This is a genomic window from Paraburkholderia sp. RHO2 (assembly GCF_050955445.1).
In the GTDB taxonomy this organism is placed as follows: Bacteria; Actinomycetota; Actinomycetes; order Mycobacteriales; family Mycobacteriaceae; genus Prescottella; species Prescottella agglutinans_A.
In genome coordinates, this window is sequence record NZ_CP162617.1 from 3,727,439 (window position 1) to 3,842,781 (window position 115,343).

Consider the following 115,343-nt stretch of genomic DNA (forward strand, 5'->3'; position numbering starts at 1 on the left):
CGGCCGGACCGCATCAGGACCGCGGCGTTGCCGAGCGCGAACACCGTCAGCGCGATCGCCGCTGTCGCCTCGTCACCGCCCAGGACCTCGACGACGAACAGCGGCACGAGCGAGATCCGGACACCGAAGATCACCCACCCGGTCACGAGATTCGAGCCGAGCGACGCCCGGAACATCGACGACCGCAGACCTTCGAGCAGCGTCATCGTGCGCAGTCCGCTCTCGCCCTCGGGCTCGGCGAGATGCGACTTCCGGAGCGCGAAGTACACGACGGATGCCGCCACCAGCAGCGCCACCGCGTAGATGACGAACGGGACCCGGAGCCCGAACTGCGAGAGCGCGCCCCCGAACAGCGGGCCGGTGATGGTGCCGATCAGGAACGCCCCCGAGTACACGCCGGACACGCGGCCGCGCCCTTCCGGCGGTGACATCCGGATCAGCAGACCGAGAGCCGAGACGGTGAACATCGTGGACCCGATGCCGCCGAGCGCCCGGAAGACCAGCAACTGCCAGTAGTCCTGGGCGAACGCGCACGCGCCCGTCGACCCCGCCGTGATCAGCAGTCCGGACAGGTAGGTGGGTCGCTCCCCCAGCCTCTGCACGAGGGCGCCGCTCATCGGCGCAAAGATCAGGCGCATGAGCGCGAATGCACTGATCACGGCGCTGGCTGCGGTCAAACCGACGTCGAAGCTGCGCGCGAACTGCGGCAGTGCCGGGGCGACGATGCCGAACCCGACGGCGACGATGAACGCCGATACGACCAGGACCCAGATCTCCTTGGGCAGCTTCGTGTCGGTGCTCGTCGCGGACTCAGTCGAGTTTCTCATCGCCGACGAATCTATCGGCGACGTGCGGGACCGAATCAGGCAAGTCCCAGTGCGCGGGAGACGACGTCCTGCGCGGCGGACTGGACCTCGGCGAGATGCTCAGGGCCGCGGAAGGATTCGGCGTAGATCTTGTAGACGTCCTCGGTGCCGGACGGCCGCGCCGCGAACCACGCGTTCTCGGTGACGACCTTGAGGCCGCCGATCGCGGCGCCGTTGCCCGGCGCCGCCGTGAGCGTCGCGGTGACCGGTTCGCCGGCCAGCTCGGTGGCGGTCACCTGTTCGGGCGAGAGCTTCGACAGGATCGCCTTCTGCTCGCGCGTGGCCGGCGCGTCGATCCGCGCGTACGCGGGATCGCCGTGCTGCCGGGTGAGCTCGCGGTACCGCTGGGACGGGCTCTGCCCGGTGACCGCGGTGATCTCGGCGGCCAGCAGCGCCAGCAGGATGCCGTCCTTGTCGGTGGTCCACACGCTGCCGTCGTGCCGCAGGAACGACGCCCCGGCGCTCTCCTCGCCGCCGAAGCCGAGAGTGCCGTCGCGCAACCCCGGTACGAACCACTTGAAGCCGACTGGCACCTCCACGACGGGGCGTCCCAGGCCGCCGGCGACGCGGTCGATCATCGACGAGCTGACGAGGGTCTTGCCGACCTTCGTCGTCGGCGACCACCCGGCGCGGTACGTGTAGAGGTAGTCGATCGCGACGGCCAGGTAGTGGTTCGGGTTCATCAGGCCGCCGTCCGGGGTGACGATGCCGTGCCGGTCGGCGTCCGCGTCGTTGCCGGTGGCGAGGTCGAACCGGTCGCGGGCGGCGATGAGCGAGGCCATCGCGTACGGGGACGAGCAGTCCATGCGGATCTTGCCGTCGCCGTCCAGGGTCATGAACCGCCACGTCGCATCGACGAGCGGGGTGACGACGGTGAGGTCGAGGCGGTGCCGTTCGGCGATGGCCGCCCAGTAGTCGACGGACGCGCCGCCGAGCGGGTCGGCGCCGATGCGCAGCCCGGACGCCCGGATCGCGTCGAGGTCGAGCACGCTGGGGAGGTCGTCGACGTAGGCGGCGAGGAAGTCGTAGCGGCCGGCGGCCTCGAGCGCGCGCGCGAGCGGCACCCGGGCGATGCCGGACAGCCCCGACCGCAGCAGGTCGTTGGCCCGGTCGGCGATGACGGTGGTGGCGTCGCTGTCGGCGGGGCCGCCGTGCGGCGGGTTGTACTTGAAGCCACCGTCGCGGGGCGGGTTGTGGGACGGCGTGACGACGATGCCGTCGGCCTGCCCGGCCGATCCGGAAGCGTTGTGCCGCAGGATCGCATGGCTCACCGCGGGAGTGGGCGTGTAGCCGTCGCGCGAATCGATCACCACCGCAACACCGTTCGCGACCAACACCTCGAGCGCGGTGGCCCACGCCGGCTCGGACAGCGCGTGCGTGTCACGGCCGAGGAACAGCGGCCCCGTGATGCCCTGTGCGGTGCGGTATTCCACGATGGCCTGCGTGGTCGCGAGGATGTGGGCCTCGTTGAACGCGGAGTCGAGGCTCGATCCGCGGTGTCCCGACGTCCCGAACACCACCTGCTGCTGCGGGTCCGACGGATCGGGTGTGCGCGTGTAGTACGCAGACACCAGGTGTGCCAGATCCTCGAGATCCTCCGGCAGTGCCACCTGTCCCGCACGTTCGTGCACCATCTACCCCTCCGCCTCCGTCATGCTGGAACTGCTTCGGTTCCATCGTGCCAGGAGCGGAGGCTACCTGCCGGTTCATCGGACTCAGCCGGTGATCCGAAACCCCAACCAGGCGAAACCGATACCGACGACGAGGCTGGCGGTGACATACAACACAGACGTGAGTGATCGACGCACCCGGACCAGACCGGTGGCCTCGTTCGCGAACGTCGAGTACGTCGTCAGACCACCGCAGAATCCGCTGCCGACCAACGCGAACACTGCGGCCGGCAGTGTCGCCCCGGCGAGCAGTCCGAGGATCAGGCAGCCGATCACGTTCACCACGAACGTCGGGACGGGAAAGCTGCCGTACGAGTGCAAGTGACGACCCGCCAGGTAGCGGACCGACGCCCCGGCGCCGCCACCGAGAGCGACCCACAGCACCGTCACGCTGTCTCCCCCCGTCGGCGCGCGTGCAGGTACTCGCCGACGCCCATCCCGATGCGCGCCGCGACCAGCGCGGGCACCAGGGTCGCGAGCACGTAGAGCACCGCCGACCCCGGGTTCTGCACGACGTCGACGGCGAACGTGGAGTACGTCGTGAAGCCACCCAGGACACCGACACCGAGGAACAGTCGCCACAACCGGTCGGGACCCAGCATCGCCGCGAGCACACCGAGCAGCAGGGACCCGACGATGTTGATCACAGCGATCGTCCAGATCCCGGGGAACTGCTGGGAGAGGAGGAAGCGGACACTCGCGCCTATCGCGCCGCCTAGTGCCACCACGACCAGCGCCCGAGCCTCCACCATCGCGTCGCTCCCGTCCGTCGCCGTCACCGATCCAGACGTGCCGGTCGCGACCGAGCGCGCGATCCCGGCGTCCTCGCCCGCTTGATCATCGCAGCAGTGTCACCGGCGACGAGCGTCCGCAGCCATGTGGGTCGCGGCGGGGCCCTGACCCACACTCAGGTAGAGGTCGTGGGCCCCGGCACGGCCGGGTCGGTACCCGACGTCGAGCTTGTGCGCGCCGGCCTGCAGGTCGTTCACCTCGGCCCAGCGGTACATCGCGCCGAACGTGTCGGCGATCGCGGCCTCCTCCCCGAGATGCCGATGATGCAGATATCGACCGGCCGGCGCCTTCGCGATGCTCCACCCCTCCGGCAACGACGAAGGCAGCGCGTCGACGACGACACCGAGGATTTCGCGGTAGTCGCCGTCACCCAGGTCCGTGCTGAACTCCACGAACACGTCGTCGGGACCGGTCAGCAGATCGCTGCGGCGGGCGAAGACACGCGCCCACGCCTGCGGCACCACGACGGCGAGCTCGGCGAACGGCGCCACCACCTCGATCCCGAGAATGGTCGTCGCCGCCCGGTCCACGACCTGCACGACGTGCTCCCTCCACTCGACGGGTTCAGACCCGTTGCACGCCACCGTCGATGGTGGCCAGTTTCCCACTCAAGTGTGCTCCCACGCTGGCCACATACGGTTCGTCGATGATCTGGATGTGATCGCACGGGATACGGACGATCTCCAGTTTCTCCACCGCCTCGCCCCAACCGCCGTCCGGCTGACGCGTTCCGAACGCGGGCTCGAGCGCGATCTGGTCGTCGAGGTAGGTGTCGGCCATGTAGAGCACGACGTCGCCGTCGTAGGTTTCGAGGTCGGTGGTGGGTATGGCCCGGTTGTCGAGCCACGACGTGCGCTGGTGCTCGATGATCCCGCCGGGGATCTGGGCGCCGCTGAGTTCGAGCAGGTCCATGAGGATCCGGATCTGCTCCTCGTCGCTCCCCGCCGCGGCCAGCCTGTCGTACGGCAGGGGCGCGTCGAGGTTGTACGTCTTCTTCGCGAAGGCCGCGTAGCGCTGCCAGCGGGCCCGGATCTCGTCCGGGGTGTCCTCCACCTTCTCGCCGGGCATGACGGTGTCGATCAGCCCGACGATCCGGACGTCGGCGCCGTCCCGCCGCAGTTGCTTCGCCACCGCGTACGCGAGGGCCCCGCCGAAGGACCAGCCGGCCAGCACGTACGGGCCGTCGCCCTGGATCTCCCGCAGCAGCGGCACGTACGCGGCGGCGCGTTCCTGCAGCGGGCCCTCGACGCGCTCGAGACCGAACATCGGGGTGTGCGCGGGCAGCCGCTTGAGCAGCGGCTCGTACGCCACCGTCGATCCTCCGGCCGGGTGGAACACGAACACCGGCACCGCATCCGACCCCTCGGCCCGCGGACGCAGCGTCCGCACCAGGCCGTCGATCTTCAGCCCGTCCTCGAGATGCTGACGCACCGTCTCGGCCAGCTGCTCGATCGTCTCCGCATCCAGCACGTCGTCGACGCTGATCTCCCCACCGGCTCGATCCGTCAGCCGCACCGCCATCCTCGCGGCGGTCGCGTCGTCGAGGATCGGCAGCGTCGCGAAGATGCTCTTCGCCGACTTACCGGTCACCACCGCCCACGTCGCGAACGTCAGACGCTCGGCCGCATCACGCGGCGGCACGTCGGGGCCTGCGGACTCGACCGCGGCCACCGCGGGCTCGGGGCGCGGAACCGACTGCGCCGACCCGGACACCAACGGGTTCGGGTCCGGCACGGTCTCGCCGGACGACACGACAGCCTCGAACAGCAGCGCGAACCCGGCCGGATTGACGACGGGCGACGTCGTCAGATGATCTCGACAGTGAATCTGAACCGAGGCCCCACCGAGGTGCGGCTGCACGGCCACGTTGAGGGAACCCGTCGTCGGCAGGTCGGCATGCGTGCTGACCGCGGTGACACTGGCGTTCGGAAATACTTGAGCTGCAACAGCAGTGACGACGTCGTCGAAGCTCGACACCGTCGAGACCGGCAGTTCCCACGCGTAGCGCCCGTCCGAGAGCGCAACCCGCCCGCCCGAGAGTTCGTCGACACTCCCCGCTCGCCGCTCGCTCGTGGTGTCTTGCACATCCGTCATCGCAGCATCCCTCCCTGTGACGACCCGCCCCGGTGTCGGGACGCGCCGCAACCCCTGGCACAACCGACAGATCCGGCGTTTCCCCCGCACCGGATTCGAACGCGAACGATCATGGCACGCCGCGCGGCGCGGCAACGCACTTCACACGGATTCCGCCACCCGGACAGCAAAAAGGGCCTGATCCGAGAGTGTCGAAACACTGTCCGATCAGGCCCCTTGGTGGAGCTGCCGGGAATCGAACCCGGGTCCTCCGCCGCTTTGCCAGGGCTTCTCCGTGTGCAGTTCGCTATGCCTCTACTTGGATCTCCCGGTCTCGCGAACAAGCCGTGATGACGATCCCAGTCGCTGTTGGTTGTCCCGCCCCACTCCGCGACCGAGTGGAACGGTAGAGCCCTCTAGCTGATGCCAGGATCCGGGTCGAGGGCGAACCCGGGCTGACAGACACGCAGTCGCTACTTAGGCAGCGAGGGCGTAGTCGCGCTGATTGGAATCGGCGCTTATTGGTTTGCAGCGACGCTCACGGTGGTCTCTTGCCTGCACCGACACGCTTCCCCTAACTCAACGTACGCAGTCGAAACCGTTCAGCCCCGTACGTCCCCACGTCTCTCGTGGGGCTACCTACTGTAACCCGCGCGCCCGCGGGAATCATCCCTATTATTCGCCGACGATCCGGACGAGAACCACGAACGCCGTACCGCGTCCCCGCTATCTGCGCGTTTACCGTCAGTGGGGTAACCGGTTCCGTTAGGGTCGTGCCCCGAGACCCACGATTCGGTGACCTTGGTCACTCGACATCCACCGTTCGACATCCACCGTTGGGGGAACAAACGCATGAGTTCGTTGGCGCGTCGGCTCACGATCATGGCATCGCTCGCCGTCGTCACCGTGACGGCGTGGATCCTCGCAGCGCCCGCAGCGACGGCCACCCCCGCGTATCCCACGCCGCTACCGGACCCCTTCTATGCCGCGCCCCCCGACATCGCGTCGAAGGCCCCCGGCGACGTGCTCGCGGTCCGGCGCGCCGACACGTGGCTGGCGCCCGGCAACGAGGTGTGGCAGATCAAGTACCGGTCCACCAATTCGGCCGGCGACCCGATCCCGGCGGTCACGACGGTCATCAAGCCGGTGGGCGCGCCGTCCGACATGCCGGTGCTGTCGTACCAGGCGATCGTCAACTCGCTCGGCATGCGGTGCGCCCCGTCGGCGGCCCTCTTCACCGGCGAGATCAAGGACGTCTTCGGGTTGCCGCTCGCGCTCGCGCAAGGGTGGGCGGTCGCGATCCCGGATCACCTCGGCCCCAACAGCGCGTACGGCGCCGCGAGGCTCGGCGGGATGATCACGCTCGACGGCGTCCGCGCGGTCAAGCGACTCCCCGAGCTGCGGCTGTCGGAGAGCCCGGTCGCGTTGGCCGGCTACTCGGGCGGCGGCATGGCCACCGCGTGGGCGGCGGCCCTCAACCCCACCTACGCGCCCGACGTGAAGCTCGTCGGCGTCGCGCAGGGCGGCGTCCCGGCCGACATCGAGGAGATGGCGATCGGTCTCGGGCTCGCGGATCGGCATCCCGGTTTCGGCCTCGGATTCGCGGCGGCGATGGGGCTCGAACGCGAGTACCCGGATCGCCTGCCGGTGAGCTCGCAGCTCAGCCCGGCCGGTCTGGCGCTGCGCGACGAGCTCAGGGACGAGTGCCGGACCATGATCATCGCGAAAGGTCTGTTGCACAGCGTCAACGAGGTCGCCCAGTCCACGAGCCTGATGCAGGACGCGGGTATTCGCGCCGTCATGCGCGAGAACAGCCTGGTCGATTTCCCCGGCATCCCGACCGCGCCGGTCTTCATGTGGCAGGGCACCACCGACCAGCTGACGCCGTACCAGTCGGTCGCGGCGACCGCCGACCGGTATTGCAAGGCCGGTGCCACCCTGATGTTCCGCGGCTACCCCATCGCCGAGCACATGACGAACGCGGCGGTGGGCCTGCCCGAGGCCTTCCAGTATCTGAAGGATCGGTTCGCCGGGATGCCCGCACCGACCACCTGCTGATCCCCCGACCAGCGTTTACGTCGACGCGGGAATCGTATATGTCCACACCTCGAGACCCGTGCGCGAAAGCACCTGGACGCGCGTCCAAATTGACCTACCCTGCTGCCAGACAATGACCTTTCGGCTCCCTGCAGGAGATGGCCGTCGATGACCCGTGCATCCAGATCCGTTCGACGACGGGCTTTGGCGCTCGTCGGCGCCACCCTGACCCTCGTGGTCGCCGCGACCGCCAGCGCGGTGTCGGCACCCCTCTCGCCGAACCCCACCGATCCCGGTCCACCCGCCGACCCCGTCTACGGGCTCGCCGGTGGTTGTTACACGCTGACGTCCGACGTCGCACCGGGGTTCGTCGCCCGCGACGGTGACGGCTTCCGGAGCGGCGCCGACGCCGCGTCGGCCACCCGGTTCCGGATGCAGGCCGCGCAGCTCGGCCGATTCCTGTTCTACGGCAACGACTCCACCATGATCGCCGGCGAGTCGGGCAAGGTGACCGCGTCGCCGCAGGCGACACCGGCGTCCGACTGGATGCTGACGTTCACCGACGGCGTCTACACGGCGACAGGCACCGTGACCGGAAAACAGTTGAGCGTGAACCGTTCCGACGGACGGCTCACGGTCACCGATCCGGGCACCGATCCCGAGGCCGGCCGGTTCCGGCTCACCGCCGCCGACGGCTGCGCCGACTTCCCCGAGGCCGAGGTGAACGCGACCGGTACCCCGGTCGGGGCAACCCCGTCCGGCGAGGTTCGGGGCTTCATCGACGCGCACGTCCACATGAACGCCAACGAGTTCATCGGCGGCGAGATCCGCTGCGGCGAGCCGTACTCGCCGCTCGGGATCACCGACGCGCTGCAGGACTGCGCAGACCACCAGCCGAACGGCATGCCCGCCCTGCTCGAGAACGTCCTCTCGCACGGCAACCCGTTCGAGTCGCACGACACCACGATGTGGCCGAGCTTCGCCGACGTCCCGTCGTACGACTCCATGACGCACGAGCAGACGTACTACCGCTGGGTCGAGCGCGCGTGGCGCGGCGGCCTGCGCATCTTCACCAACCTGCTCGTGTCGAATCGTGTGCTGTGCGAGCTGTACCCGCTGCGCAGCAATCCGTGCGACGAGACGGAGACCATCCGCATCGAGGCCCGGCAGGCACACGAGATCCAGGACTATGTCGACGCCCAGTACGGCGGTCCGGGTCGCGGCTGGTTCCGCATCGTCAGCTCCCCCGCGGACGCACGCCGGGTGGCCGCGTCGGGCAAGCTCGCGGTGACGCTCGGGGTGGAAATCTCGGAGCCGTTCGGCTGCGGTGTGCGCAGCGGCGTACCCCAGTGCACCGAGCAGGACATCGACGCCGGCCTCGACGAGCTGTACTCGATGGGTGTGCGGCAGGTGATCCTGACCCACAAGTTCGACAACGCCCTCGGCGGCGTGCGCTTCGACGAGGGCCTCACCGGAACCGCCGTCAACATCGGCAACTTCCTCGGCACCGGCGAGTTCTGGAAGGTCGAACCGTGCACCGGCGTGGCCGCCGACAACCCGATCGGCAACGTCGACGGCGGCACCGCGGAACTGACCAAGTCGCTGCCGCCCGGTGTCACGCTCCCGGTCTACCCGCCGGGCGACGTGTGCAACGCCCGTGGCCTGACCCCGCTCGGGGAGTACGCGGTCCGCGGGGTGATGCAGCGCGGGATGATCCTCGACGTCGACCACATGGGCGTCAAGACCGCCGATGCGGCGCTGAAGATCCTGGAGGACGCGCACTACTCGGGTGTCGTGTCGAGTCACAGCTGGACCGATACGTCGAACTACCAACGCATCTACAAGCTCGGCGGCTTCGTCGCGTCGTACGCGGGCCCGCCCGAGACGCTTCTCAGCGAGTGGCGCGATGCCCGCGAGAACCGCGACGAGAAGTTCTACTTCGGCTACGGATACGGCGCCGACACCAACGGTTTCGGTTCCCAGCCCGCCCCGCCGAAGGACGGTCAGCCGCGCGTCGAGTATCCGTTCACGACGTTCGACGGCGGCACCGTGATGGACCGGCAGCGCGCCGGCACCCGAGTGTTCGACTTCAACACCGACGGCCTCGCCCAGTACGGGATGATCCCCGACTGGATCGAGGGCATGCGCAAGTCCGCCGGTGACGACGGGCAGCAGTTCCTGGACGACATGTCCCGTGGCGCGGAGGCGTACCTGCAGATGTGGGAGCGGGTCGCCGAGTAGGGCGGCGGTGGCCGCCGCATCTTCCCCTTACGTGGCGGCCACCGCGATCATCGCGACCGACGCGAGCGCCAACAGCATCCCGGCCTGCTGGACCCGGCTGACGCGTTCGCCGAGCATCACCATCGCCAACAGCACCGTCGCGGCCGGATACAGCGCGCCGATGACGCTCACCAGCGACAGCAGACCGCCCTGGAACGCGTACATCATCGCGGCATTGGCGACTACGTCGAGCACCGCGATGTAGGCCGTCAGGCGCAGCACCTCGCCGTGCGGCGGGCGGCACTGCCGTGACGCCAGCGCAACCGCCCACACGACGCCGGCCGCCGTGGCGCGGGCGGCGGCGAGCGGCCACAGGCCGGTGCCGTCGGGGATCTCGTGCAGGCCGACGAAGGCGAACGCGAACGCCACACCCGACCCGACGGTGAGCCACGCGACGGTCCGGGTGAACCGCAGCTCGCGGCCCCCGGCGACCTCGCCGGCCACCTCGTCGGGCGACTCCCGGGACACCAGCACGACCGCGACGAGCGCGACGACGATCCCGAGATACGCGACAGCGCCGGGCCGCTCGCCGAGGAGGATGCCCACGATCGCGGGCAGACCGGCCACCAGCACCGCGGTGAGCGGCGAGACGACGGCCATCGGGCCGGACGCGAGCGCCAGGTAGAACCACCACACCGCGAGACCCGAGCCGACACCGGACGCTGCGCCCCACAGGAGTGCCTCGCCGTTGATCTCTCCCCCGAGGAACGGGGCGAGCGCGAGCACCAACAGGAGTGAGAGCGGGTAGGAGACGATCACCACCCGCAGGGCGGCGACCCGCCGGGACGCAACGCCCCCGACGAAGTCGCTGACGCCGTAGCCGATCGCGGCCACGAGCGCGAGGAGGACTGGGGTCAGCGCATGCCCTTGACGCGTCGCCCGAGTTCGCGGGTGACCTCCCGCTCCGCGGTTCGTCGCGCCAGATCCTGGCGCTTGTCGTAGTCCTGCTTGCCCTTCGCGAGGGCGAGTTCGACCTTGACCTTGCCGTCGGAGAAGTACATCGACAGCGGCACCAGCGTCTGGTTGCCCTCACGGGTCTTGCCGACGAGGTGCTCGATCTCACGCTTGTGCAGCAGCAGTTTGCGGGTCCGCCGCGGCGCGTGGTTGGTCCACGTGCCCTGCGCGTACTCGGGGATGTGCAGTCCGCGCAGCCACACCTCGCCGTCGTCGACGGTCGCGAACGCGTCGACCAGCGACGCCTTGCCGTCGCGCAGGCTCTTCACCTCGGTGCCGAGCAATGCGACACCAGCCTCGTAGGTGTCGATGATGGTGTAGTTGTGGCGCGCCTTGCGATTGGTCGCGATGACCTTGCGGCCCTTCTCTTTCACGTGCGGGCCCTCACTGTCCTCGATCCGCCGTCAGTTCTGCTGTGACCTGGGTTGGTACGACTACCAGCATAGGGCCCGCGGCAACCCGATTTTGCCGCCGCGTCGTCGTCAGTCCCGCACGTACAGGCGCAGCGCGATGTACGCGGTGATCGCGGCCATGCCGGCGCCGACGATCGCGATGAACGGCGAGACCAGCAGCACGTCGCTGTTGGAGATCCGGGCCACGATGTTCGCGTCGTAGATGTCGGCGAGGACGTCGTCGATGAACAGGTTCTTCGCGGTGAACAGGCCCACGATGGCGAGCGCCGCTCCGATCAACGATGCGACGACGGCCTCGAGTAGGAACGGAAGCTGTGTGTACCAGCGGGTGGCACCGACCAGGCGCATGATGCCGACCTCGGTCCGGCGGGTGAGCGCGGCCACCTGAACCATGTTGGCGATCAGGAAGATCGCGGCGATCGCCTGCACGATCGCGATCGCGAACGCCGCGTTGCGGATGCCGCCGAGCACGCTGAACAGACGATCGACCAGCTCACGCTGGTTGAGGATGCTGTCGATGCCGGGTCGCTCGCCGAACTCGGCATTGATGACGCCGAACCGCTCGGGGTCGCTGAGCTTGATCTTGAACGAGGCCGGGAAGCTCTCCGGGCTCACCAGCGACGCCAACTCGGGCTGGTCCTTGAAGACCCGGTCGGTGGCGTCGACGACGGCGTCGTCGCGGTTGAGGTACTGCACGGAGACCACCGAGTCGGTGTTCTCCAGGTCGTTGCGCAGGCCGCGGCAGATGTCCTGCACGCAGTCCGGGTCGGACGCGGAGATGTCCTCGGTGAGGAACAGCTGCACCTCGACACGATCCAGGAAGATCTGCTGTGTCTTGTCGGCCATCTGCACGACCAGCAGGCCACCGCCGAACAGCCCCAGCGAGATCGCGGTCGTGAGGATCATCGCGATGGTCATCGAGATGTTGCGGCGCAGGCCGGTCACGACCTCGCTGAAGATGAAGCTGGCACGCATCGGGGAATCGCAGTCCTTGTGTCGTCTGTTCGATGGCGGATGTCTGGCGCGGTGTCGGTGGACGTGTGCCGGGGCCTAGCGGCCGACGGCGTACACGCCTCTCGCTTCGTCACGCACCACGCGACCGAGGTCGAGTTCGACGACGCGCCGGCGCATCGAGTCGACGATGTGGTGGTCGTGCGTCGCCATCAGCACCGTGGTGCCGGTGCGGTTGATCCGCTCGAGCAGCAACATGATGTCGGCGCTGGTATCGGGGTCGAGGTTGCCGGTGGGCTCGTCGGCGAGCAGGACCAGCGGGCGGTTCACGAACGCGCGGGCGATCGCGACGCGCTGCTGCTCGCCGCCCGACAGCTCGTTGGGCATGCGGTCGGACTTACCGGAGAGGCCGACGAGTTCGAGCACCTCCGGGACGGTGCGCTCGATCACCGATCGGGACTTGCCGATCACCTCGAGCGCGAACGCGACGTTCTGCGACACCGTCTTGTTGGGCAGCAGCCGGAAGTCCTGGAACACGTATCCGACGCTCTGCCGCAGCTTCGGCACGCGCCGACCGGACAGCTTGTTGACGTGGAAGTCCGCGACGTGGATGTCCCCGGAGGTGGGCGTCTCCTCCTTGAGCAGGAGCTGCATGAACGTGCTCTTGCCCGAGCCCGACGGCCCGATCAGGAACACGAATTCGCCCTTGTCGATCTCGAGGTTCACCTTGTCCAGTGCCGGCCGAGTGGAGGCCTTGTAGAACTTCGAGACATCCTTGACGCTGATCACGAGGAGTCAGTCTAGCCGTTATCGAACAGTGATCTAGGGCAACGACGCGCCCCGCCCGGTGACGTCAGCCTTCCGGGCTCGGAACGGTGGTTGTCTCCGCACCGGCGGTGGTCCCGGCCGGTTCCTGCGGCTGCTGTACAGACTCCGTTGTTGTCGTCGACTGACCCGACGTCTCCTGCCGGGTCGTCGTGCCGGGCCCGGCGCCCGGGGTGGTCGTCGTCGCACCCGGCTGGCGGTCCGTACGACTCGTCTCCGACTGCGACGGCGGGGTGGACGACGTGCTGCTATGGGCGGACGGCGGCATCGATGTCGTCGTGGTGGTGGACGACGAGGTCTGCCGACTCATGGCGGGTGGCGGGTCGTACGGCTGACTCTGCTCGACCCCGGTCCCCTGCGAACTGTCCTTCGAGGCGCTCGTCTGATCGATCAGATACGAGTTGAGGGTCGCCAGCGCCAGCCACAGCACACACATGACGACAGTGGAGGTCCGCATCCGCCCGCCGAACATCCTGCGGGGAATCCGTCCCCACAGCTGCGACATCTTCTCCTGCGGGCTCATGAGGCGTCCTCTTCCACCGCTTCGTTCTCGAGTTCGGCCGAGACCGTGATGCCCGCCCGGCGCAGCGCGGTTACGACGCGGACGCGTAGCGCGCGGCCCACCTGGAACTGCTTGCCCGGCAACGTCCGTGCGACCAACCGGACGCTCACCTGGTCCATCTCGAGGCTCTCGACACCCATCACTGTCGGGGTGTCGAGCAGCAGCGGACGCAACGCCTTGTCCTCGTAGGCGTCGACGCCGACGCGGTGCAGGATGTCGTTGACGTGGTTGATGTCCGCGGTCGCCGGGATCGGCACGTCGACCACGGCCCGCGCCCAGTCCTTGGACAGGTTGACGGCCTTGACGATCTGGCCGTTCGGGACCGTGATGACCTCGCCGTCCGCGTTCCGCATCCGGGTCACGCGCAGGGTGACGTCCTCGATGACACCCTCGGCGTCCTTGGAGGAACCGGTCACCGCGATCTGGACGGTGTCACCGAACCCGTACTGGCGCTCCGTGATGATGAAGAACCCGGCCAGTATGTCCTGGACCACGCGCTGCGCGCCGAAACCGAGCGCGGCACCGAGGACCGTTGCGGGGGCCACGAGACTGCCGATGGGCAGGCCGAGTTGGGCGAGCACCTTCACCACCGCGATCACATAGACCATCGTGATGATGACCCAGGTGACGACCTGCGCCACCGAGTGCCGATGCTTTGTCGCCTCGGAGCGGACCAGGGCATCACCCTGCTGGTAGTTGTCGTCGATGCGCTGGGTGATGCGGCCGCCCGCCCAGCTGACGAAGCGGGCAACGATCAGCGCACCGAGGACCGTCAGCGCGATCTGGAGTCCGGTGGTCTGCAGCCAGTCCTGCAGTCGGGTCAGTGGGACGATGGACAGGGCGAGATCGGTGGTCTGCATACGGCCTAGGCTTGGGCTTCCTGCGCTTCGCTCATCCGCCAGCGGATGCCGGCCTCGATGAATCCGTCGAGCTCACCGTCGAGCACCGCCGACGGGTTGTTGACCTCGTAGTCGGTGCGCAGATCCTTGACCATCTGGTACGGGTGCAGCACGTACGAGCGCATCTGGTTGCCCCACGAGCTGCCGCCGTCGCCCTTGAGCGCATCCATCTCGGCGCGCTCCTCCTGGCGCTTGCGCTCGAGCAGCTTGGCCTGCAGGACCCGCATCGCGGACACCTTGTTCTGCAGCTGCGACTTCTCGTTCTGACAGGTGACGACGATGCCGGTGGGGATGTGCGTCAGGCGCACCGCCGAGTCGGTGGTGTTGACGGACTGTCCGCCCGGACCGGACGAGCGGTAGACGTCGACGCGGACGTCGTTCTCGTCGATGTCGATGTGGTCGGTGGTCTCCACGACCGGCAGGACCTCGACCTCGGCGAACGAGGTCTGGCGGCGGCCCTGGTTGTCGAAGGGGCTGATGCGCACCAGGCGGTGCGTGCCCATCTCGATCGACAGCGTGCCGTAGCTGTAGGGGGCCTTGACGGCGAAGGTGGCGCTCTTGATGCCGGCTTCTTCCGCGTAGGAGGTGTCGTAGACCTCGACGCCGTAGCCGCGCTTCTCGGCCCAGCGGATGTACATGCGCATGAGCATCTCGGCCCAGTCCGCGGCGTCGACACCACCCGCGCCGGCGCGGATGTTGACGAGCGCGTCGCGCGCGTCGTACTCGCCCGAGAGCATCGTCTTGACTTCCATCGCCTCGATGTCCGTGCGCAGGGCGGCGCGCTCGGCGTGGACGTCGGCGACCGCGTCCGGCCCCTCCTCCTCGGCGAGCTCGTAGAGAACCGTCATGTCGTCGAGCCGCGAGCGCAGCTCCTCGACGCGGCGCAGCTCGGCCTGCGCGTGCGACAGCTGGCTCGTCACCTTCTGCGCGTGCTCCTGGTCGTTCCACAGATCGGGATCGGACGCCTGGTGCTCGAGTTCGTCGATGCGGCGGCGCAGCTCCTCGACATCGAGGACCTTCTCGACCGTGGTCAGGGTGGTGTCGAGCTCGGCGAGGTCAGCGGAAACATCAGGATGCACAGTTATCCAGGCTACCGGGTCCACCCCGATGCCCTCCGTGCGACCAGGATCACACCGCACCGCCGACCGACGCGGCCCCCGCAGCGCCGACGGGTCGGAACGGTGCACGCTCACGTCAGAGGCCCCATGAGGCGAATATCGACAACAATCAGCAATACGATTGTCTGGATTCTCCACTCTATTGCGGCTATGTGGCGAATATGTAACACTCACTCCACCTCGTGGCGCGGGTCACACACCCGCAGAGCCGCGCGTCGGCCGCGCCGATTCGTCCCGGCGCCCCAACCCACATCCAGGAAGTCAGATGAAACGTCGCCTTGCACTCACCGCAATCGCCCTCGCCGTGGGCGCCGCCGCGTCCTTGTCCGCCTGCTCGCCCGGGTCGGCAGCGGGCACCGAGCTCGTTGTCACGACGTTCGGTGGGGAGTGGCAGAAGAACTTCACCGAGGCCGTGGTGAAGCCGTTCGAGAAGGAGAACAACGTCACGGTCAAGCAGGTGACGCTGTACAGCTCCGACGCGCTCGCCCAGCTCCAGGCCCAGAAGTCGAGTCCCCAGATGGACGTCGTCTTCTTCTCCGGCGGCCAGGAGACGGTGGCGGCCGCGGACGGGCTCCTCGCCCCCATCGATCCGGCCGCGCTCACCAACGCCCCCGACCTGATCGGCCAGGCGACCGCCGGGCTGGCGGGCGGGCAGGGGCCCGTCGTCCAGATCACGCCGATGGGCCTGCTCTACCGCACCGACAAGGTCAGCGAGCCCACGTCGTGGAACGACCCGTTCAACCCCGACTACCGGCAGCACGTCGCGTTCACCGACCTGTCGAACAGCTACGGCACCCTCGGCATGCTGATGATCAACCAGACCCGCGGCGGGACGATCGACAACGTCACCCCCGGAATCGACGCGATCGGCCAGTCCACCCGCGCCGGTGACGCCATCATCACCAAAACGTCCTCCGACCTGCAGCAGGCCTTCGCGGCACGCGACATCTGGATTGCCCCCTACTCGCAGGACTACGCGGAGACGCTGCGCAAGGCGGGCCAGCCCGTCGGCTTCGCGATCCCGAAGGAGGGGACGACGGGATCGTTCATCACGGCCAATCTCGTTGCCGGACGCTCCAACACCGAACTCGCGACGAAGTTCATCGACTACGCGCTCAGCGCCGGAGCCCAGGAGAAGTTCGTCACCGGTATGGCGTACTCGCCGGTGAACACCAAGGCGGTCGTTCCCGCCGACATGCAGTCCAAGATCCTCGCCGGCCCGACGCTGGAGACGCTGGTCCGCTTCGCTCCGGAGCAGATCACGGGTAGCGCCGCGGCGTGGCAGAAGCAGTGGCAGGAACAGATCACGCGATGAAGAAGCGCTCCGTAGAACCCTGGCTGTTGGTACTGCCGCTGATTGCGCTGCTGCTGATCGCATTCGTGATCCCGGTTGCCAGAACGCTTCTGGCGAGCTTCACCACGGACTCCTCGGGGTTCACGCTCGACAACTTCGCCAGGTTCTTCGGATCGTCGGTCTCTCTCGGCGCGTCGGAGCGGTCGCTGCGGATGGCGTTCATCCAGACGATCGCTTCGATCGTGATCGCCGTTCCACTCGCGTACATCATGGCCGGGCTGTCCGCGAAGGCCCGGGCGTTCATGATGATCGCGACGATCCTGCCGCTGATGACCAGCGTCGTCATCCGCACGTTCGGCTGGGTCATCCTCATGGGCCCGTCCGGCCCGCTGGCCGGGATTCCGGGCTTCCTGGAACTGAGCCAGGCGCGTCAGGGCCTACTGGGCACCGAACTCGGCGTGAACATCGCGATGGTCCAGGTCCTGGTGCCGTTCGCCGTCCTCTCCGTGCTCGGTGTCATCAACGGGATCGACGGGCGGCTGCGGGAGGCGTCGCGGACGATGGGTGCAAGCTTCCTCGGTACCTTCCGGCACGTGGTGCTTCCGCTGGCACTGCCGGGCATCGTCTCCGGCGCCACCCTGTGCTTCGCGCTGTCGATCAGCTCCTTCATCACCCCGAATCTCATTGGCGGAGCTCAGCTTCCGGTCATCGCCGGGTTCATCTACCACGACGCGACGGTCAGCAACGACATCCCCTTCGCCGCGACGCAGGCGGTGCTGATCCTGGCTGTCGTCGTCATCACGATCGCGGCGACCAATCGAATTGCGAACGCGAGGATGAAATAGTGGTTCGATCAACTCCGCTTCCGTTGAGGATCGCCGGCAAGGTGTTCCTCGTCGTGATCGCGCTGTTCATGCTGGCACCGCTCGCGGTGGTGGTGGGAGCCGCGTTCAACGCCGACCAGTTCCTCGCCTTCCCGCCCGAGGGCCTCAGCTTCGAGTGGTTCGCGGACGCACTGGCCGACACCACCTACACGTATCCGTTCCTGTTCAGCCTTCAGATCGCTGTGATCGCGGCAGTGGGTTCGGCCGCGATCGGGACGCTGTTCGCCATCGGCATCGCACGACACAAGGTTCCGGGTTCGGGTGCGCTGCAATCGTTCGCGCTCTCCCCCTTGACGATGCCGAGCATCATCTTCGCAATCGGCATCCTTCAGACGGTGTCCCAGCTGCTCGGTGGGTCCTCGCCGTGGATCCTGATGCTGGCGCACATCGTGATCACCGTCCCGTACGTGGTCCGAACGGTTCTGGGCGTGATCGCCCGGTCGGACGTCTCCACAGAAGAAGCCGTCCGCGTCATGGGAGCCAACTGGTGGCAACGCTATTGGCACGTGCTGCTGCCGATGTGTCGCCCTGGAATCATCGCCGGCGCGTTCCTGGCGTTCATCGTCTCCTTCGACGACGCGGTCATCGCGCTGTTCCTGCGCACCCCGCAGCTCCAAACCCTCCCCCTGGCCATCTACGGGCAGCTCGAGTTCAGCGCCTCGCCGACGGTTGCGGCCGTCTCGACACTGTCGATGGCACTCACTGCGATAGCAATCCTGGCGATCGAGAAGATCGTCGGTCTCGGAAAGGTCTTCAGCTAATGGCCGATCTCACCATCGCCGACGTTCACAAGACATTCGGGGATGTGACGGTGCTCGAGGGCGTCGACATCCACGCGAAGTCGGGCAGCTTCGTATCGCTGCTGGGGTCCAGCGGGTGCGGCAAGTCGACACTGCTCCGCTGCATCGCGGGCCTCGAGACGGTCGATTCCGGAACGATCTCGGTGGGCGGCGAGGACGTCACGAACCTCGCGCCGGAACACCGCAAGTTGAGCATGATGTTCCAGAGCTACGCGCTCCTTCCGCACATGAGTGTGCTCGAGAACGTTCGCTTCCCCCTTCGGATGCGCGGCAAGACGTACGGAAACCGTGCCGCGCAGCGGGACCTCGCGGTTCGAGCGCTCGAGCAGGTCCAGATGGACCACCTGGCGTCGCGCATGCCCCGGCAACTGTCCGGCGGCCAGCAACAGCGTGTGGCGCTGGCCCGTGCGATCGTCGGTGGCCCCCGACTCATCCTGCTCGACGAGCCGCTGTCGAACCTGGATGCCCGCCTTCGGGAGGACATGCAGGTGGAACTCGTCTCGCTGCAACGGAGTCTGGGCGTGACCACCGTCTTCGTCACGCACGACCAGGACGAGGCCCTCAGCATGTCCGACCAGGTGGTACTGATGCACAGCGGTGTCGTCGAGCAGGCCGGAACACCGGAGGACCTCTACGCGAACCCGAGCACGCGTTTCGCGGCCGACTTCCTGGGCGCGGCGAACCTGCTCGCCGTCACCGGTGCCCCGGACAGCCGGGCCTCGGTGGGCGATGCGACCGTGCCGTCTCCGGAGGACTTCGGCGGCGAAGCGCTGCTGATGATCCGGCAGGAGGACATCCGGATCGACGCACCGGACGGCTGCGACGCGCACCTGACCGCGACGGTCAGGTCGCGGGTGTTCCGCGGCAGCGAGTTGTTGCTCGTCCTGGACGTGTCCGGACAGGAGCTTCGGGTGGTCGCCCCGACCGCGACGACGGTGTTCCCCGACAGTGAGGTGACGGTGTCGTGGCGCAGCGCGGACAGCCGGATCCTCCCGAAGTGACGACGACGTTGCCGTTACACTCTGTAATTCTCTTCCCGCACACAAATTCTCACATGAAGGCTGCAGACGATGAGTCAGAAGGGTAATGACACGGACGACACCGATCGGCTCATCGCGAGCGCCCTCCAGGTCAACGGGCGCGCCTCGTGGGAGGCCATCAGCCGCGTCATCGATCTCCCGTCGCGGACCGTCATGCGGCGCGGACAGCACCTGATCGACACGGGATGCGTGCGCGTGTCCACGTTCGTCGACGCGAACAAGCTGCTGCACGCCCGCGGCGTGCTGATCCGCCTCGGGACCGAGATCGACCAGGTGGCGCAGGTGGCCCGTGGCGTCGCCGCGCTTCCGGGTGCGTCGTCGGTGTCGATCCTCGAGGGGTCCGGCGACATCGTCGCCCTCGTTCTCGTGGAGAACGCCGAGGCACACCAGATGCTGTTGCTGCAGACGCTTCCGGCGATCCCCGGCCTGCGGTCGTTCGAGGTCAGCACCGTGCTGCGTTCGTACCGGATGGGCCTCGACTGGCACGCGGGAATACTCCCCGCCGAACAGGTCGACGCGCTCCGGGCATCCGCACCGTGGCACGCACCGTCGAGCAGTTCCACGCCCGTCGTTCTCGATTCCGTGGACCAGAACCTGATCGACCAGTTGAGCCACGACGGGCGGGCAACTATCTCGGTGCTCGCACAGGAGGCCGGCATCAACGCGCAGACCGTGCGCCGCCGACTCGACACGCTGTTCGGTGTCGGCGTGCTCCGGGTCCGGACCGAGGTGGCGCCGACGTTCTTCGGCTACAAGGTCGAGGCCATGCTGTGGCTGCACATCCGCAACGGCGACATCGAGAGCATCGGCAATTTCCTGGCCACACACCCGTCCGTCCGATACTGCGCGGCGCTCACCGGGCACGCCGGCCTGCTGGTCGACGGTCTGTTCGTCGACGAGGAGGCGCTGTTCGACTTCCAGAACGGCGTCATCGGATCGCTCCCCACCGTGGAGATCGCGGAATCGCGGGTCGTCCTCAAGGCCGTTCGACGCGGCCCGCTGTCCGTCGACGACGTCGTGGCCTGACCTCGACCACCGCCCGCAGACATCCCGGCGCCGCACCACACGAAAGGTGGTGCGGCGCTTGTGCATGTCCCACCCCTGCCACCGAGCTCGCGTGGTCGGCGCGCGCGAACGGGACCCTGCCCGCCGGCAACGTCGGCGACGGGCAGGGTCCCGGTTTATCGGTGCGTCCGAACGCTATTCGATGCGGCCGATGGTGAGCTTCTTGATGCCGGTGATGCGGATGTCGGCCGAGGCCTTCGCGAACTCGGCGAGTCCCTCGGTGACGGTGGCGAACACGTTGACGGGGGTCCACCCGAGCGGGCCGAACGTGCGCACTCCGGGGGCGTAGCAGACGCCGACCTCGTACCACTCGAACGGCAGGCCGCCCATCTGCATCGGACGCTGGTAGTACCAGAGCACGTCTCCCACGCCGGGGATGACCTGCTGGTTCTCGAAGGGTACGGCCTCGGGGTCGAAGTTCTGCGCCTCCTCGGGCAGACCGGTCATCACCTCGGGGCCGGCGTACATCGCGTGCATGGCGTCGACGGTCACCGGCTTCGCGAGTGCGTTCCACAACGCCTCGCACGTCTTCGGCGCCAGATCGAGGTGCATGGTCGCCAGGGCGCGGGGGCCGTTCTCGTACTCGAAGAAGAGCTTCTGCTCGGTCACTGGGGTTCTCTTTCTCTTGACTGCACTGTTCGGTCGTGCACGATCAGGGGGCTTGTCGGTATCTCTCGACTGCGTCGAGAAACGGCGCGACGAATCGTTCCTGCGCGGCGAGTTCGTCCGCGCCGCACATCTTCTCGGGATGCCACTGCACACCCGCGGCGTACCACTCGGTGGTCGACTCGATCGACTCGATCGCCTCGATCGTCCCGTCCGCCGCCGTCGCCGTCACCGCGAAGCCTTCGGGACAGTGCGAGATCGCCTGCTGGTGAATAGAATTGACGATCGTCCTCGACGCCACCGCGACGCCTGCCGGGGACGTCGCGGACCAGGTCGCGAGTTCTATCTCGTGCCGGTAGCCGAGTTGAGCGTCAGGTTCGAGTCCGTACGAGTGCAGTTCACGATCCGCCGGCAGGTCGACCACCCGGCTGCCGTGGAGCGCCGCGAGCAGTTGCATGCCCCGGCAGATGCCGAAGACGGGCAATCCCCTCTTCCGCGCGGCCAGAACGAGCGCCCGCTCGGTCACGTCGCGGGTGGTGGCGTCGGGCGGAGCGTCCGCGTTCTCGCCGCGGGCGATCCACTCGCCCACGTCCTCTCCCCCGGACACGACCAACCCACTGACGTGCGAGAGCAACGCGGTCGCCTCGTCGTCGGCGCATTCCGGGACCAGGATCACGGACAGACCGCGGGCAGAGAAGAACCGCACGTACTCGGTGCCCACCGTGAACAAGTCCGTGCGCTCGCCGAGATAGGTGGGCAGATCGCGTCGCCACGTCGTGAGCGCGATCAGGGGACGGTCAGCCATCGAGCTTCATCCAGACCGCGGTGGTGTCGGTGTACTTGTGCAGTGCGTCGGCGCCCTTGTCGCGCCCGAAGCCGCTCTCCTTCACGCCACCGAACGGCAGACGCATGTCGCCCTCCTCGTAGCAGTTCACCCAGATGACCCCGGCCTTCACGGCGCTCGTCACGCGGTGGATCGCGGAAACGTCACGGCCCCAGACCGATGCGGCGAGCCCGTACCGGGTGTCGTTGGCAACGCGGATCGCCTCGGCCTCGCTGCCGACGCGGATGATCGACAGGACCGGTCCGAACACCTCTTCCTGCGCAATCCGCGAATCCGGGTCGACGCGATCGAGAACAACCGGAGCGAAGTACGAGCCGTCCTCGAGCCCGGCGACGACGGTGCGCCGCGGGCTGCCTGCGGCCAGGGTGGCCCCCTGGTCCAGCGCGTCCGCAACCTTCGCCTCGATCCCCGTCGCCGCGGCCGCGCTGACGACGGCCCCGAACTCGGTGCCGGCGTCGAGCGGATCTGCCGGCTGCAGCGCCTCTGCGACCTCGCGGGCCGCGGCCACCGCCTCGTCGGCGTTCTCCTCGAACACGATCAACCGGGACGAGGCACTGCACATCTGACCCTGATTGAAGAAAGCGTTCGCCGCCGCACTGGTGGCTGCAGCCCGGATGTCGGCGTCCGGCAGCGCGATCGTCGCGGACTTCCCGCCCAGCTCCGGCCACACCCTCTTACCGTTCGATTCCGCGCTGTACTTCATGAAGGCGCGGCCGGTGACGGGCGAGCCGGTGAACGTCAAGACGTCGACGTCGGGGTGTCGGCCCAGCGCCTGACCGGCGACCCGACCCAGGCCGTTCACCACGTTCAGCACTCCGGGCGGCAGCCCGGCCTGCCCCGCCAGCTCCGCCAGACGCAGCGCCGAGAAGGGGGTCTGCTCGGACGGTTTCACCACCACCGAGTTGCCCGCGAGCAGCGCGGGAGCGAGTTTCCAGGCCGTCATGGTGAGGGGGAAGTTCCACGGCACCACAGCCGCGACCACACCGGCCGGGGCCTCGACGGAGTACGCCAGCACCGACTGCTCGTGCGCGATCAGCTTGTCGGGCACCTTGTCGGCGAGCTCGCCGTACCACCTGATGCACTTCTCGACTGCCGCGAGCTCCACGTCGAGCGCCTGGGACACCGGCTTGCCCATCTCCAGCGAGATCAGGGTGGCCAGCTCCTGGGCGTGCTCGCCGATGAGCAGTGCCCATCTCTTCAGGACGTCGCCCCGCTCGCGGGCGGGGGCCGTGGCCCAGCCCGACATCCGGAAGGCCGTTCGGGCGACGTGGACCGCGAGATCCACCTGCGTCTCGTCGGCCGCATGCAGCGCCCCGATCGGTCGGCCGTCCCGGGGCGAGACGACGGGGATGCGTTCGACACCGTCGAACGACACGAGCTGCCCGCCGACGTAGGCGCCCTCGAGCCGCTCGATGTCCTGAATCACGCCCCGCGCGGTGGAGCTGAGCGACATGTCACCGTCCCTTCGACGATCGGGAAGTGTGGCTTCCGCCACGATTTGCCGTCAAGACTGTCATATCCGCCACAGTTCGGCAATTGGTAGTTCATATTCGTCATCCACTGGCGGTTCGGTGTCCATATCCGCCTGCAGGCCGTACCGGCGGCGGCACCGCGGGCGCCGGTAGGCTCTGGGGTCGTGACTGCACACGCCACCGATCTGACTCTCGCCCGCCGCATCGCCGATGAAGCCGACGCCATCACCCGCGCCCGGTTCGGTGCGCTCGACCTGAAGGTGGACTCCAAGCCGGATCTCACCCCGGTGTCGGACGCAGACCTCGCGGTGGAGCGGGCCGTGCGCGCGATGCTGGCGGCGGAACGTCCCGCCGACGCAGTACTCGGCGAGGAGTTCGGTGGCGACGCGAAGTTCGAGGGCCGGCAGTGGGTGATCGACCCGATCGACGGCACCAAGAACTTCGTCCGCGGCGTGCCGGTGTGGGCGAGCCTGATCGCGCTGCTCGAGGACGGCGTGCCGGTCGTGGGTGTGGTGAGCGCGCCGGCCCTGAACCGCCGCTGGTGGGCGTCGACCGGCGGGGGCGCGTGGGCGTCGTACGACGGCGGCGACGCGCGCCGACTGTCGGTGTCCGGGGTGCGCGACCTGGCGTCGTCGAGTCTGGCGTTCTCGTCACTGTCCGGCTGGAAGGACCGCGGCATCCGAGACCAGTTCGTCGCCCTCACCGACGACGTGTGGCGCATCCGCGGTTACGGCGACTTCCTCTCCTACTGTCTCCTGGCCGAGGGCACGCTCGAGATCGCGGCCGAACCCGAGGTGTCGTTGTGGGATCTCGCGCCGCTGGATCTGCTGGTCCGCGAGGCCGGCGGACGGTTCACCAACCTCGAGGGCGTCGACGGCCCGCACGGCGGCAGCGCCGTCGCCACCAACGGGCCGCTGCACGACGAGGTGCTCGCCCGGCTCCGCTGAATCGCCACCCGCGTTTTGCGCACTTATCGTTGTGTTTCGGGCTCCCGGGACACGGCGGATTCATGCGGTCGTTGCAACGAGGGCCTCGTCGAGACGCTCGGCTGGAGTATGCCAGTCGAGCGTCTTGCGGGGCCGTTCGTTGAGTTCGTCGGCGACGAACTGCAGGCGCTCGGCGGTGTGAACGGCCAGGTCGGTGCCCTTGGGGAAGTACTGGCGCAGCAGTCCGTTGGTGTTCTCGTTCGAGCCGCGCTGCCAGGGTGAGCGGGGGTCGCAGAAGTAGACCTGGACGCCGGTGTCGACGGTGAACTGGGCGTGCCGGGTCATCTCGGTGCCCTGGTCCCAGGTGATCGAGCGGGCCAGTGCAGCGGGCAGTTCCCGGATCTTGGCGGCCATCGCGACGTTGACGTGTTCGGCGGAGTGACCGTCGGGCAGGTGCAGCAGCATCACGAACCGGGTGGAACGTTCGACCAGGGTGCCGATCGCGGACCGGTTGCCGGCACCCATGATCAGATCGCCCTCCCAGTGGCCGGGCACGGCCCGGTCCCCGGCCTCGGCGGGACGCTCGGAAATGTTGATCATGTCGGGGATCCGGCCCCGCCGCTCGTCGGGCTTGCGGCTACCCTGACGCAACACCCTTCCGGTCCGAAGATGCTGTGTCAGTTCCCGTTTGAGTCCTCCGCGGGCCTGGACATAGAGCGAGAGGTAGATCGTTTCGTGGGACACACGCATCTCCGGATCGTCGGGGAACTCACGCACCAAGGCGCGTGAGATCTGCTCCGGAGAATGATTCTTCCCGAGCCGGGACTGCACGAACGTCCGCAGCCGCTCGCACGAGTTCAGCTTCGCTGGTTTCGGTCGTTTCGCCCGCGCTTGGGCGGCCCGGTGCGCTGTGGAGGCGATGTAGTAGCCACGCTTGTTCGTGCCCCGGGCGATCTCTCGGCTGATCGTCGACGGGGACCGCCCCAACGCCGCGGCGATCTCGTGTTGCTTCTTTCCGGCCTGCAGCAGTTCGGAGAGCGTCTCACGATCCTCGAGGGACAGGTACCGGCCCGACGGTGGTGGCGTCCGGCGGGGACGAACCCCACCGGACGCCACCAGCCACCGCTGCGCCGTCGAATACGCCACCGATGCCGCACCCGCGGCCGCTGCCGTCGACGCGCCCTCGCTACGGCACTGCCAGAACTTCAGCCGAGCATGCGCCGGCGCCGGCGGCCGACCGATCCACACCATCTGCAACACCCTCCAGGATCAGGGATGTTGCAACGACCGATTGAACTCGCCCACCGATAAGTGCGCAAAACGCGGTCAGAGGACGGCGACGATGCCGAGCGCCAGGAAGAGGTTGTAGAAGCCCTGGTTGTAGGCGAGCGGGCGGGTGACGTCGGCGTCGCGCTGGTTGGCCGGCCCGAAGCGCCGCCACACCTGAGGCCGCTGCCACAGCACGCTCTCCATCACGAAGATCCCCGCGTGCAGGGCGGCCGCCAGAGCTGCGAAGACCTGCGCGATCACCGGCATCCGTCCACGGTGTCACACTCGACACGACCGCCGCGGCACAATCGCGGCCGCAGAACACGCCGCAGAACACACGGGAGTGACACGCATGGACGCCGACGAGGTCGACTTCGCCCACACCGATCAGGCGAGCCGCAAGCGTCGGGAGAAGGCGCTGGGGCTGGCGCGGTTCGCGTGGGAGCGCGGCATCACCGGCGCCGAACTACTCGATCTGCCCGACGATCGGCTCCGCAAGCTGGCCCGCGCCGCCGACGCGAATCCGCCAAGCACGCGCGAGACGTGGACGGTCGCGGCACAGTTGATCGACGAGAAGACACGCTGGGCGCAGGGCCATCCGGACGATCCGCGAGCCGTCCCCCGGCACGCCGACGAGAAGATCATGTGGGTCAAGCCACCCATCGCCCCGTGGAACTGACCTCGCACGGTCCGATCGGCCGGGCCTCGAGGATCTCGTGCGCCCGGGCGCGCGCCGCGTTGTAGTCGAATCCCGCTGCGCTGCCCCCGACGTCGACACCGAGCAGTGCGCACGAGCGGGCCGGCTCGGGCAGCCAGTCCAGCGCGGGCACCGCGTCGACGGACAACCGCTGCAGATAGGCAACGTCGAGTCTGCCGGTGTCGGCGTACCGCTGGACGTTCCGGTCGGCGATGTAGCCGTCCGGGTTCAGTGCCGCGAACCCGAGCAGGCCGATCGCGGCCGACGCCAGCACCGCCCGGGGCAGCCACCGCCCCGAGAACCGGATCCCCGCGCCGAGCAGCAGGACGAAGACGACGCCCAGCCACAACTCGGTGGCCATCACGCCGAGTCGCAGCCGGGTGAATCCGAACTCGTTCTCGTACAGCGACATCCGATGCACTGCCGACGCGACGATCACGAGGCTCAGGCCGCAGAGCAGGCCCAGCAGCACCCGCGCCAGGACCCGGTCCACCACGCTCCCCCGGTCGACCTTGCGCACTGCGATCGCGACGACGGCCAACGTGAGGACGGTGACCGCGGCGAGCTGCCAGAACCCCTGTCGCGCGTAGTTCGCGTAGGTCAGGCCGTCGGTGTCCCGCACGTGCCGCTGCCCGCCGAACAGCACCCGCAACTGCACCGCGACGAAGCCGGCGAACAACACGTTCAGCAGCGCGAGCGGCACCGCCCACTCCCAGCGCGCGACCGACCGACCCGGCCCGGGCGCCAGGGCGTCGAAACTCGGGGTGCGCCGCCGCAGATAGGTGGCCGCCAGCGCGGTCAGCGCGACGAGGAACCCGAGGAGCAGGCGGCCGACCGGATTCGTCACGCGGACATCGGGCAGCACGGAGTCGAACAACCTGCCGAACTCCGGATCCGCGCTCACGAACAACGAGCCGAACAACGCCAGGAGCGCGACGCTGATCGCCGTCACCGCGACCACCCGACCGGGCTTCACACCGCGCCCGGTGCGCGTCCGGGCGCGCCCGCGCCGTACCCAACCGGCCACCCGCGGTGGGGTGAACCAGAACGCGAGGGACCCGAACGCCAGCCCCGTCCACGTCCAACCTCCCACCAGCGCAATCGATCCGACGGCCCAGCTCGCCACCACGCACAGCGCGACCAGCCAGTCGGCGCCGCGGACCGCGCTCACCGCGAGCAGCGCGAGCGCGCCGAGGACGGTGCCGACCTGGAGCGGTGTCGGGCGTGGGCGCACCGTCGCGAGAGCGGTCGCCGCCACCGCCGCTCCGGTCAGGAGGTAGGCGATGCTCGCCGCGGCCGTCTGCACGGTCAGGGCGGCGAGCGCACCCGCGCCCAGCGCGGCCGCCATCGTCGCGCGCGGCGCCAGCGACGTCCGGTCCGGGCGCCACACGGCGCGCGGCCACAGCGTCAGTCCGACATCGTCGGCGACCTCGGGTGCCAGGGTCGTCGGTGCGGTCATGGTGTCCTCCTCGTCCACGCCGGCCGCCGATGGGCAGGCGTCATCGCGGGATGACCGGAAAAGGTGTCACCCCGAACAGAATTCGGTCGTGATGTGGGTTTACGTCTGGGGCAGCGCCACCCGGATGCAGCAACCGGAGGTCGTGTCGAGCACCTCGATGCGGCCGGCGTGCAGGTCCACCGCCCACCGGGCGATCGCGAGCCCCAACCCGGTCCCGCCGTCCTGGGCGCCGCCGCGGGCGAAACGTTCGAACACCCGGGACCGGTCCGCGACGGGGATGCCCGGACCGTCGTCGTGCACGTCCAGGATCAGCTCTCCCGTGTGCGGGTCGGCGCGAACCCGGATGCGCACCGGCGAATCCGGCGACCCGTGGCGCGCCGCGTTGTCGACGAGGTTGGTGACGACCTGGTGCAGCCGAGCGGTGTCCGCGACGGCGCGCAGGCCGGCCGGCGCGACGTCGACGTCCACCCGCAGCGGCCGCGCGGGGCTGGACGCCTGCCGGATCACGTCGTCGAGGAACGGTTCGATCTCGAAGGTGTTGCGGCGCAATGGCACGGCGCCGCCCTCGAGGCGCGAGAGGTCCAGCAGGTCGGCGACCAGGCTGCCCAGTCGCTCGGTCTGCGCGAGCGCCGACCGCATCGTCGACTCGTCGGGCACCTCGACACCGTCGACCACGTTCTCGAGCACCGCCTGCAGGGCCGTGATCGGGGTGCGCAACTCGTGCGAGACGTTGCCGATCAGTTCCCGGCGGTACCGGTCGTGCGCCTCGAGGTCCTCGGCCATCTGGTTGAACGCCGCGGCCAATTGGCCGATCTCGTCCCGCGAGGTCGCGCGGACCCTACGCGAGTAGTCGCCGGTCGCCATCGCCTTCGCGGCGGCGGTCATCTCCCGCAGCGGGGACGTCATCCCGTGCGCGAGCACCTGCGTCACCACGAGAGCGGCGAGAAGCGCGGCGAGAAGCGCGAAACGGAACTGCCATTGCGAGGTGATCCAGAACGTCACCGACGCGAGGAGCAGCGACGCGACCACCAGCAGCCCGGTCTTGGCCTTGAACGAACGCAGCGGGTCCAGCGGTCGCGGCCAGTTCATCGCGGTGCCTCGAGCGCGTAGCCGACGCCGTGCACCGTGCGGATCACGTCGCCGCCGAGCTTGCGGCGCAACGCCTTCACGTGGCTGTCGACCGTGCGACTGCTCGCGGCGTCGCCCCAGCCCCACACCTGCGCGAGTAGCGTCTCGCGGGCGATCGCCGCGCGCGGGCGTGACGCGAGATGCGCCAGCAGGTCGAATTCGGTGCGGGTGAGATGGACCTCGACACCGGCGGACCGGACCAGGCGCGCGCTGAGGTCAATCGCCACGTCACCGAACACCAGCACCTCGGACTCCGCCGCGCGGTCGGCGCGACGCAACAGTGCCGCGATCCGCGCGACCAGCACGCGCATGCTGAACGGCTTGCTCAGGTAGTCGTCGGCACCCACCCCGAGTCCGATCACCATGTCGGTCTCGTCGGCGCGGGCCGTCAGCATCAGCACCGGAACCGCGCGCGACGCCTGGATGCGCCGGCACACCTCGAGTCCGTCGAAGCCCGGCAGCATGACGTCGAGCACCACCAGATCGGGGCCGAACGCCTCGCACTCCGCGACCGCGCCGGGTCCGTCGGACGCGATCCGGATGTCGTAGCCCTCGGCGCGCAGGCGCGCGGCGATCGCATCGGAGATCGTGCGTTCGTCGTCGACGACGAGCACTTTTCGCTGGTTACCCGGTTCGCGGATGGTCACGGGATCGACTGTATTGCGCGGTTGTGGGGATGCCCGGGAGGAGTTGTGAAGGTTGTGTGCAGGTTTCGACCCGCCCCGGACCACCCCGAGCGTGCCCGAATCGTGATGCTCGTCACTTTTCAGTTTGACTCGACTTCGTTTCTTACTCCGGAGTAAGGTAGGGGCGTCCGAGACCGAACACCGAGAAATGGTGATCATGAGCAAGCAAGACGTTGTGAAGACGAACGGTGCCAAGCGTGAGCCACGCGACACCTCGGCGGTCGGCTTGAACCCGGTCAAGCGCGACGCGATGGGCGCCGCGATGCGCGTGCTGACCCGGATCACCGGGTCGGACCTGGCCGAGAAGTACAACCTGCGACAGGTCATCGACCGCGTCACCTACGAGGGCACCAAGACCGGTTTCAAGACCCTCGGGGCGGCGACCCGCACGTTCAACCGCGTCTCCGGCGGCGGTGCGCCCAAGCGCCTGCCCGACGGCGCCACCAAGAACGCCGACTACTTCGACCTGACGCCGAACGACGAGCAGAAGATGATCGTCGAGACGGTCCGCGAGTTCTCGGCCGAGATCCTGCGTCCGGCCGCGCACGACGCCGACGAGGCCGCCGCCGCGCCCGCCGACCTGCTGAAGCGCTCCGCCGAACTCGGCATCACGCTGATCAACATTCCCGAGGAGCTCGAGGGGGTGGCGTCCGAACGCGGCGCCGTCACCAACGCACTGGTGGCCGAGGCCCTCGCGCACGGCGACATGGGCCTGGCGCTGCCGATCCTCGCGCCCAGCGGCGTGGCCGTCGCACTCACCCAGTGGGGCACCGACGCGCAGCAGCAGACCTACCTGCCCGCGTTCGCCGGCGAGAACGTCCCGGCCGCGGCCGTCGTGGTGAGCGAGCCGCGCGCCCTGTTCGACCCGTTCGCGCTGCAGACCAAGGCCGTCCGCTCCCCCAGCGGCTACAAGCTCAACGGCGTCAAGAGCCTCGTCCCGGCGGCGGGGTCCGCCGAGCTGTTCGTCGTCGCGGCCGAACTCGACGGCCGTCCGGCGTTCTTCATCGTCGAATCCAACACCAAGGGCCTTGTCGTGGAGGCCGATCCGAGCATGGGTCTGCGCGCCGCCGGCCTGGGCCGACTGATCCTCACCGATGTCGCGGTGCCCGAGTCGGCGATCCTCGGCGACGGCGACGCCGACCAGCGTGCGCGTGAGTACGCCGACGCGATCCGCCTGGCGCGTCTGGGCTGGGCGTCACTCGGCGTGGGCACCTGCCAGGCCGTCCTCGACTACGTCATCCCCTACGTCAACGAGCGCGAGGCGTTCGGCGAGCCGGTCAGCCACCGGCAGGCTGTGGCGTTCATGGTCTCGAACATCGCGATCGAACTCGACAGCATGCGGCTGGTGACGCTGCGCGGCGCATCCCGCGCGGAACAGGGGCTGTCGTTCGCCCGCGAGGCCGCGCTGGCCCGAAAGCTCGCGTCGGACAAGGGCATGCAGATCGGCCTGGACGGTGTCCAGCTGCTCGGCGGCCACGGTTACACCAAGGAACACCCGGTCGAACGCTGGTACCGCGACCTGCGAGCCATCGGCGTTGCCGAAGGCATCGTCCTCATCTGACGCCGACCAGTCCGTTCACAGGAGACCCTTTCGATGATCAATCTCGAACTTCCCAAGAAGCTGAAGTTCTCTGCGAACCAGGCACATCAGGTCGCAGCGCAAATTTTCCGCCCCATCTCCCGCAAGTACGACCTCGCCGAGCACGAATACCCCAAGGAACTCGACACCATGGCGGCCATGGTCGAGGGTCTCAACGACTCGGGGCAGGGCGCGTCCGGCGCGGCCCTGGGCCGCAGCGACGAGCCCAAGGTCATCGGTAACGCCAACGGCGGCAACATGGCGTCGCTGATGAACGTCATCGAGACCTGTTGGGGTGACGTGGGTCTGACCCTGTCGATCCCCTACCAGGGCCTCGGAAACTCGGCGATCGCCGCGGTCGCCACCGACGAGCAGCTCGAGCGCTTCGGCAAGGTGTGGGCCTCGATGGCCATCACCGAACCCAGCTTCGGCTCCGACTCGGCGGCCGTCACCGCCACCGCCGTGCTCGACGGCGACGAGTGGGTGCTCAACGGCGAGAAGATCTTCGTCACCGCCGGTGAGCGCTCCACGCACGTCGTGGTGTGGGCGACGGTCGACAAGAGCAAAGGTCGCGCGGCGATCAAGTCGTTCGTCGTCCCCCGCGAGGCACCCGGACTGAGCGTGGCCCGCCTCGAGCACAAGCTCGGCATCAAGGCGTCCGACACCGCGGTACTACTCCTGCAGGACTGCCGCATCCCGAAGGACAACCTGCTCGGCAGCCCGGAAGTGAACGTGGAGAAGGGTTTCGCCGGAGTCATGCAGACGTTCGACAACACCCGCCCCATCGTCGCCGGCATGGCGGTCGGCCTGGGCCGCGCCGTCCTCGAGGAACTGCGCGGCATCCTGGAGGAGGCCGGCGTCGAGATCTCGTACGACATCCCGGCATACAACCAGCACGCCGCCGCGGCCGAGTTCCTCGCGCTCGAGGCCGACTGGGAGGCGTCGTACCTGCTGGCGCTGCGGGCGGCGTGGATGGCCGACAACAAGAAGCCCAACTCGCTCGAGGCGTCGATGTCGAAGGCCAAGGCCGGCCGCACCGGAACCGCGGTGTCCCTCAAGGCCGTCGAACTGGCCGGCACGTTCGGTTACTCCCAGCGTCCGCTGCTCGAGAAGTGGGCCCGCGACAGCAAGATCCTCGACATCTTCGAGGGAACCCAGCAGATCCAGCAGCTCATCATCGCCCGACGCCTGCTCGGCAAGACGTCGGCCGAGCTCAAGTAGCCCGAGCAGAAACACCTCTCACGATCCGTCCCCGCCGCTCCCGGAGCGGCGGGGACGGTTTCGTCCGACGGCGACCCCGGCGATCCAGCGTTCGAACTGGGAAGCGCCTGTCAGCGCCGGGCGTACCCCTGCAGGCACTCCACTGTCGCGGCCTGCTCCTCGTCGCTCCCGAACACCCACGCCATGTACTCGGTGGCCCCGGCGTCGCGCAGCCCGTCGAGTCGCTCGAGCACCTCCCCGCGCGTACCGATCAGCGCGACGTCGGCCGGGTCGGCGGCCCCCTCCTTGTCTAGCATCGCCCGATACGACGGCGTGTTGGTGTATGCTGCGAACTCCTCCCGGCACTGCTCGCGCGCGGCCTCGACGTCGGACGTCACGCAGATCGGCAGGCCCACCACGATCCGCGGCGCGGGACGACCGGAGGCCGCAGCGGCGACGCGGATGGTCGGGACGATGTGTTCGGCGACAGTGCGGACGCCCGCCATGAGGGTGACCGTGCCGTCGGCGTGCTCGCCGGCCAGCCGCAGCATCGCCGGACCCAGCGCGGCCACGAGCACCGGCGGGGCTGGGGTGTCGAAAGTGTCCAGCGGACGGGGCAACTCGGCCCGCAATCGCGCACCGTCGATATGTGTCCGCTCCCCGTGCAACGTCGGCACAAGGGCCGCCAGATAGTCCCGCGCCCACTGCACCGGCCGCTCGAAGCTCAGGCCCCACACGTCCTCGACGATGAATCGGTGCGAAACGCCGATCCCGAGTTGCAGGCGTCCACCGACAGCGGCCTGCGTGGTCAGCGCCGACGCGGCCAACAGCAGCGGATGCGTCGGATGGGTGGGCAGTACCGCGGTTCCCAACCGGATCGACGTCGTCCGCTCCCCCGCCAGCGCCAGCACCGTCAGCGCGTCCCACCCAAAGATCTGCGGCACCCACGCCGCGGTGAATCCATCGGCCTCAACCTCCGCCACGCGCTCGACCACCTCGTCGAGCCGTGCCGCCGGCCACACCATCCGACCGATCTCCATCACCGACCACCCCTTCCGACGACGTCGAAGGCAGTGTCCCAGTTCGAAAGTGGATCGCGGCCGGATTCCGGAACACAGAGGGCCCCGTCGCACACCGGCGACGGGGCCCTCCATCCGAGATTGTCAGCGCTGCATGACGTTGGAACGCCCGGCGACCACCGGGATCCACAGCACCGCGAGCAACGCCATCGCCGCCCACTCGACGAGCAGGCCGTAGCCGATGCTGCCGGCGTGGACGCCGCGGACGCTGTGCTGCGACCAGTACGTGAGCAGCCCCAGGACCGTGCCGACGGTGACGCCGGCCATCGCGACCCACGCGAACACCCAGCGCCGCGTCCACGCGGCGAGCGCGGACACACCGATCCCGAACACGACCACGAACCACGTGAACAGCCGGGCCAGCGACGCCACCTCGTGGTGCCCGCCGGCGAGGACCTGCCACGCGCGCAGGCCGTCGACCTGCGGGGCGGCCAGCGCGATCAGCAGGATCATCACGGTGGCCGCGATGAACGGACCGCGTCCACGCGGGTCGACCTCACGAGCCACCCGCTCCTCGATCATCGCCAGTTCGCGCCGCAGCAGCGACAGGTCGTCACTCATCTGCTCGTGCCGGTCGATGCTCGTCTGCGCTGAAACACACCGAAAACCATATCGACGGCGACGAACCCGAGCAGGGTCAGCCCCAGCAGCGGCACGAACCATCCGACCAGTACGGACCCGATCACAATCGCCGCGATCGCCGCCGGGTGCAGGCCGCGCAGCGCGCCCCGTGCCGGGGGGCGACCCCAGCGCCGCGTGCCGCGGGTCGGGCGGCGCCGCCACCACATGATGAAACCGAGGACGATCATCACCAGCAGCGCCGCGGCCAACGCCAACAGCGCGATCTGGTTGACCAGGCCGAACAGGATGCCCATGTGCAGGCCGATGGCCCAGAACGTGAGCTTCGCCGCGAACGGCCAGTCCGCGAACCGCACGGTATCGGTGATCTGCCCGGTTGCGCCGTCGATCGCCACCGAATCGGTCGCGAACTGGAACGGCTGCCGCGTCTGCGCCACCGTGAACGCGGTGTCGGGCTTCGCCGGAATCGACGCCTCCACCACACCGGTCACCCCCGCGTTCGCCGCGACCGCGAGGACGTCGTCGATGCGCGCGACGTTGGTGTCGAGGATGCCCGTCCCGGCCGCCGGGGCGGTGTGCCCGCCGCCGTGGCCGTCGTGGCCACCCGACGGCGCGGCCTGCGCACCGTCGAGCGACTTGGACACCGACGGCGTGCCCCAACCGAGGTCGGCGCGCAGGTCGCCGATGTTCTCGCCCGCGTACTTCGACCAGGTCAGGCCCGTCGCCGAGAGGAACACCAGGCCGAGCGCGATCCACAGTCCGAGCGCGCCGTGCCAGCCGAGCGCCCCGTTGCGCCCGCGGACCCCGCGCTTGACCGTCCACAACCGCGGGGCCGCGGACCCGTTGCGCGCCTTCGCGGTCCGGTAGCGACGCACCCACAGGTAGACGCCGCCGAGCGCGATCACCCACAGCCACGACGCTGCGAGTTCGCTGTAGATCCGCCCGGGTTCACCGAGGTGCAGGTGCCGGTGCAGCTGGGAGATCCACGTCCGGACGGGCAGCGCGCTGCTGCTGCCGTAGACGACGAGTTCGCCGACCGGCTGCGCGGTCACCGGGTCGACGAATACCGAGAGCCGCTCCGATTCACCGAGCGTCGGATCGGTGAACAGCACCCTCGTGGTCTGGCCCGGCTCGGCGGACGGCCGCACCGCCGACACCGTCAGGTCCGGGCGCTCGGCCTGCGCGGCCGCGATCTGCGCGCTCACCGGAGCGGTCGGCCCCGTCGACTCGACGTGCAGGTAGTCGCGGTAGACGAACTGTTCGATGGTGGGGGCGATCGCGTAGAGCCCGCCGCTGATCGCGGCGATCAGCAGGAACGGGGCGACGAAGATGCCGGCGTAGAAGTGCAGTCGGAGGACCAGCCTGCGGAGGGCCCCCGGCGGGGGCGAATCATTCGATTCGGGGCCGACTTTCGGGTCGTCCGGAAGGTGCGCAGGGGCGGTCCCCACGCCTTCGGAAGCGTGCATGACACAGCTCTTTCCTGAAGTTTCGGATCGGCGCGCGCGAGACGCGCGGGCGCCGCGAATAACACGTCGACGCAGACCGGCGCGCGAGTAACCGCGCCGGCGTCGACGGTGACGGCAGCAGCAGATGCCGGGCACGCGAGCGCGTGACCGGACGTCTACCAGGAAAGAGCGGGAGGTCCGCGAGTTCCGCCCGCGGCTCGGGCGACCCGGGAGGCCGTGGGATCGACGCGGCGGACGACAGTGGGCGTCCAGCGTCGGACGTCGGGCACCGGGGGCGTCGACAGCACCGCGACGACGACGTGCACCACCGAGGCGATCACGCCGAGCAGTGCGATCTCCGCGGCCCGGACCAATACCGCGCCGACAGCGGTGGCCGCCGCGTGTGCCGCAATCATCTGCGGGGGCAGGTTCAGGCCGTGGGCGTGATCGGACGCCAGTGTCAGCGTGACGTGCCCGATCCCCTGCCCCACCGCGAGGACCGCGACGAGGAGCAGCAACGGGTTGCACCGGCTGCGCAGGGACGCGACGGCGGCCCCGACCACTGCGGCGGCCGCGACGAGGAGCACGATCGCCTCCTCGCTCGGCGCGGCGTTCCCACCGCCGAGTCCGTGCGCGGCGATGCTGATCGCCCCGGACAGCGAACCGACGAACATGCCGCGCAGCTGCGCGACGGCGTCGGCTCGGGAATTCACCCCGAGAGAGTAGCGCCTACTACGCCCCCTAGTACATCCCGCAGCCCTCGGACCAGGAGCAATTCACCCATTGTGATGCACATCACCATTAGGCTGGGGGCTGCCGACGTCTCCGATGGGAGCCACCATGCAGGACGTTCTGACGAAGATCACCGACACGCTCAGCGCCGTACGAGTGCTGCAGCGCTCCGGCCTGATCCCCTTCCCGCGCGTCGACGAGGGCATTCGTATTCTTATCGGCATCGACAAGTACGGGCCGTTCGCCGGATCGGTGCACGCCCACGCCGCGCACGGACACAACCGCGTCGCCCTCGTCGACGAACGCGGGCCACTCACCTACCGCGACCTCGAGCAGCAGTCCAACGCCCTGGTCCGCGCCTGGCAGGCCGAGAGCATCGGCGCCGGTTCTTGCATCGGCGCCATGTGCCGCAACCACCGCGGCCTGGTGCTGACGATGCTCGCCGCAACGAAGGGCGGCGCCCGCCTGGTACTCATGAACACCGGCTTCGGCCGCCCCCAGCTCGCCGAGGTGGCGGCGCGGGAAAATGTCCGCCACTTCGTGTTCGACAGCGAGTTCGCCGACGTCGCCGACGCCCTGCCCACCGACGTCACGCGATTCCTGTCCTGGGTGGACGAGCCCGTCCGCACGCCACCGGCCGAGACACCGCCTCGCACACTCGATGAACTCATCGCCGGGCAGCCCACCGACACCGTGCCTGCGCCCGAGGAACCGGGCACATTCATCCTCCTCACCAGCGGGACCACCGGCACCCCGAAGGGCGCCCCGCGCGGCCACACCTCCCCGTTCGCCTCCGCCCAGTTCCTCGACCGGATCCCCCTGCGCCCCCAGCAGACCATGCTCGTGCCCGCGCCCGCGTTCCACGGCACCGGCGTCTCCCAACTCGTCCTGGGATTCGCACTCGAGAACACCGTCGTGATGCAGCGCCGCTTCGACCCGGAGGGCACCGTCCGCCTGCTCGCGGAGCACCGCGCCAACACGCTCGTCTTGGTGCCGACGATGCTGCAGCGGATCATCGACCTCGGCCCCGACGTGCTGTCGCGGTACGACACCTCGAGCCTGAAGGTGATCTTCGCCGCCGGCTCGGCCATCCCGCCCGACCTGAGCATCCGCACCCAGCAGGCGTTCGGGAAGGTGCTCTACAACTTCTACGGCTCCACGGAGGTGGCCGCCGTCACCATCGCCACCCCAGACGACCTCGAACGCGCCCCCGGCACCGCCGGACGCGTCCCGGCCACGTGCCACATCGCCCTGTTCGACGACGCCGGCAAACGCATCACCGAACCGGACGTCGTCGGACGAATCTTCGCCAAGAGCGGGCTGAGCTTCGAGGGCTACACCGACGGCCGCGACAAGGAGCACATCGACGGGATGCTCGCCACCGGCGACGTCGGCCACTTCAACCACGACGGCCTGCTGTTCGTCGACGGCCGCGACGACGACATGATCGTCTCGGGCGGCGAGAACGTGTACCCGCTCGAGGTGGAGAACCTCATCGCCGAACGCCCCGACGTCCTCGAGGTCGCGGTGGTCGGCGTGGCGGACGACGAGTTCGGGCAGCGACTGCGGGCGTTCGTCGTGCCCGCACCGACGTCCGCCCGGGACGCGGACGAGATACGTGCGCACGTGAAGACGAGCCTGGCCCGCTACAAGGTGCCGCGCGACGTCGTCTTCCTCGAGGAGATTCCCCGCAACACGACCGGCAAGGTGCTGCGGCGGGTGCTGATCGAGATGGAGGTCGAGCCGGACTGAATCTCGATCGCGCCGGAAATGCAGCAGGAGAGGCTGACCCCCACATGCACGAAGGCCCGGAAATCCTTCTGGATTTCCGGGCCTTCCTTAGTAGCGGGGACAGGATTTGAACCTGCGACCTCTGGGTTATGAGCCCAGCGAGCTACCGAGCTGCTCCACCCCGCGATGCATGAACGAAGTTACACGAGCAGGCGAACCGAAGGCAAATCGCCTGCAGCGGGACCAAATCCGCACACACGCCGGACCCGACCGCCCCGTCGGCGTGACGCAGTTCACGAAATTCTGGTAATCCATCTCACATAACGAGCATGTAACGCTCCGGATTCGGCTCGGCAACGACCAGCCCTCACCTGCACGTTTACCGAGCCGTAGCGAAATCGAACGGGTCGACCGGTCCGTTTCCGCGGGATGACGCCCGCCGAATCTCTGTCTACGTTCGTTACCGGCTCGTGATGATCGAGCGCATCGACCGACCGCCCCGCCGCTGCCAGCTCTGCCCCCGCGGGACGGACACGACAAACCCTTCGAGGGGCAGGGACGCGAAGATCGCACGCCCGGGACGACGCATCGTCGCCCGCCGGCCGCTCGCGTCGGCGCACGAGAGGATCCATCCCGCATGACCATCAGCATCAGCAAGCGTGCCCTCGGCATGGCAGCAGTGACCGGCGCCCTCGTCGCCGTCCCGTTCGGCCTGGCCACCGGCACCGCCTCCGCCGCGACCCACAACTGGGACGGCGTCGCACAGTGCGAGAGCGGCGGAAACTGGTCCATCAACACCGGCAACGGCTACTACGGCGGCCTGCAGTTCTCGCAGAGCACGTGGACGGCCAACGGCGGCACCGGCTCGCCGCACACCGCATCGAAGGAAGAGCAGATCCGCGTCGCCGAGAACACCCTCGCGTCGCAGGGCCCCGGCGCGTGGCCCGTGTGCGGTCAGTACCTCACCGAGGCCGCGCCCGCTCCGGCGCCGGCGCCGGCGCCGGCGCCCGTCGAGCCCACCCCGGCCCCGGCCGTCGTGGCCCCGCAGCCCGCCCCGATGCAGGCCACCGCGGCCGAGTACATCGACCAGGCGGTCAAGGCTGCCGGCGACGTCGCCGCGCAGCACGGCTACGGCGACCAGTTCCAGCAGGTGCTCGGCACCCACGGCAACGTGCTCGCCGACATCAAGGCCGGCTTCGCCAACTAGCCCCACAGCTGAAGGGACCCTTCATGCGCTCGCAGCGCATGTGAACTGCTCCCCGGAAGTTGGACTGAGAAATTCGGTTCCGATGTCCGGGGAGCAGTTTTATGCGTGCACGAAGTTCACTGTCCGAGGATCAGCGGGTGGTGGCTGTAGCGTTGTTCGAGGTCGGTGTGGGTGACCGCACGGTCGCGACGAGGTTGGGCGTGGGTCGGCCAGCCGTCAGACGGTTGTATGACCGGTGGCGGGTTCGCGGAAGAGGAGTTCTGGTGGCCAAACCTCGGGACAGACGGTCGTTCTCGTTCGAGTTGAAACTCGACGTAGTGCGCCGCGCTATCGCCGGCGAGGCGAAGGTCGACCTCGCCCGCGAGTTCGACCTGTCCTCGCCGAAACTGATCGAGACGTGGGTGCGCAAGTACCGCAACGAGGGCGAGGACGGGCTGCGCCCGAAGCGGGCCGGGCGTCCCCCGAAACCCGCCGATCCCGGGCCGGACGAGGTCAGTGAGCTCGAGCAGCTGCGCCGCGAGAACGAGGTGCTGCGGGCGCAGGTCGCCTACCTGGGAAAATTACGGGCCTTGAGGGCGCAACAACGACGGTGAAGGTCGCTGCCGTCGTCTCCCTCAAGGCCGAACACCGCATCGATGTGCTGCTCGAGGCCACCGGGGTGGCCCGGTCGACGTTCTTCTATCACCAGGCGCGTCTGCGGGCACCGGACCCGAACGCCGAGTTGAAGGCCGCGATCACCGAGGCGTTCGTGCGCAGCCGCGGCCGCTACGGGCACCGTCGCATCCACCACGCACTGACCCGTGCCGGCTGGCGGGTGGCGAAGAAGACGGTGCTGACGCTGATGCGCACGCTCGGGCTGGCCTGCCGGGTCCGACGCAAGCGCAAGTACGTCGCCTATCAGGGCCAGGTCGGCACGATCGCGGCGAACCTGCTCGACCGCGACTTCACCGCCGACGCCCCGAACCGCAAGTGGGTCACCGACGTGACCGAGTTCCGCATCGGCGACGACAAGCTGTATCTGTCACCGGTCATGGACCTGTTCGACCGGCAGATCGTCGCCCACTCGATCGGCCCGTCACCGACGCTGCAACTGACCAACAGTTCGCTGCAAGCCGCGCTCGCGACCCTCGACGACGGGCAGGCCCCGCTCGTGCACTCGGATCAGGGATTCCAGTACCAGCACTCGTCCTGGCGACGGCTGCTCGCTGAAGCCGCTGCGACCCAATCGATGTCGCGCAAGGCCAACTGCTACGACAACGCCGTGATGGAGAACTTCTTCGGCCACCTCAAAGCCGAGCTCTTCGACCACACCCGATACCCCGACACCGAGGCGCTGACCACCGCGATCGACGACTACATCGACTGGTACAACACCGAACGGATCTCCACAAAACTCGAGGGCCTGAGCCCGGTGCAATACCGGACCCAGGCCCTCGCGGCTTAGGCTCCCACTTAGCCAGTCCAACAATCGGGGACCAGTTCAATGAAGGGTCCCTTCAGCTCTCGCCGGGATTCAGCTCCCGGCCGCGAACCGTCTAACCACCGGCCTTCTGGTACGCCTCGACCGCCTTCTGCAGCTGCGCAAGCGCGTCACCGTAGGCCTTGAAATCGCCGCCCTGCTGCGCCGACTGCAGATTCGCCAGGGCCGCGTCCAGCTGCGCGACCGCTGCAGCCTTGTCTGGTGTCTGACCGGGGGCTGGCGGCGCGGGCGCCGTCGGCGACGTCGGCGACGTCGTCTGACCGGCGTTCTGCTCCGGCGCGGGTGCGGTCTCACCGCTCGGCGCGGTCGCGACGTTGCCGGTCCCCGAGCCGAACACCTGATCCAGCGCCTCCGCCAACGTCGGCGCGTAGCCGACCCTGATGCCGTTGGTGTCGGTGAAGCTCACCATGACACGCGCCAGCTGCGGGAACGCGTTCGGCGAATTCCGCTGCGTGTAGATCGGCTCGACGTACAGGATGCCGCCGTCGGCAATCGGCAGGGTCAGCAGGTTGCCGTACAGGATCTTGTTGGACTGTTTCAGGAGCGACAGCTCGCTCGCGACCTTGGTATTCGATGTCATCGCGCTCTGCGCCTGCTGCGGACCCTGCGTCTGCGTGTTCGTCGGCAACTGCAGCACCCGGAACTTGCCGTAGTTCCCCGGATCCGACTGCACCGAGATGTACGCCGACAGCAGCTCACGGTTGAACCCGACCATCGGGCTGGTGAGCACGAACTGCGGCTTCGCCGTCTCCGGGTTACCGGACAGCACGTAGTAGGGCGGCTGGTTCTTGTCCGTGTCGACCGTCGGGTCGCTCGGCACCGACCAGAACGCGTTGTTGGTGAAGAACTCGCCCGGGTCGTCCACGTGGTACTTCGCAAGCATCTCGCGCTGCACCTTGAACAGATCCTCCGGGTACCGGAAGTGCGCCTGCAGGTCGGCCGAGACGTCCGACTTCGGCTTGACGGTGTCCGGGAAGACACCCATCCACGCCTTGAGCACCGGGTCCTTGTCGTCCACCTGGTACAGCGTGACGGTGCCGTCGTACGCGTCGACGGTCGCCTTCACCGAGTTCCGGATGTACGACACCTCCTTCTTCGGCAGCATTCGGCCCGTCGCCTGATTGGTGCTGTCCTGCACCAGGCCCTCGAGCGACGAGCGCTGCGCGTACGGGTAGTTGTCGAGCGTGGTGTACGCGTCGACGATCCACTGCAGGCGCCCGTCCACCACGGCCGGGTACACGGTGCCGTCCGTGGTGAGCCACGGCGCCACCTTGTTGACGCGCTCCGCCGGATCGCGGTTGTAGATGATCTTCGAATCCGAGCCGATCGCGCCCGAGAACAGGATGTTGCGCTCGGTGTACTTGGCCGCGAACATCAACCGGTTGAACCAGTTGCCGATCCCCACGCCACCGTCACCGTCGTACGTGTACTTCTTCTCGTCGGTGTCGTACTCGCGCGGCGCGCTCCCCGGCTCGCCACCGACGATCGCGTAGTCGGCATCGGACGCCGCGATCACCGGGCCGTAGTAGATGCGCGGATTTTCCACCTCGAGCGCCGGGTCCGCCGGCTTGGTCGTCAGATCGCTGACGCTGTAGATCGGGTAGCCGCCGGTGTTGTTCTGGACGTCACCGCTCACCGCCGTCACCTGGTTGGCGTACGCGGCCACGAACCCGTTGCCGTGCGTGTAGACCGTGTGCTTGTTGATCCAGTCCGTCTGGTTGCCCTGCAGGCTCGACGGCGACAGCTCACGCGCTGCGACGACGAAGTCGCGCAGTTCGCCGTTCATGTCGTAACGGTCGATGTTGAGCGACTTGGGGAACGCGTAGAAGTTCTTGAGCTGCTGCTGCGCGGTGAAGGTTGGCGAGAGGATGTTCGGATCGAGCAACCGGGTGTTCGCGATCGTCGTGACGTCCGCAGGCACGTCCTTGGGCTGCTTCTTCGTAGAACCCGGGTAGGGCACGTACTCGACATTCTCGTCGGTGATCCCGTACGCCTGCCGCGTCGCCGCGATATTGCGCTCGATGTACGTGCGCTCCTTGTCGGCCGCGTTGGGCTTGACCGAGAACTGCTCGACGATCAGCGGGTACACCGCGCCGACGAGGATCGACGAGAACACCAGCAGGACCACCGCCATCGCGGGGATCCGCAGATCGCGCAGGAAGATCGCCGCGAAGAACGCGATGGCGCAGATGATCGCGATGGCCATCAGGATCAGCTTGGCCGGCAGGACCGCATTGATGTCGGTGTAGCCGGCGCCGGTGAACGTGGGCTCCTTGCGGCTGCTGAACAGCAGGGCGTACCGGTCGAACCAGTAGGAGACGGCCTTGAGCAGCACGAACGTGCCGGCCAGGACCGCCAGCTGCACGCGCGCCGACCGGGTCAACGCCCCCTGCCGGCCGCTGAGCCGCAGGCCACCGAAGATGTAGTGCGTGATCAGGCTCGCGAAGAACGCGATGACGACCGCCACGAAGAGCCAGTTCAGCACGAACTGGTAGAAGGGCAGATCGAACGCGTAGAACCCGATGTCCTTGCCGAACTGCGGATCCGTGATGCCGAACGAGTCGCCGTTGAAGAACATCTGCACCGTCGCCCAGCTGGCCTGACCGACCAGGCCGGCGAACAAGCCGATCACGACGGGGATGCCGATCCCGAACAGCTTCTGGCGCGTCATCACGGCGGTGCGGTACCGCGCCACCGGATCGTTCGCGCCCGGCGACGGCAGGAACATCGGCCGCGACCGATAGGCCAGCAGCAACGCCAGCCAGACGATCGCGCCGACGACCAACCCGACGATCAGGAACAGCGCCAATCGGGTGACGATCACCTTGCTGAACACGCCACGGAAGTCGACCTCACCGAACCACAACCAGTCGGTGTAGATGTCGATGAATCGAGGGCCGATCAGCAGCAGTGCCGCGGCGATCAACGCCAGGATCAGCAGCACGCGTGTGCGTTTCGACAACGAAGGTAAACCGGCGGGGGGCCGCATGCCCACTTGCCACTCCCAACAATCCGGCGACGCCTTCGCGCCGCAGCCAATGCACCGTCCAGCGTCACGTGAGAGTGACCGTTTCGTCCTACTCTACGTAACGAGCGGACGTCGGGAGTGCCACGACCGACGAGTACCGGTGCGACCCCCTGGTGCAAGGATAAGTACGTGATCGATAGCGATGGCGTGTTCCGCGGGGATGACCCGTTCAGCGGCAACCCGAACGTGAGCCTGTCCGACGAGTCCCTGCGCCGATGTGTGCACGAAGTGATCGACTTCGTCGACGCCGGTGGATGGGGTCAACCTCCCACGATGTTCGCGATCGTCCCGACCGCACTGGTCGCCGCGGCCGATCCGTCCCTCCTCGATCAGCTGGACGACGGCGCCGAACTCACACCGATCGAACAGGGCGCCCTACCCGACGACGTCGAGGGCGGCTCCCCCGCCCTCGACGAGTTCCTCGCCACCACCAGCTGGCCGTCCGAGGTGGTCGGCTGCGCGCTGGTGCAGGAGATCGTGGTCCTGCCGCCGGAGGCCGAATCCGACCTCGACGACGCGCTTGCCCCGCTGCTCTCCGACCGGCACGCGGCCGACGAGGCTGCGCGCGCGGCCGCCGAGGAACACCCCGAGCGCCGGGAGGCACGGCTGATCGCGGCGGTGCTGCGGGACGGACCCTCGATCGCGCTGCTGCAGCTCCGCCCCACCGACAACGACGATCCGTTCGCCGGCATCGAGCTGCGCACCTACGACAACCTCGCGCCCGGCGTCGTCGCCGCGCTGTACGCGACGCTCGACGCCGACGAGGAGTAGCGCCTAGCAGCTGGGTGCGGTGCCGCCGGAGTTGATGGTGGTGAGGGCGTCGACCGCACCACCGAGGGTCTCGACCTTCACCAGGTCGAGGCCGCCCGGCTGGTTCGCCTTGGCCTCGTCGCAGTTCTTCGCGGGGACCAGGAACGTGGTCGCGCCCGCCTCCTGCGCGGCGATCATCTTGTACGGAATGCCGCCGATAGGCCCCACGTCACCGTCCGGGTCGATCGTGCCGGTGCCCGCGACGAAGTCGCCGCCGTTGATCTCGCCGGGGCTGAGCTTGTCGACCACCGCGAGGCTGAACATCAGGCCGGCCGACGGACCACCGATGTCGGCGAGGTTGAAGTCGATCGTGAACGGCACGTTCGGCACCTGCTTGGCGTTGACGCCGAGGTAGCCCTTGTTCGCCTCGTCCGAGCCGTCGGTGTCCGGGCGGGAACCGAGCGTGATCGGGGCGGTCGACTCGACGCCGTCCCGCTGGTACGTGACCTGCACGGTGGTGCCGGGAGCCGTCGCACCGACCACGTCCTGCAGACCGGTCAGCGTGTCCACCGGGGTTCCGTCGATCCGCAGCAGCAGGTCCCCGTCCTTCAGCACCGATGCGGCCGGACCGTCGGCGCTGACGGTGGTCAGTTCGAGGGCCACCGGCAGCCCGAGATAACGCAGAGCCGCCAGTTCGGCGCTGTTCTCGGACTTCTCGAACTGGGCGGTGTTCTCCTCCTGCACCTCGTCCTTCGACTTCTGCGGCGGATACACCTCCTCGCGGGGCACCAGGCCCTGCCGGCCGCTCGCCCACAGCCCGAGGGCGTCGAACAGCGTCAGCTTGTCGCGCACCGCGACCGTCGTCATGTTGAGATTGCCGCTCGTCGGATCGACCGGGGTGCCGTCGATCTCCACGACGGGCTTGCCGTCGACCTCGCCGAGGGTGTTGAACGTGGGACCGGGACCGAGCGCTACGAAGGGCACGCGGACCGTCGTCCCGAGGACTCCGAGCACCACGACCGGGGCCAACGCTGCCAGCAGGGTCACCATCCGTCGGTTCACCAGGCCCAGGATAGAGCGCCGACCGGGGTGCTCCCCGTCCCCCTACCGGGTGTTCGCCGTCAGCGTGATCTCCGCACGGGCCACGGGCCGTCTCGCCTTGTACCGTTGAACTATGAGCGATCTGCCCTTTGGTTTCTCCAACTCCGACGACGACCCGGACCACAAGAAGGACTCGGGCGGCGAACAGGGCGGGGGGCAAGGCGCCGGTCAGCCGTTCGGCTTCGATCCCAACGCGTTCGGCCTCGGCGCCGCGGGTGGTGCGGGCTTCGACCCGGCGGCACTCGGACAGATGCTCACCCAGTTCGGCCAGATGCTGAGCGGCATGGGCAACGCGATGGGCCAGGGCGGCCAGTCCGGCCCCGTCAACTACGACGTGGCGAAGAACCTCGCCCGGCAGCAGATCGGTTCGGTGACCCCGATCACCGAGGGCACCGCGTCCGCGGTCGCGGACGCCGCCCGGCTCGCTGAGCTGTGGCTCGACGGCGCGACGACGCTCCCCGCCGGCGCCACCCGCACGCTCGCCTGGACCCCCAACGACTGGCTCGACGGCACGCTCGACACGTGGAAGCGCCTGTGCGACCCCGTCGCCCAGCAGGTGTCCGGCATGTGGGTGGAGGGCCTGCCCGAGGAAGCCCGCAGCATGATCGGCCCGATGGCGGGCATGCTCACCCAGATGGGCGGTCTCACGTTCGGCTCCCAGCTCGGCCAGGCCCTCGGCCAGCTGTCGAAGGAGGTCCTCACCTCCACCGACATCGGGCTGCCGCTCGGCCCCGCCGGGACCGCCGCGCTGCTGCCCGCCGCGATCGAGGCGTTCAGCGAGGGACTCGAGCAGCCGCACCGCGAGGTGCTCGTGTTCATTGCGGCCCGCGAGGCCGCCTACCAGCGCCTCTACAGCCACGTACCGTGGCTGCGCCAGCGACTGCTGTCCACCGTCGAGGACTATGCACGCGGTATCAAGATGGACTTCTCCGCGATCGAGGAGGCGGCACAGGGTCTCGACCCGTCGGCGCTGACCGACCCGTCGCAGATCGAGAAGATCCTGCAGCAGGGCGCGTTCGAACCGCAGACCACACCCGAGCAGAAGCAGGCGCTCGAGCGACTCGAGACGATGCTCGCGCTGGTCGAGGGCTGGGTGGAGACCGTCGTCTCGGAGGCGCTCGGCGAGCGGCTTCCCGGTGTCGCGGCCCTCACCGAGACGCTGCGACGTCGTCGCGCCACCGGCGGACCCGCTGAGCAGACCTTCGCCACCCTCGTCGGACTTGAACTGCGGCCGCGCAAGGTCCGCGAGGCCGCGCAGTTGTGGCGCCGGCTCACCACCGACACCGGCGTCGACGTCCGCGACGGCGTGTGGGCGCACCCCGACCTGCTGCCCGACTCCTCGGATCTCGACAGCCCGGCCGCGTTCGTCGACCGCATCCTGGGCGGCGACGACTCGGGCACGTTCCACGACCCGATCGCGCAGCTCGAGCAGACCGAGGCCCGCGAACGCGAAGAGAAGAACCGCGAGAGCGGCAACGACGAGGGTGACGCCTAGAGCCTGTCTGACAATGGTCGAGTCCAGGTGTGGGGCGTTCAAGACCACGGCGGCGCGGTGGACGATCACGAGGTTTGCCGGCCAGGCCCGGACTCGGTTCGGTGGGTGGCGACGATTGTCGTGTTGGTTGCGTGAAGTTTCCTTTGCGCAGCCGCCGGCGGCTCGGATGCCCATACGTATGCTGACCGCGTGAGCGATATGGCGTACTTTCTTTCGCCGGCTGAGCTGGGGATCCTGCCCGATGTGGACGATGTGGTGGATGCGTTGATCCAGGACGGGATTCTCTTGCCGGTCGACTGGTCCGGCGAGGAGTGGCCCGGACAGATATCGCAGTTCGTGGCGCGTCGGGTGGAAGCTTTCGGGAAGGACCGCGCGGTTGTCGCTGCCGTCGAGTCCGCCGCCAGGGAAGCGGCCGGGGCCGACCTCGAGCGCGGTGAACACGTGCCGGCGATCCTGCGCGCAGTGGATGGCGCACTGGCCGGAGCGGGGTTGGCGCTCGGCGAACTGCAGTCCGGCGACGACACCTATCGTGTCGGCGTCATGTGCCGCACGACGGAGTCGAGTCTGGCATGGGGCCTGGATCGGCCTTCTCCAGAGTGGGAGCTCATCTAGCCGGTAGAGGTCCGGTCGTCGTCGGCGGCGGCACAGTCGTCGACGACGTCGAGCAGCGCCGGATGCCGCGTCACCACGGAGTAGGCCTCCAGGTAGCCCATCGCCCGCTCCGTCTTCGGATAGCGTCGCACCTCCCGCCAGAAGCGGTCGTTGTGACCGCCGGCGACGTACAGGTGCACGAGTTCGTGGACCAGCACGTAGTCCAGCACGTACGACGGCACCGTCCGCAGCAGTTCGCTGACCCGGATGGTGCCGTCGTTCGGCGTGCAGGACGCCCAGCGGGTCCGCATCGACGGCACCCAGCGCACCGATACCGGTGCGGCAGCACCGCCGAGCCACCGCGCCGACAGCCTGGCGGCCCGCTCGGCGAGTTCGACGTCGCTGCGTTCGGCGGCGGCCGCGGCCCGGCGGTCCGCGCGCTCGAGCTTCCCGATCATCTCGGCGACCAGGTCGGCCTCCGCGGCCTTCGACAGACCGGCCGGCATCAGCACGACCACCCTGTCGCCCTCGCGGCGCGCGCTGACGGTGCGCCGGCGCCGCGCGCTGCGGCGGATCTCCACGTCGGGGCGCCCGAGATGGCCACTGTCGGAGGTTCCGGAGCCAGTCACGGACCCCCACGCTAGCGGCCCGCTCCGACGGCGCCGGACCCGGATTTCCGACGAATCCGCGCAGCGACCCGAAACCGCACGTCACACGGCACCCGGGCCTGTGGACAACCCCGTCCGGCGGGCGTCCGCGACGCTCGCGAGGTGCGATGGTCGACGACATGACCCAGTCATCCGCCCGGCGCGTCCACCGCCCCGCGCTCGATCCGCGCCGCCCCGTCGTGGTCCGGCCCAGCGGCCGCGTCCAGATCGGCTGGGATCCGGACACGGCCCTGATGCTCACGCCGCCGGCCGGCGTGGACGCCGACGCGCTCGCGTCGGTCCTACAGCTGCTCGACGGCCGGATGTCCCGCCCCGCCGTGGTGTGGCGGGCCGTCGCCCACGGCATCACTCCCACCGACATGTCGACGCTGCTGAGCGAACTCGACGAGGCCGGGTTGCTGCGGCCGGCGGCGGCAATGCCGGATCCGATGCCGGTCATCCGCATCCACGGCCGCGGACCACTCGCCGACGCGATCGCCGCCGGTCTCGTCGGTGCGCCGGTGCGGGTCACGCGGTCCACCCACTTCACCGCCGACACCGACGTCACGCGGTGGAACTGTCTGTGCGTGCTCCTCACCGACGACCTCGTCGCGGATCCGCGCCTGGTCGACGCGTTGTTCACCGCGGGAACACCGCACCTGCAGGTCCGGCTGCGCGACGGCCGCGGCGTCGTCGGACCGCTCGTGTTGCCCGGTCGCACCAGCTGCCTGCGGTGCGCCGATCTGACCCGATGCGCGGCGGACGACGAGTGGCCGCACGTGGCCGCGCAACTGCTCGGTCGGGTGGGCCATGCCGGCCCGGCCACCATCATGGCCACCGCGGCGGTCGCGCTGGGGCAGCTCGAGAAGGTGCTGTCCGGGGTGGCGCGACCGGCACCCGCCAGCCTCGACGCGACGCTGGAACTCGACCTGGACACGCACCGTCTCGCGGTCCGGCCGTGGCCCCGCAACCCACGGTGTGGATGCTCACGATCGACGATGTTCTTGGACGAACCCGCAGATCTTCCGCCATGATGGTTTGGTGTCCGAAATTCCCCGCCGAAGCACTGCCCGCACCGCCAAGCTCGCGAGCATTCCGCTGGGCATCGCCGGGCGGGCCGCGATGGGGTTCGGCCGGAAACTCGCCGGCGGCGACAGGGACGCGATCGACGCGCAGTTGACGTCGAAGGCCGCCGAACAGTTGTTCACCGTGCTCGGTGAGCTCAAGGGCGGCGCGATGAAGCTCGGGCAGGCGCTCAGCGTGATGGAGGCCGCGATACCCGAGGAGTTCGCCGAACCGTACCGGGAGGCGTTGACCAAGCTGCAGGCCGAGGCGCCCCCGCTCCCCGCGAAGGCCGTGCATCGGGTGCTCGACCAACAACTCGGCACCAAATGGCGGACCCGGTTCGCCGAGTTCGACGACATCCCCACTGCGTCCGCCAGCATCGGGCAGGTGCACCGCGCCGTGTGGGCCGACGGCCGCGAGGTCGCGGTCAAGGTGCAGTACCCCGGCGCCGACGAGGCCCTGCGGGCCGACCTGAAGACGCTGTCGCGGTTCGCCGGCATGTTCGCGTCCGTGATGCCGGGCACCGACATCAAGCCGATCCTCGACGAGCTCAGCGCGCGGACCGAGGAGGAATTGGACTACCGCATCGAGGCCGACAACCAGCGCGCGTTCGCGAAGGCCTTCGAGGGCGATGCACGGTTCGTGGTGCCACGCGTCGTGGCGAGCGCACCCAAGGTCGTCGTCACCGAATGGATGTCGGCGACGCCGCTGTCGGCGATCATCGCCGGCGGTACCCCCGAGCAACGCAACACCGCCGGCGCCCTGCTCGCGGAGTTCCACTTCGTCTCCCCCGCCCGCGTCGGGCTGCTGCACTGCGATCCGCACCCGGGCAACTTCATGCTCCACGACGACGGTCGCCTCGGGATCATCGACTTCGGCGCCGCCGCCCCGATGCCGGACGGGCTGCCGCCGGTGCTGGGCCGGATGGTCCGACTGAGCCTCGAGGAGCGGTTCGACGAGCTCGCGGAACTGTTGCGCGCCAACGGTTTCGTGCTGCCCGGCCGCACGGTCACCGATCAGGAGATCGCCGACTACCTGCGTCCGTTCACCGACCCCATCCGCACCGAGTCGTTCCACTTCACCCGAGCGTGGCTGCAGAAGGCCGCCGGGACGGCGACCGACTTGTCGGGTACCCATTTCCGGACGGCGCGTGCGCTCAACCTGCCACCCGAGTACCTCATGATCTTCCGTGTGCTCCTCGGGTCAGTTGGCATCTGCGCCCAGCTCGACGCCTACGCGCCGTACATGGCCATTCTCACGAGGTGGCTGCCCGGATTCTCGGACGAGTCCGCCGGCGCCGTGGATCTCGAGAGCCTCGACGGCGCATAGGAACGGCGCCCATCTGCGGATTATCACGATTCAGCGACATTCAGGAATAGCGGGCATTAGAGTCGGGTCGCTCGACTGAGTAAACCGTTGCAACGCGTTCCGTGAAGACAAATGCCTGTTCATCTTTGCATGAGTAATACTGTTCCACGCCGGGCAGGTTGCAGGAACGCAGGGGGACTGTCTCGCGACGACAATAGCGTCGCGAGCAGAGAGGACCAAAACATGTCCAACGAGACAACAACAGCTACTCCTGGCTGGTATCCATCGCCAGAAGGCGGGCAGAGATATTGGGACGGAAAGCAATGGCTCGATCTCCCCGAGCCTTCAACGGTATCGCCGGACGACGGAAGCTCCCGCGCCGCATCGAAGTTAGAGGCGGTCAAGCGCTTTCTGAAGCGACCAATCGCGCTCACCATCCTCGGCGTGGTCGTTCTCAGCGGCCTTGGAGTGGCGATCGCTATCAAGATGTCCCACGACTCGAAGGTCGAAGAGGAACGTCAAGTGGCCGCAGCTGCGGCACAAGAAGAAGCCGATCGTGCAGCCGCAGCAGCGGCCGCACAGAAGAAGACAGACGATGGCGAGCGCACCAAACGAGCACTGACCGTGGTCCAACTCGAAGGCAGTGTAAAGACCCTCGCTGAAGAACACGTTTCGAAGTCGATACTCGATGGCCCGATTCTTGATGTGTCGTGCTCTCCAGTCGGTGGAGGCTCGACAGATGACCTGACCGAAACCACGACAGTGTTCGAGTGCTTCGCCGCCAACGAAGACGCCGGCGATGGCAAGATGCGGGGCTACAAGTACCACGCGACCGTCAATTGGACTGCGGGAACCTATACGTATGGCCTCGGTGCCCCCTGACATCACAGTTCATTGTGGCGGTACTCGCTCAAGGCTCCGGTGTAGGTGCGGCTGAGCAGGTCGGTCCGACGAGGCCTTTCTGTGCCTTGGTCGGTTCCTGTGTCCTGTTCGACCGACCACCCGCAGAACGCTTCTGATCGACTGGATGTCTAGGTTCTCGTCGGCGAGGAACCCGCATTCGCCGTCGTATGCCGTTGCTGCGCAGGCCCCTTGCGGGCTCCCGGTGGTTGGAGAGCCCGCAAGGGGATTGATGCGGCGCCGCCGCTGCTATACACACACCAGCGTCTTCTGTTGCTCCGGGTTCTTCCGGGGTCGGCCTCGCGGCCGCTTGCGGGCGATGACGACGCCCTGGTCGAAGATCTCGCCGCCCCACACACCCCACGGCTCCGCGCGGTCGAGGGCCGCGTTCAGGCACCGGCTGCGGACCGGGCATCCACCGCACAGGGTCTTGGCGCGTTCGAGGTCGGCCGGGGTCTCGGCGAACCACAGGTCGGGGTTGTCGTCGACCCGGCAGGGCAGCTCCCGGCGTGCCGAGCGGACGACTCCCAGTCCGTTGGAAACGGTGTGGTTCGTGGTTCGTACTCGGCATGTCACGGTAGACACGTCTTCTCCTTGTCGTTTCGAGCGATCGGCTCGGGGCTCGTGCGGGTTTTCGGGTTTCGGACGAACCGTGGTCGGCGGCTCGGATCCGAACTCGAAACGATGAGCTCGAAACACGAAGGCCACGGTTCGCGATTGCGATCCGTGGCCTCGGGAGGACGGGCGGAGTGTTACCGAGAGATGACTCGGTGTCGGCTCCTGGCCACGGATGCGCGGGCTGCTGCCGGTGCTGCTGCTGCGCGCTGACGGATTGCGTGCGGTGCTGTCGCCGCGACGCTCGCGGCGGCCACTTCGGCCGCAGGGAGGTATGCGCATGCGAACGCGGGCACCGACACGTGTGCCGCAGTTGCGTTCCAACCGTTCATCGTTGCCACCTCCCTTTCACGTCGTCACGGACCCCGTCTCCGGGGCTCCGTGTGCTGGACACGGTCACCGCACACGAGTTTCCCCGTGGCGTGCTGTCCAGGGTATGGGACCCGAACAGACCGAGCAAGTTATTTTTGACCTGCGGTTTTACCGCCGAGCGCCCGTCACGTCAGATCCAGTGCCGGCGCCGAACGGTCACCGCGGACCACCGCGAGGACGTCGGCGCCGTACTGCTCGAGCTTCTTCGGACCGATCCCCGGGATCGCCACGAGCGCCCGCTCGTCCTGCGGTTGCTGCTCCGCGATCGCGGTCAACGTGTTGTCGCTGAACACCACGTACGCGGGCACCTTCATCTCCCGGGACTTCTCCCGACGCCACTCCTTGAGCGCCTCGAACAGTTCGATGTCGAGGTTCGACGGGCACTGCTCGCAGCGGCCGAGCATGGTCGCCGTCGATCCCATCAGCTGCTTGCCGCACATCCGGCACCGCGGACGCTGCCGCTTGGACTGCGCGGGCTTCGCGATACGCGACGCCGGGGAGTCGTCCGGGATCAGCCCGTTCAGGAATCGGGACCGGCGCCGGGACCGGCGTCCGCCCTCGTTGCGGGCCAACGCCCACGACAACGCCAGGTGCTCGCGGGCGCGGGTGACGCCGACGTAGAGCAGGCGTCGTTCCTCCTCGATCCCGGCCTCGTCGCCGGGCGAGTTGGCATCGCCGAGCACGTGCGCGATCGGCAGCGTCCCCTCGGTGAGGCCGACGAGGAACACCGCGTCCCACTCGAGGCCCTTCGCGGCGTGCAGTGACGCGAGCGTGACGCCCTGCACGACCGGTGGGTGCCGCGCCTCGGACCTCGCGGCCAGTTCGTTCAGCAGCCCGCCCAGCGTCAGATTCGAGTCGTGCGCCAGCAGTTCCTCGGTGAGGGCGACCAGCGCGGTGAGCGAGCCCCACCGCTCGCGTGCCTGCGCACCGGCGGGCTCGGTGTCCGTGAGCCCCAACGGAACCAGCACCGCGCGCACGAGTGTGACCAGGGCGCTGCCGGTGTCGGCGCCGTCGGGCAGGTCGTCGCGACCGGCGACCTGACGGAGCGCGGTGATGGCCTGCCGGACCTCCTGACGCGTGAAGAAGCCCTCGCCGCCGCGCACCTGGTACGGGATGCCCGCCTCGGTCAGCGCCTGCTCGTGCACCTCGGACTGTGCGTTGATGCGGTACAGCACCGCGATCTCGGCCGGTTCGACCCCGTCATCGATCAGCTTCTTGATCTGCTTGGCGACGGCCGCGGCCTCCGCGGGCTCGTCGTCGTACTCGGCGAACGTCGGCTCGGGTCCGGGCGGCCGCTGACCGATCAGCTGCAGCCTGGTGCCGGCGATACGACCGCGGGCGGCGCCGATGACCCGGTTGGCCAGCGACACGACCTCCGGGGTGGACCGGTAGTCGCGCTCGAGCCGGACGACGGTCGCGTCCGGGAACCGGCGCGAGAAGTCCAGCAGGTACTTCGGGGTGGCGCCGGTGAACGAATAGATGGTCTGGTTGGCGTCACCGACGACGGTGAGATCGTCGCGGTCGCCGAGCCACGAGTCGAGCACCCGCTGCTGCAGCGGCGTCACGTCCTGGTACTCGTCGACGACGAAGCAGCGGTAGCGGTCCCGGAACTCCTCCGCGACCGCCGCGTTGTCCTCGAGCGCGATCGCGGTGTGCAGCAGCAGGTCGTCGAAGTCGAGCAGGATGCCGTCGCCGCCGCGCGTCTTGAGGGTCTCGTAACCGGTGTAGACGGCGGCGACCTGCGCGGCGTCGGCGGGGATGTCCCGGCGGGCACGCGCGGCAGCGGCCGGGTAGTCCTCGGGCGCGACGAGGGAGCCCTTGGCCCACTCGATCTCACTCGCGAGGTCGCGGATGCTCTCCGTGCTGGTCGACAGGCCCAGCCGTCCGGCAGCCTGCCCGACGAGCGCGAACTTGCGGTCGAGCAGGCGCCACTCGGTGTCCCCGATCACCTGCGGCCAGAAGTACTTGAGCTGCCGCAGCGCGGCGGCGTGGAAGGTTCGGGCCTGTACCTGCGGGCCACCGCCTCCGATGCCGAGGCCGCGGAGCCGTCCCCGCATCTCGCCGGCGGCGCGGGCCGTGAACGTGACCGCCAGCACCTGCCCCGCCGAGACGTGACCGTTCGCGACGAGGTGCGCGATGCGGCGCGTGATGGTCCGGGTCTTACCGGTCCCGGCGCCGGCGAGCACGCAGACCGGCCCGCGCGGGGCGAGGACCGCGGCAGACTGCTGCGGATCCAATCCCTCGTCGGGCCGGGTTCCAGTGTTCTCCGGGGTGGCATCCACTGACATGCCGTCCATACTCTCAGGGCCCACCGACACCAGCTGCTGCGCCCGTCGCGGGTGTGACGTGTGCCCGTTCGGGAACAGTCCGGACCGATCGTGGTGTTATAGGCGCCGTGACTACCGAAGCTCCTGCCCTGACCATGTATTCGACCACCTGGTGCGGCTACTGCCGTCGACTCAAGAAGCAGCTCGACGAGAACGGCATCTCGTACGTCGAGATCGACATCGAGCACGATCCCGCGTCCGCCGAATTCGTCGGCAGTGTCAACGGCGGCAACCACGTCGTGCCCACCGTCAAGTACGCGGACGGCAGCACCGCCACCAACCCGACGCTCGCTCAGGTCAAGCAGGCGCTCGGCGTCTAGTCAGTCGGCCTTCGCCCAGGACTCGACCATCACCCGCGCGATGGAGATCGAGCCGGGCAGCAACAGCTCGGCATCCGACGACGTGGTCCAGTCGCCCGCGCCGAGCGCTGCACGTACCTGATCGCGGGTGAACCAGTGGGCCTCGGCGATCTCGCCGTCCGCGAACTCGAGCGCGGCGGCGGGGTCGCCGACGGCCGCGAAGCCGAGCATGATCGACCGCGGGAACGGCCACGGCTGGCTGCCCAGGTATCGAACGTCGGAGACGTCCACGCCCACTTCTTCGCGGATCTCCCGCACCACGCACGTCTCGAGCGACTCCCCCGCCTCCACGAAGCCGGCCAGCACCGAGAACATCCGCGGCGGCCACGACGGCTGACGCGCCAGCAGCACCCGGTCGCCGCCGTCGTGCACCAGGCAGATCACCGCCGGGTCGGTCCGCGGGAACTCCTCGTGCCCGGTGGTCGTGCTGATCCGCGACCATCCCGACATGGTCTGTTCGGTCGGGGCGCCGTCGATGGCACTGAACCCGGCGTGGTCGTGCCAGTTCAGCAGCGCCACCGCCGTCGTCACCAGGCCCGCACTCGCCTCGTCGAGTCGGTGGCCGAGCATGCGCAGATCGCCCAGTTCCCCGGTCATCGCCGGCACCCGGACCGCCCACACGTGACGCTCGCCGCGCAACCCGAGGAACACCGCCCCGGACACCGGCTCCGCACCGAGCGACGTCGCCGGTTCGAGGACCAGTTCGCGATCGGTGACGCGGAACTGCCCGCGGTGGTTGACCCGCAGCAGCAACGCGTCGGCCCATCCGGCTCGCAATGCGTCCGTGTCCGAACGCAATTGCTCGGCACGGTCGACGGCGGCACGCGACAGCAGAGGCGTTTCGGTCAGCGTGAATACGGGCGCTGTGAAGTCGGACACGGAACGACCCTACTGCGGTGGCCGGGCAGCGGCGCGGACGGTCAGTTGCTGACGCGCTTGATGTACAGCAGGAGGTCGTCGGCCTCGACGGCGTCGACCTCCGGCGAGCCCACCCGCAGGAGCCGGCCGTCGCGCACCACGCCGAGGACGATGTCCGACAGGTGGCGCGGCGAGCCGCCGACCTCCTCCGGCTCGACCTCGCGTTCGGCGATGGCGAAGCCCGCCTCGGGGGTGAGCAGGTCCTCGATCATCTCGACGACGCTCGGCGTGGTCCGCGCGATGCCGAGCAGCCGGCCCGCGGTCTCCGACGAGACGACGACGGAGTCGGCGCCGGACTGGCGCAGCAGGTGCGAGTTGTCGGTCTCGCGGATCGCGGCGACGATCTTCGCCTTGGGTGCGAGCTCGCGCGCGGTGAGCGTCACCAGCACCGCCGTGTCGTCCCGGTTGGCGGCGACGATGATCGACGCCGCGTTCTGCACGCCCGCCAGGCGCAGCACGTCCGACTTGGTCGCCGATCCGAGCACGGTGACCAGGCCCAGGCTCGCGGCCGCGTCCAGCACCACCTGGTCGGTGTCGACGACGACGATGTCCGACGGCGAGATGCCGTCGCCGAGCATGGCGTCGACGGCGGTGCGCCCCTTGGTGCCGAATCCGACGACGACGGTGTGGTTGCGCACGCGATGCCTCCAGCGCTGAATCTTGAACGTCTGGCGGGAGCTCTCGGTGAGCGCCGAGAGGGTCGTACCGACCAGGACGATGAGGAAGAAGATCCGCAGCGGCGTGATGATCAGGACGTTGACCAACCGCGCCGTCGGGGTGATGGGGGTGATGTCGCCGTATCCCGTGGTGGACAGGGACACGGTGGCGTAGTAGATGCAGTCCAGCAGCGACAGCTGGTTCTCCTGCGCGTCCTTGTAGCCGTCCCGGTCGATGTAGACGACCACCACGGCGAGCGCGAGAGCGGCCAGCGCGTACGACACCCGCCGCGCGATCGCGCGGGCCGGGCTGGTCTGCATCTCCGGAACCTTGAGCACGCCGACGAGGGCGAAATCCGGCCGATCCGTCAGCGTGTCCGAATTCCGGAACCGCCCTCTCAACCTACCGGGCATTCACTTGTCCCTGTCTTCTTCTCGCGTGCAACATCGGATCGCAGCCTAGCCCCGGATTCGGAATTCGCGGAACGGCACGGGCAAACGGGACCGAACGGTGACCCCGGTCCCGGTCACACGTCCGGCTCGGCCTCGGCCCCCGCGTTGCGGATCAGCTGCGCGAGGCGCTCCGCGTCGGGCAGATCCGGTGGGGCGATGGTCCGCCCGGTGCGCACGTAGTGGAACGCCGCACGCACCTTGTCCAGCGGCGGCGCGACAGGGAGCCCGGAGACGTGCGACTGCCGCGCCGCCATCAGCTCCGCCCACGCCAGCCGGTAGGCCGCGAGCTGCATGACGACGGCCCGCTCGTTCGCGGCGGACGGCTCGGCACCGGTCTTCCAGTCGATGACGGTCCAGCCGCCGTCGGGGTCGGCGAACACGGCGTCGATCCGGCCGCGGAGCACGGTGCCGGCGACCGAGGTCTCGAACGGCACCTCGACCTCGACCGGGTTGCGGTCGGCCCACGGCGACCGCAGGAACGCGTCCTGCAGCAGGGCGAGTTCGGTCTCGGTGCCGACACCGGTGTCGGCGGCGCCGGGCAGCTCGTCGAAGTCCAGCAGCCGCGTCGCCCCGAACCGCTGCTCCACCCACGCGTGGAACGCGGTTCCGCGGCGCGCCAACGGGTTCGGCGGGAAAGGCAGCGGTCGACGCAGCCGCGCGGCCAGCTCGTCGGGATCGGCGGCCAGGTCCACCAGCTGACTCACCGACATCTGCGCGGGCAGCTCCACGTCGGTCGTCCCCGCCACCCGGGCGCTGCGTTCAGCCAGCAGCGCGTCCACGTCGGCCGCCCAGTCGTCCGGATCGTCCTCCGGCTCTTCGGCTTCGGAGGGGAGATCGTCGAGCGCCCCGAGCGCGTCGCGGACGAGCTGGGCACCACGCTCGACGTCGGGCCGGCGCCGCCCCAGCGGGTCGCGCGGCCACGCTGCCTCGCGCGGCCTGGCGGTGAGGGGGTTCTCGCTGCCGTCGTCGGGAGCGGGTGCCCACACGTCGATCACACCGAGCGGCGCGCCCTCCCACGTCGAGACCAGGTCGTGCAGCTCCAGGAGGAACGGCGACGGTCCCTTCGGTTTGGGGCCCGACTCGGTCCAGTGGTGACCGGAGACGAACAGCGCCCGTTCGGTGCGGGTGAGCGCGACGTAGAACAGCCGCCGGTCCTCGTCGAGCCGCCGGGTCGCCAGCGCCTTCTTGTGCGCGTCGACCTCGTTCTCGAGATCCTTGCGGTCGTACACGTTCTCGAGGTCGAGAACCGGGACACCGTCGGCGGATTCGTCGGAGAGGGCACGGTCGCCGCGCAGCGTCGGCGGCAGTTCGGCCACCGAACCGAGCCACGTGGCGGATGCCTGCGTCGACGGGAACACGCCCTCGGTGAGGTGCGGCACCGCCACGACCTCCCACTCGAGGCCCTTCGCCGAGTGCACCGTCAGCACCTGGACCCGGTCGGGCGCGACCTCGATCTCGCCCGGCGCCAGGCCGTTCTCGACGTGCTCGGCGGCCGCGAGGAACGACAGCAGGCCCGTCAGGGTCGCCGAGGTGCGGCTCGCGTATCCCGAGACGACGTCGGCGAACGCGTCGAGATGCTCGCGGCCGGCTCCGCCGACGTCGGACTGCCGGGTGCGGGCCTGCGCCTCGATTCCGATGCCGATCACCCGCTCGACCTCGGCCACCAGCTCCGTCAGCGGCTGTCCCAGCCGCTCGCGCAGTGACGCCAGTTCGGCCGCGAGCGCACAGATCCGAACGTATCCGGACTCCGAATAGCGCTGTGCCGGTCCGGGGTCGGCGAGCGCGTCGGCCAGGCCGGCCTGCTCGGAATGCTCCCCCGGCAAGGCACTGTCGAGCGCCTCGTCGAGTGCGGCGGCGTCGGTGACGGCGCCCGCCGTGCCGTGGCCCGACCGGATACCGAGGTCGCCGGCGCGCTTCCACAGCGCGCGCAGGTCGGCGGCACCGATCTGCCACCGGGCACCGGTGAGGACGCGGACCGCGGCACTGCCGGCCATGGGATCGGCGACCAGGCGCAGCATCGCGACGACGTCCGCGACCTCGGGCGTGTGCAGCAGACCGCCCAGGCCGACGACCTCCACCGCCAGTCCGCGGGCCCGCAATTCCTCGGCGATGGGCGCGGCATCGGCGTTGCGCCGCACCAGCACCGCCGCGGTGGGCGGCTTCCCGCCGTCGACGCGGGCCGCCTCGTACTGCTCGGCGATCCGGTCGGCCACCCAGGCGCGCTCGGACTCGACGGTGTCGTGCAGCGCCAGGCGGACGTCGCCCGGGACCGCGCCGGGCCGCGCCCGCAGCATGCTGACGTCGACGCCCCGGTCGCGCAGCGGGTCGGAGACCATGTTGGCCAGCTCGAGCGCCTCCGGCGGGTTGCGCCAGCTGGTGAGCAACTCGAGCTTGGGGGCCGGGGTGCCGTCGGCGAGCGGGAAGTCGGTGGCGAAGCGCGGCAGGTTGGCCGCCGAGGCGCCGCGCCAACCATAGATGGACTGCATGGGGTCACCGACGGCGGTGAGCGCGAGCCCGGCGTCCTCGCCGCCGCCGAACAGCGACGACAGCAGCACCCGCTGCGCGTGACCGGTGTCCTGGTATTCGTCGAGCAGCACCACGCGGAAGCGCGCGCGTTCGCTGCGGCCCACCTCCGGGTGCTCGGACGCCACCCGCGCCGCGAGCGACATCTGGCTGCCGAAGTCGAGCGCACCCTCGCGGCGCAGGGTGTCGGCCAGGCGCTGCACCAGCGGCAGCAGGTCGAGCCGCTGGTGCTGGACCTCCAGCAGGTCGAGCAGCTTCTTGGACGGCCCGCCCTTCTGCCTCGGGCCGGCGGGCAGCGTGTGGATCAGCTTGTCGAGTTCGGTGTGCGCCTCGCGCAGATCCTCGGGTTCGACGAGGTGCTCGGCGAGCTGCCCCGACAGCGCCAGCACCGACTCGGTGATCGACGCCGGGTTGCGGTCGGTGTCGAGGTCGCCGTCCCAGGCGCTCACCACCCGGTAGGCGAGCTGCCACAGCTCGGTCTCGGACAGCAGCGTCGCCGACGGCTCGATCGGCAGCAGCAGACCGTGCTCGGACAGCAGCCGTCCGGCGTACGAGTGGTAGGTGCTGACCTCGGGTTCGCTGCCGAGGATCCGGGCCCGCAGCCCCCCGCTGGGGTCGAGGTCGCGCACCAGCGACGACCCGGCGAGCGTGGCGAGGCGCTTCCGGATCCGGGCGGTGAGCTGCTGCGCGGCCTTGCGTGTGAACGTCAGGCCGAGGACCTGTTCGGGAGCGACGAGCCCGTTGGCGACCAGCCACACCACGCGGGCCGCCATCGTCTCCGTCTTGCCCGCGCCCGCACCGGCCACGACGAGTGTGGGCCCGACAGGTGCCTCGATGACCGCGGCCTGCTCGGCCGTCGGCGCGAACTTCTGCCCCAGCGCCTCGGCCAGCTCGGCGGGGCCGACCCGGCGCCGGCCCTCCGGCGTGCTCACTGCTGAATTCACTCGGCGGTCACCTGCCGTCCCTCGTCGTGTGCCGGGCAACTCGAGAGCACCGGACAGTGCCGGCAGCCGTCGTTGACCCGCGCCGTGAACGTCGGCCCCTGCGTCGCCGCGGCCGCGTCGTGGATCACGTTCTCCCACAGCCCGACTCCCTCGTCGTCGAGCGCGAGCTGCACCCGCTGCGTCGCGCCCTCCTTGGTGTGCGGCTTGGCGACGAACACCAGCCGCGCCCCGCCCGGCGTCGACGCCGGCTCGCCCTCGATCAGGCCCCGCGCCGCCGCGACCTGGTAGGCCGCGAGCTGCGCGTGTTCCTGCGCCTGTTCCTTCGTCACCGCGTTCTTGGCGGTCTTGACGTCGATGATCACGGGGCGACCCTCGGTGTCGCGCTCGAGGCGGTCGATGCGGCCGCGGATGCGCACCGTCGCGTCGCCCTCGGCCCGTGGCTCGAGCACGCCGTCGACCGCGACCTCGACGCCGATCTCGGTGAGTTCGGACCGCGTGCCGCGCAGCCAGTTCGCGAAGGTGTCGAGCATGCCGCGGGTGCGTTCGAGTTCGCGCCGCGAATACCACTCGGATCCCAGGTCCACCGAGTCCCACGCCGTCTCCAGCGCGTGGTCGACCTGATCGGGCGGGATGTGCCCGGCGAGGGCCTGCACCAGCGTGTGCACGAGCGTGCCGGCGATCGCGTGCGTGTTGTCCCCGTCGCTGCCGCCGTGCCGTTCGAGCATCCAGCGCAGCGGGCAGTTGTTGATGAGCTCGATGGTCGACGGCGACAGCGGCACGGGTCCGTCTTCCGGATCCCACAGCGCCGCATCCGAACTCGGCTCGGCAATGCCGTACCACTGGTCCGGGTGCGCGCCCCGGACGCCGGCGTCCGCCAGCCGCGCCAACTGGTGCGCGGCCCGGCGCTGCCGCTCCGGGTCGGAGGCGGGGACGTCCGGGTCGCACACGACGCTGCGCAGTTCCGCGACCAGTGCGGGCAGCGCCAGCACGCGCGGGTTCTCGTCCTGGACCGGCGCGACGTCGGTGTCGTCGGCGTCGGACTCGTCGGCCCCGAGTAGGTCGTCGACGAATCGCGAGCGGACCAGATCGGTGTCCCCGCTCGACGAGTCCACGGCCGTCACCAGCAGCGACGACTGCGCTCGGCTGCACGCGACGAGGAACAGTCGGCGTTCCTCGGCGAGCAACGGCGCCGTCCTCGACAACGTCTTGTCGACGTGCCCCACCCCGCTGGTGAGGTCGATGAGTTCCTCGGTGCCGAGCAGGGTTCCCCGGGCGCCGAGGCTCGGCCACAGGCCCTCCTGCACGCCCACCACCGCGACCACCCGCCACTGCCGGCCCGCGGCCGAGTGGGCGCTCAGGATCGTGACGGTCTCCTGCGCTGCCACGGCGCGGGCGCGGGCGGTGCCCGGGATCTCCTGCTCCACCAGGTAGTCCACGAATCCCGACAGCTGGGCGCGGGGCAGTCGGTCGACGTAGTCGGCGGCGGCGTCGAACAGGGCGACGACGGCGTCGAGGTCACGATCGGCCTGCGCACCGATCGGCCCACCGAACGCCGACGCGGCCGCCCAGCGCCGCTCGAGACCGGTCGCCTGCCAGGCCGCCCACAGCACCTCCTCGATGCCGCGCCCGCGGTCCAGCGGCACGCGCGCCCGGCGCAACACCTTGAGCACCTTTCGCAGGGCGAGGGATTCGACGTCGGTGAGGCCGGGCAGCAGGTGTGCGACCCCGTCGGCGTCGGGGCCGTCGACGAGAAGCGCCCGCAGCAGCTCTGCCGAGTCCCGGTCGCCGCCCGACGCGAGCTCCGCGCGGCGCAGGCCGCGGCGCAGTCGCCGCAGGCTCACCGGGTCGGCCCCGCCGATCGGCCCCGACAGCAGCGCGAGTGCGTCCTCGCCGGTGAACTCGCCGCCGGAGAGCGCCCGCAGCACCGCCAGCAGACCAGCGACACCGTGCTGCTTCGCGAGGGGCAGCTCACTCGCCGCCGTCGTGACCGGGACCCCCGCGGCGAGCAGCGCCCGGCGCAGCGGCGGCAGCACCCGCGGCACCGAGCGCGCGACGATCGCCATCTCGGACCACGGCACGCCGTCGATCAGGTGGGCGCGCCGCAGCGTGTCCGCGACGAGCGCGGCCTCCTTGGCAGGCGAGGTGAGCACCCGCACCACGGACCGGCCGCGCGCGTCGTCGTCCGGCACCGGCACGCTCGCCCCGCGGTGCGGCGGATTGCCGGGCAGCCGCGCCGCCACCCGCGCCGCGGTGGCCGCGACGTCGGGCGCCGACCGGAAGTTCGTGTCGAGGACCACCTGCGCCGGGTCGTCGCGGTCGGCCAGCTCGGTGAGGAACCGCGCGTCGGCTCCCCGGAACGCGAAGATCGACTGGTCGGGGTCGCCCGCGACCGCGGTCATCGCGGTGCCCGTCCCGATCAGCCGGACCAGCTGCGCGGCCTGCGGATCGAGGTGCTGCGCGTCGTCGACCAGCAGGTGCCGCACCCGGGCCCGCTCCCGGTGCAACAGGTCCGGGTCGGTCGCGAACGCGGTGAGCGCGGCGCTGATCAGTTCGGCGGCGTCGAGGGCGGGCGCGGTGGCCTCGGGCGCCTCCATACCGACCGACCCGCGCAGCAGCATGCCCTGCTCGTAGTGCATCGCGAAGCGGCCGGCCGCCACCCACTCGGGCTTGTCGTGCGCGTGCCCGAGTTCCATCAGGTCCTCGGGCCCGAGCCCGCGCTCGTTGGCCCGCAGCATGAGGTTGCGCAATTCCACCGCGAACCCCGTCATGCCGAGGGCCGGCCGCAACCGTTCGGGCCACGTCGCGGCGCCGTCGGCGATGTCGCCGCGCAGCAGCTCGCGCAGCACCGAGTCCTGCTCGGAGCCGGTGATCAATCGCGGCGGCGGGTTGCCGTGCGCGGCGGCCTGCAGGCGCAGCACCGCGAACGCGTACGAGTGCACCGTGCGCACGAGCGGCTCCCTGGTCGCCCGCGGACGCCCGTCGGGGCCGGACGCGGCTTCCGCGGCGAGCAGGCTCGAGGTGATCTGCTCGCGCACGGCGTTGGCCGCGCGCCGCGACTGCGTCAGCACCAGCACCGATTCCGGGTCGGCTCCGGCGGTGATCCGGGCCACCGCGGCGTCCACGATCAGCGACGTCTTGCCGGTCCCGGGGCCGCCGAGGATCTGCCACGGGTGCCAGCCGCGGCCGGGAGGCGCGCCGGTCAGCACCCGTGCCGGGCCGGGCGCCCACGTCCGCGCGGCCGGCTCCGCGACCGTGCGGCCCACGAGGCGCGCGGACGGAGCCGACGGCCTGGTGCGTGCGCCGGAATCGGTCATGCGAAGAATCTCACCAGACGCGTCCGACACCGATCGCATCCGGCATCATGAACGCCATGCGCGGTCTCCACACCTACCTGTTCGGCACCCCCGGGGCACCCGAGGTGCTCGCCCTCCACGGACTCACGGGGCACGGCCGACGGTGGGAGGCCCTCGGCTCGGACCAACTGAGCGACACCCGCGTCATCGCCCCCGACCTGCGCGGTCACGGCCGGTCGCCGTGGACCCCGCCGTGGGGCCTCGACACGCACGTCGGCGACCTCGTCGAGGTGCTCGACGAGCACGCCACCGGCCCGGTCGTCGTGGTGGCCCACTCGTACGGCGGCGCGATCGCGCTGCACCTCGCCCAGGCCGTGCCCGACCGGATTCGCGGCATCGTCCTGCTCGACCCGGCCATCGGCCTCGACCCGGAGACCATGGGCCGGATCGCCGGACTGGTCGCCGCGCACCCCGACTACACCGACGCCGCGGAGGCCCGCTCCGAGAAGGTGCACGGGGCGTGGGCGGACGTTCCGGCCGACGTCCTCGACGCCGACCTCGCCGAGCACCTGATCGACCTCGACAACGGCCGCGTCGGCTGGCGCATGTCGATCCCGGCCGTCGTCGCGTCCTGGGGCGAGATGGCGCGTGACTTCGTCCTCCCCCCGAAGGGCATCCCGACCGTGCTCGTGCAGGCGCTGCGGGTGCAGCCGCCGTACGTCACGGCGGAGTTCCGCGCCGCGCTGGCCGAGCACCTCGGCCCCGACCTCACGATCGCCGACCTGGACTGCGACCACATGGTCGCGCACGCCAAGCCCGACGACGTCGCGACGTACGTCCGCAAGCTCCTGTAGGCGCAGCCGTGGCGGCCACCACCGAGGAACAGATCGAGCGCGTCCGGGAACTGGTCGCGTCGATCCCACCGGGCCGTGTGGCCACCTACGGCGACATCGCCTCCGCGGCAGGACTGTCCAGCCCCCGCACCGTCGGGTGGATCATGCGCACCGACGCCGCCGACCTGCCATGGCACCGGGTGCTGGGCGCGTCGGGTCGGCCCGCTCCGCACCTGGCGCACCGACAGCTGGCGAAGCTCGAACTCGAGGGTGTGCCGATCCGCGACGGGCGGGTGGATCTCGCGGCGGCGCGCCACCGGTTCTGAGCGGGCGTTCCGCGCGCGTGCGATACATGCGGCAGCATTGACCCATGACGACCATCGGCCAACCCCGCCAGCCGACTGCCGCGATCGTCCTCGCCGGCGGGCGAGCAACCCGCATGGGCGGCATCGACAAACCGGCGATCGTCGTGGGCGGACGCCGCATGCTGGACACCGCACTGGGTGCCGTCGACGATTGTGACCGGATCGCGGTCGTCGGTCCGCGTCGGGACGAGTTGCCTGCGCGGATCGTGCAGACGCAGGAATCCCCCGCGGGTGCCGGTCCGGTCGCAGCGCTGGCCGCCGGGCTGGCCGCGCTCGACGGGACTCCCGACGGCATCGTCGTCGTCCTCGCGGCCGATCTGCCCGCCCTCGAGCAGCGGACCGTCACGGAACTGGTGGCGGCGCTCGTCGAACATCCCGATGCCGAGGCCTCGTTCGCGGTGGACGAGTCCGGTCACGTGCAGTTCTTGCTGTCCGCGTGGCGGCGTCCGGCGCTCACCGACCGGCTGGATGCGCTCGCCGGCCGCGAGAACCAGCCGATGAAGGCGCTGATGCCGGACCGCCACGTCACCCTCGCGGTTGCCGGGGCCGCCGACTGCGACACACCCGCCGATGTCGAGCGCGCCCGGGCCGCGCAGCCGCCGGAACCGATGGATATCGACAGCGCACGGGCGCTCATTCGGGATTCCTTGGTGCCCTTGCCTGTTCGCGAAGTCGCTCCCGCCGAGGCGTTCGGGGCGACGCTGGCCGCTCCCCTGGTCGCGGCGGAGGCGCTGCCCCGCTTCGACGTCTCCGCGATGGACGGGTACGCCGTGGCCGGGCCGGGACCGTGGCGGCTGCGCAGCGAGATCCGGTACGCCGGTTCCTCGGCCGACCTCACCGTCGCCGACGGCGAGGCGGTCCGAATCGCGACGGGCGCACAGGTCCCGCCCGGGGCGACCGCGGTGATCCGCGACGAACACGTCGAGGCGGCACCCGATCCCGACGGCACGCTGCGGCGACGGTCCGACGCTCCCGTCCGGGACGACACCCGGCGGCGGGGCGAGGACTGGCAGCCAGGTCACCATCTGGCGGAGGCGGGCATGACGGTGACGCCGGCGGTCGCGTCGGCGGCGTCCAGCGGCGAGGTGACCGCGGCGACGGTGCGCGGACCGGTGCGCGCGCACGTCGTGGTGACCGGCGACGAGATCCGCCGCGACGGCCCGCTGCGCGCCGGACAGACCCGCGACTCCGTGGGACCGGTCCTGCCGGAGATGCTGCGCCACTGCGGTGTTCGGACCGTCGCGAACACCCACCTGCGGGACACCGCGGACGGCTTCGACGCGCTGCTGCACGACGCCCGCGACACCGACGTGATCGTGGTGGTGGGTGCGACCGGTGGCGGCGCGGCCGATCAGCTTCGCGGCGCCCTGTCACGGGTCGGGGCGCGCACGCTGGTGGGGCGGGTGCGATGCCGGCCCGGCGGATCGCAGCTGACGGCGCTGCTTCCGGACGGGCGGGTGGTGCTGGGGCTGCCCGGCAACCCGGTGGCCGCGGTGGCGACGGCGCTGACGATGCTGCCCGCGATCGTCGACGGACTGACGGCGCGGACGCCGACGGTTCCGATGTCGGGGTCGGTGTCGAATGCGGCGGACGCGAGCACGTCCGTCACCCGGATCGTGCCCGTCACCCGGCAGGTGGACGGGACGTGGCGCGCCGACACCGTGGTCCGCACCGCGCACCTGGCGGGACTGATCGGGCGGGAGGCGCTCGCACTCCTCCCGCCCGACCCCGTCGACGGTCAGACCGTCGAACTGGTTTCCCTCCCCGGGTAATCACACGACGGAGCGGAACCGCGCGAAACGGTCACTCCCCCGATTGCGCCCGACGCTGTTCACGCCCGATGCGGCGCTGTTCCTCGGCGCGTTCGCGGCAGCGGCGCAGGAACTCCTCGTCGGCCGCCGTGTCCTGCGCGATGTGCCGGCCCGGCCGCTCGTACTCCGGGTACGCCGATGACGGCGCCGGACGGCGCGGCGCGGCGAAGCCGCCCTCGGGTCGTCCGGCCACGAGCCACAGCACCGACCCGATCAACGGCAGCAGCAGGACGACGATCACCCAGCCGACCTTCGGAATGTTCCGAACCGCGTACTCGTCGGCGACGATCACGTCCACCAGACAGACGATCCACAGGATCATCACGATCAAACCCAGATACGGCACGACTGCCGAACCTCCCCGTTTCCTCCCCGACCACAGTGCCTTCCCCGACCACGTGTGCCCGACGATGAAACCAACCCGAAGGTACGTAGCGCAACTATCGGATCGCGCGACGCGGAAGCCCGGCGGTCGCTACGGCCGCGCCCGACAGGAACCGCCGCGGAACGGGTCGGCCGCTCAGATCCCCATCGACCGGGCGATCATGTCCCAGGAGTTGTGCAGGTCGTCCTTCCAGTAGCCCCACGAGTGGGTGCCACCGGGACGGAAGTCGAACGTGGCGGGGATCTTCAGTTCGGCGAGGCGGTTGGCGAGGTTGTGCGTGCAGTAGTTGGTGGCCGCCTCGATCACACCGCCGACGACGGCCTGGTTGGCGAGCGCGAACGGTCGCCCGTCGATCCCGGGATCGTCGAGCCGCTCGTGCGGGCCGGGCAGTCCGGAACCGGAGGTGATGTAGAGCTGGGTGCCGCGCAGCTTCTCGGCGTTCACGACCGGATCGTTCTGCACCCAGCCGGGTCCGTCGAACGGTCCCCACATGTTGGTGACGTCGACGCCGCCGCGCAGGCCCGTCACCACCTTGATCGCGTTCTGGCCGGCCCACGTGCTGGTCTCGGCGCAGCCGCTGTACGAGCCGACGCTCTTGTAGAAGCCGGGCTTGGCGATCGCCAGGTTCAGCACCGAGGTGGCGGTCATGGAGATCGCCGCGACGGACTGGACCTTGTTGGTGCCGAACTCTTTGTCGATGACCGGCGGAAGTTCCTCGAGGAGGAAGGTCTGCCACTTCTGGCGGCCCAGCTTCGGGTCGTCCTTCTGCCAGTCGGTGTAGTAGCTGAACGCGCCCTCGAGCGGGGTGACGACGTTGACGTTCTTGTCCTTGAAGAAGTCCATGACGTCGGCGTTGCGCTGCCAGGTGGCCGAGTCCTCGCCGCCGCCGGCGCCGTTGATCAGGTACAGCGTCGGACGCGGCTGGCTGCGGTCGGCCGGCAGGATGACCTCGAGGGGGATGTCGCGGTCCATCGACGGCGAGTACACCGAGATGGTGACCTTGCGGTCGGAGTTCGTCGTCGACTTCACCAGGTGAGCGCCGGAGGCGTCGAAGGCGGCGGGGACGCCGTTGTCGGCGGACGCGGTGGCCGGCACCGCGAGCAGCGACGCGGCTGCCACGACCACCGCGGCCGCGAGAACCCGGGCGCGCCCGATCTCGGAATTCCTCATGCGAACACCCTCCCCATGTGCGGCCTGCACCCCACGTGCCCACGGCCGGTCGTAGATCTGCGCCGAGCACCCCTGAGCACCGGCATCGGTTGAGGACCATACCGACTGAAACGTCGCGGGATGTCCCGTTCGACGCCACCCGCTCGAAATTCACCCGGAACTTCGTACCCACCCCGGTTGCCGGACGGACGCCGGTACGTTGTCCGCCATGGGGACGACTACGGCTACGAGCCTGCCGGTGGAACGCCGCCGGCTGACGGGGTGGACACGCACGACGCCGATCGACGGACAGGTACTCGCGACGAACGATGTCGCCGTTCTCGCCGACGCGGTGGCATCGGTCGCCGACGCGAATTCGGACAAGCCCGCGTATCTGCGGCGCGGTGTCATCGCACGCGGGCTGGGCCGGTCGTACAACGAATCCGCCCAGAACAGTGGCGGATTGACCGTAGACATGACCGGGATCGACAGGATCCATTCGATCGACGATCGAACGCTCGTCGCGGACGTCGACGCCGGTGTCAGCCTCGAGACCCTCATCAAGGCCTGCCTGCCCTTCGGCCTGTGGGTTCCGGTCCTGCCCGGCACCCGGCAGGTCACGGTCGGCGGTGCGATCGCCCACGACATCCACGGCAAGAGTCACCATTCCACCGGCAGCTTCGGCAATCAGGTCGCCGAGATGAGCCTGCTCGTCGCGGACGGTCGGGTGCTGACCCTGACCCCGGACGGCGGGCCCGACGACCCGGACGGCGCGCTGTTCTGGGCCACCGTCGCGGGTATCGGATTGACCGGGATCATCCTGCGGGCGAAACTGCGCCTGCAACGCACCGAGACGGCGTACTTCCTCGTGGACGGCGCTCGGACGAGGTCCCTGGACGAGACGGTGGACCTGCACCTCGACGGCTGGGAGGACGGACAGGACTTCAGCGCGGGCTGGTTCGACTCGATCTCCGCACCGCCCCGCCTCGGGCGCGGCTACTTCACGCGGGGACGCCTGGCGACGGTCGACGAACTCCCACGCGAGTTGCGCCGAGCACCACTGAAGTTCGATGCGCCGCAGCTGCTTACGCTGCCGGACATCTTCCCGAGCGGCCTGGGCAACAAACTCACGTTCTCCGCGCTCAGCGAGGGCTACTACCGCACCGGTGCGACGTACACCGGCCGGATCCAGAACATCACCACGTTCCTGCATCCCCTCGACGGGTTCGGTCAGTGGAATCGCGCCTACGGCCCCAAGGGTTTCCTGCAGTACCAGTTCGTGGTTCCGCCCGGACGGATCGGCGAGTTCAAGCAGATCATCCGGTACGTGCAGGCGTCCGGGCACGTCAGCTTCCTCAACGTCCTCAAGATGTTCGGCGAGGGCAACCGGGCGCCGCTGTCCTTCCCGACCGAAGGCTGGAACGTCTGCCTGGACTTCCCGATCAGGAGGGGTGTCGACGACCTCGTGCGCGAACTCGACCGACGAGTGCTCGCGATCGGCGGTCGGCTGTACACGGCCAAGGACTCGCGCACCACCGCCGAGACCTTCCGCGCGATGTACCCCCGCATCGACGAGTGGACCGAAGTGCGCCGACGAATCGATCCGAACGGGGTGTTCCTGTCCGACATGGGACGCCGCCTCGAACTGAACTGACGCCGGCCGCGCCCCTCAACCGACCAACAGCGCCCGGGCATTACGGACCTCCGGGATCCCGATCCGGCCGGCGGCGAACAGGAAGGTCGGGGCACCGAGGGCGACGGCCGCCAGCAGCGCGGTCGCCGCGGCTTGCCTGGGGTCGGCGACGAGGTGATGTGACAGTCCGACGGCCGCGACGCACACCATCCCGGCGACAACGGACGCCCACAGCACGCGCGACAACGTCGCGAGAACCGTGTGGAAGCCGAGAAGCCCGTAGCGGTGGCGCAGGACCAGGTGGCCGACGACGGCGCCCACGAAGTACGACAGGGAGCTCGCGACGGGCAGCATCACCGCGATCGTCTCGCTGGGGAGGACGCTTACTCCGAGGGCGACGACGCAGACCTTGGTGGCCACCATCGCGGCGTTGATCAGCGTCGGCGTGCGCATGTCGTTGCCCGCGTAGAAGACACGCAGCTGCAGCATGACGAGAGCGAACGGAGGCAGCCCGAACGCCGACAACGCGAGCGCGAACCCGATGAGCCGGGCCGCGTCCACGTCCACACGGCCGACGAACACCACTGTGGTCAGCAGCGGCCCGAGGAGGGTCATCGCGACGGCGGCGGGAACCAGCGCGACCACCGAATACCGGGCGGCACGGCCCATGTCGGCCACCAGCGCATCGTGCTCACCGACCGCGACCGCGCGGGCGATGCGCGGCATGAGGACGGTCAGCAGGGAGACGCCGAGGACGCCGTACGGGACCTGGAACAGCAGATCGGCGTACGTGTAGGTCGAGACGCCGCCGTGGCTGAACGCCACCCTGAGCACGAAGGCGACACCCACCTGACTGATCGCGACGTACAGCACCACCCAGCCGAGCAGCCGCCCTCCGACACGGACCGGCCGCCACGTGTACGGCACCGGCCGCACCCGCCAACTCCACCGGAACCCGGTGCGGCGCAACGCCGCCACCGTCCACGCGGCCTGGCCCACGATTCCGGCGGTGGTGCCGACACCGAGGACGAGCACCTGGGCGGTGGTCATCGACGACGGCGTCAACGTCACCGGGCCCGGCGTCAGCGCGAACGCACCGACCGTTGCGAGGACGATCAGATTGTTGGCCACCGGTGCCCACGCGGCCGGCGCGTAGCTCTCACGCACGTTCGACACGGCCGTCACGGTCGCCGCGACGGCGTAGAAGAAGATCTCCGGCAACAGCAGGTAGGCCATCGTGGTCGCCAACCGTGACTGCTCGGCATCCTTGACCAGTGCGGCGACGAGGAGTGGGGCGGTCACCACCGCGGCCGCGGTGACGACTGCGGCACCGAGAACCGTCGCCAGCAGCAGACGCTGGGTGAGCACACGCGAATATGTCCGACCACGCAGCCGTGCACGCGCGAGGACCGGAATGAGGACGCTGCTCATCACGCCCCCGAGAAGGAGCTCGTACACCATGTTCGGCAGGCTGTTCGCACCGTTGTAGGCGTCCCCGACCGCGGCCGTGCCCAACACCGCAGCCAGCGCGAGGGTGCGCACGAATCCCGTTGCCCGACTTGCGGCAGTCGCGACAGCAACGGCGCCGGTCGCGCGAACGAACGTGCTCTTGGAGTCCGTCACCCGACCATGGTGCCCCACGCCGAGCGGGATGATCACCTGCCCTTCAGTCGAGGACGGCAGTTGCCTCGACCTCGACCATGATGTCCGGTTCCCCCAGTGCGGCGACGCCGAGCAGCGTGATGGGCTTGGTCGGATCGACGCCCAGCTTGGCCGCAGCACGGGAAACACCTTCGCCCAGTAGCGGGTACTTCTCCGGGCTCCAGTCGACGACGTAGATCGTCAGCTTGGCGACGTCATCGAACGACCCGCCGATCTCGGCCAGTGCTCGACCGATATTCAGGTATGCCTGCTCGACCTGGGCTGCGAAGTCGCCGGTACCGACGGGGTTACCGTCGGCGTCGCGGGCCACCTGACCGGCGAGAAAGACGATCCTCGAGCCCTCCGCAATCGAAAGCTGACGGTACACATCGGGTTTCGGAAGCCCCTCCGGGTTGAACAACTTGACTGCCATTTCCCCACCCCTAGCTCGTCTGGCGTACCCCTACTGACTGACGTCATGAAATGTAGCCGCTTCACCCAGACCCTTCGGCGAATTGCCGATTCGGAGGTGAGCATTGGCCCACGCGGCCAGTGATTCCAGGGCTCACGATCCACTGAACCCACCAACGTGGGACCGACCCCGCCGACCCGGGCCGGCCCACGCCTCGCCTACCTGCCCAGAGGAGTTCAGCCCCAAGGCATCTCGGCGCGAGATCCCGCAACGGTGTACGGGTACTCGTCGAACGGATCCGGCAAGCCCACGAGAGCATCGGGGGAACTGACCACGATCTCGCCTTCCGGGGCGATGAGCACAGCACCGGTCGCCTGCAGAATCTGGTGGATGACGTTCCATATCTCGTCACCCGAGGGACGCTGGAAACTGATCGCCGCAATCGACTGCTCGTCGTCGGTCAGATCAACGAAGACATGGTTGTGGCACTGCGACTCGAGAAGCAGGTCCACAGCCCCGGACTCCATCGTCCCCTCGACCGTGTGCTGGTTCAGCACCTTCTCCACTGCGGCCCGGTCCATCGGAACATCACGACCGTCGGAGAACCGCACCACGTACACTGACCAGGACATTCGCTCACCACTGCTGGATGACGTCGAAGCGGCTACCCCAGATAGCCGGATCGTTCACGCTGAACTGCATGAAGCCGCCGCGGGCGACGGTCTTGTCGATCAACTGCTGGGTCGTGGCATCGACGTACGGCAGCGGAGTGCCATAGACGGATCCATCATCGAGGTACACGCCGGACCACTCCGCGGGGACGACAGCGTCGATCGCGTTGCCAGCTCCCAGATCACGCAGGACCCGTGTCTCATTCCGGTCGAACGAGATCCCCTGGTAACCCTCCCCCGAATATGAGTGCGCGGCCGCCGCAGTACCGGTTGCACCGACCATCAGCCCTGCCGCAGCAGCGGCGGGAATCAGTGCAGTAGCAATCCTACGAACACGAGACATCGCGCTTCCCCTCCTGACGCACCAGCCACTTACCGGCCGGTAGGTTTCCTATTGCTCCACGCTAGTCGCCGAGCCCTACGCCCCGGCCCGGCGGCCCGGCCCGCCCAGCCCTGTCCGCGGTATCTCCCCACACGAAGTCGGAATCTCGTCGTCGGCCGCCAGGTCGAGCCGCCCATCTGCGTCGGGGCGGAGCCTGTGGGCACTCAGGGTTTCGTCGCCGACCGACGGCCCAGGACGAAGGCACCCCACACGAGAGCCGTCGCGAGCAGAACCGCAAGTGCCGCAACCGCATAGGCCCACGCGGGAATCCCGCTGTGCTCGGTTTCCACCACCGCCTGCGGCTGGTCCGTGTCGCCCGATGTCGGAGCCTTCGCCGGCAACGCCTTCGACGCGTCGGCGACGTTGGTCGAGAGCCCCTTGACCACGCCGCTGATCGGGGCCGTGCCGTCCACCAGCTGCCCGGTGCCGTCGGCGAGGGCCCGGCCCCCGTCGTCGAGGAGGATCAGCCCGTCGCTGAGCTGGCCGGCACCGGCTGCGATCTGGCCGACACCGCTGACGAACTGTGCCGACGGATCATTCAGCTCGTACGAAAGCTGTCGCGCACCGTTCTTCAGCAGATCGAGCTGGGCGAGCGTGTGCGGCCCCAGCCCCTGGGTGTCCAGTTGCCCTACGAGGTCCGTGACCTTGGCGGCGGCGCCCTGGGACACCGGGTCCGGCGACGCCGACAACACCGCCGCGACCTGCCGCAGCGACCCGGTGACCTCGGCCTGCTTGGCGCCCAGCCCGGTGAGCGTGTCCACCACCTCGTCCACGCCGCCGCTCACCTGCCGCGCACCGTCGCCGAGCAGGCCGACGCCGCCGCTCAGCTCGGTCAGGCCGTCGGACAGCTGCCGCGCCCCGTCGCGGGCCTGCCCGAGTCCGTCGGAGAGCTGGTTGGCGCCGTCGTCGAGCTGTCGTCCGCCGTCCACCAGCTGTCCGACGCCGCCGCTCAGCATCGACAGCGGAAGGCTGGCCTGCTGGAGGCTGCTGCGTGCCTTCGCGATCGCAGCGCCGTCGTCGACGGCTGGGGTCGTGGTCTCGGACGCGGGCGGCGGCGCCGAGACCGGTGCCGCATCGGTCCGGCCCAGGGTGAGCCACAGGACCACGCCCGTCACGGCGACGGCGACGAAGGCGAAGAGGGCTGCGACCTGCCGGGTGGAGAGCCGACGGCGGGCGGTGGTGTCGTGTTCGCTCATAGATCCGCGAACGGTAGTCGCGGCGATTAAGCGATCTCTGAGACGGAGACGCCGCTCACACGGCCGACTCGTCCGTGACGTCCGCGATGGCCGCGGCGTCCTCCTCACCGAACGTGTCCTCGAGCGCTTCAGGCGAGTAGTCCAGGTCGATCTCCTCGACGGGCCGGCCTCGTGCCGACTCGATGGCACCGAGGCGACGCTGCGCGCGGTCCGCGGCGTACTCGAGATAAACCTCCGGTGCGATACCGAACGGGGGTTCCTCGAACTGGTCGTTCACCCACTGGATCATGTTCAGGGCGTGCGGAAGCAGCTCACCCATTCGTTGCTGGACAAGGTCCCAGTTGCTGTCGTCGGCGGCGACGTGCCGTCGACACGTGAAGGTGCCCCACGCCATGTGCCGCCGCTCGTCGTCCCCGATCCGGCGGACCAGTTCCTGCACGCCGGGGAAGATTCCGCGTTCGGTACACACCCGCTGCCACGCGTAGTAGCCGGTGAGCGCGAGGCACCCCTCGATGACGTGGTTGTAAGTGACGCTGGCCCGGATCTGGTTCGCCGGGCTCGGATCGGTCTCGAGAACCCGCAGCGAGCGCGGCAACTCCTCGTAGAAGAGGGTTCGGTAGTGAGGGTTCTCGGCCACGAATGGGTGCAGGTCGCCGTCGAGGCCCACCGCGTCCATCCACCGCCGGAACCCCTGGACGTGCTTGGCTTCCTCGAAGCAGAACTGTGTCAGATACATCTCGTCGCCGAACCGGCCCTCGGCGGCCATGGCCTTCATGAACGGCTGGATGTCCTCCGTCACGGCCTCCTCACCGGCGATGAACTGGGTGCACAGGTACGTCGCGCTGCGCTGCTCCTCGCTGCTCAGCGCCGCCCAATCCTCGGCGTCCTGTGTGAAGTCGAGGTCGGCGGGATTCCAGAACTTGGCGTTGCCCTTCACGAACAGTCGGAGGGGAAACGCGTCCCAGTTGAGCCCGCCCCGGCGTAGTGAATTGAAGCCCTGCCTGTCGACTGATGTCGCAGTCATCTCGAGAACCTTCTTCCCGGCGTGCGCCGACGTCCGCCCTCGCACGCTCGCAGGCCCCGGCCTGGATGTGTCGGTCGGCCGAGCGTGCCCGGTCCCTCCTCACGGTAGTCCGGTGCCGGCACGATCGGACCGGTTCTTGCACACCGATGCGCAGGGACCGTGACCCCGCGCGGACCTCCGTGTGCGGCCCGTCACGCACGATGTCGTATGTTCCGGTAAGTAGTCGTGACGAGCGACGTGACCAAGGGGGTAGGTGCGGATGACCGATTCGATCGGGTTCCTCACTCGTGACGGCAACGGATTCACACCGCTGCCGCTGGGGATCAGCCGGTGGTCGTCGGACATGATCATCGGCCCGGCGCTGTGCGGAATCCTGGCCCGCGCCATCGAGGACGAACACGGCGCCGAAGGTTTCGTGCCCGCCCGGCTCACCGTCGACCTGTTCGCCCCGGCGCGCGCGGCGCGGATCGACGTGGTCACCCGCATCGTGCGCGAGGGCAACCGGATCCGCGTCGCCGACGCCGACGTACTGCAGAACGGGCAGTCCGTCGCCCGCGCGACGGTCGTGTTCCTGCGCCGTTCGGTGCAGCCGCCGGGCGAGCTGTGGACGCGACCCGAGAGCCCGCAGCCTCCACCGGTGGACGTGCTGCCTCCGCTGCAGGCCCCGTCTCCGCCGTGGATCAACAGCGACGGCCACCCCGTCGGATGGTCGTCGTCGCTCGGCGATCACCAGACCGCGAGCCGAAAGCGCATGTGGCAGTATCAGGTTCCCGTCGTCGCGGGCGAGGAGCCGTCACCCTTCGTGCGCGCGGCGATGGTGGGCGAGACCACGAGTCTGATGACGAACTGGGGCACCGAGGGCATCGGATTCATCAACGCCGACCTGACGCTGGTGCTCTCCCGCCTGCCGGAGGGACCCGAGATCGGACTCGAGGCGGACAACCACATCAGTACCGACGGCATCTCCGTCGGCACCACCACCATGTTCGACCGACTCGGGCCCATCGGCACCTGCGTCGTCAGCGCACTGTCGAACGCGGCACGGCAACTCGACTTCGCGAACTGATCCGCGACGACGGGGCGGCCAGCAGATACCGTGCGGCCACCAGGTCGACGATCGCCGGGTGCACCCCGAGCGGCGCGGCGACACCGTCGGCGCCGGCCTGCTCGAGGCGGGTGTGGAACAGCCCGGGCGCGAGGAGGTACGCCGCGACGAACACGCACCGCTTCCCCGTCGCGCGTAGCCGCTCCACGGTCTCGGGCACGGTCGGTGTCCCGGTCGCGATGTAGGCGACCGGGACCTCGCACCGGACCCGTGCCGACAGCATCGCCGCGGCGCGCCGGACGTCGTGGCGGGCCCGAGGGTCCGAGGATCCCGCCGCCGCCAGGATGACGGCATCGCCCGGCCGCCAACCCGATTCACGCAGCCGCTGCTCCAGCACCCACGCCAGGTCGGGGTGCGGCCCGAGTGCCCGCGTGACCGTCACCCGGGGATGTCCGCTCTCGATCACACCGCGCGGCACGTCGGTGTGGACGTGGCACCCCGACGCCAGGAACGCGGGAACCAGCACGACAGGCCGGGCCGGGTCGCCCAGGTCGCGCAACACCTCGGCCGGCGACGGCCCCAGCACGTCGACGAACGCCGTGCGCACCACCCCGACCCGCTCGGCGAGCGCATTCGACAGGGCCGCAACGGTTTCGACTCCGACACGGCTGCGAGTGCCGTGCGCGACGAGTACCAGCTCCGCCCGGCTCACGACCGGCTCGCCTCGAGCAGGCGGTCGTACTCCGCCGGATCGAGCGCCAATCGGTAGCCGCGCTTGACGACGGTCTGCACGACCTTCGGCGCCCCCAGATGACCGCGCAACCGCGCGATGGCGGTCTCGACCGCGTGCGGGTCGTCGCTGCGCCCGGGCAGGGCCGCCAGCAGGTCGGCGCGGGAGACCACCACGCCGGGCCGCTCGGCCAGCCGGCGGACCAGCGCCATCCCCGCGGGCGACAGCGCCTTGACCTCCCCGTCCACGACCACGCAACTCCCCCGCACACTCAGCTCGTGGCCGCCCGCCCGGACCTGGGCGGTGCGGCGCGGCAACTCGTCCGCGATGTGCCGGGCCAGCGACCCGAGTCGCGAGCGCGACGGCGCCGTGGTCGGCACCCCCAGCGCTGTCAGCGGCGCCGCCGTGACGGGTCCGACGCAGGCCGCGAGCACCCGACCGTCAAGCGCCTGCAGCAGCGGATCGAGAACGCCGGTCGTCTTGGCGCGCCCCAGAATCGACGCGACCGCCGGCGCGCTGGTGAAGCTGACCGCGTCGAGGCCGCCACTCGCGATGGACTCGATCAGCCGGTCGAGCGCGCCGCAGTCGTCGGGCGGCGTCCAGCGGTACACGGGCACCGCGATCACCTCGGCACCGGCGGCGCGCAGCACGGCACAGAAGTCCGGGATCGGTTCCCACTCCGTCGTCGCCCCGTGCAGCTGCACCGCGATGCGTTGCCCCGAAACTCCCTCCGCCAGGAGGTAATCCAACACCTCTGCCGACGATTCCGAATCCGGCGACCATTCCTCCCGCAGATCGGCGGCGCGCACGGCCCCCTTCGCCTTCGGACCGCGCGCCAGGATGCGGGTCGCGCCCAGCGCGGCCAGCAGGTGCTCGGCCCGGCCCCAGCCCTCGGCCGCGCCCATCCAGCCGCGGAATCCGATCCCCGTCGTCGCGACCGTCACGTCGGGCGGGTCCGCGATCACCGCGTCGGTGACCCGCGCCAGTTCCGCGTCGTCGGCGAGCGGGACGATCCGGATCGCCGGCGCGCACACGACGCCGGCGCCGCGCCGGGCGAGCAGCGTCGCCAGCTCATCCGCCCGCCGCGACGCCGTGATCCCGACCGTGAACCCCGTGAGGTCCCCGTCGCCCGACGGCCCGCCCGCCGTCACGGAGACCCGACCGCGATCGCGCACACCTGCACCACGTCGTCGCCGCGTCCCTCGACGACCCGCACCGGATACACCGGCAGGCGCACCGACTCGTCCTCGAGGCAGCGGCCGTCGACGAGCGAGAACACCTGCTTGAGCAGCGGCGACGCGACGGTGGGCTCACCGTGGCGATCCCCGACCAGCCCCCGCGACATCACCGCGGCGCGCCCGAACGGATCGATGTTGCCGACCGCGCGCAGGCTCCCGTCGGCGAGCCGGAAGAGCGCCGCCTGGGTTCCGCCCCGGAGCAGCACGGCCACCCCGCGTCCCGGGATCAGATGGCTCCGCGCACACGCGGACGTCCAGTCGCGTCCCCCCGCCACAATGGGCGTCTCGTGAGTGCCGGCGTCGCCGTGCACCCAGGTCTCCATCACCGTCATCGCAGACCTCCTGCACACTGTGCTCGTTCGAGATTCATTGAAAAGTCGGGTTGTTTCCGCGGCGTTACTCAGCGATTACCGGCTCGAGGAGCTTTCCGACGCCCGGTCCGGAAAGTCCGGAATGCCCATCAGGACGGGCACCTTGCGCGGTCCGGACTCGTCGAAAGCGACCGTCGGGTCGGGCACGCCGGGGGCGTTGACGAACGACACGAACCGCGACAGCTTCTCCGGATCGTCGAGCACCCCGGCCCACTCGTCGCGGTAGCCGGCGACGTGCCGCGCCATCGCCGCCTCGAGGTCGGCGGCGATGCCCAGGCTGTCGTCGCACACCACGGCCTTCAGGTGCTCGAGTCCGCCCTCCAGGGCTTCCGTCCACGGCGCGGTGCGCTGCAATCGGTCCGCGGTGCGCACATAGAACATCAGGTAGCGGTCGATGTAGCGGACGAGGGTCGCGTCGTCGAGGCCGCCGGCGAGCAACTGCGCGTGCTTGGGCGACTGGCCGCCGTTGCCGCCGACGTACAGGTTCCAGCCGTTCTCCGTCGCGATCACGCCGACGTCCTTGCCGCGCGCCTCGGCGCACTCCCGGGCACAACCCGACACCCCGAACTTGATCTTGTGCGGCGCCCGCAGGCCGCGGTAGCGGTTCTCGAGCCGCACGGCCATGCCCACCGAGTCCTGGACGCCGTAGCGGCACCACGTGGATCCGACGCAGCTCTTCACGGTGCGCAGCGACTTGCCGTACGCCTGGCCGGACTCCATACCGACGTCGACCAGCCGCCGCCAGATCTCGGGTAGCTGCTCGACCCGCGCCCCGAACAGGTCGATGCGCTGACCGCCGGTCACCTTGAGGTACAGCCCGAAGTCGCGGGCGATCTCGCCGATCGTGATGAGCTGCTCGGGGGTGCACTCGCCGCCGGGCATCCGCGGCACCACCGAGTACGTGCCGTTGCGCTGGATGTTCGCGAGGAAGTGATCGTTGGTGTCCTGCAGCGACGCCTGCTCGCCGTCGAGGACGTGGTCGGAGGACGTCGACGCGAGAACGGACGCGACGACGGGCTTGCAGATGTCGCAGCCGGTCCCGGTGCCGTACTGCGCGATCAGTCCCGAGAACGTCCGGGTGCCGGTGGCGCGGACGATCTCGAAGAGCTCGGCGCGGGACTGGGTGAAGTGCTCGCACAGCGCCTTCGACAGCTCCACCCCCGACGACGCGAGCAGCGACTTGACGGTGGGCAGACAGCCGCCGCACGTGGTGCCGGCGTTGGTGCACGCCTTGACCGCGGCGATGTCGCACGCGCCGTCCGCGATCGCCGCGCAGATCTCGCCTTTGGTGACCGCGTTGCACGAGCACACCTGCGCGTCGTCGGGAAGCGCTCCCGTGCCGGGCTTCTCACCCGCCGGCGAGATGAGTGCGGCCGGATCGCCGGGCAGTTCGCGCCCCACGAGCGGGCGCAGCGACCCGTACGACGTCGCATCGCCGACGAGGATGCCGCCGAGCAGGGTCCTGGCATCGTCGGAGACGACGAGCTTGGCGTACGTGCCCTTCGCGGCGTCGCTCAGGACCACCTCGAGGGCGCCCGGCGTGGCGGCGTGCACGTCGCCGAAGCTCGCCACGTCGACGCCGAGGAGCTTGAGCTTGGTGGACAGGTCCGCGCCGGGGAACACCGCGTCCCCACCGAGGAGCCGGTCCGCCACCACCTCGGCCGTCGTGTATCCCGGCGCCACCAGGCCGTAGCAGCGGCCCTCGACGGCGGCGCACTCGCCGACCGCGTAGATGGCGGGATCGGATGTCACACAACCACTGTCGGTGACGATGCCGCCCTGCTCGGCGATGTCCAGGCCGGCGTCGCGGGCCAGCCGGTCCTGCGGGCGGATACCGGCCGAGAACACCAGCAGCGCCGCGTCGACCACGGAGCCGTCGGACAGTTCGACCCGCACCCCGGCAGGCCCCTCGCCGATCGACGTGATCCCCGTTCCGGTGTGGACGGTCAGCCCGAGGTCGGTGACCAGGCGGGCCAGGACCGCGCCGCCGCCCTCGTCGACCTGCAGCGGCATGAGCCGCGCGTTGTGCTCCACCACGTGCGGCGCCAACCCCAGTCGGCGCAACGCGTTGGCCGCCTCGAGCCCGAGCAGGCCGCCGCCGACCACGACACCGGCGGCGCCGGGACCGACCGCCTCGACCCGGGCCCGGATGCCGTCCAGATCCGACGGGGTGCGGTAGACGAAGCACAGGTCGTGCTCGTGTCCGGGCACCGGCGGGACGAACGGATACGACCCGGTGGCGAGGACGAGCGCGTCGTATCCCAGGACGTCCCCCTGCGAGGTGGTGACGGTACGAGCGGCGCGGTCGATCGACTCGGCGCGCACCCCCACCCGCAGGTCCACGGCGGAGTCGCCGTCGAAGTCGTTGCCCGCCAGGGCGAGTTCCTTCACGTCCCACGTGCCGACATACGACGACAACGCCACCCGGTCGTACGCGGGGACGGCCTCCTCGCACAGCACCGTCACCTTCCAGGTGTCGGCGTCGTCGCGCGCCCGCAGCGCCTCGACGAACCGGTGTCCCACCATGCCGTGTCCGATCACGATCGCGGTCCGTCCGCTCATGCCGCACCTTCCTCCCGGGCCGGTTGTGTGTTGGCTACGTTGTCGCTGTCGCTCTCGTGCTGCGGATCGGCCGTCCGCAGCCATTCGCAGATGCCCTCCACCGCCGAACTGCAGCCCCCGCAACCCGTCGTCGCACGGGTGGCGGTGGCGAGCGCGGTCACCGAACGTGCTCCCGCACGCCACGCACCCGTGAGATTCGCTTTGGTGACCGAGTTGCAGCGGCAGATCACCGCGCTGCCCGGCATGCCCGCGGGACTGACGGACTCCACCGTCGCGGTGCCGCGACCCGTCAGCAGCGCCATACGGTCCTGCGGCACCGGCAGTTCCGCGTCGAACAGCTGGGTGATGGTGCCCACCACGTCGGGCGAGCCCAGCAGCACCGCGCCGACGATCCTCTCGCCCGCGACGACGAGCTTGGCGTAGCGACCGCGGGCCGGGTCCGCGACGGTGAGCACGTCGAGGTGCTCGTCGTGCAGCTCCGCGCTCACGTCGCCCATCGACGCCAGGTCGATGTCGTGGGCCTTGAGCCGGGTCACCGGCGGGGTGCCGTGGTACTGGGCGTCGGGGTTCGCCCCGGTGATCCGGTCGGCCACCACCGCCGCCTGCTCCCAGCCGGGCTGCACCAACCCGTACACCTCCCCGCGGTGCTGGGCGCACTCCCCGATCGCCCAGACGTGCGGGGCACCGGCGCCGAGCGCGTCGTCGACGACGACGCCGCGGTCCACGGCCAGCCCGGCCGCGGTCGCCAGGTCGGTGGCCGGCCGGATGCCGGCGCTGAGCACGACCAGGTCGGCGGGCACCTCGGATCCGTCGTCGAGGACGAGCGTCCTGGCGGTGTCGGTGCGGCGCAACGCCACCACGCGACGCTCCAGGACCATCCGCACACCCAACCCGGTCAGGACGCGGGTGAGGACCCGTCCGCCCCCGTCGTCCAGCTGCCGTTCCATCGGCACCGCCTTGGGGTGCACGACGGTGACGTCCGCGCCCCGCAGCAGCAGTCCCCGGGCCGCCTCGAGCCCCAGCAGCCCGCCGCCGAGGACCACCGCACGGCACCCAGGCCCGGCCGCGGCGGCGATCCGGTCGCAGTCCAGGGCCGTGCGGAACGCGGCGACCCGCTCGTCGCCGGACGCCATGCCGTCGATCCGCGGCACGAACGGGGTGCTGCCCGTCGCGAGCACCAGTTCGTCGTAGCCCAGGGTCGTCCCGTCGTCGCAGCGCACGCTCCGCGCCGCCGTGTCGATCGCCGTCACCCGCACGCCGACGCGGACATCGACGTGGTTGCGTTCCCACCAGTCGTCCGGCCGCAGCCGGGTGTCGCGCGCAGTGATGCTGCCCGCCAACACGTTCGACAGCAGGATCCGGTTGTACGCCGCGCGCGGTTCGGCCCCGAACACCACCACCTCCAGCTGGGCCGGATCCCGCTCACGCCGCCGCAGTTCCTCCGCCAACCGGGCGCCGGCCATCCCGTTGCCGACGATCACCACGCGTCGGGTCATGGCCGAACCCCCACCCGTGTCCGGTCTCCAGGCACCGCCGGGCCCGGCTCGAGCCGGACCGCGCACACCTTGAACTCGGGCATCCGGCTCGTCGGGTCCAGCGCCGGGTTGGTCAGCAGGTTCGCGCGTGCGTCACCGGCGAAGTGGAACGGCAAGAAGACCGTGTCGAGCCGCATCGAGTCGTCGCACTGCACCGCGACGTCGACCCGGCCGCGCCGCCCCACCACCACCGCGTCGTCGCCGTCGCGCACCCCCGCCCGCGTCGCCGTGTCCGAGTGCACCTGGACGAACATCGGCCCGGCCGCGGCCGCGAGCTCGGACACCCGACGGGTCTGCGCACCCGACTGGTAGTGCGCCAGAACACGTCCGGTCGTGGCGACGAGCGGGAAGTCGGCGTCCGGCGACTCGCTGGGACCGCGGTGTTCGACGGCCGTGAACCGGGCACGCCCGTCGTCGGTCGCGAACCGGTCCAGGAACAGCCGCGGGGTCCCGGGATGCGCGACGTCGGGGCACGGCCAGTGCAGCGCCTCCCCCGCGTCCAGTCGGTCGTACGTGACGCCGGCGTAGTCGGCGACCCCGCCCGCGGACGCGCGCCGGAGCTCGTCGAAGACCACCTCGGGATCCACCGGGAACCGTCCGGCGGGCTGGCCCAGCCGAACGGCCAACTCCCGCAGGACCTCCAGCTCGCTGCGGGTCCCCTCCGGCCGGTCGACGCCGCGCCGTCGGCGCAGCACGCGTCCCTCGAGGCTCGTCATGGTGCCCTCCTCCTCGGCCCACTGCAGCACCGGCAGCACCACGTCGGCCGTCGCCGCGGTCTCCGACAGGAGGAAGTCGCACACCACCAGCAGGTCCAGCGACCGCAACCGCTCGACGACGTGCCCGGCCCGCGGCGCCGACACCGCCAGGTTGGCCCCGTGCACCATCAGCGCCCGCGGACCGTCGGGGCGACCCAGCGCGTCGAGCAGCTCGTACGCGCTGCGCCCCGGACCCGGCAGGTCCTCCGGATCGATGCCCCACACCCGCGCGACGTGTTCGCGTGCAGCGGGATCGGTGATCTTGCGGTAGCCGGGAAGCTGGTCGGCCTTCTGGCCGTGCTCGCGTCCGCCCTGCCCGTTGCCCTGGCCCGTGACGGCGCCGTAGCCGCTGCCCCGACGTCCGGGCAGGCCCAGCGCCAGCGCGAGCGCTATCCACGCGGAGACGGTGTCGGTGCCGGTCGCGTGCTGCTCGGTGCCGCGCGCGGTCAGCACGTAGGCGCCGGTGTCGCAGCGGCGTGAGCGGGACAGGATTTCCACCGCCCGGCGCAGCGACGCCACGGGCACGCCGGTGACACGCTCGGCGCGTTCGGGCCACCACTGCGCCGCCGCGAGCCACGCCTCGTCGAATCCGGCGGTCCGGGCGTCGACGTACTCGCGATCGAGGTGCCCCTCGGTGACCGCGAGGTGCAGCATCGCCAGCGCCAGCGGCAGATCCGTGCCCGGCGCGAGCTGCAGGTGCACACCGCCGCCGGCCAGCGCCCGCTCGGCGGTGGCGGTCCGGCGGGGATCGGCGACGATCAGCCCGCCGGCGTCGGCCGCCGCGGCGAGGTGCCCCAGAAACGGCGGCATCGTCTCGGCGACGTTGCCGCCGACCAACAGGATGGCCCGTGCCGCGGTCAGGTCCGCGACCGGGAACGGCAGCCCGCGGTCGAGCCCGAACGCCCGGATGCCGGCCGCGGCCGCCGACGACATGCAGAACCGGCCGTTGTAGTCGATGTTCGACGTGCCGAGGGCCACCCGCGCGAACTTGCCCAGCTGGTAAGCCTTCTCATTGGTCAGTCCGCCACCGCCGAAGACCGCGACCGCATCGCGCCCGCCGGCGGCCTGCGCCGCGCGGAATCCGTCGGCCACCCGGTCCAGCGCGTCGTCCCACGTCGAGGGAATCAGTCGGCCGCCGACTCGAACCAGCGGCGTCGTCAGCCGGTCGGGGTGGCGCAGCAGTTCCGCACTCGTCCAGCCCTTCTGGCACAACCCGCCGCGATTGGTCGGGAACTGCCGGCCCGCCACCCGCACTCCGGTCGACTCGTCCGCCGAGAGCGTCATCGCGCACTGCAGGCCGCAGTACGGGCAGTGGGTGTGCGCCCCGGGCGGCAGCGTCGTCGACGCCGTCACGATGCCATCGCAATCGCCTGTGCCGCAGTCTCCTTCGTGGCGGAGGCGCGTCGCACGAACACGAACCAGGTGACGATCGCGCACACCACGTAGAAGCCGAGGAACACCCAGAACGCCATGGTCGCCGACTTGGCGGGACTGCTGTACGACGCCCGTAGCACCAGGTTGATGCCCACACCGCCGAGGCCGCCGATCGCGCCCGCGAACCCGATGAGCGCGCCGGACATGTTGCGCGACCACGCGGCCTGCCCCGCCGCGTCCAGCCCGTCCAGCGATCGGGACCGCGCCTCGAAGATCGACGGGATCATCTTGTACACCGAGCCGTTGCCGAGACCGGAGAGCACGAACAGCGCCACGAAGCCGATCACCAGCGCCGTCATGGTGGCACCAGACGCGGCGCCGGGGGCGGCGTCGTCGACGGTGCCGGCGGCGACCAGGACCGTGGCCGCCAGCACCATCGCCGCGAACGTGTAGAGGGTGATCCGGCCGCCTCCTATCCGGTCGGCGAGACGGCCACCGAGCGGACGAGCGATCGACCCGAGCAGCGGTCCGAGGAAGGCGATCTGCGCGGCGTGCAGCGCGGCCTGCGCGGGGGTGTCGCCGCCGGCGAGGAAGTTGATCTGCAGGACCTGCCCGAACGCGAAGCTGAAGCCGATGAACGAGCCGAACGTGCCGATGTAGAGGAAGCTGACGATCCACGAGTCGCGCACCCGCAGCGCGAGGGCCATCGACCGCAGGTCGGCTTTCTGGTTGACGAGGTTGTCCATGAACAGTGCGGCGCCGACCGCCGCGACCGCGATGAGCACCAGGTAGACGGCGCACACCAGGTACGGCGCGGTGTTGCCCACGGTGGCGATGACGAGCAGACCGACCAGCTGGATGACCGGCACCCCGATGTTGCCGCCGCCCGCGTTCAGCCCGAGCGCCCATCCCTTGAGCCGCTGCGGATAGAAGGCGTTGATGTTGGTCATCGACGACGCGAAGTTGCCGCCACCGACGCCCGCCGTCGCCGCGACCAGCAGGAACGTCGTGTACGACGCACCCGGGTGCATCACGAACCACAACGTCAGTAGGGTCGGGATCAGCAGCACCAGCGCGCTGAAGACCGTCCAGTTACGGCCGCCGAACCGGGCGGTCGCGACCGTGTACGGGATGCGCAGCACCGACCCGACGAGGGTCGGGACCGCGACGAGGAAGAACTTGCCGGCCGCGTCGATGCCGAACACGTCGGTCGGCATGAACAGCACCATCACCGACCAGATCGACCAGATCGAGAAACCGACATGTTCGGCGATCACCGACCACACCAGATTCCGGCGGGCGATCTCCTTGCCGCCGGCCTCCCAGGCGTCGACGTCCTCGGCGTCCCAGTGTTCGATGTAGTGCCCGCGCACCACCGGCGCCGAACCGGGATGCGCCTCTGGGCCCTGTGCGGGCCGATCGGAGAGAGTGGTCACCTGGGCCTCCTACCTGTGTGGGAAACCCCAAGGTAGGAGGCCGGTGTTGCGTCGGTGCTGCCCCCGGTGACCCGTCCGTCAACTCTCGCTCACCCGCGGGGACCGAGCCCGTGAGGTGGACGAAACCCCCGGTCAGACGGTTTCGGCTCCCCAGCTGTCCTCGAGCATCCGCGGCTTGCACGCCGCCCACGCCGAGATGAGGACGATGACGACGGCCACCGCAAGCAGCGCGAACGGCGCGCCCCAGCCGTCGGTCGCCTCGTGCAGCACACCGAACAGGAGTGGGCCCAGGCATGCCACCGTGTAGCCGACGCCCTGGGTGAAGCCGGACAGCGCCGCCGACCCGGCGTGGGTGCGGGTGCGCAGGTTGATCAGCGTCAGCGCCATCGGGAAGGTGCTCGGGCCGAGGCCGATCACGATCACCCAGAGGATCGGCACCGACATCGGCGCGACGAGCAGGCCGGTGAAGCCGATCGCGTAGCAGACGGCGCAGCCGACGACGATCGGGAACGGGTTCCGCATCCGCGCGCACACCGTCGGGGCGGTGAACGCGGCGACCAGGCCCATGAGCGAGAACAGCGCGACCATGCTGCCGCCGAACGATTCACTCGCCCCGGCCTCGGTGAGGATCTTCGGAATCCACGTGAACATCGAGTACGTGATGAGCGACGTCATGCCGAACATGCCGGCCATGCCCCAGCCGACAGGCGAGCGCCACGGCCGCCCGGGCGCGTGCGACTCGGTGGACACCGCCGCATCGGAGCCCGTGTCGGTCTTGCGGCCGCGGCCGAGCACCATCAGCCACGGGCCGGCCGCGGCGAATCCCAGCAGCGACCACACGCCCAGCGAGATCCGCCAGTCGAACGCGTCCGCGAGCGGCACCGCGACCATCGCCGGGAGGATCGTGCCAACCTGCACACCCACGATGTAGATCGTGCTCATCTGCGCCAATCGGTCCCCGAAATAGCGCTTGACCAGCGGCGGGATGACGACGTTGCCGATGCCCATACCGCCGAGCGCGAGCGCCGACAGCCCCAGCAGCGACCACGTGTCGCCGACCATCGCGCGGGCGAGCATGCCGATCCCCGCCATGAGCATCGCGAGCAGCGCGGTCCACTCGAGCCCGAGACGCCGCGCGATGGCGGGCGTGAGAAGACCGAACACCGCAAACATCGCGGTGGGCACCATGCCGAACACTCCGACGACGGTGGACGAGAACCCGAGATCGTCGCTGATCTGCGAGGCGAGCGGAGTGAACGACGTGACCGCGAGCCGCAGCGTGAGCGCCGACATCGCGATGGCCGCGAATACCAGGAGCCGCCCCCGCAGCAAGGGCTGCGGGCCTCGGGTGGTCACTGTCGTGGACGCGGTCGCCGTCATGTAGTGCCTCGATCTCGAAAGCCGGGAGAGATGTGCCGTCGGACGTGCGCACCGGAACGGTCTATGCACTCGACCCGAGAAATCATAGGATGACCGGATGATAGAGGCAAAGCATTAAAGTGCGAAGGCCCTCACCCGACCCCAGGAGCACCGTGCAACCCGTACGCCGCAGCACCCTGATCACCCAGGTCACCGATCAGCTCCGCGACGAGATCCGTTCCGGAAGGTGGCCGGTGGGTTCCCGGATCCCCACCGAGCCCGCACTCGCCGAGCTCACCGGCACCGGACGAAACACCGTCCGCGAGGCGGTGCAGGCGCTGGTCCATTCCGGGCTGCTCGAACGACGCCAGGGATCGGGCACGTTCGTGCTCGCCAACTCGGAGGTCACCGGCACCCTGGGCAAGTACTTCGCCGGCGCCCACGAGCGCGACGTCCTCGAGTTGCGCCAGTCGCTCGACGTCACCGCGGCGGGCCTGGCCGCGGCCCGACGCGACGCCGACGACATCCGCGAGCTGACCGCCCTGCTGGACGCGCGATTCACGGCGTGGGAAACCGCGGAGCTGCACGACGCGATCGCCGCCGACATCGCGCTGCACCGCGGCATCGTCGCCGCCAGCCACAACCAGGTGTACCTGGAGTTCTACGACTCCCTGCTTCCAGCGATCGAGGCAACCGTCTTCAAGCACGCCTCCGCGACCGGCGCCGGCTTCCACGACGAGCACCGCGCGCTCGTGCAGGCCATCATCGACGGCGACGGCGACCGCGCGCTCGGTGCGGCGCGGTGCTTCTTCAATGAGCTACTCGCCGGCTACCACTCCACCAGCGGTTCTGGAACCATCGACTGAACCCGCTGTCCGCGACGGCTGCCAGGCAGAGTCCACGGCGAGAACGTCCGCCAGCGTGCGAAGTTGTTCGGTGGCCGCGCCAAAGAGAAACTCGGTGCGTTTGGCGGCCGTGAAATAGCGATGAACCTGGTACTCCAGGAAGATGCCGATGCTGGCGTGCACATGAACGATGGTGTGCGCCACCCGGTGGCCGGCCTCGGCCGCCCAGAACTTCGCGGTGGCGACTTCGGCATCCGCCGGAAGGCCTTCGGATTCGCGCCAGGCCGCCTGCCAAAGGGTCAGCCGTACCGCCTCGACGTCGAGGTAGGCATCCGCGAGGCGCTGCCTGACCGCCTGGAACTCGCCGATCGGCTTGTCGAATTGCCGGCGCGTGATTGCATACTCGCTGGTGAGTTCCAGGCCGCGCTCGACGACGCCGAGTTGGTACGCGCACGCGGCGATGACCGCACGGCGATGTGCCCACTGCGCTGAACCGTCGCCGGGCGTGCCAATCGCAGCGGCATGCCCTACCACTGTGTCCAGTTCCACCAGCGCGGCGTCGGAGCCGTCGACGACATGCTGGTCGGTGATGCGTAGTCCCGGCGTAGCGCGATCGAACACCAATAGCAGCCGCCCGTCCGCGGTGACCGCCTCGACGAGGAATGCATCCGCGAATGCGCCCGCGGGAACGGCGCTGTGAGAGCCACGGACGCGCCAGCCGGCGTCGGTGCGCTGGGCGGTGAATCGGTCGTCCTCCGTGGAGAGTGCCACGGCGCAGGTGGCGGTGCCCGCCGCGATCGGAGCGGCCCACCGCGTCCGCTGCTCCTCGTCGCCGAACTGCGCGATCGCGGTGGCGGCGATCGCCACGCTGGTCAGGTACGGGGCCGGCGCGACCGTGCGACCGATCTCGATCAGCACGCTGCACTGTTCGAGCACGCTCAGCCCGCCGCCGACCGCGGCAGGCAGCGCGGCCTCCAGCAGTCCGGAGCGGGCGAAGTCCGACCACAGCTTGGAGTCGAGACCGGTTACGTCCGGTTCGTTCTTTGCGGTCCAGTCGGTGAGCACGGTGCGCGCCAGTCCCGCGAGATCGTGCTGGGCCTCGGTGAGAGTGAAGTCCATGAGAAGTCCTCGAGATAGGTTCAGCGGGTGACGGGTAGGCCGAGCGCGGTCTTGGCGATGATGTCGCGCTGGACCTCATTGGTTCCGCCGCCGAAGGTCAGGATGAGCGATGATCGGTGGAAGCGCTCGATCCGGCCGCGGAGCAGTGCACCGGCGGAGTTCTGCCGGACGACCGATGAGGCGCCCAGCACCTCCATGAGCAGTCGATAAGCTTCCGTGGCGAATTCGGTGCCGAAGACCTTGGTCGCCGAGGCATCCGCGGGGCGGAGTTCGCCCGAGTCTGCAGCCCAGGCAATGCGCCAGTTGCGCAGCTTCAGGCACTCGATGTGGGCGTGCACGCGGGCGAGATGCAGCCGTGCCCACTCGGAGTCGATGACCCGAGAGCCGTCGGCGCGGGTGGCGGTCTCGGCCCACTCCCAGACCTGGCGAAGCGATTCCTGAAGTGGTGCGGCCGAAGTCAGCGCGACTCGTTCGTGATTGAGCTGGTTGGTGATCAGCGACCAGCCGGCGTTCAGGTCGCCGACGACATTGGTCACAGGCACCCGCACGTCGTTGTAGAACGTCGCGCTGGTGCCCGGACCGGCCATGGTGTGAATCTTGCTCCAGGAGAATCCCGGTGCCGTGGTCGGCACGATCAGAACAGAGACGCCGCGGTGCTTGGTCGCGTCCGGATCGGTTCGGGCCGCCAGCCAGACGTAGTCGGCGTATTCGATGAGGCTGGTCCATGCCTTCTCGCCGTTGATGACGAACCCGTCGCCCTCGCGCACCGCTCGGGTGCGCAGCGACGCCAGATCGGTGCCCGCCTCGGGCTCGGAGTAACCGACCGAGAAGTGGAGCTCGCCCTTGGCGATTCGGGGTAGGAAGAAGGACTTCTGCTCGGCGGTACCGAAACGCATGATCGTCGGTCCCACCGTATTCACGGTCAGGAACGGGAAAGGAACACCCGCGGCGGCAGCCTCGTCATTGAAGATCAGCTGGTCCATAGTCGGTCGGTTCCGGCCGCCGAACTCCTCAGGCCAGCCCAGGGGCAGCCAGCCGTCGTGGCCGAGGGTGCGAACGACCTCCCGGTAGGCGTCGGGATCGCCGTATTCGCCGCCGGATCCGGACAATGCCTCGCGAATTTCGGGCGTCATCAGGTCGGCAAAGTAGGAGCGCAACTGGTTGCGCAGTTGCTGCTGCTCGTCGGTGAAGTCGATGTACATCGCATTCCTTGGATTCGAAAGCTCGAGCTTTTCCCCGGATCAAACACGTCGCATCGCGCCGGCCCCGTCGAGCAGCAGGAAGTTGCCCGTCTCCGTGGCAGCAAGCTGCCACACGAGTGGAGCACTTCGGTGATCTGCATCACTTCGATTGACAGCCTGTCGAGTGCTGGCGAATCTGATTCCGGGCGGGCGGAAAGGTGGGGGTCCGAATGGCTATGCATCCAGACGATAACCAGCACTTTGAAATTGGAACAAAGCAACCAAATCGCGGACGTGCGGATGTGGGTTGGCTGCTCGCGGAGTCGCGCCGCCTGCTCGATCACGCGATAGCCGAACATCGCAGTGTCCGCGGCGAGAACGGAGACGTCGTCCGTTTGCGCCCTGGTGAGGGGTGGGAAGGCAGTCTGCAGCAACTGCTACAAAGTGTTCGCAAAGAAGCAATGCTCACGGTCGCGAGCCCGCTGCGGATCCAGCCGCATTACCGGCCAGGTCAACGACTGGTCGCCGACCATCTCTCGGCCGGCAGGGAGGTTCGGCTGCTCTACACCCAGCACTATGCCGAGACGCGCAATTACGAATCGTTGCGGGATCAGCCGGAACTGTATGACCGGATCCGGGTTTCCGATGCCGACTTCCACAACATGGTCATCATCGACCGCCAGGTCGGAGCGATTTGGGGCGGGACCGGTGCGCGACTGCCCTATGGATTCGTAATACGCGATCCCGATCTGCTTCGCGCGCTCCATCAATTCGCGGTGGTTCTCTGGGAAGCCGCCCCACGGCTGTCCAGGAACCTCACACTGCCTCAACCTGAATTCGACCAATCGGCGCTCGCAGTGTTGCGTGCACTCGACCTCGGATTGAAGGATGAGCCGGCCGCGCGCCGACTCGGCGTGTCGCTACGAACCTACCGCCGGTATGTCGCCGACATCATGGCCCGACTTGGAGTCACCACCAGGTTCCAAATCGGTGCTCGCGCGGCGGAACTCGGTCTGCTCACGGCATCGGTGAACAGTCACCTCGAGCGTCCAGGATCGATCGCCGATATCCCCGTCCGACCGCGCCGCGGTGGGTGAAAGGAACCCCACGGCAGGGTCAGCGGGACACGCGCGGCAGCCCGAGACCGTTCACGGCGATCAGTTCGCGTTGAATCTCGTTGACGCCGCCGCCGAAGGTGAGGACCAGATTCCGTTTCGCCTGGACATTCAGCCAGCTTGCCAGGGCCGCGGTCGCGGGATCCGCCAAGTCGCCGTGGCGGGCCACAACCTCGTCCATCCGTTCGTAGAGGCTCTGGATGCGTTCGGAGCCGAAAACTTTCGTAGCCGATGCGTCAGCAGCGCCGACCGGCCCGTTCGATTCTGCCGCCGCAACCTGCCAGTTGAGTAGTTCGTTGATTCGTTCGGTCGCGCGAGCGTCGATCAGCACGGCACGGACGTCGGGAGCGGCGAGGAGACCGCGGGGCTTCGCCCAGGCGTACACCTGCTCGTACACGCCGCCGATGCGGCCGGCCGGACCCAGCATGACCCGCTCGTGGTTGAGCTGGGTGACGATCAACTGCCAGCCTCGATTCTCCTCACCCACGAGCATGCTCACGGGTACCCGGACGTCGGAGAAGTAGGTGGCGTCCACGTGGTGCGCGCTGTCGGCCGTGATGATCGGGGTCCAGCTGAACCCCGGATCACGGGTGTCGACGATGAGGATCGAGATGCCGTTGTGCTTCGGTGCGGCCGGATCGGTGCGCACCGCCAACCAGATGTAGTCGGCGGCGTGGCCACCCGTGGTGAATGTCTTCTGGCCGTTGACGATGTAGTGATCGCCATCGCGAACCGCGGTAGTGCGCAAGGACGCGAGATCGGTGCCGTTGTCCGGCTCGGAATACCCTATGGCGAAATGCAGTTCGCCGGAAAGGATCTTGGGGAGGAAGAACTTCTTCTGTTCATTCGTTCCGAAGGTCTGCAGTGTGGGACCAACCGTTTGGAGGGTAACCGACGGCAGCTGGACGTCGGCGCGGTGTGCCTCGTTCACGAATATGTGCTGCTCGATCGGGCCGAAACCACGCCCGCCGTACTCCGTAGGCCAGCCGACCCCGAGCCAGCCGGCCCTGCCCATGCGCCGCACCACATCACGGTAGATCGGGCCGTGTCGATCAGACAGTGTGATCGCGCGTTCTTCCTCGGTCATCAGCTGCGAGAAGTACTCGCGCAGTTCGGTCTGCAAGGCGATCTGCGACGGCGTCAGTGCGATCGAGTTGCCCTCGCCGACGACAGCCGAGACGCTGTCGACTGGATCGACGCCCAGGATCTCCAGCACCCGCCCCGAACCGCCCAGGATTCGGATCATGTCCTTGATCGTCGAATAGTGTCGGTGCAGCGGATAGGTGATGTCCGCGCCGATGCCGCCGTGCAGGTGATGGCAGGTCCGCACCGCGGACATCGCCTCGGTAGCCAGCCAGTACCCGGCCAATGCCAAGCTCTGTGTCGCGTCGCGCCCGCTGGATAGGTCCCACACGCCGGAGACCGTCGCGAGATGAAGTGTGCGCGCGACGATATAGACGTCGGCGATCTGCTGCGACACCGCTTGGAAGGTCGCCAGCGGCTTCCCGAACTGCTGCCTGTTTCGGATGTGCTCGGTGGTCAACGCCAAGGCGTCCGCCAATGCTCCGTCGCCGAGAGCGACCGCACCCGCCAGAGCGCAGTAGCGGAGCGCGGCCACGGATGCGCCGCTGAAGTCGCCGCCGAGCACCTCCGACTCCGCCACCCGCACGCCCGACAAAGTCACCGTGTACTCGGGCTGACCCGTTGCGGTGGGGGTCGCGGTCAGCTCCACGCCCGAGCCCGCGGGATCGATCAGGAATACCGCATCGCCGCCGGTTGTCTTCGCCGGCACCAGGATCCGAATGGATTGCGCAGCGTACGGCACCGCGATCTTCCGACCGTTCAGCTCCCATCCGTCGGAGGTGTGAACTGCGGTGGTGGCCGGCGTGCCGACGAGCGCCCTCCCGAACTCGTTCGGCGCACCGGTGAGCAAGCGCGTTCCCGCCGCGACCGAGGGCAGGAGCTCCGCCTGCTGGGCAGCGGTTCCCACGGCGACCAGAGGGAGAACACCCAGCGCCAGTGTCGCGAGCGCAGGTACCCGCGCGCCGCTTGCCGCCACCTGTCGCAGCACAGCCGAAACTTCGGCGATCCCGAGCTCATCACCGCCCAGCCTGGTCGGCAGCGCCAACGACAGGAGCCCGGCCTTGGCCAGCGCGGCCCATACCGGTGCGTCGAATCCGATATTCGGATCCAGTTCGCTCTGCCTCTGATCGCGCTCTCGGTCCAGCACACTCGCGGCGAGGTCTGCGACTTCTCGTTGCACATCATTGGGTGTGAAATCCACGCGTGGCTCCCTGAATCCGAACGATTGCTGTGAAAGCCGTTCTATCCGGATCCAGGCATCGATCCCGCGGTCTGGCAGGAAGATGCCAACCCAGATCGCACCCCTACTCGGTGCGCTGTACTCGAGCTCACGGGGACCTTCCCCGCACTTCCAGAAAGCCCGACGACGCGTCGAGGCAGCCAGCCGGCTAGAGAATCAACCGCACCAGTTCGGCGGTCCGGACGAGACCGGGCAGCGCCTCGGGGGTGGAGCGCGGGTGCAGCGCGTGCACCGCGAGCCGGAACAGCAGGGCGCGCAGCAGCATCTGCGGCCACTCCGGCAGATCCTCCCAGCGGTCGATCAGTCCCTCGTCCGCACCGCCCCACGACAGCGCGTCGACGACGACCACACCGGCCGCCCAGGCCGCGGGCCGCCAGTACGGCGTGATGTCGGTGACGGCCGGGGCGGTGCTGCCCGAGAACAGGACCGTCCCGAACAGGTCGCCGTGAACCAGCTGATCGGGTGAGCGCACCGGCTTGCGCAGCGTCGCGAGCTGGCCGATGAGTTCGACGCTCCGGGCGCCGTCGTCGGCCAGGTCCTCGAGGGCGCCGGCCGCACGCGCCGTCCGCAGCGGCACCGTCTCCCACGCCGCCCGGTCGGCGGCGACGAAGACATCCACGTCGGCCCACGGCGCGACCGGCGGCTGCGCCAGGAACCGGGGCCGCTCGAGCTGCGCCGTCGCGGCGTGCAGCCGCAGCGACAACGACACCACCTCGTCGTGCCGCGGTTCCGGGGTACCGACGAGATAGGTGTCCGCCCGCCAGCCCGAGACGACGTAGCGGCCATCGGTGGCGCGCACCGGTCGGGCCAGACGGACCGCGTCCACGGCGAGCGTCTCGCGCACCTTCGCGGACCAGGCGGCGCGGGCGTGGTCCGCGACCGGGGAGAGCACGACGTCGCCGAGACGCCAGCCACCCTCCCAGTCCGACCCCAGCGCCACCGGTTCGATCTCGCGGAGGCCGAAGGTCGAGCAGACGTGTTGGGGCGGTTGTGCAGAGCTCACGGGCGTCAGGCTACCGCCGCCCGACGCCGAGATCGGTGAGGCGCTCCGTAGGGCACGCTCAGTAGACGGGCAGCGACGGATCGACCTGGTGCGCCCACGCGATCACGCCGCCCTGCAGGTGCACCGCGTCGGCGAAACCGGCCTTGTGTACCGCCTCCAGCGCCTCCGCCGAGCGGATGCCGGTCTTGCAGTGCAGCACGATCCGCTTGTCCTGCGGCAGCTCCGCGAGCGCCTCGCCCGACAGGATCCGTCCCTTCGGGATCAGCGTGGCCCCGGGCAGGTGCACGATGTCCCACTCGACCGGCTCCCGGACGTCGACGATCGCGATGTCGGCGCCCGCGTCGATCAGCTCCCGCAGCTCGTGCGGTGTGATCGTCGAGTCCCGGTCCGTGTCGGCCACCGGTTCCACGCCGCAGAACGCCTCGTAGTCGACCAGTTCGGTGATCGGCACCCGGTCGGGGTCGCGGCTGAGCGTGACCGTCCGGTAGTTCATCGCGAGCGCGTCGTAGATCATCAGCCGACCGAGCAGCGAGTCGCCGATGCCGGTGATCAGCTTGACCGCCTCGGTCGCCATGATCGAGCCGACCGATGCGCACAGCACACCGAGGACGCCGCCCTCCGCGCACGACGGCACGGTCCCGGGCGGCGGCGCCTCCGGGTACAGGTCCCGCAGCGTGATGCCACGACCGTCGGGGGCGTCCTCCCAGAACAGCGACACCTGGCCCTGGAACCGGTAGATCGATCCCCACACGTACGGCCGACCCGCCAGCACCGCGGCGTCGTTCACCAGGTACCGGGTAGCGAAGTTGTCGGCGCCGTCGAGGATCAGGTCGTACTGCTCGAACAACTCGACCGCGTTGGACGCGTCGAGCCGGAACTCGTGCAGGCGCACGGCGACGTGCGGGTTGATCTCGCGGATGGACTCCCGCGCGCTCTGCGCCTTGGACCGCCCGACGTCCGCCGTCCCGTGGATCACCTGACGCTGCAGGTTCGACTCGTCGACCACGTCGAAGTCGACGATGCCGATCGTGCCGACCCCGGCGGCCGCGAGATACATCAGCGTAGGCGAGCCCAGGCCACCGGCGCCGATCACCAGGACGCGGGCGTTCTTCAACCGCCGCTGCCCCGTCGTCCCGACGTCGGGGATGATCAGGTGGCGGCTGTAACGCGCCACCTCGTCGCGGCTCAGTTCTGCCGCCGGCTCCACCAACGGCGGAAGCGGACTCTTCGCGGACACACACGCTCCTGACATCGACCGGTCAACGCTCGCGTCCAGCCTATGCCGTCCCGAATCGCACCTCGAGATCGCTCAGGTCCGACACCACGATGTCGGCGCCGGCGGCGCGCAGCGCGTCCGCGTGATGGGTCCGATCGACGCCCACGACCACCCCGAACGCGCCGCGACGGCCCGCCGCGACGCCCGCGAGCGCATCCTCGAGCACCACGCACCGGTCCGCCGGCAGGCCCAGTCGCCGCGCACCCTCGAGGTATGTGTCCGGCGCGGGTTTGCCGGCGAGCGACAAGCGGTCGACGTCGATGCCGTCGACGCGGGCGTCGAACAGGTCCGTCAGCCCGGCGGCGTGCAGCACCACCACCGCGTTGCGGCTCGCAGTCACCAGCGCGACGGAGACGCGCTCGGACCGCAACCGCCGGATCAGCGTCACGGTGCCGGGGAACGCCTCGACCCCGTGTTCGTCGAGCTCGTGCAGGAACATCGCGTCCTTGCGGGCCGCGAGCCCGCACACGGTGTGCGCGGTCGGCGGATCCGACGGATCGCCGTACGGAATCTCGATCGAGCGCGACGCCAGGAAAGACGCCACCCCGTCGACGCGGGGCCGCCCGTCGACGTAGTTCAGGTAGTCGTCGGACGTGAACGGCGCCTCGCCCTTCCCACGCTCGTCGAGGAACCCGTCGAACAGGCGGGTCCACGCGCGGGCATGCACCCGCGCGGTGTCGGTGACGACGCCGTCCATGTCGAACAGGAAGCCGGAGCACGAGGCGTCACCGATGTGGGCGACTGCGAGGCTCTCGGCGGTCACGGGCTGCGCCTTCTCAGCCCCGCGGGTACGGCCACGGATTGAACCGGCACACCTTGCCGTCCATCGGGACGACACCCTCCGGATCGAGCTTGGCGATGTCGTTGTTCGCGGTGCCGAAGGTCTGCTGCATCATCACCGGCGCCAGTCCGCCGTCCGTCTCGCACGGCTGGTGTTCTCGGTAGCCGATGGCGTGGCCGACCTCGTGGTTGATCTGGTACTGGCGGTACGAGCCGATGTCGCCCTGGAACCCGATGGCCCCGCGCACCCAGCGGGGTTCGTTGAGCACGACACGATCGATGCCGGGGTTGTAGCAGGAGACCTCGAGCTGGATGTCGTAGCCGCACGCTTCCCGGATCGTCATCTGCGACGTCAGGGAGATCCGGAAGTTGGGACCGTCCCCGTTCGCCACGGCGGGATCGCTCTGGTCGATACGGCGGAATGCGAACCGGGGATCCTTCGTCCAGCCCTTGGGGTTGGCGAGGGTCTGGTCGACCATCCGACCGAACGACTCGTCGCCACCGAACCCGGCGGTGTCGACCCCGTCCTCCACCTCGATGGTGTAGGTCAGCACGCCGTCGGTGCCCGCACCGACCTGCGCGGTGGTGCCCGGGACCACGTGCCAGGTACCGGTCCCCTTCTCCGTGAACGGGCCGCCGTCCGGCAGCACACCGGCCGGGATGGTGTCGGCGAAGTTCCCGTCCGCGAGCGGCGGGACACCGATGACGTCCGTGCCGTCGGAGTGGCTGAGTTCGCCGAATCCCGGATCCTTCGGGGCGGCCGAGTCGGAGTCGCCGATGCCGCGGACGGCGTCCACCAGGACCAGTACGGTCACGATCAACAGAACTGGGATCGCGTAGGCACGCCAGCCGTACATCGAGACGAACTTGCCGAGGCGGCTCTGCTTCTTCACACCCCGATCGGGGCGTGGCACGCGAGGACGACCGGCGTTGCGACGTGTCGGATCCCACGACGCTCGCAGCGGCTCGTGCGGATCGGGTACCCGGCCCGGGTCGAAGCCGTTGTTCCGTGCTTCGTACGGGTCGTCCTCGGACATCTCGGGAACTGTGCCCCCCAGGCGCGGTCCTCCTCGGTCAGTCACCCCGCCAGAATCTCACAGTCCGGTTCGGCCTTCACCCGGCACGCCGGAAATGTGCCCCGCTCATGCCGCGCTCGCCTCGCGCGCGGGTGCTCGGGATGGGATGCTGGAATACTCGGTATCAGCGACGTGTCCAGCAGCGTGTCCTGCGACATGCCCTCGGCTGGGACGGGCCAGTTCAACGAATAGGGCCGAGAACCGCCCGGGTATCGTGCAAATGATTTATCTTGCCCCGAGGCGTTCGCGAGAGGTCGGACACCGAACGAAGCGGGGCTCTTGTGCAGATTGGGAGCGACATGACTGAACTCGCGGATCGGACACACTCCGATCGCGCCGCCACGACCGCAAACGGTCAGGGCACCCGCCGCAGCACCCGGCTACCCCGGGACGCGCGGCGCCTTCAGTTGCTCGCGGCAGCCAGCGAGGTCTTCGTCAGCCGCGGCTACCACGCCGCCGGCATGGACGAGATCGCCGAGTGCGCCGGGGTGAGCAAGCCGGTGCTCTATCAGCACTTCCCCGGCAAGCTCGAACTGTACGTCGCGGTGCTGCAGAGCTATGTGGACAGCCTGATCTCGGGCGTGCGTCAGGCGCTGCGGTCCACGACGGACAACAGGCAGCGTGTCCGGGCCGCCGTGCAGGCGTTCTTCGATTTCGTCGACAACGACACCCAGGGCTTCCGCCTGGTGTTCGAGTCCGACCTGATGGGTGAGCCGCAGGTGGCGCGCCGCGTCGAGCAGGCCACCGAGGCGTGCGTCGACGCCGTCTTCGACCTGGTGGCGCACGACTCGGGTCTCGACCCGTACCGTGCCCGCATCCTCGCCGTCGGCCTCGTCGGCGCCAGCCAGTTCACGGCCCGGTACTGGCTCGAGGCTGCGCGTCCCATCCCCAAGGAGGAGGCCGTCGACACGACGGTGGCCCTCGCGTGGGGCGGTCTGTCGCACGTGCCGCTGCACGCCGAATCCAAGTAGCCGGCCGAGTCGCTCCTGGCGGTTCGCAGATACGAGACGCGCCGAGACCACGAGAAAGGGCGCGCAGTCCAGGGAAACCTGGACTGCGCGCCCTTTCGGCGTCTCGGCTCTAGCTCGTGAAACCGACCTTGCGGCCGTCGGACGGGCCGAGCTCGACGTACGTGATCCGGCTCGCCTGGACGAGGAACTTGCGTCCCTTCTCGTCGACGAGCGACAGAACACCGTCCGCCTTGCCGCTGAGCGCGTTCGTCACGAGCGTCTCCACCTCGTCGGGCGACTGTGCGCTGTTGACAACGAGCTCACGCGGGCTGTCAGTAACACCGATCTTGACCTCCACGGCCAACCTCCGAACTCTCCGAGCGCTTTCAGCTGTCCCGGCCAGGTTAATGCAGCATCCGGCCCGCCAGCCCGTCCGACCGCTGTGCTGAGAGCGAACAGCGGCACCGGCGTCAGTCCAGACCGAGCACCGCCATCCGCTCGGCGTGCTTGGCCTGCATGTTGTCGAACAGCGCGGCGACGCCGTTGAGGCTGCCCGTCGCGTTCATCACCAGGTCGGTGAGGTCCTCCCGCTGCGCCAGCACGAACTGCGCCTGGGTGATGGCCTCTCCGAGCAGCCGACGGCCCCACAGCATCAGCCGGTCCTTGTCCTTCTTGCTCGCGGTCACCGCCGCGCGCACTTCCTGGACGACGAATTCCGAGTGGCCGACCTCGGCGAGCACCTCGCGGACGATTCCGCCGACAGCAGGATCGAGCGAGTGGGCGATCTCGCGATAGAAGTCGGCGGCGATACCGTCGCCGACGTACGCCTTGACGAGGGACTCGAGCCACGTCGACGGGTCGGTGGACGCGTGGTAGGCGTCGAGGGCCCGCACGAACGGGTCCATCGCGGAGTAGATCTCCACCCCCCGGTCGGTCAGCGCCTTCTGCAGCGTCTCGAAGTGCGACATCTCGGCCGCCGCCATGCTCGCGAACGCGACGCGTCCCTGCAGCGTGGGAGCCATCTGGGCGTCCTCCGCCAGCCGGTAGAACGCCGAGATCTCGCCGTAGGCGAGAACCGCGAACAGCTCTGCCACACCGGGGTGATCGGCGGCAATGGTCGGCACGGACGACGTTGGCGAATCGGCTCCCATGAAGCCACAGCCTAATCCGCGGTCCGGTGGTCGCGATCGACCGGACACGGCGAGAATCGTGATCTGCGCCATGGGTGTGCGAAGTTCCCACCATTCGACCGCTACAATTGCGTCGGGAGACCGTTATTTCCACGCTGGTCCCGGACCCGGAGCATGAATCCGGAGTGACGAATTCGAGGTTGAATTCGAACGATTCGGGCGCGAAACGGATTCGGAATCCCGAAGATAATGTGCGCGCACCTGATCGACGGCGCCCGCCGCGTCTCGCCGAGATCCACACGATTTCCGCGCTGAGACGGAGGCTGGGCCACCGCACAAGAGGGCACCGACATCGGCCGACTTACGGCCTGGCCCCTTACCTCGTGCGTGCGTGCCGATACGAGGAAGGCCAGTTCCCTGAGCAAGATCACGATCGACCACGAAGACGACGCAACTGAAACCACGCTGTCCGCCCAGCTGGACGAGACGCACACCGCCCCCACTTTCGCCGAACTCGGCGTCCGCGACGAGATCGTCAAGGCTCTCGCCGAGATCGGTATCGAACGCACCTTCGCCATCCAGGAGTTGACGCTCCCGCTGGCGCTCGCCGGCGACGACCTCATCGGTCAGGCCCGCACCGGCATGGGCAAGACGTTCGGCTTCGGCATCCCGCTGCTCCACCGCGTGTCCACCACGGACTCCGGCACGGCCGCGCTCGACGGCACTCCCCGCGCCCTGGTGATCGTGCCGACGCGCGAGCTGTGCATCCAGGTGACGCAGGACCTCGAGAACGCGTCGAAGTACCTGAAGTCCGGCAAGAAGAAGCTCGAAGTCCTGTCGATCTACGGCGGCCGCCCCTACGAGCAGCAGATCGACGCGCTCCGCAAGGGCGTCGACGTCATCGTCGGCACCCCGGGCCGCCTCCTCGACCTCGCCAACCAGGGCCACCTGATCCTGGGCAAGATCGGCGTCCTGGTCCTCGACGAGGCCGACGAGATGCTCGACCTGGGCTTCCTGCCCGACATCGAGCGCATCCTCGGCATGGTCCCCGACAAACGCCAGACCATGCTCTTCTCCGCGACCATGCCGGGCCCGATCATCACGCTGGCCCGCACGTTCCTGACGCAGCCCACACACATCCGCGCCGAGGAGCCGGAGTCGTCGGCCGTGCACGAGCGCACCAGCCAGCACATCTACCGGGCACACGCCCTGGACAAGGCCGAGATGGTCGCGCGCATCCTCCAGGCCGACGGTCGCGGCGCGACGATGATCTTCACCCGCACCAAGCGCACCGCGCAGAAGGTCGCCGACGACCTGAACGAGCGCGGCTTCAAGGTCGGCGCCGTGCACGGCGACCTCGGCCAGATCGCGCGCGAGAAGGCCCTCGCCGGGTTCCGCAACGGCAAGGTCGACGTCCTGGTCGCCACCGACGTCGCGGCCCGCGGCATCGACATCGACGACGTCACGCACGTCATCAACTACCAGTGCCCCGAGGACGAGAAGACCTACGTGCACCGCATCGGCCGCACGGGTCGCGCGGGCCGCACCGGCACCGCCGTCACGCTGGTGGACTGGGACGACGTCCCGCGCTGGCAGCTCATCGACAAGGCCCTCGAGCTCGGTGTGGCGGATCCGGTCGAGACGTACTCGAGCTCGCCGCACCTGTACGAGGAACTGGGCATTCCCACCGACGCGAAGGGCTCGATCCGCAAGCCCCGCGCCGAGCGCCCCGCCAAGGACGGCGCCGCGTCGCCGGAGGCCGGCGAGAAGTCGGCACCGAAGCGCGACCGGGTCCGCCGCCGCACGCGTGGCGGCAAGTCCGCCGACGCGGCCGCGAAGGCCACCGACGGCGCCACCGTCGCATCGGACGAGCAGGCCGTCACCGAGGCCGCGCCCGCTGCCTCCGCCACGGGGCCGGCGTCCGAGGACCAGCCGAGCGCACCTCGTCGCCGTCGCCGGCGTCGTCGTTCCGGAGCGGGCACGGCCGGCCAGGCCGACGCCGAGCCGGTGAGCGTCGCGGCCGCAGCCGAGTAGAGCCGAGTCGGTCCGGGTAATCTGCCACCTGTGCTGGCCCCCGAGCGTCGTACCCGTCTGGACGTCGCGGTCGCCGCGATCATCACGATCGTCGTCGCGGTCGCCGTGACCGTGATCTGGATTCGCAGCGACGCTCGGGGCACCACCTCCGTGACCGCCGATACCCCTGCGCGGGAAGCGGGTACAGCTGCCTCGGTGCCGGAGACCCTCGACCAGGTCTGGCGCGCCGACAGTCCCGTCACGACCGCCCCCATCGTCGCCGGTGGGGCCGTCGTGACCGCCGATGGCGGCACCGTCACCGGTCACGACCCGCTCACCGGCGACGAACTGTGGCGCTACCAGCGGGACATGCCGCTGTGCGGGGCCATCGGCGCGTGGAACACGGTGGTCACCGTCTACCGCGACCAGCGCGGATGCAGCCAGGTCACCCAACTCGACGGGGCGACGGGCGAACGGAAAGCACAACGCTCGAGCGACGCCGACGAGGAGGTGACGCTGTCGTACGACGGCACGTACGTCGTCTCCCGAGGGCCGGAGCGCATGGAGATGTGGCGCTCGGACCTGGTACGCACCCTGGAGTTCGGTCGGGTGGACGCGCCGATCAATCCGGGCAAGCAGCCGCGCACCGGATGTGAACTGTCGTCCGCGGCCGCCGGCGGCACCCGGCTGTCGGTGCTGATGCGCTGCCCCGGCGAGGCGGGTGACCGCCTGAGCGTCCTCGATGCCGTCCCCAAGGACAACCAGGAGCCGAAGGAGTTCGGCTCGAACCTCATCGGTGCGGCCGGCGCGCCCGGCGCCCGACTCATCGCGGCGTCCGGCGACCGCACGGCGGTGTATCTGCCGCCCGGCCCGACATCCGGACCACGCATCGCCGTCTACGACGGCACCGCCGGCGAGATCGCCTCGTATCCGCTGGCCGGCCCGGTCAGCCCCGACGCCACGGCCGCCCGCAACGGTGGCGTGTTCACGTGGTGGACCGGCACCGAGCTGATCGCGCTGTCCACGAGCGAACTCGCGCCGCGCTGGACGATGTCGGGGGCACTCGGTCCCGGTGCGATCATGGCGGGATCACTGCTGGTTCCGGTGCCCGACGGCGTCGCGGTGCTCGACCCCGCGACCGGCGTCGAGCACCGCCGCATTCCCGTCACCCGCGACACCGCTGACACACCGATCGCGACGTCGGTCGTCGGCGACGTCGTGCTCGAGCAGCGCGGCGACGAGGCGGTTGCCCTGCACTGACACGGAATGCAGCGGAAAGCCCTTGTCGGTCAACTACTTCGGGGCCGTGGCCTCGGTCAGGCCGTGCCCTCGTAGGGCGAGAACGTGACCAGGTCAGCCTTCCCGCTCCAGTGGGCCGAAAGATGGTGCGCCAGTTCGCGATACGCCTCGGCTCCCTTGTTCTTGCGGCCCGCCAGCACGGTGGCGCCCGACGCCGAGGCCTCGGCGAAGCGGACGGTCCGCGGGATGGGCGGGGCCAGAACGGGAAGGTCGTAGCGGTCCGACACGTCGGACAGGACGTCGCGGCTGTGCGTGGTCCGCGCGTCGTACAGCGTCGGCAGCGCACCCAGCAGCACGAGGCCGGGGTTGGTGATCTGCTGGACCTCCGAGACGGTGCGGAGCAGTTGACCGACGCCGCGGTGCGCCAGCGTCTCGCACTGCAGCGGCACCAGCACCTGTTGTGCCGCGGTCAACCCGTTGAGCGTCAGCACGCCCAGCGACGGCGGACAGTCGATGACCACGACGTCGAAGTCGTCGAGCAACGGCGCGAGGGCCCGCTTGAGCGCGAACTCCCGACCCGGTCGCATCAGCAGCAGCGCCTCCGAGCCCGCGAGGTCGATCGTCGCGGGCAGCAGTGTCACGCCCTCGTCCGTCTCGAGCAGCACGTCCTTCGCCGGAACGTCCCCCGCCAGCACGTCGTGCACGGACCGCTCGAGCCGATCGGGGTTGTGCCCCAACGAGAATGTCAGACACCCCTGCGGATCGAGGTCCACCACCAGCACACGCTGACCGAGGTCCACGAGCGCCGCCCCCAGCGACGCGACCGTCGTGGTCTTGGCCACCCCACCCTTTTGATTCGCTACAGCCAGTACCGTCGTCACGGCCTAGATCCTTGCGTACTCGAGGCCCGAGCGCGAGGGTTCCGCGAGGCCCGGCATGATGAATTCATGACCTCACCCGACCGCCGACTCGTCCTGCTGCGACATGGGGAGACCGAGTGGGCCCGTCTCGGTCGGCACACCAGCGCCACCGAGGTCCCGCTCACGGAACGCGGTGCCGAGCAGGCCCGCGCGGCCGGTGAACTGTTGTCGGCGCTGAACCTGCGCGACCCGCTCGTGGTGACCAGCCCCCGTCGACGGGCCCACGTCACCGCGGCGCTCGCCGGGCTGGCCGGTGATCACCGGTGGGATGCCCTGACGGAGTGGGACTACGGCGAACTCGAGGGAATGACCACGCCCGAGATCCAGAAACAGATTCCGCACTGGACCGTGTGGACGCATCCGTGCCCGGGTGGCGAGACCCACGACATGGTCACCTCCCGTGCCGACATGGTGGTGCACACGTGCGAGGCCGCCCTCGTGGATCGGGACGTCGTGCTGGTGGGTCACGGCCATTTCTCCCGTGCCCTGATCGCCCGGTGGATCGGACAGCCGGTGTCCGAGGGCCGACGCGTCCTCCTCTCCCCCGCCGCCCACACGGTCCTGAGCTACGAGCACGGGTTCCGCACGATCGTCACCCACAATGTGAGCCCGAAAGTAGGTATGCAGTGAATTCCGCTTCCGCGAAGACCGCGACCATCCGCCGCGCGACCCCCGCCGACGCCGCCGCCATCACCGGCCTGATCTACGAACTCGCCGAATACGAGAAGGCGCGGCACGAGTGCACGGTGCTGCCCGAGCAGATCGAGGCCGCGCTGTTCGGTCCCGAGCCCGCGGTCTTCGCGCACGTGGTCGAGGTCACGACACCGGACGAGCCGGCACGGATCGTCGGGACGGCGATCTGGTTCCGCAACTTCTCGACGTGGGACGGCGTGCACGGCATCTACCTCGAGGACCTGTACGTCACACCCGAGCACCGCGGCGCCGGCTACGGCACGGCGCTGCTGGCGACCCTCGCCGAGGAGTGCGTCACGAAGGGGTACACGCGGCTGGCGTGGTCGGTATTGAACTGGAACACGCCGTCCATCGGTTTCTACGAATCGCTCGACGCGGTCGCGCAGGACGAGTGGACGACCTACCGGCTCAGTGGAGACGCGCTGGCGGCGCTCGCCACCCGCGTGCCGTGACGGGCCGCGGAGTTCACTCGTCGTCGGAGGCGTCGGGGGCGGCGTAGCCCTCGGCCATCCAGCGAGAGGTGCTGCCCGCGAACAACATCACCAGCGCGGCGACGACCACCACGCCGAGCACGACGCCCCAGACCCACCGGTGGGACGTGAGCACGTACCACGTGACGGGGAGCAGCAGCAGCTGCGCCATGAGCGCGATGGTGCGTCCCCACCGCTGCCCGAGCAGGAGACCGATGCCCGCAGCCAGCACGGCACCGCCGAGGATCACGAACCAGAGGGCCGTGCCGTAGCCGCTGGTCACACTCTGGTCGTAACCGAGCAGGCCCCGCACCACCAGGAAGATCGCGAAGCCGACGGCAGCCGCACCTTCGAGAGTCACGAGTGCGCCGGCTCGCCGGACCGTGCTGGGAGTCGGGGCGGATGCAGGCTGGTTCGACACGCAGCCAGCCTATACACCGACCGGACCCGGCTAGGCTGATGCCCCGTGCGCGCGCTGCTGATCGTCAACCCCAACGCCACCTCGACCACTCCCGCAGGTCGTGACCTCCTCGCACATGCGCTGTCGAGCCGGGTGCGGTTGACCGTGGCGCACACGACGCACCGCGGGCACGCCGCGGAACTGGCCGCGCAGGCACGCGTCGACGGCGTCGCGCTGATCATCGTCCACGGCGGCGACGGCACGGTGAACGAGGTGATCAACGGCCTGCTCGGCGCACCGCACCCGAAGTCGATGCGGTCCGTCCCTGCCGGGCCGATCCCGCTGATCGCGGTGGTGCCGGGTGGTTCGGCGAACGTGTTCGCCCGGTCACTGGGAATCGAACCGGACCCCATCGATGCCACGAATCAGCTGATCGAACTGCTCGCGCGGCGCCGGAGTCGAACGATCGGACTGGGCCACTGCGACAACCGCTGGTTCACGTTCAACGCCGGAATGGGCCTCGACGCCCAGGTGTGCGAGGCGGTGGACCACGGCCGCAGGAACGGCGAGGCGGTCACCCCCGGACGCTACGTCCGGCACGCCGTGCGCGCCTTTTTCCGCGCCAAGCGCGAGGAGCCGACGCTGACGATCGAACTCCCCGATCAGGAACCCATCGACGGCGTGCACTACGCCTTCGTGTCCAACTCGACGCCGTGGACCTATCTGAACAAGCGTGAGGTGCACACGAATCCGGCCACCAGCTTCGACACCGGGCTGGGACTCTTCGCGATGCGGACCATGCGCGTCTTTGCCAGCTTGCGGGTCGTCCGTCAACTACTTTCAGCCGGATTATCGCCGAAATCACATTCATTGATTCGATTCGACGATGTTCCCCAAATCCGTATACACGCGAGTGCACCGATCGGACTTCAAATGGACGGCGACTATATAGGCCTCCGAACCGATGTGACATTCACCGCCGTTCCCGACGCCCTAACCGTCGTCGCGCCACCCGCGCCGTGAGCGCACCACCCGCCAGATCCCCGAGATCCCACTGACCGAACGTCCAGTTGGTGCCGTCCGAGCGCTCGTTCGACAACGAACGGTGACCAATTTGCCCAGATGGGGTGCGCAAATCCCCAGGTGGGTGTAGAAAGGACGACGGACCACATAGGGCAACCTAACCGAGTGAGCTTCCCCACGGTGCAGTCGATTCCTATTGACTTCCCTCTGGTTCGTGAAAGCATTCACAAGTAACAGTGCTGAAACTTCCGAGTAAGCACCTCTGAACTTGCGAATACATAACGGTGCACGGCGCACCCAGTTAAGGAGTAGAAGGATGGACTGGCGCCACAAGGCAATCTGCCGCGACGAGGACCCCGAACTGTTCTTCCCCGTGGGAAACAGCGGCCCGGCTCTCGCGCAGATCGCTGATGCCAAGGTGGTGTGCAACCGGTGCCCCGTGACCGCGGAGTGCCTGTCGTGGGCTCTCGAGTCCGGTCAGGACGCCGGTGTCTGGGGCGGCATGAGCGAGGACGAGCGCCGCGCCCTCAAGCGCCGCAACGCCCGCACCCGCGCGCGCACCGCAGTCTGAGTCTCCACAGACCACGACGAAGGCCCGGCACCACGAGGTGCCGGGCCTTCGTCGTCTCGCGCGTCGAACAACCGTGATGGTCGAGGTCAGGGCCGTGAGCGCCGACCCAACGGGACGCGCAGCACCGCGTCGGTACCGCCGTCCGAGGACGGGTGCAGGCCCAGCGATCCCCCCAGTTCGGCGCCGACGAGCGTGCGCACGATCTGCAGACCGAGGCGATCGGACTTCTCCAGGCTGAAACCCTCGGGCAATCCCCGGCCGTCGTCGTGGATCACGACGTCGAGCCAGCGTGCGGAGCGATCGGCCCGCAGGTACACCGTGCCCGGCCGGCCGGGCTCGAAGGCGTGCTCGATCGCGTTCTGCACCAATTCGGTGAGCACCATGACCAGCGGGGTCGCACGCTCCGCGGAGAACACCCCGAGGCTGCCCTCCCGCTTGATCTTGATGGGCATGTTGACCGACGCGACGTCGGCCAGGATCGGGACCAGGCGATCCACCACCTCGTCGAGATCCACCTCCTCGTCCACCGACATCGACAGTGTCTCGTGGACCAGTGCGATCGACGTGACGCGTCGGACCGACTCGCTGAGCGCCTGACGCGCTTCCTCGTTGTCGGTGCGGCGTGCCTGCAGGCGCAGCAGCGCGGCGACCGTCTGGAGGTTGTTCTTCACCCGATGGTGAATTTCGCGGATCGTCGCGTCCTTGCTCAGCAGGGCACGGTCGCGGCGCTTGACCTCGGTGACGTCGCGGATGACCACGGCGGCGCCGACGACCTTGCCGTGAGGCTTGAGCACGAGGGCCCGGAGCAGCACGATCGCCCCGCGTGCCTCGACCTCCATACGGTGCCCCAGCCGGCCGGCCAGGGTGCCGCTGATGTAGTCGGCGACTTCCTTCGACTCGAACGGGTCGGTGATGAGCGACCGGGTCGTGGACGCGAGGTCCTGACCGACCAGATCAGTGTTGAGCCCCATCCGGTGATACGCCGACAGCGCATTGGGGCTCGAATACACGACACGCCCCTCGGGATCGAGGCGGATGAATCCGTCGCCGGCGCGTGGACTGGAATTGGTGTCGGAGCGGGAATCGGGGTTGGGGAACGTTCCCTCGCTGATCATCTGGCACAGGTCGGCTGCGCAGTCGAGGTACGCGACCTCGAGCGGGCTCTGGGCCCGCTGCTGCGCCAGGTTGGTGTCGCGGCTCAGCACGGCGATCACCTCGCCGTCGCACCGCACCGGGACCGCCTCCCGGCGCAGCGGTGTCCCGCCGCGCCACGCATGGTCGACCTCGGTGACGATCTCGCCCTCGAGGAGCGCCTTGAGAACCTGCGGATGTTCCGACTCGGAGACCACGGAGCCGACGGCGTCGTCGGGGAACGCCGTGGACGCCGTCGTGGGGCGACACTGCGCGACGCACACGACGGTGAGGGGCTCCGCGCCGGCGGTGCCCCTCGCGTCGTCGTGTCGCTCGGTCGCCACCCACAGCAGGACGTCGGCGAAGGACAGGTCCGCGAGCAGCTGCCATTCACCGACCACCTGCTGTAGGTGGTCGACCGCGTTTCCGGGGAGGTCGGTGTGCTCGGCGAGCAGGTCGCTCAGTGTCGACATGTGCCAGGCTCCGAATCGCTTCTCGGTATCAGCTGATGGTGGCGATCAGGTCGCCCTGCTGGATGACGTCGCCGACCTTCACGTCCACGGACGTGACCTTCCCCGCGACCTCCGCGAGAACCGGGATCTCCATCTTCATCGACTCGAGGATAACCAGGGTGTCGCCCTCGTTCACCTCTTCGCCCTCACTCACAACGACCTGGTAGACGGTCGAAACCATCTCGGCGCGCACATCTTCTGCCACCTGGCACCTCACTCTTCGCGGACGGTCGCGGACCAGCCAATGGAACCACAGCCAACCACACGTGAAACACTAGGACGAACCAGAGTTCGAACAGAGAAGGGAGCTACTCATGGGTAAGCGTGGTCGTAAGAAGCGCAGCCGCAAGGGCAACGCCGCCAACCACGGCAAGCGTCCCAACGCCTGAGGCGCGTCCAGACGGAATCAGGGGCCGGTGAGCATGCAGCTCACCGGCCCCTGATCTCGTTCACAACCGTTCCGATCGGCGCGTCTAGTCGTCCGAGTCGCGGTCGGCGACCAACTCGGTCTCGGTGAGGATCACCGTGCGCCGGATCTCGATCGACAGCCGCTCACGCAGCCCGGCCGGCGCGTGCTCGCCACCGCACTTGCGGCCGATGAGGCTCTTGATCTTCTCCTCGATGCCGTACGCCGCGAAGCACGCACCGCAGTCCTCCAGGTGCCGTTCGATCCGCGCGCGGGAGTGCTCGTCGCACTCGTGGTCCAGCAGCAACCACACGTCGGCGAGCACTGCAGAGCAGTCCAACTGCTCGAATTCGTTCTCCCCGCTCACCGGGTAACCTCCTGCTCCGCTGCCGTGTTGCCGGCCTTCCCCGCCGGCGTGCGGTTGAATCCACGTTCCCGGGCGACGTCGGCGAGCAGACCCCGCAGCTGCTTGCGCCCGCGATGGAGCCGCGACATGACGGTGCCGATGGGCGTGCCCATGATCTCGGCGATCTCCTTGTACGGGAATCCCTCGACGTCGGCGTAGTAGACCGCCATCCGGAACTCCTCGGGGAGCTCCTGCAACGCCGCCTTGATGTCGTCGTCGGGCAGTGCGTCGAGTGCCTCGACCTCCGCCGAACGCAGGCCCGTCGAGGTGTGCTCGGCCGTCGCGGCGAGCTGCCAGTCGGTAATCTCGTCGGTCGGGTACTGCGCCGGCTGCCGCTGCTTCTTGCGGTAGGAGTTGATGTACGTGTTGGTGAGGATGCGGTAGAGCCAGGCCTTGAGGTTGGTTCCCTCCTTGAAGGAACGGAACGCCGAGTACGCCTTGACGTACGTCTCCTGGACCAGATCCTCCGCGTCGGCCGGGTTACGCGTCATGCGCAGCGCCGCGCCGTACAGCTGGTCGAGCAGCGGCAACGCGTCGCGCTCGAACCGCTCGGTGAGCTGGTCGTCGGGCTCCGGCCTGTCACCCTCAGGGCGGTTCCCCGGTTCGTGGTCCCCTCGCACGGTGATCCCTTCGCTTGCCGTAGGGGTCAAGGCTACCGCCATGGCGGGCACCGGAGCCGGATGCGTCTCGGCCTGGATCGCCGGACGAACACGTTCTGCGCACAACACCGGCACGAACCACTCCCTTCGCTGATGCAGGTTTCGGCAGGATTCAACAGCGGACCTGCGCCGTCTGTTCCCACATGTGACGACGAGGTGCGCGCAGTGACCGTTCGGGCTCGTCCTAGAGTCGTCGTCATGGCCGGAACCTCGACTCCCGCAACGAAGCTGCTCGACAAGGAGAAGGTGGCGCACCGAATCCACAGCTACGACCACGATGCGCGCGCGGCGTCGTACGGCGACGAGGCCGTCGATTCGCTGGCAGGTCACGTCGGGGTGGAGCCGGCCCAGATCTTCAAGACGCTCGTGATCAAGACGGACTCGGGCAAGCTCGCGGTTGCGGTGCTGCCGGTGCCGTCGAAGCTGTCGCTCAAGGCGGCGGCCGCGGCGGTGGGCGCGAGCAAGGCGGTCATGGCCGAGCAGGCCGATGCGGAACGGTCCACCGGGTACGTGCTGGGCGGCATTTCGCCGCTGGGTCAGCGCAAGCGACTGCCGACGGTGATCGACGCGTCCGCGCTGACGTGGGACCGGGTGCTGTGCAGCGCCGGACGCCGGGGTCTCGAGATCGAGGTGGCGCCGCAGGAGTTGGTGCGGCTGACGGGCGCTGCGGTCGCCGAGATCACCGCCGGCTGAGCCGGCAATTCGGCCGCCGCCGGCTGAGCCGGCAATTCGGCCGCCGCCGGCTGAGCCGGCAATTCCGCCGCCGCCGGCGGGGCCGGCAATTCGGCGAGGAATCGGCGCACGGGCGCCGCTGTTGCCCACTGAGAAGAATCTTCGACGAACGAAAGACGGTGCCCGCAGTGTCCGGCCTCTCCCTGCCTCTCTCCATCCTCGACCTGGCCCACGTCGGCGCGGACGAAACCCCGGCGGACAGCTTCCGGGCCAGCGTGGCGATGGCGCGGAACGCGGAACGGTGGGGCTATCACCGAATCTGGTACGCCGAGCACCACAACATGCCTGCGATCGCGTCGTCGGCGACGAGCGTGCTGATCGCGCACGTCGCCGCGCATACCGAGACGATCCGGCTGGGAGCGGGCGGCATCATGCTGCCCAACCACGCTCCGCTGACCATCGCCGAGCAGTTCGGCACGCTCGCCGAGCTGCACCCGGGCCGTATCGACCTGGGGCTGGGACGCGCACCGGGCAGCGACCAGCAGACCATGCGGGCACTGCGGCGCGACCCGAGTTCGGCGGACTCGTTCCCGCAGGACGTGCTCGAGCTGCAGGGCTATCTGACCGGGCCGTCGCGTGTCCCGGGGATCGAGGCGACGCCGGGCAAGGGCACGAACGTCCCCCTCTATGTCCTGGGCTCGTCGCTGTTCGGCGCCCGACTGGCCGCGGCGCTGGGTCTGCCGTACGCGTTCGCGTCGCACTTCGCCCCGGGCGCGCTGCTCGACGCGATCGAGATCTACCGCCGCGAGTTCCGGCCGTCGGCGCAGCTGGCCGAGCCGTACGTGATCGCGGCGGTCAACGTGATCGCCGCGGACACCGACGAGGAGGCGGAGCGGCAGTTCCTCGAGACCAAGCGCAAGCGGGTGGGCCTGTTCGTGGGCCGCGGCCGGACGTTCACGCCGGAGGAGGCGGACCAGATCCTCGAGTCGCCCGCGGGCCGGCAAGTGCTCGCGATGGTGCGGTACACGGCCGTCGGCACCCCGACGGTGGTGCGGGACTACCTGGACCGGTTCGCCGAGCAGACCGGGGCGGACGAGCTGATGGTCGTGTCCTCGGCGACCGAGCGGACGGCATGGATGCGGTCCCTCGAACTGGTCGCCGACGTCACCGGGCTCGCGTCGCGGTCGGCGGTCACAGCAGGCTGATCTGCTCGCCCTCGCGTTCGCCGTGGTCGGGCGCGAGCAGGTCGGGACCGTTGTTGCGGACGCTGTTGACCTTGGGCGACACGCGCCGGATGTCGACGGCGGCGACGGAGTCGAGGCTCGGCCGGATCAGGTCCGGGTGACCGAGGCTGTCGGGGTCGAGCCAGGCGTCCCAACGCTCGGGCGGCAGGATCAGCGGCATCCGGTCGTGGACGTTCGCGAGCTGGTCCACCGCGTCGGTCGTGAGGATCGTGGTGCTCAGCAGCGGCGGCGACGCGGGGGCCTTGGGGTCGCGCCACACGGCCCACAGCCCGGCCATGAACATCCGCTGCCCGTCGCCGCGGGACATGTAGTACGGCACCTTGAGCGCCTTACCGTCGGCGGTCGGCTCGGTCTGCCACTCGTACCAGCCGTCCATTGGGACCAGGCAGCGCTTGAACCGCAGCGACGTCTTGAACGCCGCCTTGGTGGCGACGGTCTCGGAGCGCGCGTTGAACAGAGGCGCGCCCTTGCCCGGCTCGGTCGCGTACGACGGCACCAGGCCCCACCGCATGCGGCGGATCCGGCGGCGCACCGGGCTGTCGTCGTTGCCGCGGTCGTGGCGCGCGACGACGGTGAGCACCTGCGTCGTGGGCGCGACGTTGTAGTCCGCCGTTTCCGGACCGGACTCCCCCGTTTCGTTCACCGCGTCCAGTTCGACCGCGAGTGTCGCCGGGTCGGCCGTCGTCGCATACCTGCCGCACATGCCTCCATGCTGGCACGGATGACCGACACAGTCGGCCATGAGCGAAGATGGATGGGTGAGTCGTGAGAGCCTGTGGAGAGCGCCCCGTGCCGTAGCCCCCGTGAACGCGTCCGTGACGCTGCCCGGATCGAAGTCGATCACCAACCGGGCCCTCGTCCTCGCGGCCCTCGCGTCCGGCCCGTCCACCATCACCGGCGCTCTGCGCAGCCGCGACACCGATCTGATGATCCAGGGCCTGCGCGCGCTGGGCGTCGCCATCACCGCCACCCCCGACGCCGCGACCGGCACTACGCTGCATGTCGTGCCCGGCCCGATGACCGGCGCCGCGGTGGACTGCGGGCTCGCCGGCACCGTGATGCGGTTCCTGCCGCCCGCCGCCGCCCTGGCCGAGGGCACCGTCGCCGTCGACGGCGACGAGCAGGCCCGCACCCGGCCGCTGGGCACGATTCTCGACGCGCTGCGCGGGCTCGGCGCCGACATCGACGGCGACGCGCTGCCGTTCACCGTGCACGGTCACGGTGGCCTGCGCGGCGGGACCGTCACGATCGACGCGTCGGGATCGTCGCAGTTCGTGTCCGGTCTGCTGCTGTCGGCGGCCCGCTTCGACGAGGGCGTCACCGTCCGGCACCAGGGCGGCTCGCTGCCGTCGATGCCGCACATCGACATGACCGTCGAGATGCTGCGCGAGGCCGGCGTCACCGTCCACACCCCCGGCGAGAGCGGCGACGCCGATACCTGGAAGGTGTTGCCGGGCAGGATCGATCCGGTGGACTGGGTGGTCGAGCCCGACCTGTCGAACGCGACGCCGTTCCTGGCCGCCGCCGCCGTCACCGGGGGCACAGTGCGGGTGCCGCTGTGGCCGTCGCGCACGACGCAGCCGGGTGACGCGATCCGCGGGATCCTCACCGACATGGGCGCCCGGGTGGCCCTGGAGGGCGGTCTCCTGTCGGTGACCGGACCGGAGTCGCTGCGCGGCATCGACATCGACCTGCACGACGTCGGCGAACTGACCCCCACCGTGGCCGCGCTGGCGGCGCTGGCGGACGGTCCGTCGGTGCTGCGCGGCATCGCGCACCTGCGCGGTCATGAGACCGACCGCCTGGCCGCGCTCGCCACCGAGATCAACAAGCTCGGCGGCACGGTCACCGAGACCGACGACGGCCTGCGCGTCGAGCCGCGCCCGCTGCACGGCGGTCGGTGGCACTCGTACGCCGATCACCGCATGGCGACCGCCGGCGCGATCATCGGACTGGTCGTCGACGGCGTCGACATCGAGGATGTCGGCACCACCGCCAAGACGCTGCCCGGGTTCGAGAACCTGTGGGCTGCAATGCTGGACGAGTCCGCATCCGCCGAGCAGGGGGCGCTGTCCTGAGCCGCCGGCAGTACGACGAGTCCGACGTCCGGATCCGCCCGGGCAAGGGATCGCGGCCGCGGACCAAGAACCGGCCTGAGCACGCCGACGCCGCGGAGGGCATGGTCGTCTCGAAGGACCGGGGCCGCTGGGGCGTGGTGCTGGGCGGCGACCCGGACCGGCCCGTCGTCACGATGCGGGCCCGGGAACTCGGCCGCACTCCGATCGTGGTGGG

107 protein-coding genes, 1 tRNA gene, 1 other RNA gene and 1 pseudogene (2 of these 110 running past the window's edge) are annotated in these 115,343 nt (G+C 69.3%); 42 read left to right on the plus strand and 68 right to left on the minus strand.

Annotation, left to right across the window (positions count from 1 at the left end; genetic code table 11):
* The 7 genes from ABTV10_RS17375 to ssrA all read right to left on the minus strand — a co-directional run.
* Positions 1-827, minus strand: the 5' portion of a protein-coding gene (locus tag ABTV10_RS17375; protein WP_499028827.1) for an MFS transporter. 457 nt of this gene lie to the left of the window's left edge; 827 of the gene's 1,284 nt are visible here — the first part of the coding sequence; the start codon lies at positions 825-827; the stop codon falls past the left edge of the window.
* 35 nt (positions 828-862) lie between these two features.
* Positions 863-2,500 (minus strand): phosphoglucomutase (alpha-D-glucose-1,6-bisphosphate-dependent), encoded by a 1,638-nt coding sequence (pgm, locus tag ABTV10_RS17380; protein ID WP_499028828.1) that lies wholly within the window; start codon positions 2,498-2,500, stop codon positions 863-865.
* Positions 2,501-2,581: 81 nt separating this feature from the next.
* The gene (crcB, locus tag ABTV10_RS17385) at positions 2,582-2,926 is read right to left on the minus strand and encodes a fluoride efflux transporter CrcB (RefSeq protein ID WP_499028830.1); all 345 of its coding nucleotides are present in this window, start codon (positions 2,924-2,926) and stop codon (positions 2,582-2,584) included.
* A complete protein-coding gene (locus ABTV10_RS17390; protein ID WP_499028832.1) occupies positions 2,923-3,315 on the minus strand; it encodes a fluoride efflux transporter FluC in 393 nt (130 codons plus the stop codon). Before ABTV10_RS17390 ends, crcB begins: the two co-directional genes overlap by 4 nt.
* Before the next feature lie 72 nt (positions 3,316-3,387).
* On the minus strand, positions 3,388-3,867 hold the full coding sequence (locus tag ABTV10_RS17395; RefSeq protein ID WP_499028833.1) for a GyrI-like domain-containing protein: 480 nt from the start codon (positions 3,865-3,867) through the stop codon (positions 3,388-3,390).
* Between the two features lie 25 nt (positions 3,868-3,892).
* A complete protein-coding gene (locus ABTV10_RS17400; RefSeq protein WP_499028835.1) occupies positions 3,893-5,422 on the minus strand; it encodes a thioesterase domain-containing protein in 1,530 nt (509 codons plus the stop codon).
* Between the two features lie 217 nt (positions 5,423-5,639).
* Positions 5,640-6,011, minus strand: a transfer-messenger RNA (tmRNA) gene (gene ssrA, locus ABTV10_RS17405).
* Positions 6,012-6,253: 242 nt separating this feature from the next.
* Between ssrA and ABTV10_RS17410 the strand changes: the two genes are divergently transcribed.
* Positions 6,254-7,459 carry a lipase family protein gene (locus ABTV10_RS17410; RefSeq protein WP_499028837.1) on the plus strand — a complete coding sequence of 402 codons (1,206 nt, stop codon included), beginning with the start codon at positions 6,254-6,256 and terminating at the stop codon, positions 7,457-7,459.
* A 147-nt stretch (positions 7,460-7,606) separates the two neighbouring features.
* Positions 7,607-9,679, plus strand: a complete 2,073-nt coding sequence (locus ABTV10_RS17415) for a hypothetical protein (RefSeq protein WP_499028839.1) — start codon at positions 7,607-7,609, stop codon at positions 9,677-9,679.
* A 27-nt stretch (positions 9,680-9,706) separates the two neighbouring features.
* Here the strand turns inward: ABTV10_RS17415 and ABTV10_RS17420 are convergent, their stop codons facing one another.
* The 7 genes from ABTV10_RS17420 to prfB all read right to left on the minus strand — a co-directional run bounded on the left by ABTV10_RS17420 (position 9,707) and on the right by prfB (position 15,401).
* Positions 9,707-10,576, minus strand: coding sequence for an EamA family transporter (locus ABTV10_RS17420; protein WP_499035204.1), 870 nt, complete (start codon positions 10,574-10,576; stop codon positions 9,707-9,709).
* On the minus strand, positions 10,573-11,046 hold the full coding sequence (gene smpB, locus ABTV10_RS17425; protein WP_499028841.1) for an SsrA-binding protein SmpB: 474 nt from the start codon (positions 11,044-11,046) through the stop codon (positions 10,573-10,575). The genes ABTV10_RS17420 and smpB overlap by 4 nt, the downstream gene beginning before the upstream one ends.
* Positions 11,047-11,154: 108 nt before the next feature.
* Positions 11,155-12,060: a permease-like cell division protein FtsX gene (gene ftsX, locus ABTV10_RS17430; protein ID WP_499028843.1), complete on the minus strand. Its 906-nt coding sequence runs from the start codon at positions 12,058-12,060 to the stop codon at positions 11,155-11,157.
* Between the two features lie 75 nt (positions 12,061-12,135).
* Complete coding sequence (ftsE, locus tag ABTV10_RS17435) at positions 12,136-12,825, minus strand: cell division ATP-binding protein FtsE (RefSeq protein WP_499028845.1); 690 nt, start codon at positions 12,823-12,825, stop codon at positions 12,136-12,138.
* A 64-nt stretch (positions 12,826-12,889) separates the two neighbouring features.
* Positions 12,890-13,384: an Rv3103c transmembrane domain-containing protein gene (locus ABTV10_RS17440; protein ID WP_499028847.1), complete on the minus strand. Its 495-nt coding sequence runs from the start codon at positions 13,382-13,384 to the stop codon at positions 12,890-12,892.
* Entirely contained in the window at positions 13,381-14,283 is a 903-nt protein-coding gene (locus ABTV10_RS17445) for a mechanosensitive ion channel family protein (protein WP_499028849.1), read from the minus strand. Before ABTV10_RS17445 ends, ABTV10_RS17440 begins: the two co-directional genes overlap by 4 nt.
* Positions 14,284-14,288: 5 nt before the next feature.
* A complete protein-coding gene (prfB, locus tag ABTV10_RS17450) occupies positions 14,289-15,401 on the minus strand; it encodes a peptide chain release factor 2 (RefSeq protein WP_433605926.1) in 1,113 nt (370 codons plus the stop codon).
* Between the two features lie 304 nt (positions 15,402-15,705).
* On the opposite strand from prfB, the gene ABTV10_RS17455 reads away from it, so the two are divergent.
* The 5 genes from ABTV10_RS17455 (at position 15,706) to ABTV10_RS17475 (ending at position 20,484) form a co-directional block, all read left to right on the plus strand.
* A complete protein-coding gene (locus ABTV10_RS17455) occupies positions 15,706-16,755 on the plus strand; it encodes an ABC transporter substrate-binding protein (protein WP_499028851.1) in 1,050 nt (349 codons plus the stop codon).
* Positions 16,752-17,579, plus strand: coding sequence for an ABC transporter permease (locus ABTV10_RS17460; RefSeq protein WP_499028853.1), 828 nt, complete (start codon positions 16,752-16,754; stop codon positions 17,577-17,579). Before ABTV10_RS17455 ends, ABTV10_RS17460 begins: the two co-directional genes overlap by 4 nt.
* A complete protein-coding gene (locus tag ABTV10_RS17465; RefSeq protein WP_499028855.1) occupies positions 17,579-18,379 on the plus strand; it encodes an ABC transporter permease in 801 nt (266 codons plus the stop codon). The genes ABTV10_RS17460 and ABTV10_RS17465 overlap by 1 nt, the downstream gene beginning before the upstream one ends.
* Positions 18,379-19,419 carry an ABC transporter ATP-binding protein gene (locus ABTV10_RS17470; protein WP_499028857.1) on the plus strand — a complete coding sequence of 347 codons (1,041 nt, stop codon included), beginning with the start codon at positions 18,379-18,381 and terminating at the stop codon, positions 19,417-19,419. The genes ABTV10_RS17465 and ABTV10_RS17470 overlap by 1 nt, the downstream gene beginning before the upstream one ends.
* Positions 19,420-19,488: 69 nt before the next feature.
* Positions 19,489-20,484, plus strand: a complete 996-nt coding sequence (locus ABTV10_RS17475) for an Lrp/AsnC family transcriptional regulator (protein ID WP_499028858.1) — start codon at positions 19,489-19,491, stop codon at positions 20,482-20,484.
* Between the two features lie 174 nt (positions 20,485-20,658).
* On the opposite strand, the gene ABTV10_RS17480 is transcribed toward ABTV10_RS17475, so the two are convergent.
* From ABTV10_RS17480 to ABTV10_RS17490, 3 genes are read right to left on the minus strand one after another with little or no spacing between them, the layout of a single operon-like run.
* Positions 20,659-21,132 (minus strand): DUF3830 family protein, encoded by a 474-nt coding sequence (locus ABTV10_RS17480; RefSeq protein ID WP_499028860.1) that lies wholly within the window; start codon positions 21,130-21,132, stop codon positions 20,659-20,661.
* Positions 21,133-21,175: 43 nt separating this feature from the next.
* Positions 21,176-21,934 carry a gamma-glutamyl-gamma-aminobutyrate hydrolase family protein gene (locus tag ABTV10_RS17485; protein WP_499028861.1) on the minus strand — a complete coding sequence of 253 codons (759 nt, stop codon included), beginning with the start codon at positions 21,932-21,934 and terminating at the stop codon, positions 21,176-21,178.
* Positions 21,927-23,426, minus strand: a complete 1,500-nt coding sequence (locus tag ABTV10_RS17490) for an aldehyde dehydrogenase family protein (RefSeq protein ID WP_499028862.1) — start codon at positions 23,424-23,426, stop codon at positions 21,927-21,929. Before ABTV10_RS17490 ends, ABTV10_RS17485 begins: the two co-directional genes overlap by 8 nt.
* 183 nt (positions 23,427-23,609) lie before the next feature.
* On the opposite strand from ABTV10_RS17490, the gene hisN reads away from it, so the two are divergent.
* Positions 23,610-24,392 (plus strand): histidinol-phosphatase, encoded by a 783-nt coding sequence (gene hisN / locus ABTV10_RS17495; RefSeq protein WP_499028864.1) that lies wholly within the window; start codon positions 23,610-23,612, stop codon positions 24,390-24,392.
* Between the two features lie 60 nt (positions 24,393-24,452).
* Here the strand turns inward: hisN and ABTV10_RS17500 are convergent, their stop codons facing one another.
* Together ABTV10_RS17500 and ABTV10_RS17505 are read right to left on the minus strand one after the other, a co-directional pair.
* Positions 24,453-25,622, minus strand: a complete 1,170-nt coding sequence (locus ABTV10_RS17500) for an IS30 family transposase (RefSeq protein ID WP_499028866.1) — start codon at positions 25,620-25,622, stop codon at positions 24,453-24,455.
* 75 nt (positions 25,623-25,697) lie between these two features.
* Entirely contained in the window at positions 25,698-25,907 is a 210-nt protein-coding gene (locus ABTV10_RS17505) for a DUF1304 family protein (protein WP_499028867.1), read from the minus strand.
* A gap of 85 nt (positions 25,908-25,992) precedes the next feature.
* On the opposite strand from ABTV10_RS17505, the gene ABTV10_RS17510 reads away from it, so the two are divergent.
* Positions 25,993-26,319: a hypothetical protein gene (locus ABTV10_RS17510; protein WP_499028869.1), complete on the plus strand. Its 327-nt coding sequence runs from the start codon at positions 25,993-25,995 to the stop codon at positions 26,317-26,319.
* Here ABTV10_RS17510 and ABTV10_RS17515 read toward each other — a convergent pair.
* From ABTV10_RS17515 to ABTV10_RS17525, 3 genes are all read right to left on the minus strand, one after another.
* Positions 26,291-27,796, minus strand: coding sequence for a DUF4153 domain-containing protein (locus tag ABTV10_RS17515; protein WP_499028871.1), 1,506 nt, complete (start codon positions 27,794-27,796; stop codon positions 26,291-26,293). The genes ABTV10_RS17510 and ABTV10_RS17515 overlap by 29 nt on opposite strands.
* Positions 27,797-27,895: 99 nt before the next feature.
* Complete coding sequence (locus ABTV10_RS17520) at positions 27,896-28,885, minus strand: HAMP domain-containing sensor histidine kinase (protein WP_499028873.1); 990 nt, start codon at positions 28,883-28,885, stop codon at positions 27,896-27,898.
* Positions 28,882-29,571 carry a response regulator gene (locus ABTV10_RS17525; protein WP_499028875.1) on the minus strand — a complete coding sequence of 230 codons (690 nt, stop codon included), beginning with the start codon at positions 29,569-29,571 and terminating at the stop codon, positions 28,882-28,884. The genes ABTV10_RS17520 and ABTV10_RS17525 overlap by 4 nt, the downstream gene beginning before the upstream one ends.
* Positions 29,572-29,767: 196 nt before the next feature.
* Here ABTV10_RS17525 and ABTV10_RS17530 point away from each other — a divergent pair, with 196 nt between their 5' ends.
* Together ABTV10_RS17530 and ABTV10_RS17535 are read left to right on the plus strand one after the other, a co-directional pair.
* Positions 29,768-31,171, plus strand: coding sequence for an acyl-CoA dehydrogenase family protein (locus ABTV10_RS17530; RefSeq protein WP_499028877.1), 1,404 nt, complete (start codon positions 29,768-29,770; stop codon positions 31,169-31,171).
* A gap of 33 nt (positions 31,172-31,204) precedes the next feature.
* Positions 31,205-32,410 (plus strand): acyl-CoA dehydrogenase family protein, encoded by a 1,206-nt coding sequence (locus ABTV10_RS17535; RefSeq protein ID WP_499028878.1) that lies wholly within the window; start codon positions 31,205-31,207, stop codon positions 32,408-32,410.
* A gap of 110 nt (positions 32,411-32,520) precedes the next feature.
* Here the strand turns inward: ABTV10_RS17535 and ABTV10_RS17540 are convergent, their stop codons facing one another.
* The 4 genes from ABTV10_RS17540 to ABTV10_RS17555 all read right to left on the minus strand — a co-directional run bounded on the left by ABTV10_RS17540 (position 32,521) and on the right by ABTV10_RS17555 (position 36,205).
* Positions 32,521-33,429, minus strand: a complete 909-nt coding sequence (locus ABTV10_RS17540) for a TIGR03564 family F420-dependent LLM class oxidoreductase (protein ID WP_499035206.1) — start codon at positions 33,427-33,429, stop codon at positions 32,521-32,523.
* Between the two features lie 123 nt (positions 33,430-33,552).
* The gene (locus tag ABTV10_RS17545; RefSeq protein ID WP_433605955.1) at positions 33,553-34,029 is read right to left on the minus strand and encodes an Rv2732c family membrane protein; all 477 of its coding nucleotides are present in this window, start codon (positions 34,027-34,029) and stop codon (positions 33,553-33,555) included.
* Entirely contained in the window at positions 34,026-35,513 is a 1,488-nt protein-coding gene (locus ABTV10_RS17550) for a PepSY-associated TM helix domain-containing protein (RefSeq protein ID WP_499028880.1), read from the minus strand. The genes ABTV10_RS17545 and ABTV10_RS17550 overlap by 4 nt, the downstream gene beginning before the upstream one ends.
* Before the next feature lie 155 nt (positions 35,514-35,668).
* Complete coding sequence (locus tag ABTV10_RS17555; RefSeq protein ID WP_499028882.1) at positions 35,669-36,205, minus strand: hypothetical protein; 537 nt, start codon at positions 36,203-36,205, stop codon at positions 35,669-35,671.
* A gap of 127 nt (positions 36,206-36,332) precedes the next feature.
* On the opposite strand from ABTV10_RS17555, the gene ABTV10_RS17560 reads away from it, so the two are divergent.
* Positions 36,333-37,976 carry an acyl-CoA synthetase gene (locus tag ABTV10_RS17560; protein ID WP_499028884.1) on the plus strand — a complete coding sequence of 548 codons (1,644 nt, stop codon included), beginning with the start codon at positions 36,333-36,335 and terminating at the stop codon, positions 37,974-37,976.
* A 91-nt stretch (positions 37,977-38,067) separates the two neighbouring features.
* On the opposite strand, the gene ABTV10_RS17565 is transcribed toward ABTV10_RS17560, so the two are convergent.
* Positions 38,068-38,141 (minus strand) — tRNA-Met (locus ABTV10_RS17565).
* 451 nt (positions 38,142-38,592) lie between these two features.
* Between ABTV10_RS17565 and ABTV10_RS17570 the strand changes: the two genes are divergently transcribed.
* From ABTV10_RS17570 to ABTV10_RS17585, 4 genes and pseudogenes are all read left to right on the plus strand, one after another.
* Entirely contained in the window at positions 38,593-39,162 is a 570-nt protein-coding gene (locus ABTV10_RS17570; RefSeq protein WP_499028886.1) for a transglycosylase family protein, read from the plus strand.
* A gap of 101 nt (positions 39,163-39,263) precedes the next feature.
* Positions 39,264-39,392 (plus strand): annotated as a pseudogene (locus ABTV10_RS17575) (hypothetical protein); the annotation flags it as partial.
* 33 nt (positions 39,393-39,425) lie between these two features.
* Positions 39,426-39,755: a transposase gene (locus tag ABTV10_RS17580; protein ID WP_499035126.1), complete on the plus strand. Its 330-nt coding sequence runs from the start codon at positions 39,426-39,428 to the stop codon at positions 39,753-39,755.
* Positions 39,752-40,606, plus strand: coding sequence for an IS3 family transposase (locus ABTV10_RS17585; RefSeq protein WP_499028888.1), 855 nt, complete (start codon positions 39,752-39,754; stop codon positions 40,604-40,606). Before ABTV10_RS17580 ends, ABTV10_RS17585 begins: the two co-directional genes overlap by 4 nt.
* A gap of 91 nt (positions 40,607-40,697) precedes the next feature.
* Here the strand turns inward: ABTV10_RS17585 and ABTV10_RS17590 are convergent, their stop codons facing one another.
* Complete coding sequence (locus ABTV10_RS17590) at positions 40,698-43,631, minus strand: UPF0182 family protein (protein ID WP_499035207.1); 2,934 nt, start codon at positions 43,629-43,631, stop codon at positions 40,698-40,700.
* A gap of 168 nt (positions 43,632-43,799) precedes the next feature.
* Between ABTV10_RS17590 and ABTV10_RS17595 the strand changes: the two genes are divergently transcribed.
* A complete protein-coding gene (locus ABTV10_RS17595; protein ID WP_499028890.1) occupies positions 43,800-44,441 on the plus strand; it encodes a PPA1309 family protein in 642 nt (213 codons plus the stop codon).
* A 3-nt stretch (positions 44,442-44,444) separates the two neighbouring features.
* On the opposite strand, the gene ABTV10_RS17600 is transcribed toward ABTV10_RS17595, so the two are convergent.
* Positions 44,445-45,482 (minus strand): YlbL family protein, encoded by a 1,038-nt coding sequence (locus ABTV10_RS17600; protein ID WP_499028892.1) that lies wholly within the window; start codon positions 45,480-45,482, stop codon positions 44,445-44,447.
* Between the two features lie 112 nt (positions 45,483-45,594).
* On the opposite strand from ABTV10_RS17600, the gene ABTV10_RS17605 reads away from it, so the two are divergent.
* Positions 45,595-47,016: a zinc-dependent metalloprotease gene (locus tag ABTV10_RS17605; protein WP_499028894.1), complete on the plus strand. Its 1,422-nt coding sequence runs from the start codon at positions 45,595-45,597 to the stop codon at positions 47,014-47,016.
* Between the two features lie 198 nt (positions 47,017-47,214).
* On the plus strand, positions 47,215-47,628 hold the full coding sequence (locus tag ABTV10_RS17610) for a DUF6630 family protein (RefSeq protein ID WP_499035209.1): 414 nt from the start codon (positions 47,215-47,217) through the stop codon (positions 47,626-47,628).
* Here the strand turns inward: ABTV10_RS17610 and ABTV10_RS17615 are convergent.
* Complete coding sequence (locus tag ABTV10_RS17615; protein WP_499028896.1) at positions 47,625-48,236, minus strand: M48 metallopeptidase family protein; 612 nt, start codon at positions 48,234-48,236, stop codon at positions 47,625-47,627. The genes ABTV10_RS17610 and ABTV10_RS17615 overlap by 4 nt on opposite strands.
* A gap of 158 nt (positions 48,237-48,394) precedes the next feature.
* On the opposite strand from ABTV10_RS17615, the gene ABTV10_RS17620 reads away from it, so the two are divergent.
* The 3 genes from ABTV10_RS17620 (at position 48,395) to ABTV10_RS17630 (ending at position 51,509) form a co-directional block, all read left to right on the plus strand.
* Positions 48,395-49,288, plus strand: a complete 894-nt coding sequence (locus ABTV10_RS17620; protein ID WP_499028898.1) for a hypothetical protein — start codon at positions 48,395-48,397, stop codon at positions 49,286-49,288.
* Between the two features lie 7 nt (positions 49,289-49,295).
* Positions 49,296-50,648, plus strand: coding sequence for an ABC1 kinase family protein (locus ABTV10_RS17625; protein ID WP_499028900.1), 1,353 nt, complete (start codon positions 49,296-49,298; stop codon positions 50,646-50,648).
* 222 nt (positions 50,649-50,870) lie between these two features.
* Positions 50,871-51,509 (plus strand): DUF2510 domain-containing protein, encoded by a 639-nt coding sequence (locus tag ABTV10_RS17630; protein WP_499028902.1) that lies wholly within the window; start codon positions 50,871-50,873, stop codon positions 51,507-51,509.
* A gap of 267 nt (positions 51,510-51,776) precedes the next feature.
* Here the strand turns inward: ABTV10_RS17630 and ABTV10_RS17635 are convergent, their stop codons facing one another.
* Together ABTV10_RS17635 and ABTV10_RS17640 are read right to left on the minus strand one after the other, a co-directional pair.
* On the minus strand, positions 51,777-52,112 hold the full coding sequence (locus ABTV10_RS17635; RefSeq protein WP_499028903.1) for a WhiB family transcriptional regulator: 336 nt from the start codon (positions 52,110-52,112) through the stop codon (positions 51,777-51,779).
* A 527-nt stretch (positions 52,113-52,639) separates the two neighbouring features.
* Complete coding sequence (locus tag ABTV10_RS17640; RefSeq protein ID WP_499028905.1) at positions 52,640-54,802, minus strand: ATP-dependent DNA helicase UvrD2; 2,163 nt, start codon at positions 54,800-54,802, stop codon at positions 52,640-52,642.
* Positions 54,803-54,909: 107 nt separating this feature from the next.
* On the opposite strand from ABTV10_RS17640, the gene ABTV10_RS17645 reads away from it, so the two are divergent.
* Positions 54,910-55,161 (plus strand): mycoredoxin, encoded by a 252-nt coding sequence (locus ABTV10_RS17645; protein ID WP_499028908.1) that lies wholly within the window; start codon positions 54,910-54,912, stop codon positions 55,159-55,161.
* Here ABTV10_RS17645 and nudC read toward each other — a convergent pair whose 3' ends face one another.
* From nudC to ABTV10_RS17665, 4 genes are all read right to left on the minus strand, one after another.
* Positions 55,162-56,079, minus strand: a complete 918-nt coding sequence (nudC, locus tag ABTV10_RS17650; protein ID WP_499028910.1) for an NAD(+) diphosphatase — start codon at positions 56,077-56,079, stop codon at positions 55,162-55,164.
* 41 nt (positions 56,080-56,120) lie between these two features.
* Positions 56,121-57,095: a potassium channel family protein gene (locus ABTV10_RS17655; RefSeq protein WP_499028912.1), complete on the minus strand. Its 975-nt coding sequence runs from the start codon at positions 57,093-57,095 to the stop codon at positions 56,121-56,123.
* Positions 57,096-57,301: 206 nt separating this feature from the next.
* Complete coding sequence (locus tag ABTV10_RS17660; RefSeq protein ID WP_499028914.1) at positions 57,302-60,694, minus strand: ATP-dependent helicase; 3,393 nt, start codon at positions 60,692-60,694, stop codon at positions 57,302-57,304.
* Entirely contained in the window at positions 60,691-64,008 is a 3,318-nt protein-coding gene (locus ABTV10_RS17665) for an ATP-dependent helicase (RefSeq protein ID WP_499028916.1), read from the minus strand. The genes ABTV10_RS17660 and ABTV10_RS17665 overlap by 4 nt, the downstream gene beginning before the upstream one ends.
* Before the next feature lie 56 nt (positions 64,009-64,064).
* Between ABTV10_RS17665 and ABTV10_RS17670 the strand changes: the two genes are divergently transcribed.
* From ABTV10_RS17670 to ABTV10_RS17680, 3 genes are read left to right on the plus strand one after another with little or no spacing between them, the layout of a single operon-like run.
* On the plus strand, positions 64,065-64,841 hold the full coding sequence (locus ABTV10_RS17670) for an alpha/beta fold hydrolase (RefSeq protein WP_499028918.1): 777 nt from the start codon (positions 64,065-64,067) through the stop codon (positions 64,839-64,841).
* 8 nt (positions 64,842-64,849) lie between these two features.
* Positions 64,850-65,146, plus strand: coding sequence for an MGMT family protein (locus ABTV10_RS17675; RefSeq protein WP_499028921.1), 297 nt, complete (start codon positions 64,850-64,852; stop codon positions 65,144-65,146).
* A gap of 44 nt (positions 65,147-65,190) precedes the next feature.
* Complete coding sequence (locus tag ABTV10_RS17680; protein ID WP_499028923.1) at positions 65,191-66,957, plus strand: NTP transferase domain-containing protein; 1,767 nt, start codon at positions 65,191-65,193, stop codon at positions 66,955-66,957.
* A gap of 31 nt (positions 66,958-66,988) precedes the next feature.
* Here ABTV10_RS17680 and ABTV10_RS17685 read toward each other — a convergent pair whose 3' ends face one another.
* Together ABTV10_RS17685 and ABTV10_RS17690 are read right to left on the minus strand one after the other, a co-directional pair.
* Entirely contained in the window at positions 66,989-67,342 is a 354-nt protein-coding gene (locus tag ABTV10_RS17685) for a PLD nuclease N-terminal domain-containing protein (RefSeq protein WP_499028926.1), read from the minus strand.
* 174 nt (positions 67,343-67,516) lie between these two features.
* The gene (locus ABTV10_RS17690; RefSeq protein WP_499028928.1) at positions 67,517-68,551 is read right to left on the minus strand and encodes an alpha/beta hydrolase; all 1,035 of its coding nucleotides are present in this window, start codon (positions 68,549-68,551) and stop codon (positions 67,517-67,519) included.
* A 208-nt stretch (positions 68,552-68,759) separates the two neighbouring features.
* Between ABTV10_RS17690 and dprE1 the strand changes: the two genes are divergently transcribed.
* A complete protein-coding gene (gene dprE1, locus ABTV10_RS17695; protein ID WP_499028929.1) occupies positions 68,760-70,184 on the plus strand; it encodes a decaprenylphosphoryl-beta-D-ribose oxidase in 1,425 nt (474 codons plus the stop codon).
* Positions 70,185-70,199: 15 nt separating this feature from the next.
* On the opposite strand, the gene murJ is transcribed toward dprE1, so the two are convergent.
* The 6 genes from murJ to ABTV10_RS17725 all read right to left on the minus strand — a co-directional run bounded on the left by murJ (position 70,200) and on the right by ABTV10_RS17725 (position 75,489).
* Entirely contained in the window at positions 70,200-71,786 is a 1,587-nt protein-coding gene (murJ, locus tag ABTV10_RS17700) for a murein biosynthesis integral membrane protein MurJ (RefSeq protein ID WP_499028932.1), read from the minus strand.
* Positions 71,787-71,829: 43 nt separating this feature from the next.
* On the minus strand, positions 71,830-72,237 hold the full coding sequence (locus ABTV10_RS17705; protein ID WP_499028934.1) for a RidA family protein: 408 nt from the start codon (positions 72,235-72,237) through the stop codon (positions 71,830-71,832).
* Positions 72,238-72,452: 215 nt separating this feature from the next.
* Positions 72,453-72,848, minus strand: coding sequence for a hypothetical protein (locus ABTV10_RS17710; RefSeq protein ID WP_499028936.1), 396 nt, complete (start codon positions 72,846-72,848; stop codon positions 72,453-72,455).
* A 4-nt stretch (positions 72,849-72,852) separates the two neighbouring features.
* Positions 72,853-73,230: a hypothetical protein gene (locus tag ABTV10_RS17715; RefSeq protein ID WP_499028938.1), complete on the minus strand. Its 378-nt coding sequence runs from the start codon at positions 73,228-73,230 to the stop codon at positions 72,853-72,855.
* Between the two features lie 203 nt (positions 73,231-73,433).
* Positions 73,434-74,465, minus strand: a complete 1,032-nt coding sequence (locus ABTV10_RS17720) for a hypothetical protein (RefSeq protein WP_499028940.1) — start codon at positions 74,463-74,465, stop codon at positions 73,434-73,436.
* 55 nt (positions 74,466-74,520) lie between these two features.
* On the minus strand, positions 74,521-75,489 hold the full coding sequence (locus tag ABTV10_RS17725) for a R2-like ligand-binding oxidase (RefSeq protein WP_499028942.1): 969 nt from the start codon (positions 75,487-75,489) through the stop codon (positions 74,521-74,523).
* Between the two features lie 259 nt (positions 75,490-75,748).
* On the opposite strand from ABTV10_RS17725, the gene ABTV10_RS17730 reads away from it, so the two are divergent.
* Positions 75,749-76,555 carry an acyl-CoA thioesterase domain-containing protein gene (locus ABTV10_RS17730; protein WP_499028945.1) on the plus strand — a complete coding sequence of 269 codons (807 nt, stop codon included), beginning with the start codon at positions 75,749-75,751 and terminating at the stop codon, positions 76,553-76,555.
* Here the strand turns inward: ABTV10_RS17730 and ABTV10_RS17735 are convergent.
* The 8 genes from ABTV10_RS17735 to ABTV10_RS17770 form a co-directional block, all read right to left on the minus strand.
* Positions 76,509-77,246, minus strand: a complete 738-nt coding sequence (locus ABTV10_RS17735) for a sirohydrochlorin chelatase (RefSeq protein WP_499028947.1) — start codon at positions 77,244-77,246, stop codon at positions 76,509-76,511. The genes ABTV10_RS17730 and ABTV10_RS17735 overlap by 47 nt on opposite strands.
* Positions 77,243-78,439, minus strand: a complete 1,197-nt coding sequence (locus ABTV10_RS17740) for a uroporphyrinogen-III synthase (protein WP_499028949.1) — start codon at positions 78,437-78,439, stop codon at positions 77,243-77,245. The genes ABTV10_RS17735 and ABTV10_RS17740 overlap by 4 nt, the downstream gene beginning before the upstream one ends.
* On the minus strand, positions 78,412-78,834 hold the full coding sequence (gene nirD / locus ABTV10_RS17745; RefSeq protein WP_499028951.1) for a nitrite reductase small subunit NirD: 423 nt from the start codon (positions 78,832-78,834) through the stop codon (positions 78,412-78,414). The genes ABTV10_RS17740 and nirD overlap by 28 nt, the downstream gene beginning before the upstream one ends.
* Positions 78,835-78,909: 75 nt before the next feature.
* The gene (nirB, locus tag ABTV10_RS17750) at positions 78,910-81,435 is read right to left on the minus strand and encodes a nitrite reductase large subunit NirB (RefSeq protein ID WP_499028953.1); all 2,526 of its coding nucleotides are present in this window, start codon (positions 81,433-81,435) and stop codon (positions 78,910-78,912) included.
* Positions 81,432-82,931, minus strand: coding sequence for an FAD-dependent oxidoreductase (locus ABTV10_RS17755; protein WP_499028955.1), 1,500 nt, complete (start codon positions 82,929-82,931; stop codon positions 81,432-81,434). Before ABTV10_RS17755 ends, nirB begins: the two co-directional genes overlap by 4 nt.
* On the minus strand, positions 82,928-85,078 hold the full coding sequence (locus ABTV10_RS17760; protein WP_499028957.1) for a molybdopterin oxidoreductase family protein: 2,151 nt from the start codon (positions 85,076-85,078) through the stop codon (positions 82,928-82,930). The genes ABTV10_RS17755 and ABTV10_RS17760 overlap by 4 nt, the downstream gene beginning before the upstream one ends.
* On the minus strand, positions 85,075-86,535 hold the full coding sequence (locus tag ABTV10_RS17765) for an MFS transporter (protein WP_499028959.1): 1,461 nt from the start codon (positions 86,533-86,535) through the stop codon (positions 85,075-85,077). The genes ABTV10_RS17760 and ABTV10_RS17765 overlap by 4 nt, the downstream gene beginning before the upstream one ends.
* Positions 86,536-86,667: 132 nt before the next feature.
* Complete coding sequence (locus ABTV10_RS17770) at positions 86,668-87,915, minus strand: CynX/NimT family MFS transporter (RefSeq protein ID WP_499028961.1); 1,248 nt, start codon at positions 87,913-87,915, stop codon at positions 86,668-86,670.
* Positions 87,916-88,067: 152 nt separating this feature from the next.
* Between ABTV10_RS17770 and ABTV10_RS17775 the strand changes: the two genes are divergently transcribed.
* A complete protein-coding gene (locus ABTV10_RS17775; protein WP_499028963.1) occupies positions 88,068-88,760 on the plus strand; it encodes a FadR/GntR family transcriptional regulator in 693 nt (230 codons plus the stop codon).
* Here ABTV10_RS17775 and ABTV10_RS17780 read toward each other — a convergent pair.
* On the minus strand, positions 88,713-89,858 hold the full coding sequence (locus ABTV10_RS17780) for an acyl-CoA dehydrogenase family protein (RefSeq protein ID WP_499028965.1): 1,146 nt from the start codon (positions 89,856-89,858) through the stop codon (positions 88,713-88,715). The genes ABTV10_RS17775 and ABTV10_RS17780 overlap by 48 nt on opposite strands.
* Positions 89,859-89,878: 20 nt before the next feature.
* Complete coding sequence (locus tag ABTV10_RS17785; RefSeq protein WP_499028967.1) at positions 89,879-91,060, minus strand: acyl-CoA dehydrogenase family protein; 1,182 nt, start codon at positions 91,058-91,060, stop codon at positions 89,879-89,881.
* Positions 91,061-91,269: 209 nt separating this feature from the next.
* Here ABTV10_RS17785 and ABTV10_RS17790 point away from each other — a divergent pair, with 209 nt between their 5' ends.
* Positions 91,270-92,136, plus strand: a complete 867-nt coding sequence (locus ABTV10_RS17790; RefSeq protein WP_499028968.1) for a helix-turn-helix transcriptional regulator — start codon at positions 91,270-91,272, stop codon at positions 92,134-92,136.
* Between the two features lie 19 nt (positions 92,137-92,155).
* On the opposite strand, the gene ABTV10_RS17795 is transcribed toward ABTV10_RS17790, so the two are convergent.
* The 5 genes from ABTV10_RS17795 to ABTV10_RS17815 all read right to left on the minus strand — a co-directional run bounded on the left by ABTV10_RS17795 (position 92,156) and on the right by ABTV10_RS17815 (position 98,573).
* Positions 92,156-94,438, minus strand: coding sequence for an acyl-CoA dehydrogenase family protein (locus ABTV10_RS17795; protein WP_499028970.1), 2,283 nt, complete (start codon positions 94,436-94,438; stop codon positions 92,156-92,158).
* Between the two features lie 187 nt (positions 94,439-94,625).
* Positions 94,626-95,480: a TIGR02569 family protein gene (locus ABTV10_RS17800; protein ID WP_433606027.1), complete on the minus strand. Its 855-nt coding sequence runs from the start codon at positions 95,478-95,480 to the stop codon at positions 94,626-94,628.
* 58 nt (positions 95,481-95,538) lie between these two features.
* Positions 95,539-96,717, minus strand: coding sequence for an adenylyltransferase/sulfurtransferase MoeZ (gene moeZ, locus ABTV10_RS17805; protein ID WP_499028974.1), 1,179 nt, complete (start codon positions 96,715-96,717; stop codon positions 95,539-95,541).
* A gap of 40 nt (positions 96,718-96,757) precedes the next feature.
* The gene (locus ABTV10_RS17810) at positions 96,758-97,519 is read right to left on the minus strand and encodes an HAD family hydrolase (RefSeq protein ID WP_499028976.1); all 762 of its coding nucleotides are present in this window, start codon (positions 97,517-97,519) and stop codon (positions 96,758-96,760) included.
* A 13-nt stretch (positions 97,520-97,532) separates the two neighbouring features.
* Entirely contained in the window at positions 97,533-98,573 is a 1,041-nt protein-coding gene (locus ABTV10_RS17815) for a DUF3152 domain-containing protein (protein ID WP_499028978.1), read from the minus strand.
* Positions 98,574-98,911: 338 nt separating this feature from the next.
* Here ABTV10_RS17815 and fasR point away from each other — a divergent pair, with 338 nt between their 5' ends.
* Positions 98,912-99,583 carry an HTH-type transcriptional activator FasR gene (gene fasR, locus ABTV10_RS17820; RefSeq protein ID WP_433606034.1) on the plus strand — a complete coding sequence of 224 codons (672 nt, stop codon included), beginning with the start codon at positions 98,912-98,914 and terminating at the stop codon, positions 99,581-99,583.
* 109 nt (positions 99,584-99,692) lie between these two features.
* Here fasR and ABTV10_RS17825 read toward each other — a convergent pair whose 3' ends face one another.
* Both ABTV10_RS17825 and ABTV10_RS17830 read right to left on the minus strand, forming a co-directional pair.
* Complete coding sequence (locus ABTV10_RS17825) at positions 99,693-99,920, minus strand: DUF3107 domain-containing protein (protein WP_433606036.1); 228 nt, start codon at positions 99,918-99,920, stop codon at positions 99,693-99,695.
* Positions 99,921-100,032: 112 nt separating this feature from the next.
* Entirely contained in the window at positions 100,033-100,713 is a 681-nt protein-coding gene (locus tag ABTV10_RS17830; protein WP_433606038.1) for a ferritin-like fold-containing protein, read from the minus strand.
* Positions 100,714-101,079: 366 nt separating this feature from the next.
* Between ABTV10_RS17830 and ABTV10_RS17835 the strand changes: the two genes are divergently transcribed.
* Positions 101,080-102,726: a DEAD/DEAH box helicase gene (locus ABTV10_RS17835; protein ID WP_499028981.1), complete on the plus strand. Its 1,647-nt coding sequence runs from the start codon at positions 101,080-101,082 to the stop codon at positions 102,724-102,726.
* A gap of 30 nt (positions 102,727-102,756) precedes the next feature.
* Positions 102,757-103,965: an Rv3212 family protein gene (locus ABTV10_RS17840; RefSeq protein WP_499028983.1), complete on the plus strand. Its 1,209-nt coding sequence runs from the start codon at positions 102,757-102,759 to the stop codon at positions 103,963-103,965.
* A gap of 56 nt (positions 103,966-104,021) precedes the next feature.
* Here ABTV10_RS17840 and ABTV10_RS17845 read toward each other — a convergent pair whose 3' ends face one another.
* Positions 104,022-104,825 carry a ParA family protein gene (locus ABTV10_RS17845; protein ID WP_499028985.1) on the minus strand — a complete coding sequence of 268 codons (804 nt, stop codon included), beginning with the start codon at positions 104,823-104,825 and terminating at the stop codon, positions 104,022-104,024.
* A gap of 66 nt (positions 104,826-104,891) precedes the next feature.
* Between ABTV10_RS17845 and ABTV10_RS17850 the strand changes: the two genes are divergently transcribed.
* Together ABTV10_RS17850 and ABTV10_RS17855 are read left to right on the plus strand one after the other, a co-directional pair.
* Entirely contained in the window at positions 104,892-105,494 is a 603-nt protein-coding gene (locus ABTV10_RS17850; protein ID WP_499028987.1) for an acid phosphatase, read from the plus strand.
* The gene (locus ABTV10_RS17855) at positions 105,491-106,009 is read left to right on the plus strand and encodes a GNAT family N-acetyltransferase (RefSeq protein WP_499028990.1); all 519 of its coding nucleotides are present in this window, start codon (positions 105,491-105,493) and stop codon (positions 106,007-106,009) included. Before ABTV10_RS17850 ends, ABTV10_RS17855 begins: the two co-directional genes overlap by 4 nt.
* A gap of 13 nt (positions 106,010-106,022) precedes the next feature.
* Here ABTV10_RS17855 and ABTV10_RS17860 read toward each other — a convergent pair whose 3' ends face one another.
* A complete protein-coding gene (locus ABTV10_RS17860; RefSeq protein ID WP_433606050.1) occupies positions 106,023-106,448 on the minus strand; it encodes a hypothetical protein in 426 nt (141 codons plus the stop codon).
* 45 nt (positions 106,449-106,493) lie between these two features.
* Between ABTV10_RS17860 and ABTV10_RS17865 the strand changes: the two genes are divergently transcribed.
* Both ABTV10_RS17865 and ABTV10_RS17870 read left to right on the plus strand, forming a co-directional pair.
* Positions 106,494-107,450: a diacylglycerol/lipid kinase family protein gene (locus ABTV10_RS17865; protein ID WP_499028993.1), complete on the plus strand. Its 957-nt coding sequence runs from the start codon at positions 106,494-106,496 to the stop codon at positions 107,448-107,450.
* A 316-nt stretch (positions 107,451-107,766) separates the two neighbouring features.
* Positions 107,767-108,021 carry a WhiB family transcriptional regulator gene (locus tag ABTV10_RS17870; RefSeq protein WP_127914467.1) on the plus strand — a complete coding sequence of 85 codons (255 nt, stop codon included), beginning with the start codon at positions 107,767-107,769 and terminating at the stop codon, positions 108,019-108,021.
* An 86-nt stretch (positions 108,022-108,107) separates the two neighbouring features.
* Here the strand turns inward: ABTV10_RS17870 and ABTV10_RS17875 are convergent, their stop codons facing one another.
* Entirely contained in the window at positions 108,108-109,625 is a 1,518-nt protein-coding gene (locus tag ABTV10_RS17875) for a sensor histidine kinase (protein WP_499028995.1), read from the minus strand.
* A 28-nt stretch (positions 109,626-109,653) separates the two neighbouring features.
* On the minus strand, positions 109,654-109,869 hold the full coding sequence (locus ABTV10_RS17880; protein ID WP_499028997.1) for a biotin/lipoyl-binding carrier protein: 216 nt from the start codon (positions 109,867-109,869) through the stop codon (positions 109,654-109,656).
* A gap of 109 nt (positions 109,870-109,978) precedes the next feature.
* Here ABTV10_RS17880 and ABTV10_RS17885 point away from each other — a divergent pair, with 109 nt between their 5' ends.
* Positions 109,979-110,053, plus strand: a complete 75-nt coding sequence (locus tag ABTV10_RS17885; RefSeq protein WP_022597109.1) for a 50S ribosomal protein bL37 — start codon at positions 109,979-109,981, stop codon at positions 110,051-110,053.
* Between the two features lie 84 nt (positions 110,054-110,137).
* Here the strand turns inward: ABTV10_RS17885 and rsrA are convergent, their stop codons facing one another.
* On the minus strand, positions 110,138-110,437 hold the full coding sequence (rsrA, locus tag ABTV10_RS17890) for a mycothiol system anti-sigma-R factor (RefSeq protein WP_433606059.1): 300 nt from the start codon (positions 110,435-110,437) through the stop codon (positions 110,138-110,140).
* The gene (locus ABTV10_RS17895) at positions 110,434-111,096 is read right to left on the minus strand and encodes a sigma-70 family RNA polymerase sigma factor (RefSeq protein ID WP_499028999.1); all 663 of its coding nucleotides are present in this window, start codon (positions 111,094-111,096) and stop codon (positions 110,434-110,436) included. The genes rsrA and ABTV10_RS17895 overlap by 4 nt, the downstream gene beginning before the upstream one ends.
* Positions 111,097-111,333: 237 nt before the next feature.
* Here ABTV10_RS17895 and ybaK point away from each other — a divergent pair, with 237 nt between their 5' ends.
* Both ybaK and ABTV10_RS17905 read left to right on the plus strand, forming a co-directional pair.
* The gene (gene ybaK, locus ABTV10_RS17900; RefSeq protein ID WP_430333512.1) at positions 111,334-111,828 is read left to right on the plus strand and encodes a Cys-tRNA(Pro) deacylase; all 495 of its coding nucleotides are present in this window, start codon (positions 111,334-111,336) and stop codon (positions 111,826-111,828) included.
* Positions 111,829-111,995: 167 nt separating this feature from the next.
* The gene (locus ABTV10_RS17905) at positions 111,996-113,012 is read left to right on the plus strand and encodes an LLM class flavin-dependent oxidoreductase (protein WP_499029002.1); all 1,017 of its coding nucleotides are present in this window, start codon (positions 111,996-111,998) and stop codon (positions 113,010-113,012) included.
* Here ABTV10_RS17905 and ABTV10_RS17910 read toward each other — a convergent pair.
* Entirely contained in the window at positions 112,999-113,754 is a 756-nt protein-coding gene (locus tag ABTV10_RS17910) for an SOS response-associated peptidase (RefSeq protein ID WP_499029004.1), read from the minus strand. The two genes, ABTV10_RS17905 and ABTV10_RS17910, sit on opposite strands and share 14 nt — an antisense overlap.
* Before the next feature lie 100 nt (positions 113,755-113,854).
* Between ABTV10_RS17910 and aroA the strand changes: the two genes are divergently transcribed.
* The gene (gene aroA / locus ABTV10_RS17915; RefSeq protein WP_499029006.1) at positions 113,855-115,129 is read left to right on the plus strand and encodes a 3-phosphoshikimate 1-carboxyvinyltransferase; all 1,275 of its coding nucleotides are present in this window, start codon (positions 113,855-113,857) and stop codon (positions 115,127-115,129) included.
* A 101-nt stretch (positions 115,130-115,230) separates the two neighbouring features.
* Positions 115,231-115,343 carry the start of a ribosome small subunit-dependent GTPase A gene (gene rsgA / locus ABTV10_RS17920; protein ID WP_499029008.1) on the plus strand. The gene runs 775 nt beyond the window's last position, so only the first 113 of its 888 coding nucleotides appear in the window; it begins with the start codon at positions 115,231-115,233; the stop codon falls past the right edge of the window.

Excerpts from the sequence above, each read along its gene's own strand:
- ABTV10_RS17475 (WP_499028858.1), top strand. The coding sequence starts at position 19,489 with ATGAGTCAGAAGGGTAATGACACGGACGACACCGATCGGCTCATCGCG.
- ABTV10_RS17725 (WP_499028942.1), bottom strand. The coding sequence starts at position 75,489 with ATGACTGCGACATCAGTCGACAGGCAGGGCTTCAATTCACTACGCCGG.
- ABTV10_RS17830 (WP_433606038.1), bottom strand. The coding sequence starts at position 100,713 with ATGGGAGCCGATTCGCCAACGTCGTCCGTGCCGACCATTGCCGCCGAT.
- ABTV10_RS17540 (WP_499035206.1), bottom strand. The coding sequence starts at position 33,429 with ATGGAGATCGGTCGGATGGTGTGGCCGGCGGCACGGCTCGACGAGGTG.
- ABTV10_RS17415 (WP_499028839.1), top strand. The coding sequence starts at position 7,607 with ATGACCCGTGCATCCAGATCCGTTCGACGACGGGCTTTGGCGCTCGTC.
- ABTV10_RS17590 (WP_499035207.1), bottom strand. The coding sequence starts at position 43,631 with ATGCGGCCCCCCGCCGGTTTACCTTCGTTGTCGAAACGCACACGCGTG.
- ABTV10_RS17610 (WP_499035209.1), top strand. The coding sequence starts at position 47,215 with ATGGCGTACTTTCTTTCGCCGGCTGAGCTGGGGATCCTGCCCGATGTG.
- dprE1 (WP_499028929.1), top strand. The coding sequence starts at position 68,760 with ATGGGGACGACTACGGCTACGAGCCTGCCGGTGGAACGCCGCCGGCTG.
- ABTV10_RS17605 (WP_499028894.1), top strand. The coding sequence starts at position 45,595 with ATGAGCGATCTGCCCTTTGGTTTCTCCAACTCCGACGACGACCCGGAC.
- pgm (WP_499028828.1), bottom strand. The coding sequence starts at position 2,500 with ATGGTGCACGAACGTGCGGGACAGGTGGCACTGCCGGAGGATCTCGAG.
- ABTV10_RS17710 (WP_499028936.1), bottom strand. The coding sequence starts at position 72,848 with ATGTCCTGGTCAGTGTACGTGGTGCGGTTCTCCGACGGTCGTGATGTT.
- nirB (WP_499028953.1), bottom strand. The coding sequence starts at position 81,435 with ATGAGCGGACGGACCGCGATCGTGATCGGACACGGCATGGTGGGACAC.
- ABTV10_RS17850 (WP_499028987.1), top strand. The coding sequence starts at position 104,892 with ATGACCTCACCCGACCGCCGACTCGTCCTGCTGCGACATGGGGAGACC.
- ABTV10_RS17485 (WP_499028861.1), bottom strand. The coding sequence starts at position 21,934 with ATGGCTGACCGTCCCCTGATCGCGCTCACGACGTGGCGACGCGATCTG.
- ABTV10_RS17550 (WP_499028880.1), bottom strand. The coding sequence starts at position 35,513 with ATGCACGCTTCCGAAGGCGTGGGGACCGCCCCTGCGCACCTTCCGGAC.
- ABTV10_RS17640 (WP_499028905.1), bottom strand. The coding sequence starts at position 54,802 with ATGTCAGTGGATGCCACCCCGGAGAACACTGGAACCCGGCCCGACGAG.
- ABTV10_RS17790 (WP_499028968.1), top strand. The coding sequence starts at position 91,270 with ATGGCTATGCATCCAGACGATAACCAGCACTTTGAAATTGGAACAAAG.
- nirD (WP_499028951.1), bottom strand. The coding sequence starts at position 78,834 with ATGACGGTGATGGAGACCTGGGTGCACGGCGACGCCGGCACTCACGAG.
- ABTV10_RS17400 (WP_499028835.1), bottom strand. The coding sequence starts at position 5,422 with ATGACGGATGTGCAAGACACCACGAGCGAGCGGCGAGCGGGGAGTGTC.
- ABTV10_RS17770 (WP_499028961.1), bottom strand. The coding sequence starts at position 87,915 with ATGACGGCGACCGCGTCCACGACAGTGACCACCCGAGGCCCGCAGCCC.
- ABTV10_RS17690 (WP_499028928.1), bottom strand. The coding sequence starts at position 68,551 with ATGAGGAATTCCGAGATCGGGCGCGCCCGGGTTCTCGCGGCCGCGGTG.
- ABTV10_RS17620 (WP_499028898.1), top strand. The coding sequence starts at position 48,395 with ATGACCCAGTCATCCGCCCGGCGCGTCCACCGCCCCGCGCTCGATCCG.
- ABTV10_RS17445 (WP_499028849.1), bottom strand. The coding sequence starts at position 14,283 with ATGCAGACCACCGATCTCGCCCTGTCCATCGTCCCACTGACCCGACTG.
- ABTV10_RS17730 (WP_499028945.1), top strand. The coding sequence starts at position 75,749 with ATGACCGATTCGATCGGGTTCCTCACTCGTGACGGCAACGGATTCACA.
- ftsX (WP_499028843.1), bottom strand. The coding sequence starts at position 12,060 with ATGCGTGCCAGCTTCATCTTCAGCGAGGTCGTGACCGGCCTGCGCCGC.
- ABTV10_RS17680 (WP_499028923.1), top strand. The coding sequence starts at position 65,191 with ATGACGACCATCGGCCAACCCCGCCAGCCGACTGCCGCGATCGTCCTC.
- ABTV10_RS17665 (WP_499028916.1), bottom strand. The coding sequence starts at position 64,008 with ATGACCGATTCCGGCGCACGCACCAGGCCGTCGGCTCCGTCCGCGCGC.
- ABTV10_RS17875 (WP_499028995.1), bottom strand. The coding sequence starts at position 109,625 with ATGTCGACACTGAGCGACCTGCTCGCCGAGCACACCGACCTCCCCGGA.
- ABTV10_RS17560 (WP_499028884.1), top strand. The coding sequence starts at position 36,333 with ATGCAGGACGTTCTGACGAAGATCACCGACACGCTCAGCGCCGTACGA.
- ABTV10_RS17490 (WP_499028862.1), bottom strand. The coding sequence starts at position 23,426 with ATGTCGCTCAGCTCCACCGCGCGGGGCGTGATTCAGGACATCGAGCGG.
- ABTV10_RS17510 (WP_499028869.1), top strand. The coding sequence starts at position 25,993 with ATGGACGCCGACGAGGTCGACTTCGCCCACACCGATCAGGCGAGCCGC.
- ABTV10_RS17785 (WP_499028967.1), bottom strand. The coding sequence starts at position 91,060 with ATGTACATCGACTTCACCGACGAGCAGCAGCAACTGCGCAACCAGTTG.
- ABTV10_RS17410 (WP_499028837.1), top strand. The coding sequence starts at position 6,254 with ATGAGTTCGTTGGCGCGTCGGCTCACGATCATGGCATCGCTCGCCGTC.
- ABTV10_RS17655 (WP_499028912.1), bottom strand. The coding sequence starts at position 57,095 with ATGCAGACCAGCCCGGCCCGCGCGATCGCGCGGCGGGTGTCGTACGCG.
- ABTV10_RS17630 (WP_499028902.1), top strand. The coding sequence starts at position 50,871 with ATGTCCAACGAGACAACAACAGCTACTCCTGGCTGGTATCCATCGCCA.
- ABTV10_RS17870 (WP_127914467.1), top strand. The coding sequence starts at position 107,767 with ATGGACTGGCGCCACAAGGCAATCTGCCGCGACGAGGACCCCGAACTG.
- fasR (WP_433606034.1), top strand. The coding sequence starts at position 98,912 with ATGACTGAACTCGCGGATCGGACACACTCCGATCGCGCCGCCACGACC.
- ABTV10_RS17720 (WP_499028940.1), bottom strand. The coding sequence starts at position 74,465 with ATGAGCGAACACGACACCACCGCCCGCCGTCGGCTCTCCACCCGGCAG.
- ABTV10_RS17455 (WP_499028851.1), top strand. The coding sequence starts at position 15,706 with ATGAAACGTCGCCTTGCACTCACCGCAATCGCCCTCGCCGTGGGCGCC.
- ABTV10_RS17670 (WP_499028918.1), top strand. The coding sequence starts at position 64,065 with ATGCGCGGTCTCCACACCTACCTGTTCGGCACCCCCGGGGCACCCGAG.
- ABTV10_RS17570 (WP_499028886.1), top strand. The coding sequence starts at position 38,593 with ATGACCATCAGCATCAGCAAGCGTGCCCTCGGCATGGCAGCAGTGACC.
- ABTV10_RS17500 (WP_499028866.1), bottom strand. The coding sequence starts at position 25,622 with ATGGTGTGGATCGGTCGGCCGCCGGCGCCGGCGCATGCTCGGCTGAAG.
- ABTV10_RS17545 (WP_433605955.1), bottom strand. The coding sequence starts at position 34,029 with ATGAGTGACGACCTGTCGCTGCTGCGGCGCGAACTGGCGATGATCGAG.
- ABTV10_RS17715 (WP_499028938.1), bottom strand. The coding sequence starts at position 73,230 with ATGTCTCGTGTTCGTAGGATTGCTACTGCACTGATTCCCGCCGCTGCT.
- ABTV10_RS17815 (WP_499028978.1), bottom strand. The coding sequence starts at position 98,573 with ATGTCCGAGGACGACCCGTACGAAGCACGGAACAACGGCTTCGACCCG.
- ABTV10_RS17520 (WP_499028873.1), bottom strand. The coding sequence starts at position 28,885 with ATGAACTGGCCGCGACCGCTGGACCCGCTGCGTTCGTTCAAGGCCAAG.
- ABTV10_RS17515 (WP_499028871.1), bottom strand. The coding sequence starts at position 27,796 with ATGACCGCACCGACGACCCTGGCACCCGAGGTCGCCGACGATGTCGGA.
- ABTV10_RS17705 (WP_499028934.1), bottom strand. The coding sequence starts at position 72,237 with ATGGCAGTCAAGTTGTTCAACCCGGAGGGGCTTCCGAAACCCGATGTG.
- ABTV10_RS17755 (WP_499028955.1), bottom strand. The coding sequence starts at position 82,931 with ATGACCCGACGCGTGGTGATCGTCGGCAACGGGATGGCCGGCGCCCGG.
- ABTV10_RS17780 (WP_499028965.1), bottom strand. The coding sequence starts at position 89,858 with ATGGACTTCACTCTCACCGAGGCCCAGCACGATCTCGCGGGACTGGCG.
- ABTV10_RS17535 (WP_499028878.1), top strand. The coding sequence starts at position 31,205 with ATGATCAATCTCGAACTTCCCAAGAAGCTGAAGTTCTCTGCGAACCAG.
- ABTV10_RS17505 (WP_499028867.1), bottom strand. The coding sequence starts at position 25,907 with ATGCCGGTGATCGCGCAGGTCTTCGCAGCTCTGGCGGCCGCCCTGCAC.
- ABTV10_RS17460 (WP_499028853.1), top strand. The coding sequence starts at position 16,752 with ATGAAGAAGCGCTCCGTAGAACCCTGGCTGTTGGTACTGCCGCTGATT.
- ybaK (WP_430333512.1), top strand. The coding sequence starts at position 111,334 with ATGGCCGGAACCTCGACTCCCGCAACGAAGCTGCTCGACAAGGAGAAG.
- ABTV10_RS17470 (WP_499028857.1), top strand. The coding sequence starts at position 18,379 with ATGGCCGATCTCACCATCGCCGACGTTCACAAGACATTCGGGGATGTG.
- ABTV10_RS17530 (WP_499028877.1), top strand. The coding sequence starts at position 29,768 with ATGAGCAAGCAAGACGTTGTGAAGACGAACGGTGCCAAGCGTGAGCCA.
- ABTV10_RS17910 (WP_499029004.1), bottom strand. The coding sequence starts at position 113,754 with ATGTGCGGCAGGTATGCGACGACGGCCGACCCGGCGACACTCGCGGTC.
- ABTV10_RS17440 (WP_499028847.1), bottom strand. The coding sequence starts at position 13,384 with ATGAGCCCGCAGGAGAAGATGTCGCAGCTGTGGGGACGGATTCCCCGC.